We start from the raw sequence: 115,343 nt of genomic DNA on the forward strand, positions 1-115,343 counted from the left end.
AAATTAAACACGCGCCCACGTAAAAGACTTGGGTATAGAACACCACTGGAGTATATTCATGCGCATCTGTAGAAAGTGTCGCACTTCAAACTTGATACTAAGTAAATTCAGTTACATAAGTCAAAGTTACCACGAAAAACCAAGCCTGTACGACCGAAGAAATAGCCAAATCCAAAGAACCCAACAGTGTTCACGAATTTGCAGAGCCAGCAATGTTACAGACCAAGCTTCAACAAGCGAAAAATGGTGATGACCAGCGACCAAAAATACTTTTGATTCTGGCAAACCGAACGAAAGAAACCATCAGCAAATGGGCAGTTTCGTTAACCTTGCCCTTTCCCCACTTTGAGCCTGCAAAACTAGCCACGAACCGACACTAAAACTGAATGAGGAAACTCACGAACCTTGACATGTTTTACGGCTAATTTGGCAATGAATCGGGACAGAAAGAGCTGATTTTGACGATGATGAAAACCGATTGCTAGAGAGAGCGAATAAACAGAATAATGCCTATTTTACCCGCTTTACATAACGCCGCATTAAGTGGTGAACAACGCGACCACTGACCTTAAATCTTGCCACATTTAGCACTAAAGCCGACCTAGACTGAAATCGCCAAGCGTTGAGAATCCGTCTTAAATGCTTTGTTATTTTTTAGCACAATCCATTGATTTACTTGGCAAAGAACTGCAATACAACCCTATATTTCTGAACCAAATCACAAGCTCGGACTCACTTGACCGCCAGATGCGCAAAACTAAAAACGAGTAAGCCCACTTCCCTGATAATGAGGCAACTCGCTCAAGCCTCAACAAGCGCCCTTTCTTGGCAAAAGCAGCGCAGAACAATGGAGATTTGCCGAGACTACTGCCAAGGTTATTGGCTAATTGGGAAATATGCCCAAAGCGACTTTAAGCCAGAGAAACAAGGCGACCAAACCAGCCGAAAACTTGAATGAAGCAACCCGCGAACCTTGGCATGTTTTACGGGTTAAGTGATTCAAGAATTGGGGCAGACAATAGCGAATTGCTGAGACTGCTCCCAACGAATGGCGAGAGGGGCAAAGAACGACTCAAAGGCATTTAAGCCATTGAAATCACATTAAAACATAACGCCGCATTAAGTGGTGAACAACGCGACCACCCAAGCCTAAACCTTGCCACATATAGCATTGAAGCCGACCTGAACTGAAATTGCCAAGCGTTGAGAATCCGTCTTAAATGCTTTGTTATGTTTTAGCACAATTCATTGATTTATTTGGCAAAGAACTGAGATGCTAACTTAGATTTCTGAAGTAAATCACAAGCTCGAACTCACTTAACCGGCAGATGCACCGAACACAAAACGAGTGAGCCCACTTCCCTGATAATGAGGCAACTCGATACGCTTTCAGCAAGTGCCCTTTCTTAGCAAAAGCAGCGGAAAACAATGGCGATTTACCGAGGCAACTGCCAAGGTTATTGGCTGATTGAGAAATACGCCCGAAGCGACTTTGAACCCGAGATACAAGACGACAAAACCACCCGAAAACTCGAATGAAGCAACCCACGAACTTTGGCATGTTTTACGGGCTGAGAGATTTAAGAACTGAGCGATAATGGTGATTTGCTGAGTCTACTCCCAACGAAAATCCAAAGGGGCAAAGAACGACTCAAAGGCATTTAAGCCATTGAAATTCCATTAAAACATAACGCCTTGTTAAGGTGTGAGGCACGCAAATCTATGCCTAAGTAGCCACCTTAATCACTAAAACCAACGCATAGTAAAAATGCCACGCGTGCCGAATCACTCTTGAACAATTTGTTAGATTGCCCGCGTGATGAAGCCAAAGTTTAGCACTAAGATGCTGAATTGGTTACGAAACTACTGGCTTTGAGCGCCAATGTAAAACTGAAAACTACGAAACTCAAACCCAACCAACAAAACAAACTTGGCTAAGAAGTGACATGCGCCAAACAACCACAGTTTGATGCATTTTATCTGACAAAGGATTCATTCGACCAACCTGACAACCAAGTGCGACCAAACTACTTTGAACGACTCATCCGCCACGAAAAAGAAGCAGCGCGAGCAAGACTAAGCAACCAAAATTACTGACGCGGAGAAATGAATAACGTTGAACTCAAAGAGCCGAAAAACACCCTACGCGCGATGAGATTTGGTTGCACAACTTTCGACAAGCGAACAGCTGTAAAGCACAAAGACATAAGACTAAGCTCTTTGAATATAAGCACTTTTCTATTAAAACAAACTAGCGCCCAATTAAGTAGCTGACAACGCAAACAATACACTTAAACTTACCACCAAAATCACTGAAGCTAAATCGACCTAAAAATGCCGAGCGTTGACAGTCTGCTTAAATTGCTTGTTATGTTCGAACTATTCGACTTCAAACTCATTTAACAGTTTCTCGACAAACTCGTCCAAGCTATCAGAAAATAGATTACATTCCATTTTATTATGGTCGGTAAAACCGACAGAAAATTTCGTGCTAGTGTGGCTAATTACGTAATAATCGCCAAAACCATTGTGACCAATAATAAAATAGTCTTCCGGCCACTTTTCTCCAAAATAACCACTGACTCTAACCTCTAGGTTTTCTGAGATTATTTCATCTGCATCGGTAAGAAAATGGAAGTCTTCTGCTTCAGTTCCAACTAAAGCTTCGGGGTAATTTAAAAGAGCCTGCTTGTAGCTTTTAGGAAGCACGATCCCCGTCTTTCTTTCAATTAAACTCAGTTCTTCTAACTTCATTATTTCTCCTAGAACATAACGCCCAATTAAGTTGCAGACCAACGCAAACCTGAACCCAAAGCAACGCACCGATTACACCCAAACCGTTTGGAACTGAAAATGCCACGCGTTGGCTGTCAGCTTGAATTGCTTGTTATATTTTACATCAATAGGTTGATTTGCTTGATAAAGAATTGCGATGTTAATTTAGTTTTCTAACTCAACTCACGCGCTGTAATTGAAAATGACGCCTAAGAACAGAAAATCACGTCGATGAAAAGAAAAACCAATATTCACCGTTAAAATAGGATAAAGAAGAAAACCGAAACCTTTTAATTTACTAACGATCACAAGGCTCACATTGACGCGACTTTAAGCCCATTACACTTTCAAACAACCCGACTCGAATCCAAAATGAAGCACCCACGAACATTGGCATGTTTTACGGCTGAAGAAAGCGAAAACCTTAAGACCTCGACATTTTACTGCTGAAAATAGCTGAAATTGACAGCCTGAGAAAGCGACAAGTCACCTACTTCACATTTGATTTTAAGACGCTGATTTCAAATAAAACATAACGCCCAATTAAGTAGCTGACAACGCTACCAAATACACTTAAACCTACCACCTAAATCACTGAAGATAAACCGAGTTGAAAATGCCAAGCGTTGACAGTCTGCTTAAATTGCTTGTTATATGACTTTACTCTGGTGGTAACGTAACTGAATCGAAGTATATTCCAGAAATCAAATAACTTTTCTTATCTTCTCTTATTTGAAAGATTATAGTCGCATCACCATGCTCAAAGGTTGTTCGTACATTGAATGTTAGTAACGTTTCACCTTCTTCATCAGATTTCATTGTAAAATCTTTTTTAACAAACTCTGGCGGCTCAAAACTTTGCATTTCTCCTAGTTTGGATAGATAAGCTAAGATATTTTGACCTTCAACTGATTTAAATTCCTCAATAACTTCTGGTATGAACAATTCTTTATATTGCTCAGTATCCCAAGTAGCAATCGTTGGCATGCTCTCTATAATAAAAGGGGTCCCTTTATCCGCTTGACCCTCCAGGTTAAACTCTACAAGAGCAGTTAGCGCGAATATTCCAACCACACCCAAAGCTACAATTAACCCAATAGCTTTCATTATTTTTTCCATGTACAACCTACATTTATTTACCACTAGATTCAGCAACAAGTATAAGTAAGACTTATCGCTGCGAGCCTTTTATTAAACTACCAAATAAAAGGGTCGAAATTATAAGTTTCATAAATGAATATTAATGTGAGTTAATTCAATATTTTGTACTTAGTTGATGAGTCGATATAACGCCCAATTAAGTAGCTGACAACGCTACCAATACACCCAAATTTACCACCGAAATCACTGAAGCTGAACCGAACTAAAAATGCCAAGCGTTGACAGTCTTCTTAAATTGCTTGTTATGATTGTGGTCGGGGAATCGTATATTCGTAAAAAGACACACCACTTCCATTTATTGGTTGCTCTATAAAGCCTAACTTTTTAAGTAAGTTAGCTGAAGCAACATTAGATGTTTCAACGCCACCAACAAGCTTTAACCAAGGCCCAGTATTAACTACTTCTTCGATAAAGCTTTTCAGTAGCTCACTCGCCAGCCCTTTACCCCAATATTTTTCATTGAGTAAGTAACCTATGTGCGCGTCACTTTCGTTCTCCACATAGGCGAACAGAAAACCGATTAACTCTTGTGCCTCAGATTTCACTTGAAGTAATCGACTCTCCGACAACATTCGGTCGAGCCAAACTCGTGCCAATTCACAGGAAATAATACCATGAAAATATGGAGGCAAGTTTTCAACAACTAATGGCGTTAGAATACTAGGAATCTCTTCGATCAGAACTGAGCGCTCAGTTAACGAAAGATCACCTGAGATTTCAGCAACTCTCAGCCTCTGAGTTTCAAACGATATTGTCATAAAATCTGCCTATTTCGATAAAAATCATAACGCCGTGTTAAGCAGTGAGCAACGCCCACCCAACTCAAGACAACATACCATAATCACCACACTAAAACTTGATACCAAAACCCGCAAGCGTTGGGAATCTGTCTTGAACACTTTGTTAGTTTGCCAACGCGATGAAGCCAAAGTTTAGCGCCAAGGTGCTGAGCTAGATAGAAAACTACTGGCTTTGAACGCAGAGATAAAACTGGAAACTACAGAACTCAAATCCAAACAGCAAGAGCACTTGGCTAAGAAGACTTTCGCTGAACTTAACCACCACGAGTACCGAATTTCAAAGCTGAACGGGTATATTTCAAAACCAAAGAAACAGCGCCAAAGAACCTGGAGAAAAGAACCTTACTAACACGAAAGAAATGAATAACACGGCAGCCAATTAACCAAAAAACTGACTACGTGCGATGTGAGTTTCGATGATAAGTATTTGGGAACTCACAGGTGAATAGAAAGAGCGAAGCACTAAGCTTTTAGACCCATAATGCTTTTCTACCCCTTGCAAACTAACGCCGTGTTAAGCAGTGAGCAACGCCCACTAAACTCAAGACAGCACACCATAATCACTACTCTAAAACTTGATACCTAAAGTCGCAAGCGTTGGGAATCTGTCTTGAACACTTTGTTAGTTTGCCACCGTGATGAAGCCAAAGTTTAGCGCCAAGGTGCTGAACTAGATGCAAAACTACTGGCTTTGAACGCAGAGATAAAACAGGAAACTACAGAACTAAAACCCAAACAGCAAAACGCTCTTGGCTAAGAAGACTTTCGCTGAACCTGACAATCACAAATACCAAACTTCAATATTCACACTGAAAACAAAACACCAAAGAAATAGCGCTAAAGAACTTGATGAAAAGAGCCTTACTGACGCGAAAGAAATGAATAACACCGCAGCCAATTAACCGAAAAACTGGCTACGTGTGATGAGAATTTCGATGACAAGTATTTGGGAACTGACAGGTGAACAGTAAAGACCCAGAACTGAGCTTTTAGACTAAAAACGCTTTTCTACCCTTTGCAAACTAACGCCCAATTAACTTGCGCAGCAACGCAATACGGTGGTTCTGCATTACACCGTAACCACTAAATCTGATTAGAAGTAAAAATGCCACGCGTTGCAAGTCAGGTTGAATTGCTTGTTATGTTTATGACTACTTACGAAAAGTAACCTTCATACCGTTCCGGTTTTGCTCCATCGACTTAATCTTACGACTAACATATTTTGGCAATAGTTCTTTATTACCGAGATAATATGACTTGCCCTTTTGAGTAAGAGCGCCAATAGCAACAAGTTCATCAAAATCAATAGGCTTCGCTAACTCTTCTGACAACGCTAAATATTCTTTCCTATCCACAACGTACTCCTTATAAAACCGATTATTCCAAAGAAAAGAAGGTTATTAAAACTTCCAAAATTGACAAGTCATTAAAACATAATCCAATGATAACAAAGCGAACATGCCAAATCGTAAACATAACGCCCAATTAAGGGGTGAACAACGCTACCCCCCCCCACACCTAAAGCATTGTGCCATAAACACTAAATTTGAAGTAGAAGCAAAAGTGCCAAGCGTTGTGAATCCCTCTTAAATTGCTTGTTATGTTCAGTTTAGGGCAATGAACTTATGTTCCGGTAATATCTCTTTGCATGCATCTCGTAAACTTTGAAATATGACCTTTAGCCCCTTTTCTGTTTCTAAAACATTTGTTTCCATTACTGCTACAGACTGGTATGCAGCCTTAAATATTGGGGGTGGTAGCGTATCTTCATACTCACCAATCGTTGCTTTACGATCAAGTAAACCCAATTCAAACATCTTAGGCTGCAAGATATTTAAGTAGTGCTCATTTCGTATTTTAAAAGATTCAATTGTTTGAATATAACCATCTTGTTCATTATTAATTTCTAGTAACAACTGAGGTTTAGAGGTTAATATTAAAGCAATTTCATTTATATCAACAATGGCATTGTCGTTAAAGTTTTTCTCAGCATTCATCGAGAAAGCTTTATCATGTATCGTAGTGTACTTAGACAACTTTTTCTTCATGTTGCCGATAGTATTCAACTGCATAGTGATGTTTAATAAGGCTTTGTTCAAAATAGCTGCATTTTGCGCTTTCTCTTTTAACTCAATTCTTTCATTTTTAATACCCTCAAGCCGATTGTTAAACTTGAAGGCAAGAGTTGCACCAAAGCCAGCACTACCAGCGACAGTTAGAGCCCGTATAATGTGTTCATAATATATAGGCACTACGCCTTGCTCGATCGCAATACCGGATAAATACCATGCATTTATGAGCAACAATGCAAATAAAACACCCAAAAATTCGGGTAAATAGTTTTTCAAATTCACCTCCTGAACATAACGCCGCATTAAGGTGTGACGCACGCTTGGCTATACTTGAGCGAAGCGAAAATGCCAAGCGTAAGGAATCACTCTTAAATGCTTTGTTATATTCGTAGCCTATTGATTAAAAAGCTGTTCTACCGTTTTCATTGGTAAGAACATACGAATACGCCCATTATGTTCACACAATACTTCAAAGCCGAACTTCGTATAGAACGCTTGAGCAGAATCAGTCAGGCAGTCCACAACAATTGCGTATGCTCTCATGTGATGGTTCACTTCCCACAAGTACTTCAGTGCACGAATTAGACTAACCTTTCCCAGTCCAGAGCCATGAAACTCTTTGTGCACAGCTAATTGAGCCAAAAGAAAAACAGGAATTGGATATCTAGGAAGTTTCTTTGCTAATTGTGCCGGTAATGTTTCTCGGCTGATTGAACTCGGTGCAACACTATAAAATGCGCAAATAGCGAATTTTTGATTTAATAATGGATGAGCACTAGGTAAAACCATCGTTCGGCTAATGCCCGCTTGCATGTGCTTTGCAGCTTGAGTTTTAATAAATGTGTTTAGCTCTTGCTCGCCACAGTCAAATAAGTTGCGGTCATGCTTTGATTTACTAAGTTCTACGAACTCTTTACCCCAACTCACTTAATACCACTCTCATCTGTAAATTTGGCAGCTTCAAGCAAAGCTTGATTCGGTGCTTTTGCTCTATTACACGCAGCCATAAACTCATCAAAGACACTGTCTTTGACCATAATACTTTCATGCTCCTCAATAACATGAGTTGCATCTTCGTCCATAAGTCTCACAACATATTCAGTGAGACTTTTTAAACCAAGTAAAGCCGATGCTTTTTCGGCTTTTGCCTTGATCTCTTCATCAAGGCGGATATCTAAACGTGCAGTTGCCATAACCCCTCCTGCGTACGGATACATTCCGTAACCTGAAAGATTATAGTGCAAATTTAAAGCACATTCAAATTGTACGGGAACTTTACGGAACGAAAGAGAATATAACGCCGCATTAAGTGGTGAGCAACGCCTGCCACCCGACCTAAACCATTGTGCCGTAAACACTAAAGTCGAATCAAACCGAAAGTGCCAAGCGTTGGGAATCCGTCTTAAATGCTTTGTTATGCAACAATCCCACAATGTCATCATAACCTAGATGATACTCAATGTTAGGCTCAGAGATTATTCCTTTAATCTTTTCTACCAAACAATCTATTGTGTTTTCATGTTCATTATTTATTTCGATAATGCGTTCCCAACACCTACTTCTAAGTTCATTATATTGATGATGCTCATTTTGCCTGGTATTTGCATTGGGATATTCAAACGCTCTTAGAAGCCGAATAAGCTCGTCAAATTTATTTTTATCACTTACAGCACCATGTTGAAATATTTCATCAGGTTTTTTTACGTCGGTAGTTGATTGAAACGCTGTTCCTGCCAGTAATATCGTAATTCTGTCATATAAATAATCAAGTACATCTCCCAGTGCCGTAAAAGCTGGTTCGAAGTCGATTTTTGCAGAACCTTCATAATCAAAACTACTTTCATATGGCACTATAAGAATTTTAATGCCATCAACTTTGTATCCCAGAACTTTGGCTACGAACCAATGTCCAACCTCATGCCTAACAACACTTTCCTTAGCTTCTTCAAAAGTCAAATATTACTCCTTGTTGCATAACGCCCTGCTAAGGGGTGAGCAACGCAATACCAAAGCCTCCGCACACCACCTTAATCACTTAAACAAACGCATAGTAAAAATGCCACGCGTTGCGAATCCCTCTTAAGCAGTTTGTTAAGTGCAATTTTCCACCAATTTATCCGCAACTCTCTTTAACGAAATAACCAATTTCTCGAGATCGTAAACTGTTCTTGTGATCCGAGCACCTGCTGAAATTTGATTTATTGAATCACCTTGATCTTGAGAAAAAGATGAGATTCCCAGATCAGACAAATCTTTCGATGAAACTTTCCCCAAACGATGCTGAAGTATATTACGAATCTGTATATTTTCGTTGATTAGGTGCTCATCAGCTTGTAAACCTGACAAGTCGGCAGCTAATGTACGTTTTATTTGTTTTAATTTCTCTTTTGCTTGCAGGAAGTCAAAATCTCTAACACAGGAACCAATAATACTATTGTAAAGATCATTATCTTTTAGAGTTAGGTCCAATTTCACCTTAGAGGGTGGAATGGCATAGCTACCACTATTGAAATAATTTTCCTCAAGTGCTTTTTGATAGAGATCAGCAAGAAAATCAAACCAGTGTTGAATGATTTCAGTTAAATATAACTCAAGAACAACATTTGGTTTATCATCAACTTTTCTCTGAATATCGATATGTTTAGGCGCATATGAAACGGTTCTTTGAGGATTACTAGGATGACCCACCCCAAACATGGCTCTGGCATTTAGATTTACCCCAATTTGTTCTGCATGCTTCATCTGCCCAAATCTGATAAGTGTGTGAAACCCCAGAGCTTCTGTTATAGAAGTTTCAATTTTATCTACAAAGTTCGTTTTGATATTTCTCATGCTCATTCCTTGCTAAATAAATGCACTTAACGCCTTGCTAAGGTGTGAGCAACGCAATGCCCAAGCCTCTGCAGACCACCTTAAACACAAAAGCCGACGCATGGTAAAAATGCCACGCGTTGCGAATCACTCTTAAGCAATTTGTTATGTTTGTAGCTGAAACGTCACGATAAAGCTTGAATAACTGAAGCGATAGCCGCCACTGCTGCAAAAAACAACATTCCCAATTGTATATTCATTGAACGTTGTGTCTGTTTTAGCTTCAAGGATTCTTGTGCTTGGCTCTCTAGTTTGAGTTTTTCATTCTCTTCTTGCTCGATCCAACCTTTCACTAAATACCAGTTTTTAGATCCGGGTCTGCCATGCTTTTGCTGAAACCATTGAGTTTTAACTTTATCTAAACCGCGATTTTCTAGAGCCATAAAATAAGCGTCGTTACTAGCCATGACATATTCCTTATGATGTGTACGACACTTTTATATCAACAATCCAAAATCCGCTAAAGCTATAATTTCCGTAAAAAACATAACGCCTTGTTAAGTAGCAGCTAACTACCACTATAACCAAACAAAGCCACCATAATCACTGTACTCAACCAAAACAAAATCGCCAAGCGTTAGCTGTCTGCTTGAACAATTTGTTATGTTTTTTACGACCAACTTTTGTTGTCTGATGATACGAAGCTATTAAATAGTATTTCGTATTTCCAACCATCACCAGCAACTACAGTGCAATCTGAAGAATGGACACGAGCATGAAGTACCGCAATAGGGTCTTCAATTTTAGGAAGGGTCAGGTGACTGTGAATCCGCACCCTTGCCCCAGCCAATTCAGGATAGTCCTCATAATATTCCGACTCCATGAACGACGCTGCTCTACGCATTTCTGATAAATCACCGTTACCCGAAAACTTTAGCAAGTCAAACCAATAGGGAATAACCATCAGCAAAGCTAATAATTCTGACAGGTTATTTGCGACTTTGCCCGCTTGTCCTTCAGAGGAAACAAATAGTATCGGTCGTTTTTCTAGATCTAAATTTCCATATGCGAGAAAAACACCACCTGCTCCTTCGCCAGCCAAAGCAGTGAAAGGTAAATTAGGATCTAGTTTTATCCAAGAAAAGTCGTCATTAGCTTGACCCAATTCAAAGTCAAATGACTCACCTAAATCATCAGCTATATCCGCTGACTGAAGCTCCGAATATTTAATCATCGGTTAAACTATCTCCAAAAACATAACGCCGCATTAAGGTGTGAGCAGCGCTTGGCTATACTTGAGCGAAGCGAAACTGCCAAGCGTTGCGAATCACTCTTAAATGCTTTGTTAGCCGTACATTGCCCAACGGAAGTACGGACGCTGACCATCCATACGCTCGACTTCTGCACCTAACTTTTTGTAGAACTCGTGTGCTCTGGTGTTATAAGGGCTAGCAGTCCATGAAATATGAGAAGTTAACGACTCTTCAGCAATCATTTTCAAAGCATGCATAAGTTCAGCACCGTACCCCTTTGATCGACTCTTACCAACAACTAGAAGGTCATCAAGCCAAATAGACGGCTCACCACGAAAGGAGGAATAACGATAATGAAATAAGGCGAACCCCTGAGCTTCGCCATCGACCTCCAATAACAAAGCGTGAGCAAACGGATAATCACCAAATAAGGTTCGTTCAATCTTCTGTTTAGTCGTAGAGATTTCGCCGTCGAACCCTTTCATACTTCGGTCAAACTCTGCTTTGTATCCAATAAGTTCTAACAACTTACCGGAGTCTTGCTTGCTCGCTTTCCTTACGTTCACTTTGTTCTCCATAACTAAAATTTGTGCCTGTCGGCTAACGCCGCATTAAGGTGTGAGCAACGCCTGCCACCTATCCTAAACCATTGCACCGTAAACACCAAAACTGACTTGAACTGAAAATGCCGAGCGTTGGGAATCCGTCTTAAACGCTTTGTTAGTTTGCTTACATGATGCAGCCAAAGTTTAGTGCCAAGGTGCTGAATTGGTTACAAAACTACTGGCTTTAAACACCAATGTAAAACTGAAAACTACGGAACTCAAACCTAGCCAACAAAGCACACTTGGCTAAGAAGCGACATGCGATAAACAACCACAGTTTGAAACGTTTTAGCTGACAAAGGATTCATTCGACCAACATGACAGCCAAGTGCGACAAAGCCACTATTTTACGGATAAACCACCAAGAAAAAGAAGCCGCGCGCGATGAGATTTGGTTGCACAACTTTCGGAAAACGAGCAGGTGTAAAGCAAAGAAACCAGACTTGGCTCTTTGACTATAAACGCTTTTTTATTTTTGCAAACTAACGCTTATTAGACGACAAATTGTCGTCTTTCATCTTTCGACAATGCCATCACTTTTATATTAACTCAAATTATAATCAATAAGTTATGACACATGATGGGAAGTTAGGCTGCAAGATGTCGCCTAATGACAAGAATGAACAGTTATCAACTCAATCGAATAAGTTTTAGTAGGGTAAACGCACTCCCTCTCAATTGTGTAGAGTATTTAATTTAAATGTTTTTGGGGCAGAAGTGATTTACGAAGCTACCTGTTTCGCAATTATGCAAGACCCTCTTGCATAATTGGTTACTAGAGTTTGTCCAACAACCTGTTGGACAATTGGGAAACAGCTTGTTTCACAAATAAATCTCATGATGGTTTCTTGCGCTCTAAACACGTCTTGGGGCAACAGCTTGTCAGAATAGTATCTAATTGAAACCCTAATAAATAGGGTTCCTTTCAACTAACAATCAGTGCCTTCTGAAAGCAATAATGCATCTTCTAATTCAACACCAATATAGCGAATCGTGTTATCTACCTTTGTATATCCCAGTAAAAGCTGTACCGCTCGAATATTTTTCGTTTTTGCATAGACCAATGTAGCTTTGGTTCGCCTCATTGAGTGAGTGCCATACAGGTTAGAATCCAACCCAAGATCTGACGCCCACTTTCTGACTAGGTATCTATAGTAAGAATAGCTAATTGGTTGCTGCTTTCGTCTTTGGCTTGGAAAAAGAAAATCGCTGGCGTCTAGCGAAGAAATCAAAATCCATTTCATTAGACTTCGTTGAGTTCTTGTCGTTATTTCAAATTGAACTTCAATGTCTGTTTTTCGCTGAATATGCTTAACACGACTAAATATCCTATCTTGCGAAGATACATCGCAAACTTAGAGCGAGAGCAAGTCACTCGCTCTAAGTTTGCTATCAATAGCTAAGTTAAGTAGCGCAAGCTGCATCAAACTATTTTCAATCTCTAGTCTGGTTCCGATCTACCATATTTCCTCAAGCCGAAAAGGCTTTTTGACACCACTTCGTTTCGTTTTGCTTAATACCACCATGATGACCTCCTTCTTATTTGGTCATCACGATTGTAGTTGTAAGAAAGTAAACATAAATCGTAGAGAGTCATTACGTAATTTAGCAAAATACGAATGACTTTCAGTATGGAAAACTTATTTACCCCAGTGTCTAAAATTTAATATGTAGATCCATCAGACCTCATTCAATATGACGTTCTTAACTTAGTTTCAAATTCTGTGATAAGCCTCAGTAGGAATTGGGCAGCTAGGGAGCTTTGGTAAAAACGTTTAGGTTCAATCTTGAAATTTGGACAGCAAAAACGAGTCTGTAGCAATAAAGCTCCTCATCATAAAATTCGTTAACCCAAATAAGTTTATATCTACATGAACTAAAACAAGAAAAAAGATTTTTTTTGTTCTATCTTTAAATTGAACACCTTGTACATACTTAGAATGAACGCTTTACTCAAATACAACGTTTGGCAGGGAAAATGAAAGCAGTCAAAAAAGATCTCATGGGCAATTTCAAATATTCGGAAATGCCTTTTTCATGGAACACAAACACCGACCAATTTCAAATTGATTTAGCGGAATTGACTGATAGCATTAATTCTAAGGTCGCTATCAATAGTATTGATGACTTTTGGAAGCTTTTTTCTAAAAGAGATCAAAAGCTCGTCATGGAACATTTTCGGCGAGCTGCAGAAGGTGATACGCCCGAACCAATCAAGGCATGTATTGCTACACACAATAACAGTATTGTTTTATGTCTCGTTTCAGCTAAAAGAATAACTGGGCACCTTATTTTGGGTGTTGTTATTCCTCTTTTTATTATACCGATCTCGGAAGACATTTCTTCGTTTTTCTACCAAATTTTTGAAAACAAAAGCCACGGTATAGTCATCACCGACGAACAGACACGAATTATCGCGTGCAATACCTACTTTGAGAACTCGTCCGGGTACAAAATAGATGAGTTGTTAGGACAAAAAACGTCCACATTCAATGCGAGGAAACATGGCGATGTTTTCTTTAAAGAGATGTGGAATAAACTTACCAAAGACGGTTATTGGAATGGTCTCATTCTTAGCAAAGGTAAAACGGGGACAGTAAAACCGCAAGAGCTGAAAATTCAACGTTTAGAGTCTATCAGAGGTGGTTTTTATTACCTTGGAATAACTCAGGACTTATCAAACAAGTTGTATCGAGTAGCGGGTATAGAACATGGTGGTATAGAGCTATTAACACAGTTACCTGGTGAAGATGAGTTTTTCTTAAAAGTGAAAGATACAGCAATCGCTCTAAATGATAATCAAGGTCTAGTGGTGATTTCATTTATTCCTTGTTTTGATAAAGAGTTCGAATTCGAGAGTAAAAAGCAACTTGCAAGTGCTTTGGCCTACTATGAAAAAGATTGTTCCGCAGGCTTTATTAAAAAAAACGTGTTTTCAATCGCCATTGTATACGAACGCAACCAAGACAAACCCCATTCGCTCTCCATATTTGATGCCATAAAAGTACGTTTTAAGACTCTTAGGCAACGAGTTGACCCTGCGATATACACAGCTATCACCGAGTGTACCATTGGTTGCTCTGTACTTGGGTTAGATGCAAACAATGAAACCAAACTTCTTTCACACTCACTACAAGCAATGTATGAAAAGCATACTTCAGGAAGCAGAAATATCTGTTTTTTCAACAGCGCCTTACATGAAAAAATCAAACGCCGTGAAATCCTAGAAGATATTGTTAATCAGTCAGTCTTGAACAAGGAGATGGAGGTTTTCTTCCAGCCCATTGTCAATACATCAAACTGGAAGGTAACCAAGTTAGAAGCTTTGTGTAGATTTCGGGATTGCAACGGTAATTTGTTAAACACCCAAGAGATGATAAAAGTCGCTGAGGACATGAAGTTAGTTTCTGATTTGGATTTAGCTATCGCAGATATGGCTATAAGCTCCCGTAATGAGCTCGTTGAGCTTTATGGTACAGATGTAGAGTTGACTATCAACATTTCACTAAACTCAGACAAGCCAATGAAAGCGCTTTTCCGTGATTTATTTAATCTATTTAAAAAGCATATCCAACACCTGCCTTATATCACCGTTGAGTTAACTGAATCTGCGTATTTTGACAGCGAGCAGAAGGACTGCAACTTACTGTTTGATTTGAGAAAAAAGGGACTAAAAGTTGCCATTGATGACTTTGGTACCGGATATTCTTCTTTTTCCTACTTAAGGGGGGGTAACTTTGACTTACTTAAAATTGACAAAGAGTTTGTGTCAGACCTTACCGTTGGCTCTCATAATTATTACATCGTAAGAATGATCACACAGCTTGCTCATACATTGAACGTGGAAGTGGTTGCAGAAGGCGTTGAAACGCTTCAAGAGGTTAAGATTCTTAACAATCTGAAAGTAAACTATATGCAGGGTTACTACTTTGAACGACCTCAACCTATCAATAAGCTTTCGTGTAAAACCGTGAATGTCGATGGTATTAACGCTCTCGAAGAGCCCAATACCGAGGAGGCAGAGCTGATGTCTTACCCACCAATATTAACTCCCCAGCATACTCTGCGTGAAATTAAGGAGCTCTTAGACACAACTCAGTTCACTGCATTTCCAGTCGTTATAGACAGGAGGTGTGTAGGAGTGATTACTAAAGAGCAGTTTAACTTGCATGCAACTCCGGCAATGGGAACAGACAGAGAAACGACGCATGAGTATCAATCTATGTTTAAAGTGGCTAGTGCGATGATGAACTCAACAATCACAAGAGTGCACGAAACCATCCATGGCGAGGAGATACATGAAAAGATACGCAATAAAAATCCGTTCCCATGGGTAGTGATTAACGACTCAGACGAATACGTCGCTATTATTGATATTTATAACATCGTTCATTTTCTGAATGCCAATCAGTAATACTCAATCTTGGTATGCTTCTTTATTTAACTCAGTAACCAATCCTGAAGCTATGAGAATGGGCTGACTAGACTTTTTCCGACAGAGGCGATGACGTTAACTCGGTTTCCAAAATAGCTCAGATCACTCATAATAAGCCCGCGCCTCTCTTCAACAGGACATTTTAAAATGGGGTTAACAGTCTAGGGGCATCTTCCGCCCTTATGTTTAAAAACTCATGTCCTGACGTAAATGATGAACTTGATACTCCTATTTTCTACAGTCATATACGGCAATTTAATGTGCTACTGACCGCATAAATCCCCCGTGGAGCTATCGTTAATTTCTCTACACCTTTCACAAACATCTCTTGTCGTCATTAATATTTTACAGATAGAAAGATTGATATCCATTGCCTCGATAATGTAAACACAAATAAATCATTATTTGTTGAAAACCCATCCACTCCGTTTTATCACCTACATGCGCATTGGATCGCCATCAATATGTTTGACACATTAGTAGAGTTTGGGCCGATTGTTAGATATTAACTTAACAAACTGGAACCTGCTGACTTGGTTTAGGGCAAATTAAAGTCTGGTTAAGACTTCAAGTTTGCACTTTAGATAAATACGTTCTAAAACTCATCTAATCTCAACATTCAAAGCAGATATATCAGACAATTTGTTATGAAGAATACCTTTAGCAGCCATAAAGCCGAAAGTGTAAGGATTCACTGCCCGCCCTTCCCGATCGTTTACACAAAGCATAAGGGACCAGTTAAATAGGCTAGTGAGCATTACCCTGATAGATGACATGGGACAGTGCTCCTACATACTCAATCTGTAACGATCTACTCTTCTTTCTTCCCACTTCGATAACTTGGTGCCGTGATACCAACCCAACCTTTGAAAGCACGGTTAAAGTTACTCAAATCACTATAACCAAGTTGCCAACTGATCTCTTGCACTGAAAGATCTGTTTCTTCGAGCAACTGTTTGGCTTTCTCTTTTCGAACCTGTTCTTTGGCTTTTTTAAAAAGGATGTTTCTACTCTTCAGATTTCGTTGCAGCGTTCGTTTTGTCATGCCCAACATGGTTGCAAACCACTCAATGTTGAACCAAGGCAAAATCGCGTAGGTCTGGATCAACGTTTCGACTGACTGGTACCAATCTAATTCGCTCTCTTGTTCGATTATGGCTCGATAGTTATCAGGCAGTGGAATCGCTATCGCACCATATTGTTGTTCAAACTGAATATCAGAATTAAAAAAGTGCTTAGGTATCTTACGAGCACTGTTGTTCGATGAGACAAGTTTACCGTGTGATGGTTGCCAACTTTCGTCTATAAACTTACGGCATAAGGTAATCACAGTAAGAGATCTAAACCATTCTGCTTGTTCAAAACCCGATGTAGATGGGTGATAGCAACTGCGATGACACAGCCACCACAAGCCCTCTTTTTTCTCTGTCCAGATAGTGACGTGGTTGTTCAAACTAGGCATTTCAGCGATCAAACAACGAATGGCTTGCGCCAACGATGTGCATTTCTCTATTTCATTGTGCAGCTGTGGTGACAGTTGTTCCAGAGAGGTTTTTCGCCCAACTTCAATCCCTATTGAATAACCAAACTGACGCTCAAGTCGATGAATAAAGAGAACTAAATCTTGGGTAGGAAGCCAATGATTAGATGGTGTCAATTCAATTGGTAAACCGCACTCGATGGCGACGCTGCGCCAGTCAAGTGCTCTCTTATCGCAATACGCAATGTATGGGGCAATATTACTGGTAGAACTCAACAGTATGTTAGTTATGTTCGATGAGGCTTTCATTGTTGTTAGCGTTTACCTACAAATGTCACCAAATGACCTAATTAAGTATAGCGTAACTCCATATACTTCTTCCAACCCAAACAGGAGAAGAATATGAAACTTACACCCATTGCTCTATTTATTTCATCACTTGCCATTTCATCGTGTGTTATTGCGTCAGAGCCCGTTGCAGAAAATCCAGTAGAAGCCGCGCTTAAAATTGAAGGCGCACTGGTTACGTTACCAGTGCAAGATGCTCATCAATCTTTTACTCCTGACTTCGTTGATTCAGCTCGCGAAAAATTCAATAACTTCCATTGGCAAATGGGTGGTGACCACAGTCTTTACTACAACATGCACATGAGCGAGTTCCTACCGACGGCTCTGGCTGCGCCAAATGCTGAATACAAACCACTAGTAAAAAATATAGATTCACGCCTTGCTCAATTAACGGTAAACACCGAAACCAAAGGTGAGCTGACGATGGATCAGTATCTCGCGGATGAGCAGTTCCGAACTCAAGGTTTTATGTTAATTCACAAAGGTGAGATCGTTTATCAGGCATATCCAGGCATGAGCCCAACCGACACCCATGTTTGGGCATCAACCGCTAAAACGACGGTAGGTGCGGTAGTCGCAATGTTGGTAGAAGAGGGAAAAGTCGATCCTGAGAAAGACATTTCTCACTACGTTCCAGAACTGAAAGGGACTAACTGGGAAGGCATCACTGTTCATCAGATTCTCAACATGTCGACTGCACTAGACAACGAAGAAACCCTCGAATCGATATTGAATCCTGATTCTGACGTAGTCCGTTTCTTTGCCGCATCATTCAACTCACCAAGAGCGAAAACCGGTGAAATGGAAACATGGATGACTGTTGCGAAAGGCGCACAAAAGATAGAGGGCGAGAACGCAGGCGATCATTTCCGCTATGCCTCAATCAACACCATGGTTTTGACCCAACTAGTCGAAAACATTGAAAACAAGACTTGGACCGAAGTCTTTGAAGATCGCGTTTGGTCTAAAGTACATGCTCGTCAGCCTATACAGTTCAATCTAACGCCCGATGGAATGGCCATTGCGGTCGGTTTGGTTTCGACGACCTTAGAAGATATGGCTCGCTGGGGAACGCTATTTACACCGAGTTGGAAAGCCGTGGCTGATGAGCCTGTGATTTCACAAGCGGTGATTGACCGTATTCATAGTGGTGGTAACCCGAAAGCCTTCGCAGGCACCAGTAAAGAGAGTGGTTCAGTGCACGCCTTTAACGAAAAGGCCGACTACAACGCTTATCAATTCGACTATGTCTTCAATGACGGTGCGATGTCGAAAAGTGGCAACCTTGGCCAGTTTATCTACATCGACCCAGAGCGTGATTTTGTCGGTGTGATGTTCTCGGCCAACCCATATCATTCTGGCTTTGGCGAAAACAAAGGTCCTGCTCTCATGCGTTCAGCCGCCAAGTTACTCGCAGAGTAAATAATCTTCCTTTAAATCATTTATGGACACTTTAGCTTCAAGGAGGAAGCAAACTAATTTCGAGAATACAATGAAAAAACTTGCTCTAATTATCCCACTGAGTCTTGGGGTTTGCTTACACGCTTATTCGGCTGAAACGAACACTGAAAATAGAATTATCGATCCTGCTGATGTGACCCAGGTATACACGCAATCGGCGTTGATGTTAAGTGGCAGTTCCAATGTTCAATTTCAGGGACAAATGTCAGGAGGCATGGACAATGGTCAGCAGTTTGCATTGCTCGCTGAGGCGACTTTTGTGAACGACAGTGACGCAACACAACGTGACCCTAATAAATTCGGTTCGGATTACAGTAACTCACGAATCCAATACTTCCACGTGTTTGAACCGGGGTTAGAAGCCACTCCAAAGATTGGCGTGTCATTGGACTATATTAATACTCGCACCAACATTAAGAATGATTTGCTGTCGGTAGGTGGCGTTGTGGCGATTAATCCTGCGTATACCGGTGGTTTTTTGGTTTTTCCAAGAGCAGGTTTAATGGCGGGTAGTATGGAGATCCCAGGTATTACTTCATCTAAAGATGACCTAACGGGTTATTCACTTGGGCTCATTACTGCGAAACACTTAGGTGATAGTGGAGCCTATGTATCCTTTGTTCCTGAATGGCAAGATCTCTCTGGTGATGAAATCAATATGCAAAACTTCTCTTTGAAGACATCTTTAAATGTACCGATGAACAGTGCGCGAACTTGGTGGTTGAATACTCGCTATGACATCACAAAAGGGGATATTGATGTCAATGGAGCATCAGTAGCGAACGATTGGCAAACTGAAGCTTGGGTAGGCGTTAGGTACTATTTCTAGTCTTTCTTACGTTGACTAGTGTGCTTAGTTGTCTAGTTACTGGCACACATAGAATTCCCATCTGATATAAACACAGCCAGTCGTAATGACTGGCATTATTAATTCTAGTTTTCGTTAAATCCACTTCTGGGCGCTAAGCGCTACTTCTTAGCAACATTATCAAGTTTCACCAGATGTTGATAACCGAAGTGTAGTAGATGAGTAAATTTGGTCACATAATTAGATTTCTATGCATGAGGAAAAGTAAGTCAAATGACGCTTTGGTGACGCGTGTGTTGGATCAGTCGAAACACACTTTGGGGCATTTTCGAGCTATAAAATGCCAAATGTTAAAATTCAGATTGTGACATTTTTGGACAATTGTGAGCTACGAACGAGCGGACAAGCTGAACTTTCACATAACTTCTAGTATCGCAATTATGCAGCAGTCTAAATTAACTCATTCATTACATGTTGATATTACGAAACCTTTAAAAGGATAGAAGTAACTAACCGATTAGGTAGGGCAACATTGTTGCTTGGCTTCATTACCCACATAGCTTCATGGATCAATATTACGCATTTGATCATGCTTAATCGATAAATCTTCTTGCAAAAAATCCAACAAGTATCGATGTAACTTAGGCTGATATTGTCTTGAGGGATACAGCGCCCATATGCCAACAGAGTTCACATGACAGTCTGTTAGCAGAATAGTGAGAGCTCCAGCTTGTGCTTCATTGTCAATAAAAGGCAGAGGTAAACACGCTATACCTTTGCCATTAATCGCTGCATTAAGAAGTATGGAACTATCATTTACAGAGTAGTTACTTGTGACCGTCACATTAATAGGCTGAGCAGATTTAGAACCGGCTTTAGGAACAAACAGCCAATCATGGCCTATTCGTTTGTGGATCAAGCAATTGTGATCGAGTAAATCTTCGGGAGATAAAGGAGCGCCATGTTCTGCTAGATATTGAGGAGAAGCGCAAACCACCGATGGGCAATCAGCCAATTTCTTTCCAATTAAAGATTCGGGTAGGTCGTTACTTAATTCAATTGCCATATCAATTCCATGTTTAATCAAATCCAGTGAATGATTCGACAACGTGAGATCGACTACAATTTCTGGGTACTTAAGCATGAATCTCTCAATAGCTTGAGCAAGATAAAGCTGACCAAATGAAATGCTCGTTACCAGGGATATTCGACCTTTGGGCTGAGATTGTTGCTCTTGAGCAAGGCTATATAACCGGTCATTTTGCTTCAAAATATTTTGGCAAAAAGGTAATAACTCTCGACCTACATTTGTAATCCCTAGGCTTCTTGTTGAACGATATAATAAACGGACACCTAGTGATTTTTCTAACGCAGCGATGTGGCGAGTCGCCATGGAGCGTGATATTCCTAGCTCTTCAGAGGCCGCAGTTAGGCTACCTAATTCCACAATAGAAACAAATACTTCCATCGATATGATTCTATCCATACACCCTCAATAGTTCGATTTATGCAATAATCTATTGACGTATAGCATATATATCAACTTCAAACTAGGATTTATACTGACCTTATATTCCAATACCGAGCCGAATAAAATGAAAAAAACAATGATGCTAGTCGCATGCCTTAGTACAGGTTTAATTCAAAGTAATACACTATTTGCCCAGATTCAAAATCCTGAAAGCTCAACTTTGGTAATCATTGAGTCTGGTAAACTTATGGGAAGCAACCATGATGGCGTGGCCACATTTTATGACGTCCCATATGCGCAAAACCCTTTTACGGCAGATCGCCGATTTCAAGCACCGCAAGCATACGAAACTTGGAACGGATTATTAGATGCAACAAAAGCAGGTCAACCTGTCCCACAGCCTAGCCGAGATAAAAACACCACCTTGGTGGGGGCTCCCGATGATCTAACTCTGAACATATGGACACCTATGAGTGCCATTGCTACCAACAACAAGGCATCAAACAAAAAACTGCCAGTCATTGTATGGATCCCTGGAGGCGCATTCATCCGAGAAGATGCAGCAGAGTTAGCCTACGACGGAACAAGCTTTGCTCAGAATGACGTGATTGTTGTAACGATCAATTATCGTGTAGGCGTTGATGGTTTTATGCACCTAGAGGGCGCACCTGATAATCGCGGCATTCTTGATCAGATCATGGCTCTTGAGTGGGTACAAAAGAACATCGAAGATTTTGGTGGAGACCCTAGCCAAGTTACTGTTGCAGGTCAATCTGCTGGGGCAGAAAGTGTTGCCATTTTATTGGGTACCGAAAAAGCAGAAGGCCTATTCCAGAAAGCCATTATGCAAAGTCCTCCAATGGCATTTTTAACTCAGAAAGAAGCTCAGAAAATCACACAAAGCTATACCAAAAAACTGAATATTCCAGCCACCGTTGAAGGCTTATCGACGGTTCCATTTCCTGAATTAGTTAAGAACGTTATTGATATGGGTTATACCATACAAGATCGTGGCAAATGGGGAATGCTATCGTGGGGAGGCACCGCATTTTTGCCCGTTGTTGATGGGGATATCATTATCGAGTCTCCAATGAAAGATCTCACCAAAGCTTCACCTTCTATTCCAGTCATCGTTGGTAGTACAGATCAAGAGTCACGACTGTACATGGTGCCAAGTGGTGCCGTTAACAATACGACCGAAGAAACGAAGTCACTATTATTATCTGACTTGTCATTGGAGGGTTGGCCTGCGGATGTGTATTCAACAGAAGACAATGGAAAATCCATTGGAGACACTTTTGCCGATATCAAATCTGATTTTACCTTTAGAATGCCAGCACTGCACATTGCTCAACAGTTAACTAAAAACGACAACAATGTTTGGCATTATAATTTTTCTTGGATGTCACCTGCGTTTGATGATCAATTAGGAGCCGCACACTTTGTTGACGTACCGTTTGTGTTTAATACCACTGACAATGAACAAGCAAAAAGACTTGTCGGCTCACAACCTCCAGTTGAACTTATTAATACCATGCACAAGCAATGGCTAAGATTCATCAAGACAAGCAAAGCTGATTGGTCTCCATACAACTTATCGGAACGACCAACAATGCAATTTGATGTTAAATCGAAACAGATCAATGACCCTAATAGCTCGGTTCGAAAATTGTGGGAAGATTTTGAATTCTAAGTGAAACGATTCAAATATTGGATTATGGTTGTTGGCATAATTCAGATTAGAAAAACTAGGTCATCACGTGGCTTGGTTTTTCTGTTGATAGATTTAACTAAAAGATAACGGGGCATTTTCGAGGTAGAAAATGCCACGCATTAGAATTCAGATTGTGACGTTTTTGGACAATTTCGTGTTATATGAAATGCTAATTTAGCATTTATCGGATAACTTGAGGTATAGCAAATCCTCTAATGTAGCGGCCCAATTCACTTGGCCACTACAAAAATGCTTCAAGGCAATACAAACCACTCGTAAAGTGGTTTGTAAATTGTAACAACTTAATCATCTAGTCCTTTAATTGGGCTCATTGCGTGATAAACAGTTTTTACACAATCAGTAATGGACAGCGCGTTCAAGTCATCGATGAAGAAACGACTGGTCATTGTATGTTTACCGCCATTGATAAAGATTTCGATCACCGATTTATCGACATAAACTTCGATAGTTTGCTCAACACTTAACCTCGGCGCTTTTCTCACACAGCCAAACTCTTCCGCGTAAAGTTGAGACATCTGACTGCGATCAAGCATGAACTCCGTTTCTGTAGCACTGAACACGATATTCTCGCCCGCAGCATTTGCAAGCGTTAACTCAAACTCGTCCGTTTCCGTTTCAAGCTGAACCATGAAGCTGGTTGTACCCAGTTCAAGAACGCTCTCAACCGTAACAGCTTCGCCTTGCAGCGCTTTCAATTCAGGTAGAGCCAACTGCACCAGATAGCCATCTTGGATGTGAAGCTCGCGTGGTAGCGACAACATGCCCGCCCACTGATGCTCATTAGATGGTGTATCAACCTCAGGCAGACCAATCCAAGCAATCAGAATGCGGCGACCTTTATCATCTAAGTAAGTCTGTGGTGCATAGAAATCGAAGCCATAATCTGGCTGCGCAATATCTTGATGGTTTTCCAGTTCTACCGAATCTAGATTTAGGCTGTCACCGACAATATAAGCCACCGAGTAAATGTTTTTGAAATCGTATGGGTTTTCGCTAGACACACCTTGTGGAGAAAACAACATCACCGACTGATTGTCTATTTCAAAGAAATCTGGGCATTCCCACATATAGCCAAGATCGTTGTAACGAGTTTGAATTGGACCTTTGTGCTGCCAACTCATCAGGTCTCGGCTGCGATATAGCGCCATTGAGCCAGTCTCTTGAGGCGTTTGAGCACCCACAACCATCAGATAATCGTCGCCCTGTTTCCACACTTTTGGGTCGCGGAAATGTTCGGTGTAGTGATCGTTTTCGATAACCACGCCGTGCTTTTCTATTTTGCCGTCGGCAGACATCTTGGCAAAACATTGAGTTGGCACTCGCAACCAATTTTCATCACGCTTGTTACCTGTAAAAAACAACAATGCATTGTCGTTTTCAACCAATGCACCACCAGAGTAAACACCGTGAGAGTCGTAATCTTGGTCTGGGTGTAACCCAATGCCGCGGTCTTGGAAATGAACGAAGTCTTTGGTAGAAAGGTGGTACCAGTACTTCATACCATGGACTGGGCCAACTGGCGTCCATTGGTAAAATAGGTGGTGCTCACCATTAAAGAAACACAGACCATTCGGGTCATTAAGCAGACCAAACTTAGGCGCAATATGGTAGCTCGGATATCCAGCGTCTTTTTTACGAAGTTTTATCATCGCATCAATGCTGTCTTGTGAAATCTCTTCTATACGACGATATCTTTGCTCTACTGTCCAGTTCGAGTTCAAACTCATACACTCTCCTCTACGGCATTCGTATTTGAAGAGTCTTTTTGAATAAACTGAGTTAGAGCCTCTTGCGTTGGAAGTGCAGTCATCGCACCTTTTTGCGTAGTTGCCAATGCACCACAGCCATTTGCCCAATGGATTGCAGAATCAACGACTTGTTGATTATTCCACTCTTCATGTTGAGAAAGCTTTGCAAGTAAGCCGCCAACAAAAGCATCGCCTGCGCCTGTAGTATCCACTGGCGTCACTGAGCGACCTGAAATCAACACACCTTGGTTTTCAAATACTCGCCAAACCCCTTTCGCGCCCTGCGTAACCAAAACAAGCGTGTTGTTAAGATCTGCAATGTTAGCCAAACCTTGTTCCACCGAAGTTGAATCGGTTAGGAAATCCAGTTCTTCTTCTGAGAATTTAACCACATCAGCCAATTCAACCGCTTTCATGACCACAGACTTAATTTCAGATGGGTTTTGCCACACTTCATCACGAAGGTTTGGATCGAAGCTGATGTAACCGCCCGCGGCTTTCATACGTCGGATTGCTTCAAAAGTGCTGCTTCGGCTTGGTTCATTAGCCAAAGAGATTGAGCAGACGTGTAGCCACTCGTTTTTCTTACATTCGGGAATGTCTTCAACAGACATAAACTGGTCGGCACTTGGCTTAACCATAAACGTAAAACTGCGCTCGCCTTGGTCATCAAGATCAACCACCACGGTTGATGTGCGTTGTTCAGGGTCCTTCACCAAACGCTCGGTATTCACACCTTCCTTTTGCAGAGTCACTTCCATAAAAGTGCCAAATGGATCGTTACCCACTCGGCCAAAAAATGCGCTTTTGCCTAAAAGGCGAGAAATCGCTACCGCGACATTGGCAGGCGCACCGCCCGGACATTTCAATAATGTCGCGTCAGTCTCCGGAATGAGGTCGACGACGGCGTCTCCAGTTACCCAAACTTGATTCATCTTTCTTACCTTAAAACTGAAAATCATGACAACCGAAAGCGATGGCAATCGAAAGCAGTAGCAACCAAAAGCAAGGTGACACTTCACGCTGTCATGTAAAAATATAAAAAGGCTAGCTAAGCCAAATCACCTAGCTAGCACCCCAAAGCTTAGGAAATGAAGTGAAAAGGGGGGCTTCACTTCTAGGGAGAAACGTTAAGCTGTTGCTTTAATGTTTTGCTTGCTGCGCTCACGCAGACCTAAAATAACGGTCAAAGCAAAGGCAGTCACGAACGCGATAATCATACCTACCACGTAGTAGCCAATTTTTTCTGGTGATATTGAGATGATGCCAGGAATACCCGCCGCACCCAGTGCTTGTGCTTTCACATTGAACATAGTGATAAACGCGCTTGAAACCGCAGCGGCACAAACCGCAGCAATGAATGGGTAGCGAAGCTTCAAGTTCACGCCGAACATTGCAGGTTCAGTAATACCAAGCAAGCCAGTCACACCAGAAGGAATCGCGATACCTTTCATTTTCTTATCTTTACTCATGAAACCAACCGCCAGTGCCGCTGCACCTTGTGACACGTTAGACATCGCCGCGATAGGGAAGATGAACGTACCGCCAGTCGTTGCTATATCCGCAAGCAGCTGAGTTTCAATAGCAATAAAGCTATGGTGCATACCAGTAATAACGAACGGCGCATAAATCAAACCAAACACCGCACCACCAATAAAGCCAGCGCTGTTGTATAGCCAGTTAAGACCATCACCCAGTAGGAAACCGATATCACGTGTAAATGGACCTACAACCGTGAATGTCAGTAGGCCAGTCACGAAAATAGCCAGTAGCGGCGTTAGCAAGTTATCCAGAACCGAAGGAATAACTTTACGTAGGCCAAGCTCAACTTTCGCTAGAATAAACGCAGAAACAAGAACGGGCAGTACTGAACCTTGATAGCCCACTTTCTCGATTTCGAAACCTAGAATGTTCCAAACTGGAATGCTGCCCGACACCGATGCGCCACCGAAACCCCAGCCGTTAAGCAAGTCTGGGTGAACCATCAACATACCTAAAGCCGCGCCAAGGTATGGGTTACCACCAAACTTCTTACTCGCTGAAAATGCTAATAAAATAGGTAAGTACACAAAAGGAGCATTAGCAAATGTATTGATCATGTTTGCTAAGTCGGTCAAACCCGGATTAGCGTCGATTAAAGATTTGCCATCAATGAACAAGCCTTGAGCCGTCAATAGGTTGTAGATACCCATCAAAAGACCACCAGCAACAATCGCCGGAATGATTGGTACAAAAATATCAGACAGGCCTTTCACTGCGCGCTGCAGGATATTTTGGTTGTCAGCACCTGCAGACGCCACATCGTTGGTCGACATTTCCGTCATTTCAGTCAGCTTAGCCAGCTCAGCATAAACTTGGTTAACGATGCCTGAACCAAAGATGATCTGATATTGACCTGCCACTTTAAACTGGCCCTTAACCCCTTCTAGGTTATCAATCGCCTGTTCATCAATTTTATCTTGGTCTGCAACCGCAAGACGCAGACGAGTCGCACAGTGTGCAAGTGCGGTGATATTACTTTTACCACCTAATAGAGAAAGCAGCTCTTTTGCTATTTTTGGATAATTCATTACATACCCCATTGGATTATCATTTGAGCTTTTGAGTTTTCGGGAACGTTTGCAAAACAAATTTTTGCCTATAATTAACAAATGATCAAAGATAATGGCTCGATAATGTGAGAATGATCTTTAAATTATCTCCCTAGGATGAAGTGACAAGGTTAAAATCGCCTTGCAAACAGGAAATGTTATTCCAGGTTTGCAAACAATCCCAAAACTAAAATTACAAATGGATAATGAATAATGGCTAGTCTTCATGATGTCGCTCGTCTCGCTGGAGTTTCCAAGTCGACGGTTTCTAGAGTAATCAACGATGAGTATGGCGTAAAAGACGCGACCAAGGTGAAGGTGCGTAAAGCGGTCGAAGAGTGTGGCTATCTCCCAAACCAAGTCGCTAAAGACTTAAAGTCTCAAAAAACCAATCTCGTTGGTGTGATTGTCCCTAGGGTTTCTTCCCACGCCACCTCTCAGGGTGTCGATGGTTTAACCGCCGTCTTAGAGCAAGCGGGCAAGCATGTTTTATTAGCGAGCACACACCAAACACACCATAAAGAACTTGAATATATTCAGATATTTAACCAAAAACGCGTTGAAGGTATCATCCTGTACGCGACCCACCTCGACAACAAATTAGTCAAAGCGATTCAAAGCTCTGCTGTGCCGGTGGTATTGGTTGGTCAAGACGGGGCAATGTTTAACATCCCAAGCATTGTGCACGACGACACTCGCGTAGGGTTTGAAGCGGGTAATCGCCTCATAGCGAAAGGTTGTAAGCATATGGGATTCATCGGCGTGCAAGGCGATGATATTGCGGTTGATAAGATGAGATCGGAAGGCTTCGCTCAATCACTTCAATTTAACGGCCTCACACTGCAATTTCACGCTCGTGGCGACTTCACCATAGAGTCAGGTTACCAACTGGCTAAACAGTCTCTAAAAGAGCACACCAAGCTCGATGGCCTGTTCTGCGCAACTGACCGTATCGCAATCGGTGCGATCAGAGCAATTCAGGAAGGTGGACTCATTCCAGGAAAGGATGTCTTGGTACTCGGCGTGGGTGACGATGAACTTGCTTCAGTATGCACACCAACGCTGTCTACGTTTAACTATGCGTTTGATAAAGCGGGAGAAAATGGAGCTAAGCTGCTGCTCGACCGTATTGAGAAAAAAGGCTTGGAAATGAGTAAGATGGTGTTGACCTTCACCACAATTGACCGAGAATCTTGCTAGCAATTTATTTCAGAGATCAGGTTATCCCAAGATAAAAAAATGCCAACCTTCGAGTTGAAACGATAAGGTTGGCATTTGATGATGCGACTATCACATCATGATTAACACTCTCTATCTAAACGATATATCAGGTAATTAGAACCAAGTTTCCATCTGCAGTGCAAACAGAACCTCGCCGCCCTCTCCCATCGTTGCAGCATCTGCTTCAGTGCTGATCGAGTAACCATTCAGGTCTTCACTCCAATCCACATAGCTCACAGCGAAACGCAGTTCTGGTCGGTCAAAGAAACCAGTGCTGGTTGAAAGCTTCAGTGTTGGTGCCACTGTCGCTTTGTAGAAACCGCCGCTCGCTTGCTCTGTCGAGTTGTCTAAATCCATGTATTGCAATGAACCTTCGTAAACCATCTCAAAGTTCTCTGTGAACTCTTGAGCTAATCGAACGTTTAAAGAAGCCCATGTGAACTCGTCATTCTTCTTCAAACGGTCTTGGCTATGCTCTGCCATTAATGCAGGTGCTAAGCGCCAGTTGTCACCAATGCGAGTAACACCGTAGCTAAACAGGCGAACGGCTTTTGCGTCATCCAGCAGGTCACCATTGGAACCGATGCCTTTTAGCTCTGCACCTAGGCCGCTACCCACTAACATGCCCGTTTTAGAGAAGCCTTCGCTCAGACCAAAGAAGTTGTCTCCATGGTACGCAAACATTGCGTGTACACCGCTTTCAGCAGCACCATTTAGGCGGCTATCGTTGTCTGCTGAAGTCATGCCACTCAACATAACTTGCCATTGGCCAATACGGTTATTCATCGTTGCAATGTAGTTTTCTACATCTGTTGATGAGCTATCAATCTCACCAAAATCTCGGCCATAAATAGAGAAATTCGCCTTCCAGTTGTCGCTCATCTGAACATCGTAAACGCCCGCACCAGTACCTGATAAGAAGACAATATCCGAATCGAAAAAGTGAATATCAAAGTTGTCGCGATCGAACCGTTTACCCGCCCAAAACGTTGCTTCAGAAAACGCTTCGGATTCAGAGAACATGCTCAGGCGGTTCAGTTCCGAATACACTTGTCGTACATTCAACTGGCTTTCACTGGCTGTCCATTCGTTATTTGTTTCAGTACTGTCGGCTAACATGATACGAAACAAGGCACTAGAACCATCATCCGCAAAACGCTTATGAATCAAGTTCGCTTCAACGTAATGATCATCTTCCACACCAAGTCGTCCAACTGGTGCACCAATCGCACCCGCCGCTGTCATGTAAGGACCAGTACCTGTAGCGCCGTTTAGGTCGTCGTTGATCAATAACCCAGAGCGTGCATAGCCGTGAAACTCAAACGAAGAAGCCTTTTCATTGGCTTCGGTAGAAACCTGCTCCGTTTGTGCAACTCTTTGTTCTAATTCATTAATACGTAGCTCTAATGCTGCAACGTCTTCACTTGCTAATACCGATGTAGTCATTAGCCCCATTGTTACAGCAACCGCTAAAGTGTGTAGTTTCATTCTTATGTTCTCACGTTAATTGTTTTGGATTGTTTGCAAACGTTCCCAATATAATTCGTAAGCGCATTTCGGCTTATACTTTTGATGTACAAGCTCTATATCGAAGAAGAAATCGAAATCAGTCGTGTTGATTACTTCACTTTTGTATCTGGGTGGATGATAGATCGATAATTTCGGGAACGTTACCTAAAATACATAATTCTGATAACTTTGTCACAAGTGAAATTGATTAATGGGCGAAAAATAGTGTATCGCGCACATTGAAAGCTTTTCGAAGGTTTGAGGAGGGAGGTGCGCTCGACAAAATAAAAAACTTCTGACTCATACTTTTCAGTCTCAAAGACCGGTGCACTGTGACTAACACCTTGTTCAACAAAAAGTTGATTTTCTACACCGTACTTGTCTAATAATTGTTTGAGTAACTCGCTTTGCTCTAGTGATACTGGTTTATCTAAATTGCCATGAAGCATGATAAACAGTAGCGAATTTTTGGTGATGTAATATAGGCTTCAAGTTCGCGAACAGACTAACCTCTTAAGTTACATTTGCTTACTGCATTTGTATATCACTAATTAGACGCCCAACAGCCGGTTTTACCCTAGCATGACTCTGCCTCTATAAGTGCGTTATTCAAGGGGGAATTCGGATAACTTTTAGTCGGGTAAGTTCATATTAACAAGGTATAAATGAGGATTTACTCTGAATGACTTTGGGGCATTTTCGAGGTAGAAAATGCCACGCATTAGAATTCAGATTGTGACGTTTTTGGACAATTCTGAGTTACGAACCATCAGACACGCTGAACTTTCACATAACTTCTAGTATCGTAACTCTACGGGCAGAAATTATGCAGAAGTCCAAAAAGTGTCGAGGTAGTTTGGGTCGATATTGCCTTGAGGGGTACAGAGCCCATATGCCAATTGTTTGATTTTAAAGTCTTCCAATAAGACAGTCAAAGTCCCAGTTTGTATTTCGTTGACAATAAAGGGCAATGTTAAACATGATATACTTTTGCCATTAATCACGGCATTGAGAAGTATGGAACTATCATTTACAGAGTAGTTACTTGTGACCGTCATACATTAACGGGCTGAGCGTATTTAGAGCCGACCTTAGGAACAAGCAGCCAATCATTGCCTATTCATTTGTGGATTAAGCAATTGTGATCGAGTAAGTCTGCGGGGATAAAGGAGCGACATGTTCTGCTAGGATATTAAGGGGGGGGCGCAAACCACCTATAGCCTATTGTAAGTTTCGAATGCGGACAGAAATCTCTTGTTCCACCACTCTCTAACCCCCAAGTTCTACCAAGGATTGTCTTTGAAATACTCATGTAAATAATCAATTAATGCTCTTACGGTTGGAGATTGATGTTTTCTTGAAGAATAGAGCGCATATATTGTCAGATCGGCGGGTTTCCACTCTGATAGGACTGGCTGTAATGTGCCGCTCTCGATGTATTGATTAGCTAAGTAGGTTGGTTGAATGGCAACACCTCCACCAATAAGTGCTGCATGGAGTAATGTTGTAGCCTCGTTAGCGGTTAGTTTACATTCAACACCTATTGATTTTTGTTGAGTACCATTCGTGAGGTGCCATACGTGTCGCTGAAAGTTTTTATACCCCAGACAGTTATGCATACTCAGTTCCTCTGGCTCCGAGAGGTCCTTCCTGCTTGCTAAATATGCAGGTGAAGCAACTAGTACCGATTCGCAAATGGCTATCGGTTTACCAATCAAAGATGGTTCCGGATTAGAAGCGATTCTAATCGCAAGATCAATTTGTTTTTCTGTCAGGTCAGCGACTGAATCCTGTAGATCGATATCGACATGGACTTTGGGATGCATAGCCATGAAATTCAAAAGCGCAGGGACAAGTTTCGAAAACCCGAATGACATACTTGTCGCAACTCGTACTATCCCGGTTAGCTCTTCACTATTATCACTTAAAGCGACTAACCCGTTTGCTTGCTCAAGCCAAACCTCAACTTCTTTTAAACACCGCTCTCCGGTCGTTGTGAGCGTTACCTTTCGGGTTGTTCGGTGTAGTAAACGGGCGTTTAACCACTTCTCCATAGCTTCAACATAACGTGTCACCATGGGGCGAGACATCTCAAGTCTGTCAGCCGTAGCGGTAAAACTGCCTGATTGAGCAATATCAACAAATACTTTTGCAGCGGTTAATTTATCCATTTATTTGCTCGAATTAAGAAATAATGATGTTTGATTTTGTATGTTTTTCAGATCATGTCAATCATTTATGATTTATCACATCAAAACAAGCCATATAATTTACGGAGCAAGTCATGAAAAGAATCAGCCTATTAGCCGCATCCATCTTAGTCGCAGGTAGCGCCTTTGCCACAGAGCAAACGACACTGACTTTTGATATTTATAACGCAGACGAAAACAGCTTCCACGCAAACTCAACATTGATTGTTGGAGAAAGTGAGGTAATGCTGATAGATACTGGCTTTACTAAAGCAGATGCTCTGCGGATTGCAGCAAAAATACAGGATACGGGTAAAGAATTAAAAACTATTTTCATTAGTCAGGCCGACCCTGACTTCTATTTTGGCGCTGAAGTATTACACGTCTTGTTTCCCAATGCAGATATTGTGACAACGCCTGCGGTAAAAGAAGTCATAGAAAAGAAACTGCCTTCCAAACTCAAGGTGTGGAGTCCTAGAATGGGCAGTAATGCACCTGTTACGCCTTATATTCCTAAAGTAATAGAGGCGACAAGTCTTATTTTGGAAGGACACAAGATTGAGATAAAAGGTACGGATGGCGTTGTACCGCACCGCCCATACTTATGGATTCCTTCAAGTAAAACAATATTAGGTAACATAGCAATATTTGGAAATTTGCATCTTTGGACTGCAGATACGCAAACCGAGCAGAGTCAAAATGCATGGAGTGAGCAACTTAAGGAGATGCAAGCTTTACAACCGGAAACGGTTATTCCGGGACATATGAAATCGGGAACTGCGTTAAACGTTGAATCCATTAACTACTCTTTGCAGTATCTTGAAGATTTCAGTGAGTCAAAAAAGAACAGTAAAAATAGCGAACAACTCATTGAAAAAATGTCTGAGAAGTACAAAGGTTCGAAGTTACCTATTGCTTTAAGCATTGGTGCGAAAGTTCATATGGGAGAGATGACATGGTAACTATTCACTACTTCTATGATCCTATGTGTGGGTGGTGCTATGGCGCGACTCCATTGGTAGAATCAATTGCAAGCAGCAGTAAGTATCAGCTAGTAATGCACCCCGGAGGGATGCTTCCAGCAAAATTGATAGCACCATCGTTTCGTCAGCATATTTTAAATAGTGACCGACGAATTAGTGAACAGACCAATGCTCAGTTCGGACAGGATTATATAGAACGTGTAGCAGGTAATGAGCAACTTGTTCTGGACTCTTATCTTCCTACTCGGGCAATTCTTGTTGGAGAATCTTTAGGGCTTGATCCATTTGACATGTTAAAAGCAATACAAAAAGCACATTACATTGAAGGCAAAGCCGTCAATACTCTTAGCAGTTTGGAAGAGTTGGTTGTTCAACTAGGGCTCGACCAACAGTTATGGCGAGAGAAAATGCAAACAAGGGAACCCTTAGAAGACGCCGTAATCGATATTAGCCATCAAATGATGACCCGATTGGGCGTTCAGGGTTACCCAACACTTATTATTGAAGACAATGGGGAATTTAAGAGGTTGCTTCATACCGAGTTTTATGGTCGAACAGAGCAATGGAAGACATTATTAGAAATTTAACTAAACGCGACCTTGCGGTAACAGATAGTGTATAAAGCCCCACTCATAATGTTCGTGACGCAAATGAAATTGCGGCGCGAACTTCTTTCAACCAAATGATTATGCACCATAAGTATTTTTTGTAAATGCCACATATGATAGCTTCTGGGAGTTTCCGTTCACCACCAGGGTAGCCTGAAATAATAAACTTGAAACAAAACTAGTGATGAAGTCTATCGGTGGTGTATTGCTGTCATTACTGAGGGATCTTGACGGGATAAGTACCAATCGATTCTGTCATGCTCTTACATTCTAGTCAGGATTGATACTTTTCGCCTTACACGTCGATATTCAGTGATTGTGATTTTTTAATCCTAAGTTCTCTAGTGCTGAGGTTTTCTTCCTTCCAGATGTTTTTAATCGTACCAATACTCACATTGATATCGTGTTGTTTTAGCTCCATCGTGAGTTGCATCAAAGTCAGGTGTGGGTTCTGCAACGTCAGCTCAATAATCTTGTCTTCTGCATACTCTGGTATGCGATTCTTACTGCGGTTCAGGGGCTTATTGATCCGCTTCAGCCCCATAGGCCCTTCCTCTGCCATTATTTTCTGATAGGTGTAAAGGGATTGGCGAGAACAACCAAGGATACGGGCTGCTTTAGATATACTACCCAACTGTTCTACTAGCTCTAAGGCTTCTATTTTCCGCTGAACCTCTTTACCGTATTCACTGCATTTACGAGGCTCAACCAGCTCGGTAATATCTAGCCTACGGTGCCCAAAATAGGCGGAGAATGTGCCATCGAACTGGCATCTAATCTCTACTTTTTGGTTTTCAATGGAATAGCGGATAGGCGAGTCGATAATATACCTTTTGTTACCAAAGCCAAACGTATGATCACGTCGTATGGTTCGATACTCTTTCTGTACGCAGATGCTGTTGAGGTCTAAATCGGGCGGTAAGCGCTTAAAGGCAGACCGTGAACTTTTGGGCTGAACACGAACATTTTCATCCCAATAATTAGGTATGAACTCTTCTTGTAAATAACGATTCGCGCCGTCCATATCGGTAATGTTGTGCAGTCGTAGTTCTGGTACAAGCCTATCTTGGAAGGTATCGAATGAGCGCTCAATGCGTCCCTTTCCTTGTGGTGAGTTAGCAAAGATAATTTCAATTCCAAGCTCCTCACAAGCTCGTTGCATCTGGGAGAAGTTGCTTCGCTTGGGACCACCGAAGATACCTGCTCTATCGACGTAGAGCGTCTTAAATATCCCTCGTTTCTCAATATAGGCTCTCATCACCCTCATACAACCTTCGGTGGTCTCAGAGGGGAAAAACTGAGCGTGAATATCACTGGTAGCGTCATCAATCATAGCAATCAAACAAGATTTCTCATCACCAAACCAGCGATGAGGGCTCCCATCCATTTGAAGCATTAATCCAGGTAATTCCATACGCTCCCGATACTTCCTGACGCGAGTTCTGCGTCGCTTAGCACGTTTAACATGATGGATATCGTGTGCCCAAGAGCGTAATGTTTCACGCTTAATAGCGATCCCTTCGTTCTTTTTGAGGACTTCAGAGAGATGCTGCAAATTGAAATCGAAGTACTTAGTTTGTATGAGGCTTTGGACTTCTTTCTTGAGCGAATCAGGGATTTTATTGACTGGAGAACGCCCCTGATTACCATGAATGATGAAGCGAATACCTTCTTTCCGATATCGGCTTAGATAACGTTTAACAGTTCGCCGAGACTTGTTGAGCAAGGTAGTGGCACTATTGATACTGATTTTACCCTCGATAATTTTGCAAATGATATCGACAGTAAACTGGGATTTAGAATCCATATAGAACATCCTTAGCCCCTTCCAAAGTTTAATTAATTACTTTAAAAGGTAAGCCAATTTAGTCCCGTCAAAATCCCTCGGTAGTTATTGCAATGACAAAGTCGTTTGGTAATTAAGGTACGACAGAATCGCTTGGTGATCACAATCGGTGGTGTATTGCTCAAACACTTAAATGGACAGATGTGAGTCAGCGGCTTGGCTAAAGTAATAGAATGCGGATTAGATATAGTATCGAAAACACAGCTTTACTGAAATTGGCTCACCTCAAATAGAGATGCCTCTGGCTCTTTATCGTTACCCATGTCAAAACGCATGACAACAATTCTTATCAGGAGGCTAAACATAACAAACTGCCATCAATCGAGCGGGTAAAGCGATGTATCATTCACAAGCTCAGAACTAGACCATATTCTATGGTGTCACATATTTTATATGTATTCAGGCAAACTCCCTTTCTTCCATGCTGCGATAAAATCATCTTCTTTTAAGGGTCTAGATAGCAAGAATCCTTGTACTTCCTGACACCCTTTACTTCGAACGTAATTTAACTGACTCACTGTTTCTACGCCCTCTGCTATGATATTGAGATCATAAATTTTGGCCATTTCTATGATAACTTCAATAAGCTGTTTGTCTGTAGATTCAGAATCAATAGCGTTGACAAATATACGGTCGATCTTCAACGTATCGATAGGGTAATTTATCAGTTGGCTGAAGGACGTGTAGCCAGTACCAAAATCGTCGAGAGAAACCTTCACTCCAAGTGCTTTCAAGGCCTTAAGCCTCTCAATGTTCTGTTTATCTCCAGGTATAAAGCAGGTTTCGGTTATTTCCATTTCAACCATGTGGGCTGGAATCTGATAATGCGTCAACAACTCAGAAAGTATATTGACAAAGTCGGAATTAGAGAGCTGCCAGGATGAGAAGTTAATCGCTAATGTACCATCAAACCCCAGCTCTTCTATCCAGACAGATAGCCTCTGCAAGGCATTTTCTAAAACCCAATAATCAATATGTTTAATTAAGCCTGACGATTCCGCTACTGGTATAAAATCCGCTGGTCCATAGGAAAGTAGAGCCTCATGGCTCGTTCGTATTAGAACTTCTGCACCTTTTATTTTGCCTTTTTCAATATCATAAAGAGGCATATAGGTTAGATAGAACTCGTTAGATTTAATAGCCTTTTTCAAGTCTTCATTAATTTGAGCATGACGCTTTATCTCTTTATCCATCTCTTTTGAGTAGAATTGACAATGATTTCTTCCCATGAATTTTTTGCAGGTATACATCGCTGAATCAGCATTATTGACTAATTCCGTTACAGATTTAGCATCATCAGGGTAAACAGAAATACCCACACTAACCCCAATATCAAATTGAGTACCATCCATCTCGAAACCGTCCTCGAAGAGAGAGAGAATTCGATGGGAGAATTCGGTAAGGATATCTAAATCGTCCAATCCACCAACTATGATGGCAAACTCATCACCAGATAGCCTGGCGAACTCAAACTCAGAGATAGTTAGATTTCCCCACTCAAAATCAACAAAGCTCTCGACGAGGCGCTCTGCAAACACTACGAACAATTGGTCTCCTACATGATGTCCGTACTTGTCATTCACGAGTTTAAAGTTATCAATATCGAAGTAGATAACGGCGCACTTTTTATCTGTTTTAGTGCAGTTACTCATTATACGCGTGATATCTAGATTGAATTTTTTCCTATTTGGTAAGCCCGTTAGAGAGTCTCTTTTTGCCAAATTATCGAGCTCAGTAATCAAGTTAATGTACTTATTGGTAAGGATGGAAACTTCGTCGTTACTTTTGGAACGTTCTATGTAGACTAAGCCATCATGATTTACAGACTCTACTTGCTTAGTAAGTCTCTCTACAGGCTTAATAATCTGTTTTACGATAAGCCATTTTAGTAGTAAGAAAGTGACTGCAGTTACTAACAAAACAATAACAGCGTAAAGAAGTTGAAAGGGTTTGTACAACTCAAGGAGCTGCATTTGAGAGAGACAAATCTTGATAGACCATAAGTCATGTATCAACTGAAAGCCCAAATCATAGGCTGGTAGAGTAATATCTTCAATCTGCTCTTCGCTCGCAAGCGAATGCGAGGTCATATTAGGCCTAAGCATCAGTTGAGCATCAGGACCAAGCTTACTTTTCACCGACTCTTGAAATTCATCGTAATGCCTAACTTTAGAGCGAACTACTGCAGTAAGTAACGTCTGCCCTTGAGAAAAGGTTGGGACAGTAAAACTCTGCTCAGGTGTAAATGTTTTTACGACTAAAAATTCAGGACCTTCAATGCCACCCTCTAGTTTATAGGTAGAGGCGTTAACGCGAACCACACCTTTCAAATCTAATGCTTGTTTAATCGCAGCAAGGTGCTCTGTTACAACCGTATTAGCAACATATTTTGCAAATGGATCCGAAGTATTAAAGTAGATAAGCTCTTCGCCATTAATATCCACCAGAGCAAAGCTCACGATTGTGCCGTGATTGAGCTTTAATTGATTAATATACCCCGCTAGCTCTTTCTCCGTGTAATATTGAGCGGTGTCATCATCTATTTCAATAAGATACTTTTGAATATAGTAGTTCTCTAGACTCATTCTAATCGCAGAATCTAGCTCTCTAAGCGCTTCATTAAGGTCATGAGAGATATGAGTAAGTTCACTATGTAATTGTGCCGATAGCGACAAGTTCAGTTGCATTTTTTGACTGGTATACGAAAACACTCCGGCAATGGAGAAAATCACCACCATAACAGGAAGCAAAATATAATTGATCTTTAGCGACAGCTTCATTTTTCTGTCTCATTTCTTTGATTCTTAATAACAAAGAGTATTTGGCTTCTTAGGTCGGAAGCTTCTTTGCTAAGTGTCTTATAGGGAAACGATGAAGAGCTGTCTAATCCCGTAGGGAACAGCTCTTCATCTAGCCGATAATCATCTGTTGCGAAGTCTAATACGTGTTTATTCGAACTTGCGAACCACACATCTTCAGCATTCAATGCTGATCTCTCCGGTGTGTTAATAAAGTTAAGGAACTCTATTGACGCCTTACTAATAGGCCTGTCTATACGAGCACTAAAGCATTCATGCCACATCAAGGTGCCTTCTTGAGGAATGGTATAGATCCAATCATCTTGCTCTGTATACGACGCTATTTGTTCTTTTTCTCCTGAGTAGATAACGGCAACTTCCATTTTAGACCCAGATTTTTTATCTAGGGCATAGCCAACAGCCGCTCTTATTGCTAATAGCCGTTCACGAACCTTCATCAATAGTTTGTACGCTTGTGCCAATTCGACTTCATTTTCGGTCATAGGATCGAACCCTAACGCCAATAATGCGATTGCGATGGTATCCACATCATCATCAGGAATCACAACAGTTTGAGGGTATTTCAATGCGTAGTCGAAAACGTCCATCCAGGAGGTTATACCTTCGGTGACCTTTGAAGACCGAAATGTAACCCCCATAGTACCATTAGAGTACGGAACTCCATACACCCCACAAGTTCTTCGAGAAACATCAGTAAAGTTTGAATTACCTTCCTTCAAAGTATTAGACAAATCCCCTAAAACACCGGCTCTGCCCAGTTCACCAATGGTAAGTCCATCAATGATAAACAAGTCATAGGCTAGGGCTTTACCAGAGTACACCACAGCATCACGCAACATTTCGTTTTCAAAATATACCTGAGATACAGTATGACCGTACTGTTCTTCAAATTCTTCTATCAGGGCATCAGAGATATAGTCTTCCCAAGTGAAAATTTTTAGCTCTTCAGCAAAGCTCAGTGCTGACAAAAAAATAGAACCAATTAATGCAAAACAAGTTAAAAAACGCATCAGATACCTATTACTAACTATTTTGGGAGTAGTTTTATTTTGGTCTTATTTATCAAATATAGGCGTTATTGTGCCTCATCATTCAATATATTAGTGAGGTGTATATTAGATTTCGTGCAAATAGTTGTTTTGTTGGACTCGAATCGACTTAGGGAATTGAAAGTGTAAAACATCGTTAAACGTTATTTTTCATATTGGAGCATATTCTCTACTACAACATCACCAATTTGTGATGCCACGGGGACAGTTTACCATGAGAAATAGTACTGAAATTCCAGTAGCTCAATCTTACACGGAGCAATTATGTTAACGCGGAATGGTGTCCTTTTGAGTTGGAAAGTGCTACGGGTAAAAATTCAGACCGTGAGATTGCTGGACAATTCCGAGTTACTGATTGTGCTGAATTAGCAGGAGTATGGCAAAACTGGCTCAGATGAGTACCCAGCACCCTGTAATGCAGAAAAATGGGGGGCATCTTAGACGTATCACCTCCAGAGAGAAGCTGATACGCTTCGATATGAGTTAGAACTCTCTATTCATTTTAGATAACGTTGCAATTAGTTTCTCTTCCTCTTCTGACTCAACATTTATAGTTAAGTCCTTGACTAAACCTAAGTGGAGTTGATTATGTCTCAGGTGTATCTGTTGACCTTTGTCAGTTAGTGCCACAACAATAGCTCTACGATCTACAACGTGAGGAAGACGTTCAATTAAGCCTGCGATTACCAACTTATCAACCTGAACAGTAAGTGTACCTGTAGTAATACCTAGTTTACCTGCCAACTCTTTCATTCTCATCTGTCCATGGACACCTAGGACTTCTATGGTATGCACTTGCGCCAGAGTATAACCCGTTTCCTTTACAACTGATTGTTCCCAAGAAGACATCTTGTCGTAGAATTCAGTAAGTAGCTGATTTAAGGTTTCTAGGTTTTTCTTCATTTTAATGCGCTTCTAAAGTGAGGTGATTAATCCTATCAAATCGAGATAGTTTTTGCTTAATTTCATCTACTGAGGAAGTATTATTTAAAGTTATAGTTAAGGCTGCACTGTAATGGTGACCACTTATCTTCCATATATGTAAATCACTGACCTCTCCATAGCGCGATAACTCAATTAAAACCTGCTCACGGTATTCTTTTTCAATACTTTCATCTAATAAGATAGGACTTGTCTGACGAAGAAGATTATACGTCCACTTAGAAATAACCAGAGCACCGACCATACCCATAATTGCATCTAACCAATTCCAACCATAAAACTTACCTAATAATAGAGCTACAACGGCTAACACAGAAGTTAGTGTATCGGCTAATACATGCAGATATGCTGCACGAAGGTTGTGGTCATGATGGTGGTTATGGTCATGAGAATGTTCAGAGTGATGGTCACCAAGAAGAAATATGCTGGCTAAGTTAACAACTAAGCCAATAAAGGCGACTAAGATAGCTTCGTTAAACTGAATGTCATGTGGGTTGAATAAACGATTTGCAGATTCTACAAACATCAATAGAGCAACAATTCCAAGCGCAATAGCACTTGTATATCCACCGAGTACGCTTACTTTTCCAGTACCAAAAGAAAATCGGCTACTGTTTTCATATTTTTTGGCATAACGGTAAGCAAACAAGGTAATACCAAACGCTGCGGCATGTGTTCCCATATGCCAACCATCAGCCAGTAACGCCATAGAACCGTAAACACTACCAGCAGTGATCTCAATGATCATGGTTATGAGTGTAAGCCATAACACATAAAAAGTACGCTTTTCGCCATGATGGTTGTGCGCAGAAAATTGATGGTGATGTTTTAGTGAAGTATCCACAGTATTTCCAAATAGTTTGATAGTCAAACTATTTGTACCTCAATGTAATTTGAATATCAAACAATATTAATACTCTTAATTACTTAATCTCTACCTAACATGCGAAATAACCTTTTCGAATCGAAGCTAGAGGGGGGGGATGAAAAAGCTATTTTTCTATTAACAATTAATGGGTGAGTGTTGAGCTATAAGGTGCCACGGATAAAAATTCAATGAAACGGTCGTTTAAAGTGGACAATTCGTTGTTCAAGGGTCATTTCTAGCAGTATTGACAGTACTCTGACCAATCACTCAAGCTTATTGATAGTTTACACACTAATATTAAGTAATCTATGTGTGATTTGCTATGTGCACCTTGGTAAACCGTGTTTTGGATGACGGAAGCCTTGGGGAAATAGGGATAAATTCGTTAGACCATGGGTATTGTTTATCTACGAATCACAGCAAGACTATGAATAAAAGGCTACTCAGATAAGCCCTTTATTTCACAGTGATCTTATAGGGCATGAATTATGAAGTATTTAAAACAAACAGCTTTAGCGAGCCTTGTGCTTGTTGGGCTTGTCGGGTGTGGTGGAGATTCAGGAACGTCAAACAATACGGCTCCTTTTACTCTGAGTGTGAGCGATGCTCCCATTGATGATGTTAAAGATGTCACAGTGACATTCAGTAAGGTGGCTTTACTTCCGGATCTGGAAGGTACACCACTAATTTATGACGTATTTAAAACGGACGAAAACGGCGATTACGTTGATGAAAATGGTGATCCACTGCCCGACGGTGAGGATCCTATTCCGCTAAGTGTTAATTTATTGGATTATCAAGGTAGCAATACGCTTCCTTTGATTGAAAACGAGGTAATTCCGGTTGGCAGTTATAAGTTGTGTGTGTTTGCACATGATGGCGATCACCCAACAACCCCTTCTTACGTTGTAGAAAACGATGATATGACTCGCGAATTAACGGTCAAAGGTGAAGGTGCGTGCCCGCAAGGTGTAGGTAAAGAAGATAACGCTGGCGTACTTTACTTCAATAACTCATTTAACGTGAATCAACAGAGTAACGACTTTGTGGTCGAATTCGATCTTCGAAGAGGCTTAAAGAACAGTTCGACCTTCCCTGACTACACTATTCAAAGAACTTCTGTAAGTCTTATCAATACAGTTGAGACAGGGAACATTGAAGGTTCTGTTGCTCTTTCTACTTATGATAACTGTAGCAATGGGGATAATACATTTGTTCAGTCGGTTTACTTGTATGAAGGTAATATTGATAAAGCTGATATGGCACCTATCGGGGGTATTGAAGAGGTTAAACCTATTACTTCAGCGTTAGTCATGATGAACTCAGCACAGACTAACTATGAGTTTTCTCTAGGCTTTATTGACCCGGGCATTTACTCAATAGGATATACCTGTACTGCGCAGCATGACAGTGATGAAGACAATGTAGATCCGGTTGCCGATGGTTTTGAAATATACGAAGTTCAAAATGATGTGCAGGTGATAATTAACCAGGATACCCAAGTGTCATTTTAACTTATGACATAATGTATATATTTGAATAAGTACAGCCTCTAAATGGAGGTTGTGCTTGGTGTCATAGCGTGTTTTATATGAATATCATTACCTTTTATTCTCGTAGGCTGTGACTCTGGATTGATTATAACCTAACCTAATACCTCTATTTTATTTGGCAAACTTTATTCCAGCGTAACTCGTGAATTTCATCTTGAGTTACGTCACTCGCTGAAAATCCTTTGGAGCGATGTAGGGTACGCCGCGTTTTACAAGTGATAAATCAAATTTAACGGAGCGGGTTTACGCTAATGTATTCAGGGTCTTTTAGAGACTTGCATTAGTCTCGCTCTACGATGAGATCCGCGGCAGATTGTCCTCAAAATCGTGGAAGTATTCTGTGTCGCTGTTCTGTCCATCAGGTCTTCGATCTGGTGGTCTAACCGTTTTTTCATCTTTATATGTCATCTGCAAATCTGATTTAAACTCTTAATTCAAAGCAAACTGAGAATTGCGAATCTGTCTTAAACGTTTGTTAGTTTCACATTCCTTACTACTAACCACTAAATTTCCTCTTGATACCATCTATTGTAATATATATGTTAAAGATATGATTTAAAGGAGTATTATCATGAAAAAAACTAAAGTTATTGCTTTAACGAGTATTCTTGTCTTTATGTCACCAGCAGCCTTAGCAGAGAAACCTGAATGGGCGGGGAAAGGAAAGCCTAACCTAGAAGAGCTAAAATTAACCTCCGATTTGAAGAAAGCCGAAGCTCAAATTGAAGAGCGAGAAGAAGAACTTGAGGACGAACAAGAAGAAGTCAAAGACCTTAAAGATAAAATAAAAGACAAACAGTCTGGACTTGAAAAGCAAAAAGAAAAGAAAGCTGACCAAGATAGAAATGAAACAGATAAAGGGTCTGAAAAAGGTCAAGAAAAACGAGAAGAGAATAGCAAAAAATGGTGGAAGTTCTGGGAATAAAACCCGCTCGCAAGTATCACTCCGGATATTCTTTCAGGGTAATAGTTTCGTTACTCTGAAAGCCGCCTTCACTTCAACACAACATATTTCTATAGAGTTTCAAGTAAGAACTAACAGCGATTACATAGAAAATCCCTTTATGTAAATATAGAATTATTCTATTTAGCTCAAAGTAAAGAACTGGCGTGCAATCTTGCAACTAGAGCTTGGCAAGGTGAGTGTAGTAGCTAGGTCGAATTTACGCCGTGATACCATACGGGGGTTCACAACGAATAGAATAAGAAAAATAGAGAACTCTGGTAGGGAAAAAGCTCATGAATAGAATATGAATGAGTAAAAGGTCTAACGCATAAAGGGGCAAAAGCGTGACAGGGAACCGCCTCTACCCCTTGTGATCACCAAGCGATTCTGTCGTACCTTAACTACCAAGCGACTTTGTCGTTAGCCTAATTACCGAGGGAAATTGACGGTCCTACTTTTTACGTAATCCTTTGACTATCACTGTGAATTAATCAAAGGGTGTATAGGATGATCGTTATGGATGCTAAATCCCAGCTTACCGTGGATGTCATTGCTAAAGTGGCACTTAACAAAATCTCTATTCTCAATGCCTCGAAACTGCTCAATAAATCCCACCGAACCATTGAACGTTACCTCAGGCGATACCGTACCGATGGTATTCTTTTCGTTGTTCATGGCAACACAGGAAGAGCACCCGCTAATAAAATTCCCGTGACCTTAAAGAAGCAAGTTCAAGCTCTGATAAAAGCCAAGTATTACGACTTTAACATGCTTCATTTGGCAGACATGCTGGAAGTGTTTGAAGGCATCAAAGTAAAGCGAGAGACACTTCGTACCTGGGCGCACGAAATCCATCATGTAAAACGAGCTAAACATCGCCGCTCCAAAGTAAGAAGACGACGAGAGCGCATGGAGGCAGAAGGCTTAATGCTGCAAATGGACGGCAGCCCTCACCTTTGGTTCGGGGACAAAAAGTCCTGCCTTATCGCTATGATTGATGACGCAACCAGTGACGTTCATGCGTAGTTCTTTCCTTCAGAAACTACGGAAGGGTGCCTCAAAGTAATGAAGGCTTATATCGAAAAAAAGGGGCTTTTTAAGACGCTTTATGTTGATAGAGCGGGTATCTTTGGTGGACCAAAACGCTGCCACTTCTCTCAGATGCAACGAGCCTGCGAAGAGCTTGGTATAGAAATTATTTTTGCCAACTCCCCCCAAGGAAAAGGTCGTATCGAACGCGCCTTCGATACGTTCCAAGATCGTCTCGTCCCTGAGTTAAGACTGGCGGGGGTCACCGATATGAATAGCGCAAATGATTACCTGCAAAACACTTTCATCCCTGACTATTGGGCGACAACCCTCACCGTCAACGCTAAGCAGGTGCGCTCGGAACATAGGCCCGTTCCGAAACACCTAAACCTCGATGCGATATGTATCCAAAAAGAATATCGAAAAATCCGTCGGGACCATACCTTCAGTTATGGTAACGCAATGTACCAAATTACCTCTCCGTTAAGGCACTCTATCGTGAGTCAACAAGTTGAGCTACGTAAGCAACTTGATGGTAACTTCATCGCTTACTTTGCTGACCGAGAGCTGTCCATTAAAGAGCTTGTTGAGCCTAGCTCTAGGAAAGAATACGGGGAAGAAGTTCAGAAAAAGCTCGATGCTATTGAACTTGCCAAGGAGTTAGGCAATGTGAGAGAAGCTGCTCGGCAGAGCGGTTGCTCTGTCAAAAGCATTCACAACAACCGTCAACTTCTCGAAGCACACGGTCCATTAGCTTTGAAACGTATGTATGGCCAACCAAGGCACAGTAACCGCATCGATGAGAAGACTCGAAATGTCGTCATCTCATTAACGCTCAAATTACCTCATCTAACATCGATCAGGATCAGTGGTGAGATGAGAAAGCGATTTAACATCTCGATTAGTCACTCAACAGTAAGGAACATCTGGTTTGAAGAAAAGCTAAATACAAGAGAGTTACGGGAAGCTCGTGCCGAGGCATCAATTATCGAATAAGAGCAGAACTGTCATAGTTGACTACTATTAATAAGACTATGACAGAGTCCTTCGGTAATTAGACCGTCAACCTCCCTCGGTAATCACAGAACCGCCTCTACCCCATATACAATCTAACTTGTCGTAAATCTAGTTGGCCAAAAATGCAGAGATTATTCGCTCTCTGAACCCCTTTATTTGCAGACAGTCTACAGGCTCTAAAACGCCGTATTTCTTGGTGTCCGCGCTCTGTGATGGCATGCCGTTCAACCTCATTCTCAAAGTGGTGTGAGGCGGCGTCACAGCTGTAGATTTTACGCTGTAATTTCTCATAGGCTTTGTGTCAGGCTGACTATGTTGGAGCTCCAAGTTCAATCTCGCAAACATACATGACTCCGGAATATCCTGTTCAATACGCTCTGCAAACTCAACAAGGTTCTGCTCTGCAAACGTAAACAACCATGCTTGTTGGTTTCTAGCCTCATTCACCCTCAGGATACGTCCTAGAACCTGCCTAAAGTACAGCTCGGTCTTCACAGAGCTCATATGGCAACATACTTGTAAGCGAGGTATATCCGTCCCTTCACTGATCATCCCTACACTAACGATCCACTGAGTATCGCCTTGTCTAAAACGTTTAATCTCACTCAAGGGATCTTCATGGCGATATGTCACAATCGAGACTGTCTGAGAGTACTTTTGAGACAATATGTTTTTTATAACTTGGGCATGTTGCACAGATGCAGCAACAACTAAACCACCTGCAAATGGCGATGACTTCCGTACTTCGAATAGTTTTTTGCAACCTAAGCCGAGTAAGTGCTCCATTGCATCTTGGTTGTGTATAACACTTTGATATGACGTCTTAGTTTCTTTCATCATCTCTAGTATTGAAGAGAATGACTCGATCTTGTCATTGTTTCTTACTGAAAGGTTATCACTGTCAACAAGGACCAATTTGGGCACCCTACAGACCTTATCAACAACGGCTTGTTTCAGTGTGTATTGATAGTCAACCAGAAGACAACCATCAGGGTCAGTGTATTCGGCCATGACTATCGGCAAGGAATCTGAACGCCATGGAGTGCCAGACATCGCCAATGTATACGTTGCAAGCCCTTGGATTTTCTTCAGTATTTGTTGCCCCCAAACGTTCGCATTTTCCACATCAGAACCAGAGCAATGATGAATCTCATCAAAAACGACAAAGACGCGATGCTTCTTTAATGTTTGCCAAAAATCTTCATCGAGGAACTGAATTGATTGATAGGTTAATGACTTACCAATTGAGCCAAGACCACCGCTGAAGCTGCGCTCTAAGATCTTTGAGAACGTATTCTTTATACCCTCTGCAACTGTCACAGACGGTGAGAAACACAACACTAAATCAATCATTTCATGATTCAACAACTTCAATGCTACTGTTGCTGCTAGAACTGTCTTTCCGGCCCCTGGGGTGGCTTGGCAAAAAAAGTGGCTATTGCCTTTTTGATACTTCTCAAACGCACGAGCTGAACATTCGATTTGCCACTTTCTTAACATCTTGAATCGCTCTCGCGTAACGTCTGAAGAACATGCGTTAGAACATTTACCTTACCTAACAAATTAGCAGAGCGTTCTTTTGCTGAATTTAATAGTGGCGTAATTTGTTGCACCAACTCAGGAAAGCGACGGTTTAATGATTGGTACTCTTCTATCTCCCCTAACGTTATTTCTAACTCGCCTTTGTAGTGGTTACGTTCATCTTCTAACACTGAGTAATTTAACACTTCTGATTTCGCATGAATTATCGCTTTCGGTGCCATTGAGATTGATTTGAACGATTCTGTTTTAAAGTACCGTTTTCCTCTACCTTTTCCTGTGCAAGTGAGCCATTCGTTTTTTAAAAATCGCAATATTTGACGATAAACCACTTTTCTAGACTCTTCTAAATCCAAACTTCCTCCCTCAATAGAAAGAGATGCATCCCTCAATTCAATAACTGAAAAACCATCCATATCCCTCTCAATCAGAAGTTCATACATCACTGAGTTAATTTTCCGAGAACGTTTCATCGTATATTTACCGTTACAAAAACTAAGGATTGCTTAGTATACAGGAATCGATAAAACTAAGAAAATCTTAGTTAGTGTAGGTTTTCACATATGAACCGAAAATGTCATTTACTAGCCCAACCCCAGCGCGGCTTAAAGAAGCGCGTAAAAAAGCTAAACTCTCCCAGAAAGCCTTGGGAGCGAGAATAGGTATGGATGAAGGGGTGGCAAGCGCTAGGATGAATCAGTATGAAAAGGCGAAGCACGCCCCAGATATACAGACTCTAAAGCTCATTGCTGATGAGCTAGGCCTTCCTTTGAATTATTTCTTTTGTGAGGAAGAAAGCTCTGCCAAGTTAGCTTGCTTGATTGCAAAATTAAGCGAAGATGAGAAGCAAGAGCTTATCAATAAGCTGAGTAGCTCCAGAGGTAGTTAGGGTTTGTTGTAGCTAATCGAGTTAACAAACCATGCTTTATCACCTTCAGGCGTGCGAACGGTTACCTCGTCATCCACTTCTTTTGCGCTTCGCTCAAGCTTAGTGAGCTTAATAGACGGGATAGAGAGAAACGAGCGATCGCAATCTGTGGGGGATCTTACTGGATTAATACGTCTCAGAGTGGCCGCCTACTCAAATGATGTATAACTTTTCATTATCATTTACAATCAAGCACACTTGCTGCTTGTAACCATTGAACTCGCGGATAAGCCAGTTCAAGAAAAGCTGTCATACAATGCTCTGAAAGTTTAGAAATATCGAATAAAAAACAGACTCAAAAATCACATTTTTTTTGGGATTTCATCAAATCTTTAGAAATCTAAATGAACAATGTAAACAGATACTTAATAAATTTCTAAATTTAAAAAACAAGGGTATTGGACTTGCTGTATCGCGCCAAGTATCAGTAGTAGCTTCCCTTTGCATCCTAATGGAAAACAAGCCGGAGAACGCTGCAAACAACTTAATACCGATAATCTTTGCAAATTATTTGGCAAACCCGAGCGCCCTCCTGTGTGCCATGACTTTAAAGCAGCTGAATGGGTATGCGGTACTAGCTCACTCGAAGCTATCACTATCATCACTGACTTAGAAACCTGCACTCAGTAGTCATGAAACATAGCTAAACTTTAATAACAGAGTCGTATTCCACTCTACGGCTCTAGTTTTATCTAAAACATAATGATTTTATAAATCTCGTTACATCTTCGCCTTCACGTCACAAATGGTCACACTGCACATCATTTAATTAAGTTATAGTTCATGTACTATTCATTAGATCCTCTAACACATGAACTCATCAAATCCATTCAATATCATTCTTGTAGAAGATGACTTAGAACTCGCAGAGTTAATTCAAGATTTTCTACAAAACTATGAATTTACCATCGAGATTGTCAGTGATGGCATTACCGCTGTGAACGAGATTCTGTCAAAACAACCGGACTTAGTCATTCTCGACATCATGCTACCAGGGCAAAGTGGAATGGATGTGTGTCGCTCTATTCGTTCGAATTATCACGGTATGATCTTAATGCAAACAGCACTCGATGATGACATAGACCAAGTCATGGGGCTGGAACTTGGTGCCGATGACTATATTGTGAAAAAGATAAAACCCCGTCTTTTGCTATCAAGAATTAGAGCCCTCCTTCGTCGCCATGATAGGAACACACTCGATAACGACAAAGACCAATTACAGTTTGGACCTCTTGCTATCAACTTACAGCACCGTGCTGTCACTCTAAACCAGCAACCTGTAAAACTCACCACATCAGAGTTTGAACTTCTTTACTTACTGGCTCAGAACGTAGGGCAAGTTGTCTCTCGTGATGATATTGCTCAGCATATTCGGGGGTTTGAATACGACGGGCTCGATCGTTCTATCGACAGGCGAATTTCACGTTTACGCCGCACGCTCAATGATGACCCGAATGAACCAGACCTTATTAAAACCATTCGAGGAGTTGGATACCAGTTATGTGCCACCACATTTGAGGCATCGGTATGATTAGAGCATTTTCAATTCTTTGGCTTGCCGTCTTTATCCCTATAGCATTACTACTATTTCCTACGGCAATTAATCCAGTACAGCACGTAACTGAATATTTCTCTGAAGGTTTTTACAAGAAAGTCTACACCGTTAACTTCGAGATGCTCACAGAAAAGCTCTCGAATCATCCGCAGGAAAAATGGCAACCTGTGATAAAAAAATATGAGACTCATTTTGGCTACCCTTTAAAACTGCAACCCATGAGTACATATCAATCGAATAGACAATCTTACGATGCTATTCAAGGTGGGGAAATTACCTTCTTATTCGGCGACCCAATGGCATTGGTCCAAAGAGTAGGCAAAAGTGATCAAGTCATTTATTTCGCCCTCAACGAATCAACAGAGCTGGCAGTGCTAAACCAAGCTAAAGGAACGCTATTTCTCGCAGCTGAAGATTTACGCAACCACCCACAAAGCCAATGGGTGCAGATTATTGAAAACACGAACACTCAGATTCCATTCCGAATAAGCTTAAAAAAAGACGATAAACTCCCACCAGAAGCGAAAGAAGCTCTCACGAATAAACCTAGGAAAATCATCAGCTATACCAGTACTAATGGGCAGATTGAATTGCTTGCCCCTGTTATAGACAATGTTTGGCTTCATATAGAAGATGATCTCTCTCACCTTACGCAGATAAAACTTATTGCAACGGTCTGTGCCTTCTTTGTGTTCTTCATTTCGATTGCGATGGTGATGTGGGTATACCCATTATGGCGTGATTTAAAACGGCTAGTGAAGACAGCAAACGACTTCGGTCAAGGTTTACTGTCTAAACGAGCAAGCACCACCAAAATGTCTGTGATATCTCAACTTAGTGATTCATTTAATAAGATGGCTGACAACATTGAAAGGCTGATCGCTAGCCAACGTGAACTCACAAATGCGGTTGCACATGACTTAAGAACACCACTTTATCGGCTTCGATTTGCGTTAGAAATGATAGAAGACGACCAAATAGCAGAGGAACAAAAAGAAAAATATCGAAAAACCGTTCATTCGAGCATTGAAGATCTAGATCATCTCATTAATCAAAACCTTCTCCTCTCTCGTTATACCCGAGTAGCCGATATTAGCCATTTTTCTGAATGTTGTTTTGCCGAGCAATTACTTGATGAGATCGAGCAATTTAAGCTGGAACACCCTGAACTAGAAACACGTTTTTATTGCTCTCCTGACCTTAAAGAACGATCTCTATTCATTGATAATAAAGGGCTAATGAGAGCCATTAAAAACCTGCTCACGAACGCGAGTCGTTTTGCTCAATCAGAGATAAACGTTTCTTTTAAGATCGAAGATCAACAATATAAAATTATTATCGAAGACGATGGTTGTGGTGTGCCCGTCGAACAATCAAAGTACATATTCGAACCTTTTTCTCAGCTTGATAACCAAGAACGAGGGAGTGATAAAGGGCATGGATTGGGGTTAGCTATCGTTAAACAAATAATGAATTGGCATAATGGGTCTGCAACAGTAGATACATCGGCTTCTCAAGGCGCGCGCTTTGTACTCTCTTGGCCAACGAGTTTAAATAGGCAACCCAAATGATCTTTCGAGTAATGTGACCAACTTGGACACAAACCGTCTATAAAATACCAACGACTTATAACTAGTGTGAATGTTAATTTTACGTGGCTTTAGATTAGTCACTTATAGGGAATTAACATGAAAATCTTCACTCGTCTCAACACTCTTCTACTCAGTTCAATGTGTACTTTCGTTACCCATAACTGTTTTGCTCAACCTGATAATTTCACTCCAGGCTTAAGCGGGAGCATTAGCCTAAATGTTGGCGTGAGCCAAAGCCAATCACAAAGTAGCACGCATGACGACAACGCGATTACGCCTAATCTAACCAACAATGGTAAACAAACAGAGCAAGTATTACCCTTCATTTTAGGGCGATTACAATACAGCTTTGGGGATACTTTACTCTTTCTAGGGAACAGTGAAGACCAAATTGCAGAAGCCCAGTTCCAAGCCGAATTAGGGCTTTCTCAAAAACTAAGCAAAAATACTATTCTCACAGCCGCACTATTTGGAAACGCACCCAGCATGGACGAGGTATGGCAAGATCCTTACCTTACTGGCCAAAAGCGAGTTTCAACAGAGCAAACCGTTAGAGGTGCACGTGTAGCCTTTGATTTAAATGTTCTGATACCTATAAAAATAAAATATTCTTTTGCACAAAGTAAAGTTGACCACGATTACATCGGAGTTTCTCAGGGGCTTTCGATTGCAGAAGCTAATTTATTAGGCAGAAAGAGTGATTACCACCGATTTGGAACAGAAGTAACCTTACCACTAGCTCGAAGTTTCGTCCTTTCCCCTGCTTTCTATTACACAATGAGAGACGCTCAAGGCGAGGCAAAAAGTTTTGATGAATTAAGCGCTCAACTTTCCATCTTATTTTCTAAATCAAGGCACAACCTCATTACCACAGTTAGAACCAGCCAAGCTGAATTCGACTCTCAGAACCCCGTATTCGATCTCAAACAAGATTACGACTCATTGGGTATCTTTTCTGTGTATAGCTACCACAGTCCTTTTAATTGGAAAAATACCCAGATACACGTCATGGCGGGCTACCAACAACGTGATTCCGACATCGAATTCTATGATACCGACTCCACCTTTCTCTCCTCCGGTATGAGCTACAACTTCTAATTTCAAGGATCAAAAATGTCTAACTTATTTAAAGTGATGTTTCTATCTTCAGCGTTATTTCTATCAGCCTGCAGTGTGGATGATGTTACTGACGCTGATAAATACACAAAACCCACAGTGAATGCAGGTGCTGACCAACTTCATACACTTCCCGTACACACAATTACTTTGAGTGGCTCAGCAAAAACCTACCCAAAACATGTTTACGAGATTAAAACCATTAGATGGACTCAACTTTCAGGTCCCCAACAATTAACTGTACTCAATTCCGACTCATTAAGCGCAACTCTCATTAATCCAACAGTTGCCGGTACCTACATTTTTGAGCTCTATGTTAAAGACAGTGCCCGAAGAACAAACACTGACCGAGTTACAGTAATCCTACACGAACAAGCTCAGATGACTTCAGCTAGAATGAGTGCAGGGTTCCATGACGACTATGATGAGATTTGGCATTCAGTTGCTGAAAACTATACGGCATACGACCAAATAGAAGATAAATGGCATGAGATATACCAGCCATATAAAATCAAAGCCGATAATATCGATACCAAAAAAGAGTGGCAAAAGTTAGTACAAGAGATGCTTCTTGAAATAAAGGATGCTCGATTAGTCATCAATCCATTCGTTCACTCTCAATCATTAGCCAGCTCCCAAGCATTAGCCCTCGATCAACCATTAGTCCACCCTAAACAAGTGAAGCAAACTCCCAAAGGTTTTGAAACATCGTATTTACGCTGGGAAACGAATAACAATATTGGACTAATAACGTTTAACGATTTAAGTTCAGTGAATCTAAAGCAGCTAAACAAAGAAATTAATCAAGCACTGATAAGACTAAAAGATACCCATGAACTTTGGTTGGATTTTCCTGAAAAGGTACAAATTAATGAGCAAGTTGCCCTACAGCTAATGATGTTATTCACTCACAAAGCTACCCACATACATTTAGATACACAAGCTGATGATATAAGTCAGCTTCTCATAAGCAGCAACCCACTCCTCCCGCAATCGATAGTGCGAATGAAAAAGGTGGACAGCCATCAAACAGTAGAAGTGATCGAAGAATATTTGTTAACCCAAGAACTTGGGATACCGGAGTTTCTCTTTAAGCAAGAGTTCGCCGTTACAGTCAAATATCTATAACTAACAACGCACCTCAGAAAACAAAAAAGCCGCTACAGTTAGCGGCTTTTCTTATATTTTATGACGCCCTAATAGGGAGTGGGAAAGCGTAGTGCCATCAACAAGCTCTAGCTCACCGCCCACAGGGACCCCATGAGCAATACGGCTAGCGTTAACCTCATGAGCATTACATAGCTCAGCGATATAATGCGCTGTAGCTTCGCCTTCAACCGTTGGGTTAGTCGCCAAAATGACTTCCGTGATATCGCCACGGCGCAGTCGGTAATCGAGCGAGTCTAACCCTATGTCACTTGGTCCAATTCCATCTAATGGAGATAAATGCCCCATTAAAACAAAGTATCGACCAGAGTATTGACCTGTAGCTTCAATAGCAGCGATATCTGCGGGGCTTTCGACCACACAAATTTGACCGTTATCTTGCCTTTTCGGGTTAGTACAAATATGACAGATTTCTTCTTCAGTAAAAGTTCGGCACTCACTACAGTGACCAATTTCTGTCATCGCTTGGCTTAGTGCATCCGCAAGTTGCAGACCACCTTTTCTATCGCGCTGTAACAAATGAAAGGCCATACGCTGCGCCGACTTGGGACCAACCCCAGGTAGACAACGTAAGGCCTCCATCAAATGCTCCAGCATGTGACTGGTACGCATTAATAAATCGCTCTAAATTAAATCACTTGCGATTTAGAATGGCATCTTCATACCTGGTGGTAATTGCATACCGCCAGTTACGCCAGACATTTTTTCTTTTTGAGTTTCTTCAACACGGCGAGCTGCATCGTTGAAAGCCGCTGCGATAAGATCTTCAAGCATCTCTTTATCGTCTTCCATTAGGCTTTCGTCAATTTCAACACGACGAACACTGTGACTACCAGTGATCGTGATTTTTACAAGGCCAGCACCAGACTCACCTGTAATTTCCATATTTGCGATTTCTTCTTGAAGCTTTTGCATGCGATCTTGCATTTGCTGGGCTTGCTTCATCAAGTTGCCCATACCACCTTTACCAAACATGATAATCTCTCTGGTTAATTGGTTATAAATATAAATATAAATAAGCTATGAGGCTTAAATGGGGGGTGAATACAGACTATTCAACCCCAGTAAGTGACTTAAAATAGCGAATATATGAGTTGTCTTAATAACGAGTGAGTTACGTCACGCTAAATCGGTCGAACACTATCTCTATCAAGCTCTGCAGCAAAACGTTTCTCAATAAACTGAACATTGGCATCATTCTCTAAACTTGAAAATGCATGCTGCAACTTACCTTGATACAAGCGCTCTCGTAATTCTAGTGGGGTTTCACCCTTCTCACCAATTTCTACACTCAAATGGCACTCTTCGCCAAGTACTGTATTGAGAGCTTGGAGTAATTCACTCTGAGCTCTATCCGTATTTAAATGAGCTTGATTGGCTCGGAGTGTTAATGTCACAGACGTGCCACTTCGCTCAAACACAGAATTTAAAGCTAGCTGCTCTACAAGCTTAGCGGTATCTAGCTTCTTAATCGTTGCTGACCATTCATCTTGCTCTACAGATTCATTAAACAGTTTATCTACCATTTCTGGTGTTTTGATATGTTCTAATGCTCGTTTTATCTGTGTCGGTGTTAACTCTTTAGAAACTTCTTTCACTTCTGGCTTAGAAGGCTTCCAGCGATAAGGTTCATTCCCATCATCTTTACTAACAGCGGTATGTTGAGAAGTTGGCGACACCCGAACAGAGCTACCATGTTGCTGAGCAACACGATCTAATACTGAAGATTTAACTGGTGTCGCTTTAGCCTTTTTTGGCGCTGTGCCTTTGCTTTCCGTTGCTGAATTACCTCTTCGTTGAGAGCGCAGTTGGTGGCGTAAACCACTCACTGGCGATGAAGATCGTGCTGGTTGTTCTTGTTGCGTCGGTTCAGTGCTTGCCTGTTGGGGCTGGCTCTGATTCGTCGCTTGATTCTGCTGTGGTGGCATTTGCTGAGTCGTTGGACTCATAGCTTGCTCTGCATCGTAGCTAGAACGTTCGTCATAAGCAGGTGGCGCGTCATACTGACTGTGCGGGTAATCCTGTTCTGAATAACCTTGGTTGCCTGAATGTTCAGCGTAACCTTGTGAATCTGCATATTGTGCTGGATTCTGCTGTTGCATAGGTTGCTGCTGAACAGGAGCTTGTTGCTGCACTTGAGGCTGTGGAACCGCAGGAGCCTGAGTGGGCTGTCTCGGAGCGACCATTGACGCTGGTTGACTCACAGGCTGAGCAGCGCTTTGAGCTGGAGCCTGCCCTTGAACTGCTGGCGCAGAGCTAGTCGACTCAGTAGAGATAACCGTCGCACTAACTTGCGCTGCTGGTCTGAATGCCATCATACGAAGAACAATCATCTCAATACCGACACGAGCAGTCGGTGATAAAGGCAAATCTTCACGACCTTTCAAGACAATCTGAAAATACAGCTGTATATCTTGCGGGCTTAGCGATCGGCTCAGCAGCTCCAGTTTTTCCGCATCCGGCTGAGCTTTATCTAAAGTCGAAGGTAAAGCTTGATACATGGCGATTCTGTGTAATTGAGTAGACAACTGATTAAGCAAGCCATCCCACTCTATGCCATTTTCAGCCAAGCCTTGAATACTATCCATGGCAAGTTGTGGCTGCTTGCTACTGATCGCTTCCAATAGATGGATAGCTTGGTCAGTATCTAAGGTTCCCAACATATGAGAAACCTTATCCGCTGTCACGCTACCATTACCCAATGCTATAGCTTGATCGGTCAGGCTCAAGGCATCACGCATACTACCATCAGCAGCATGCGCTATCATGCCAAGAGCACGAGCATCAGAGTCCACACTTTCTTCAGCAAGGATGTGGTCTAACTGCTCGTGAATATTATCAACGCTAATTGGCTTCAAGTGAAATTGAAGGCAGCGCGATAAGATGGTCACAGGTAGCTTTTGAGGATCGGTTGTCGCCAAAAGAAATTTCACATACTCAGGCGGCTCTTCCAATGTTTTTAATAATGCATTGAAACTATGCCTTGAGAGCATGTGAACTTCATCGATCAGGTAAACCTTAAAGCGACCACGCGCAGGCTTATATTGAACGTTGTCTAATAGTTCACGGGTATCTTCAACCTTGGTACGTGACGCAGCATCAATTTCAAGTAAATCGACAAATCGCCCTTCATCGATTTCTTTACAGGTAGAACACTCCCCACAAGGTGTTGATGTGATCCCTGTTTCGCAATTGAGCCCTTTGGCAAACAAACGCCCGATGGTCGTTTTACCGACACCTCGCGTCCCACTAAATAAGTAAGCGTGATGTAATCGGTTTTGACTAAGTGCATTCTCTAATGCAGTTAAAACATGGGCTTGACCAACTACTTCTTTGAATTTAGTTGGTCGCCATTTTCGCGCTAAGGCAAGATAACTCATGAATAATTCCGAAAAGGATTAATGACCGTCGAATTCGCAGATGCTAAACACTTCAAGGCCTAAGCCTGCTAAACGTTTATCACCACCGATCTCTGGTAAATTGATAACGAATGCTGCGTGATCAACAGAACCGCCTAGTTGACGAATTAGCTTAGTGGTCGCTTCAATTGTGCCACCCGTTGCCAATAAGTCATCAACCATCAGCACTTTATCGCCTTCAACAATCGCGTCAGTGTGAATTTCTAAAGTATCCGTACCATACTCAAGCTCATAGGTTTGAGCGATAGTTTTACGCGGTAATTTTCCAGGCTTACGTACAGGAACAAAGCCCACACCAAGTTCTAATGCAAGAGGAGCACCAAATAGGAAGCCACGAGCTTCAGTACCAACAATTTTAGTGAAACCCATGTCTTTATAAGTTTCAGTTAGCAGTTCAATTGTTGCTTTGTAAGCTGCTGGATCTTCCATAAGGCTGGTTACATCACGAAACAAGATGCCCTCTTTTGGGTAATCTTGAATGCTTTTGATGCTTGCTTTGATCAGCTCGATTTTATTTGTTGTCATAATATTGATGCACTTAAATTGGCGGCTTCTCTAACGAATAGACTTGGTTTCTGTTAAGAAAAGATGCAGTTAATTCACATTATCAGCGACATTTACCATTATCGTTGATGAAATAATAAACGCCCGCTACATAAGCAGGCATACTGCGTTAATGTTAGTGATTTTCTTCGCTATCAGCAACCAACTCGTGCGTTGGAAGACGAAGAAACCATGATAAGAGAATAATAAGAACAACGACAAGGAAGCCTTTTACCCAAAGGATCGGCGAGAAATATATTGAGAGAAAGAAGCTAAACAGTATAAAAATTACACCACGTGTTTTTACTTGTTTTGTGACTGCACCATATTCATACCAATTCTTAAGCAGTGGACCCAAGGTCTTATGTTCATGCATCCAACGGTGCACTTTGGGGTTGCTGCGCATAAAACAAGCACTTGCTAGAAGCAAAAATGGTGTAGTGGGAAGAACAGGAAGAAGAATCCCAAGAAAGGCGAGAACAATACAAAGGCCACCAGCAATATTCAGGCTAAGATGTCGAATGCTGATAGTGACCTCCGGTAATCAACTAAAAAGTAGCATAGCCATTAAATACACGGAACAACGTGATGGTTGCTGGTAGTAGTGGAATTAATAAAAATGCGGCTAAAAATCCTAAAAAGTAGAATACATTAAACGGGTCTTGAAAGTCTTTGTTATCTGCCATGATTGCTTCTTGTTTTTGTTAGTAAATAATTCTCATGCAACCACGCACTCTTTGTTCACATACTCCGACAAAATACGCATTTAACAAAAAAGGCATAGCCACACCAATTGCGCAACTATACCTTAATCATTTATTCACAAAAACCGAGTAACTATAGGGTTAATTTGTCGACCCTTGATGGATATTTAAGCTGAAACTAGAGGACCCTAGACAACTCATTGATAGCTGACATCCAGACCGAATAGGCAACTCTTGTGTAATAAAGTTTTTCTTACAATTACTGCCTAGTTGATTACCTGCAGCAATATGCTGATTTACATAACCATTGGACCACTGGGCATCGAGCCCTGCTGGTAAAATAGAGACTGTAGCTTCAGACAAATCAGCAATACCAAACAAAGCATTCACAGGTGTTGCACACTCAGAGCATTGAATTCCTTTCTCTAAAATATCCGCCATATCTTTTAAATCAGGGTTAAAACTTTTTAAATTTCTTAAGTAATCGTGAAACAAAGCTCTAACTAACAAGGTTGTTGCAGCCCCGCCTTGCTCTGAAGATGAAGAATCCACAAGATAAAATGCGAACTGACCATTCATCATCCATGCGTAATCGAAAACTAAAGGCATCACATCTGCTGATTGCAATAAACGGTAGCTACATTTCCAAATGCCTTGATGCGTATCTTTATCAGGCAGCAATGCGTGCAATAAATCTTTTGCAGCACTAGGGTTATCTTGAAGGTAATCGAGATGCCAGTGCAATTCCTGATCTTCTGGTATCTCCCCTCCATCATCTACACTGAACCACTGGCTAGAAAAATCCCTTTGATCAGATAAATGGTCAAAAGAATCTTTTAAAGTATTCTCTATCGCACTGGCTAGATGTTGGTGGTTCTCAATTGGTTTAGGTAAGAAGTCCTTAATACCAAAACGCAAAGCTTTCGCGACATCGGACATTTCATCTGTGGCAGAAACAACGATCATCGGCAATGATGGGTATTCTAAACTCAGCTCCTCAACCAACTCTATACCATCCAATACAGGCATAGATAGATCACACACGACGAGATCAGTATCTGCTTTGCGTAATTGTTGTAATGCGTCTAGCCCATTTTCAGCTTCTATCACCTCATACCCTTGTGCGTTTAAAAAAGCACTGGTTATACGGCGAAAAATCGGGTCATCGTCAACCAACATAATGCACTTCTGGTTAATCACTTCTTGTGCCGAGGTCATTACTGGCTGACTGTGAGTTTTGTACATAATCTTTAACCTCACAAAACAATTATTCGAATTATTATTGTTATCTGTTTATCGATATTCATATAAAACTTAGTAATAAAATACCATTTACACAAATTTCACCACCACAGCTGGTAATTCTTTCGAGGTATTGGAATACTATAAATAGTACTACAAGTTGACGTGACGCAAACTTTGATTACTGTGTTACGTATAAATTAAGTCAATTAGTAAACAAATGTGTCTGGACGTATGAAATTAGATGATTTAAACCTATTTCGATTAGTCGTTGAAAATGGGAGCTATACCGCAACATCACGCAAGACAATGATTCCAGTTGCGACAATTACTCGACGCATTCAAGCTTTAGAAGATTCATTGAACCTGAGGCTACTCAATCGCCATGCCCGTAAACTTTCATTGACAGAAGCAGGCGAACGTTTTTTTAACGAATGCTCTCCTTTACTGCAAAGATTAGCTTCAACAGCTGAAGAACTAACTGATGAATGTAAAGGCGCATCTGGCAAAATCAAAATATCGGCACCATCGAATTTGACCAAACGTATGATGATGCCAATGTTCAGCGACTTCATGACCAAGTATCCAGATATCAATTTGGAACTGATGATGAACAACCAAGCAGATCAATTAGATCCAACAGAGTGGGATGTCATCTTCCGAGTGGGTCCACAGAGAGATTCAAGTCTTATTGCAAGAAAGATAAGTGAAGTGAAGGACATCCTAGTCGCGAGTCCTATTTATTTATCGAAAAACTCGGCACCTTGTCACGCTGAAGAACTTGCAAACCACTCCTTGCTTAAAGGTTACCCTTTAATAAAGTGGCAACTGAATAACTCGAATGATGAAACCGTTGTTAATAGCGAAAAAGGTCGCTTCAATGCCAATGCTCTAAATGTGGTTAGACAAGCATGCTCCGAAGGATTAGGTATCACCCTTATGCCTGATGTCATGATCCGGGAATACATTGAAGATGGAAGTTTAGTTCAGGTTTTAGAAGATTGGAGTGCAAACCCTAGAGACATCTACATGCTCTATAATCACAAAGACCACTTACCTGAAAAAGTACGTTTGTTCATTGATTTTGTGATCGCTTACCACATTCACTAATCACTAATCACTAATCACTGAACTGACTAGAATAATTTAGCTTTCAGTCAAATTAAAAACAAAAAACCAGAGCTAGACTCTGGTTTTTTTGTTTAAACTGAGTTGCTACAAAGTGCTACGCACCTTCATTATGCAATTCTAGGTTCGCTAAGTCTTGAGCAATTTCACGCTCTGTTTTCGAGTCATCATTACGCAATGAATCTAAGAAATCTAAATACTTCTGGTCAATATCGCCAGTCACGTATTCGCCGTTGAATACTGATGTATCAAAACGAGCGATGTCTTGATTACCCATACCAACTGCAGAGATTAAATCTTCAAGTGTTTGGAAGATTAACGCATCAGCACCAATTTGCTTACAGATCGTTGCATTATCACGACCATGAGCAATCAGCTCTGTTGCGCTTGGCATATCAATACCATACACATTAGGGAAACGAACTTCAGGTGCTGCTGAAACCATGAACACTTTATTTGCACCTGAGTCACGTGCCATTTCAATGATCTGTTCAGAAGTGGTACCGCGAACAATTGAGTCATCAACCAACAGTACATTCTTACCTTTAAACTCAGAACGAATTGCATTGAGTTTACGACGGACCGATTTCTTACGTTGCTGTTGACCTGGCATAATAAACGTACGACCTACATAACGGTTTTTAACAAACCCTTGTCGGTATGGCTTATCGATAGCTTGAGCAATACGCAGAGCAATATCGTTAGAAGTTTCTGGAATAGGGATAACCACATCGATATCAAGATCAGAATATTCTTCTTTAATGCGCTTACCTAACATCTCACCCATTTCAACACGTGCGCTGTATACAGACACTTTATCGATGAAAGAATCAGGACGTGCAAAGTAAACAAATTCAAAAATACATGGGTTTAGCTGCGGGTTATCTGCACATTGCTTAGTAAAGAGCTCACCTTCGAATGTCGCATAAATGGCCTCACCCGGAGCTACATCACGCATAAAGTCAAAACCAACCGCATCTAACGCAACAGATTCTGAAGCAACCATATACTCTGTTTGACCATTAACTTCACGCTTACCTAGGCATAAAGGACGAATGCCATGTGGGTCACGAAACGCAACCATACCGTGACCAATGATCATAGCAGTAACCGCATAAGCGCCACGAATTGTACGGTGAACATTTGTTACAGCACGAAACACATCATCAGAGGTTACGTTGCCTTTCACTGTGTCAATTTCGTGAGCAAGAACGTTAAGCAGCACTTCTGAATCAGAAGTAGTGTTTACATGACGGCGGTCTTTTTCAAATAGCTTCTCACGAACTTGATTCGCATTTGTTAAGTTACCATTGTGAGCAAGAGTGATACCGAAAGGTGAGTTTACATAGAAAGGCTGAGCTTCTGAGGCACTTGAACTACCTGCAGTTGGGTAACGAACATGTCCAATGCCTACTGAACCTTGTAGGCGTTGCATGTGTTTTGCTTCAAAAACATCTTTTACTAAACCGTTAGCTTTACGCAGACGGAAACGATTGCTTTCAATGGTACAAATACCAGCGGCATCTTGGCCACGATGCTGTAATACCGTTAACGCGTCATAAATTGACTGGTTTACAGGCGTTGAACCTACGATTCCAACAATACCACACATGTTCTAATCCTCGATTTGCGACAGTAACTGGCGCTAAAATGCGCCAGATAAGAAACTAGATGTTGCTTGTAAATGTTCAAAGAATGGGGCGATGATTCGGCTAAACTCAGGTACTAGCTGAGAGCTTGTCCACCATTCCGAACTTGGGAATGCGGTAAACGCATCCATAAAAAACAGTACTGCTGATACAATTAAAACACCTCGTAAAGCGCCAAATACGACTCCGAGGATTCTATCTGTACCTGATAGCCCTGTTTTCTGTACTAGCTGACCGATGACATAGTTAACCAATGCACCAACCACTAGTGTTGCAACAAATAACGCTGCAATTGCCGTTCCGTTACGAAACATCTCATCTTCGATATTGGTGAAGTACACCGCTAATTTCGCGTAGTACTGGCTAGCAATAAAAAATGCTCCAAACCAAATAACAAGTGATAATGCTTCTTTAGCGAAACCACGGACTAAACTGATCACGGCAGAGAAGCCGATCACGCCTAAAATGACAAAATCTAACCAATTCATGAATTCTTCATCTTAAGTTGGCGCGCATTTTAACAGAAAAAATGCTGACGCAAACGTTTTCTTATGGATTTAACGGCTTAAATTTGAGCAATTGACCTTTTGAACCGGTAATTTTTTCTAATTCCTTAACTTGTCGCTCAAGTTTAGATTTAGAAACATCAGGTCCAACAATTACTCTCGTAAATGATTTTTCTTGCTTCGCATGAGCTTGATAGCCACGCTTTTGCAAATCCTTAACCACATTTTTTGCATTGTCTGCATTCTTCAAAGCCATTAGCTGAATAATCCAAGCACTCTCTTGATATTCATTTCTCTCTGGAATGACTTTCTCGACTACAACAACTTCATCAACAGAAGCTTGCTTAGAGTTCTCAATAGAACTTTTCGCGGTTTGTGCAACTGGTGAATCAGGAAGTGCTATATCATCCTCTATTGGTTCAATGACCTCAAAGACTTCAATATTACTTTCCAGTTCTGGCTTGATTGGAATACTCGCAAATTCTTCTTTGTAGTGTGCCTTTTTACCATCAAGTACATCTGGTAAAACGATCACACCGATAGCGACCAAAACAATAGTACCAACCAGTCTGCTTTGAAATTTACTTGCCATCTAATTTCCTTTTTTCTGCCAATGCTCCAATACCTCACCCACAGTATGGAACGAACCCACGACAAGAATGACATCCTCAGGCTTTGCTGCAACTACAGCAGCATTAAACGCATCGACAGGGCTAGAAAACTCACTGACACTTACAGGTAAACTCTGACAAAGCTCATTGGCTGTTGCAGCCCTTGGACCTTGTAATGAAGCAGGGTACCAATGATGAGCAATGGGAGAAAGAACGTCTAAAGTTGCGGGGATATCTTTATCATGCAGCATTGCCACTACCATATGCAGTGTTTTTCCAGCATAGAGTTGCTCTACTTGCGTTGCAAAATACTCAGCTGAATGAGGGTTATGCGCCACATCTAAAACAATGATAGGTTCATGGCTAATTTGCTGCATTCTTCCTGGTAGCTTAGCACTTTTCAGACCATTAACGACATTCACATCACTGATGCTTAGCTCTGATGTTCCTAAAGCCATTAAAGCCGTTGCCGCATTCGGCAAGGGTAAACTGGGTACGGGAAGATTTTCAAGTTGGAAAGCACCACTGTTCCAGTGCCATACATCGCCATCAACTTGATAAGTATATTGGATACCAACTTGGTAAAACTCAGCGCTGATATCATCTGCATGAGCTGCAACCGTTGCAGGAGGCTTAGGTTGACCGCAAATAGCAGGCTTACCGCTGCGATAGATACCCGCTTTTTCAAAACCAATAGCATTAATATCATCACCGAGCCAATCGACATGATCAACGGCTAAACTCGTAATCACAGAAACATCATGATCTACAATATTAGTTGCGTCTAATCTTCCTCCAAGCCCAACTTCAAGTAAGACCACATCAACTTGCTCAACTTGAAAAGATCGCAATGCTGCTAATGTGCCATATTCAAAGAAACTCAGGCTAATATCGCCACGTTCATGTTCAATGAAATCGAATGAAGAAACTAACTTTTGGTCAGGAAGATCTTGCCCATTAATACGTACTCGTTCGTTATAGCGAATCAAGTGAGGAGAACTGTAAACGCCAACAGAATATCCAGCATCAAGTAAGATTGCTTCCATCAATGCACAAGTTGAACCTTTGCCGTTAGTTCCGGCAACAGTGATGATATGTTTGGCAGGCTTTATGAGGTTTGCTTTTAAAGCAACGGCTTTAACTCGGTCTAAACCTAAGTCAATAGCACTAGTGTGGATGTTTGATAAATAATCAAGCCACATCTCTAATGAGGATGTGGCTTGAGGAATAGGTTGTTGACTCATCTAACTTATAACCATAATTATGTCGGTTTGTTAGAGAGTACTTTACCCTTTTTCTGAAGCTTCTGGTACTTCATAAGCAGCTTCATTCGGTGAATCGTTCACAGAAACTACTAATGGAGAAGAATGATTGGTCATTTTAGCAACTAGGCTAGCAACACGCTGACGCATTTCACGTCGATCAACGATCATATCGATTGCACCATGATCCAATAAGAACTCACTGCGCTGGAAACCTTCAGGAAGGTCTTCACGTACTGTTTGTTCAATCACTCGGCGACCAGCAAAGCCAATCAGAGCTTTTGGTTCACCAATATTGATATCACCAAGCATCGCAAGACTCGCTGAAACACCGCCCATTGTTGGATCAGTCATTACTGATACAAATGGAAGACCTTTAGCAGATAAACGCTCTAGTGCCGCACTGGTTTTCGCCATTTGCATTAGAGACATTAGAGCCTCTTGCATACGTGCACCGCCACTTGCAGAAAAACAAACTAAACCGCAGTTGTTTTCAATAGCTGCATCGACTGCTTTAACGAAACGAGCACCAACAACAGAACCCATTGAACCGCCCATGAAAGAAAATTCAAAAGCACACGCTACGATTGGCATGCCAAGAAGTTCACCCTTCATTGCAATTAATGCATCCGTTTCGCCACTGTTCTTTTGAGCAGTAGAGATACGTTCTTTATAACGTTTTGAGTCTTTAAACTTAAGCTTATCACGCGGCTCTAGTTCAGAACCTAGTTCAACGCGTTCACCTTTATCAAGAAAGGTGTCAAGACGACGACGCGCCTTCATACGCATGTGATGGTCACATTTCGGACATACTTCTAGGTTACGCTCTAACTCAGCATGGTAAAGCACTTGCTCGCAAGAAGTACATTTAGTCCAAACCCCTTCAGGGATAGACGCTTTACGAGATGAAACGATGTTGCTCTTTTCTAAAATTTTTTCAAGCCAACTCATGGAAGACCTTTTATTTCGATTCCTCCGCCTAATTGCGAAAGAAATAAATTTGGGAATTATGCGAGGAGATTAAACCACATAAAACAGCGAGTGTAGATAAAAAACTGGTTGTACCTATTTTTTCACTCTATATTACTCACCATCTGATAATAATTTTTGAACCTAAGTCTCACATTTTATTCAAATTATCAGGAAGAAATAACGGACCTATAGGTTCGCGTGGTAACTCAAAATGTTCAGGGTAATCAACATCAACTAGGTATAAGCCTTCCGCTTTTGCTGTTGCCCCAGCTAACCTTCTCTCTTTAGCCTCAAGCAACCATTGAATCCACTCTGGAGATTTATCTCCCTTACCGACAGCAATGAGACTTCCTGTGATATTTCGTACCATATGGTGGACGAAAGCATTCGCCTTTATATCAATCACAATATAGTGACCATGGCGGGTGACGTTTAAATGCATGATGTTGCGCCAAGGGCTGCGAGACTGGCAATGCATAGCTCTAAATGAGGTGAAGTCGTTTTCACCGAGTAAGTACTGACCGGCTTCATGCATTTTTTCCTCATCAAGATCACCATGATAATGACTGACCCCTGAGTTCAAAATTCCAGGTCTTAGAGCATGATTAAAAATCACATAGCGGTAGCGTCTTGCAGTTGCAGTGAAGCGGGCATGGAACTCTTCAGGCACTTCTTTAGCCCAACGAACGGCGATATCTTTAGGCATATTTGCATTTGCCCCCATCGTCCACGCTACCATTTTTCGGTCAACATTCGTCTCAAAGTGAACAACTTGCCCTGTACCATGTACCCCTGCGTCTGTACGACCGGCACACTGCACTTCAATAGGATGGTTTGCGACAACAGAAAGAGCCTTTTCCAATTCTTCTTGGACACTTTTTACGTCACGTTGGCGCTGCCAACCAAAATAGTGGGTACCGTTGTATTCAATACCTAAAGCAATTTTCATGTTTTCGTTCTCTTTGAAAAAGGGGCTGGAAGTATATACTTAAAAAGGCTCACGGAGCCAGTGAGCAAGAAAAATAAAGGGTAGCTTCAGCTACCCTTATAAGATGTTTATTATTATCGACCGTTTAAGACATCGATAAGATTTTTTGCCTCACGGCGAATATCATCGCTGCCATCAACTATGGCTTCCTCAAGTAATTTTATTGCTCCTTGTGGATCACTCATCTCAATGTATATCTTCGCTAAATCGAGCTTCCCAGCCGCCTCAGCGTTACTGTCGACATCAATATCGCCAATATCACCTATTACATCCGGAAATTCATTCAAGCCAACATCAAGTTTCAGTTCTTCTTCATCTGGGTTAAGAGCTTCTCCCTCTCCTTCAACTTGAGCCATCAACTCATCAATTGTCATGTATGAGTTTGAGCTAGCCTCTTGCTCTGTCAGGTTCTCTTGTTGACCCCAATTTTCTTCTTGAATTTTAGGCTCTGGCTGTTGTTTTAATGAGTCCCATACTTCTTGTTGATCAGCAGGTACATCACTAGGTAATTCCGATTGTTGATCTGGCGATAAGCTAAAACCATTCCAGTCTTCGCCACCCACTTCTAGCATGGCTTCAAGATCCAGCCCAGCACTATCGATTGAAGTAGAATCCATAGGTTGAGAGAACATGTTGTCTACTGAGTCTTGAACATCTTCAGATAATAGCTCAGCTAAAGCGGTTTCATCGAAATTGTCAAAGCCATCTAAAAGCTCATCTTCAATGTCCAGCGGTTCGGTATTCTGTGCTTCGGTGTTAAAAGCTTCAGGATTATGATCATCAGAATCTAGTGAACTTGATAGATCTAGCGAACTTGGATTTGAGAATAAATCATGCAGTGCATCTTGATCATCGCCCTCTTCACCCACAAAGCTCTCTATTGGCTTTTCTTGTGAAACCTCTTCTGTGGTTTGATTATCATTAGAACCCGTTTCAAATTCATTAGAATCTGCTTCAACAGGCGCGTTTTCAGAGAAAGCATCAGAAATAGCATCGTCTTCACCATATTCTGGTAATTCGAGCTCATCGATTTCTAAACCAAACTCTTCAGATACTGGCAGTGACTCATCTGAATCGCCAGGTTCTACCGCAGAGTCAGCTTTAGCGCTTTCTTCGTCATATTCAGGTAGATCCTTGTCATCAAACTCAAAAGCTTCTAAATCACTGGTTAAATCTTGTTCTAAAAGTTCTTCATCTCCTGAGCTGATAGCTTCTGCTAAAGCATCAGCCTCATCAAATTCCGGTAACTCTAAATCATCAAAAGTGACATCCTCATCGGCTTCACTTTCTACCGGATCATTGCCTGCAGGTATCTCTTCTTGAATGACGTTTTCTTCAGGAGACTTGTCATCTTCATCTGAAGGTAACGTTTCTTCCATCGACTCAGAAAGCGACTCAATTTCTTGTTCTGATTCTTCAAGCTTATTCTCACCTTGAGCAACATCCTGTAAAGGCGCATCAACTTCAGACTCAGCTTCAAGAGTATTCTCAGAATCAGCTAGTGCTTCTTCTTCGCCGAACTCGGGAAGCTCCAAGTCATCAATTGAAAAATCATCTAGATCTTCACCTTGGAGGCTTTCAGGTGCTGGCTGTTCAACGGCTGAAGGTGCAGCTTCTTGCTGTTCACTATCAAGATCTCTTTCAGTATCAGTTGGTGCTTCTTCAGGAGTTTCTAAATCAGCTAACGCTTCATCTTCACCAAACTCAGGTATCTCTAAGTCATCAATTGAAAAATCATCCAGCTCTTCACCTTGGAAGCTTTCAGGTACTGGCTGCTCAAAGGCTGAAGGTGCTGCCTCTTGCTGTTCACTATCAAGATCTCTTTCAGTATCAGTTGGTGCTTCTCTTTCAGGAGTTTCTAAATCCGCTAACGCTTCATCTTCACCAAACTCAGGTAGCTCTAAGTCATCAATTGAAAAATCATCCAGATCTTCATCTTGGAGGCTTTCAGGTGCTGACGGATCAACGGATGAAGGTGTAGCATCTTGTTGTTCACTCTCAAGATCACTTTCAGTATCAGTTGGTGCTTCTTCTTCAGGAGTTTCTAAATCCGCTAACGCTTCATCTTCACCAAATTCTGGAAGCTCTAAGTCATCAAACGAGAGGTCATCAGAGCTGTCCATTTCGATATCTTCAACAGGTGGAGCTTGTTCCAACAAAGAGTCTTCTTCCACGCTAGGTTCTTCTGCTGCAACAGGTTCCTCTAACGAAATAGGTTCTTCTTGTGTAATCGGCTCTTCTTGCGTAAGAACGTCTTCTTGTTCAGCAACTTCATCAGCTGGTGACACTTCTTCTACTTGAGGAACTTCTGTTGCAATAGTTTCATCGCTAGTAGGTACTTCCACTACTGGTGAGCTTTCAGAAAGCGCACCTTCATCCGAACTAAGTGCATCATCACCTTCTACTGCCGCTGTTACTTGCTGCTCTGCAGTTTCAGGGGCAGAGAAGTCAGTTTCAGCCACATCTTCAAGCTCAGGGAGCTCTGGAACTGCTTGTTCCGCTTCTTGTTGAGGAGCAGACTCGGTTTCAGGAGCGATATCCTGAACACTCTCTTGCTCTGGCGTTGGTGGTTCCTCTTCAAATAACCAATCATCATCTTGAGGCACACCGAATTCATTCGGAATTGACTCAGGCATGACTTCAGACTTGGCTGGCTCTGGCTCTGGCTCTGGCTCTGGCTCTGGCTCTGGCTCTGGCTCTGGCTCTGGCTCTGGCTCCGGCTCTGGCTCTGGCTCTAGCTCTGCCTCTGGCTCTGGCTCTGGCACAGATTCATCTACAGCTACTTGTCAAACTGTTCATTCCCTTGAATTTCAGGAGTAAAGTCAAAGTCCGCTTCATAATCAGACGCAGATTCAACATCATCAATCGCTTCTGACAACCAATCTTCAACTGTGTCTTCATCTTCTTCAGATACACCACTTAAATCGAGGTCATCAGCTTCTAAAGTCTCACTTTCAGAAACTGGAGATTCTGGAGATTCTGGAGATTCTGGAGATTCTGGAGATTCTGGAGATTCTGGAGATTCTGGAGATTCTAAATCTTCCCCGTCCAACTCAAGATCGTCAATCGAATTGATATCATTAGTTACTGTTTCGCCAGATGGCTCGATAGTGTCATCAAGTAGCGGATCTGCTTGAGGGGCAACCTCAAATAGATCATCGATAAACTCTTCACTATTAAACTCAATATCATCATCCGAATCGTCAGCTTCAGTTAGCTTTTCCGGTTCTTCTGATTCTTCTGATTCTTCTGATTCTAAAGCATCAGCCGAAATTTCTTCGGGAAGTTCAAAATCAGCATTCGGTGATTCAGGTTGTTCAGGTTGTTCAGGCTCATCATCTAAATCAGCATCAAGAGACTCTGAGTCTTCAATATCACTGCCAATGAGGTCATCAAATGGATCCAAACTGCCTGACTCTTCTGCACCATCATCGGTTAGATCATCACCAAGCAGTTCGTCTAAAGTTTCATCACTATCCAGAGACAGATTCGAGATATCGTCATCAGTACTTTCCGATAAGAAATCATCTAAGAGATCGGTACTATCCTCTTCGAGATTAAAGTCATCAGTCTCATCAGAACTTTCAGATAGTAGTTCTTCTAAAGTATCAGTGCTGTCTTCATCAATTGACTCTTCATCAGATAAGCCTGATAACTCTTCTAATTCAGCAAGAGGATCATACTCATTGTCTTCAGAGGTAGCTTCAGGCTCATTAAGTACGTCATCAAGCAAATCTGTTGAGTCAGACAAATCAAAATCATTACCATCAAGTAACTCATCAAGAAGCTCGGTATTCTCTAAACCATAATCCGCTGCAGTTTCTGCAGAACTAATCGGCTCTTCTTCCGTTTCTTCTAGTGAAGACTCTTCTACAACAGGTTCATTGAACTGAGAAAGAATACTATCAATGTCATCATCGGATGCGAGCTCTGCCGCACCAAGATCAAACTCATCTGCGGCTGGTTTAGCAGCATTCGTTTCAGCTTCTACTTGAGCAAAGATATCGTCGATATCATCTTCAGAACTTACTGTTGGTGCATCTTGTTGCTCTGATATTAATGCATCGATGTCAAAGTCATCACTAGCCGAATCTTCAGGTGTCGCTGTATCACCTTGTTGTTCAGCAAGTAATGCATCAATATCAAAATCGTCACTTGCAGCATCTTGAGATGGCGAGCTATCCGCTTGTTGGTCTGAAATAAGCGCATCAATATCGAAATCATCATCGTCATCATCGCCGGATCCAGAAAGCAAATCATCAAGCATAGATTGATCAAGCGAGTCTGAACCTAAATCTTCAACAGGTGCTTCTTCAGAAAGTAGAGCCTCGATATCATCCATCGACATTGCACTATCATCGGAAAGGTCAAAATCGCCTTCACTATCTTCAAGAGAATCAACAGGGTTCTCATCCAGAGAACGTTCCATCTCTTCCAATCCGAGCGCTTTATCTTCACCATTAACACTAATGCCAGTTGCACTATCGAGCTCATCAAACCCGGCGTCCAAGTCGCCATCGTCACCAATACCAGCGAACGGGTCATCGCCATCTTCACCATCAAGATTGAAATCTAGATCGTCATCGCTAAGACCAGCAAAGACATCATCTTCTTCATTTGAAGGTTCATCGCTGAATAATGCTTCGGCATCATCATCGTCACCGAATAGCTCATCACTCAGGTCAAGATCATCATCAAGGTTCTCCATATCATCGCCAATTGCGATAGGAGCCATTTCATCCTGGATTTGAGGCTGTTGCTCAGTCTTCTGTTCTGGCTGTTGATCATCTTCTTTGTTCGACTTACGACCAAGGAGCAATACAACGATCAACCCTATTAGAGCACCCGGAATTATGGCTAAAGCAGCGACAATCCAACCATTAGATAGGAAATCATCCATTGGACTTGGAGCCATTTTTTGGGTTTCTGCCACTTTTTGGCGCTCTTCAGACAGCAGCTTTTCGACTTCGTTTCGAATTCGGTCTTCATCACTTAACTCATCTTTTAATCCATCAACTTCTGATTGCACATTTGAGAGCATTAGGCGCAACTGGTGATTTTTTTCTTCTAAAGCTAAAAGCTCGCTTTCCGACACTTCTAACTGCTGCTCCAAAACGTTCATTTTCTTTGAACCAGTAGGCTGACTGCGCGGAGGTGTTGTTTGAACTTTTGGTGCAACTGGTGATGTTACTGCTGGTGTTACCGGAGACGTGGCTACTTCAGCGGAAGGAGCTGTAGCTGCGATAGGCGTAATAGGTGCAGGATTAGTTGGCGTCACCGTAGGGGTATTTAATTTCGCAAGGTGAGAATCCATTATTCTGACAGCTTGCTGAGTCGAATTTGAGCGAACTTGCTCTAGAGAAGGCACTCGTAAGTTGCTGCTCGGGAGCAAGCTATGGATATTCTGATTCTCAAACGCTTGCGGGTTTAGTTGGTAAATCGCCAGCAGGGTTTGTTGCACAGAAACTGAGTTAGCGGGGCGTAATTTTGATGCAACTGACCACAACGTTTCAGTACCATTAGTTGGACCGTAAAAACGCGATGGTTCACTCGCTTGATTGGAAGCGGCTGTTTGTTGTGTTCTCTGCACTGGTTCTGAAAACGTAGGAGCTGATTGTATTTGACCATTAGGTCCAACCACTCGAATGGTATCTGCATGAACAACGGAAATCTGAGACGCAACAATCAATGCTAAAGGCATTAACCACTGCTTAAAAAATTGACACATAAAAGGCTCAGCTAGTGCTAGGTTCAAATAAAATGATGATCTATTAAATATATCGGATAAACGTGGCAAAACTATAGGAATGAAAACAAAAAATGTGTCACAGCCGCAATATTCGCAGTAATTTCACACAATTTATTTCTCGATTGTTCTTGTTGATTAAAAAAGCCCCACTTTAATGTGAGGCTTTAGTCGGTAAGGCTTTGTGCTTAGAAATAATCGCGAATAAGAACTTCAGCAATTTGCACTGCGTTTGTCGCTGCCCCTTTACGGACATTATCAGCGACAACCCACATATTCAAACCGCTATGATGGCTGATATCATTACGAATACGACCAACCATTACGTGGTCTTTACCACCTGCATCACGAACCTGAGTAGGGAAATCTAGTGCTTGGAAAACTTCAACACCTTCAGTATTTTCTAGAAGCTGAATAGCTTGCTCTGCACCAATTGGTGAACGAGTTTCGATGTGTAGAGATTCTGCGTGACCGTAGAATACAGGTACACGAACACAAGTAGGGTTCACTGTAATTGAAGAGTCAGCGAAGATTTTTTGAGTTTCCCATACCATCTTCATTTCTTCACGCGTATAGCCGTTTTCTGTGAATTCATCGATTTGAGGAATACAGTTAAAAGCGATCTGCTGAGAAAATGCTTCAGGTTCAGCTGGAGTACCGTTCAGTAGCTTAGCCGTTTGACCTGCAAGCTCATCGATACCAGGTTTGCCAGCACCAGAAACTGATTGGTAAGTTGATACGTTAATACGTTCAAGACCCACTTCATCATGAATCGGCTTAAGTGCTACTACCATCTGAATCGTTGAACAGTTTGGATTAGCAATAATATTGCGATTACGGAATTCAGCAATGGCTTCAGGGTTTACTTCTGGCACAACCAGAGGAACATCGTATTCGTAGCGGAAACGTGATGTGTTATCGATAACTACAACACCTTCGTCAGCGGCAATTGGTGCCCATTTTTCAGAAAGTTCGCTGCCTGCAGAGAAAAACGCAATATGTACTTGAGACCAATCAAAGTCTTCTACATTTTGCACTTGTATTGTTTTGCCGTTAAAACGGGAAGTTTTGCCTTCACTACGTTCACTTGCTAGTAAGTGCAGTTCACCGACAGGGAATTTACGCTCTCCAAGTACTTCAAGGATGGTTTCACCAACCGCACCAGTCGCACCCAAAATAGCAATATTAAATTCTTGGCTCATTGTTTCTCTCTTTTATAAATTTGGCTTAACCATAAAACCGAGTTTAGCTAATGGCGATAAGTTACATTCTTCATCACCTATCAGCTCGATCGCACTGTACTCTCTTCTGTCCCAATATTCTTTGCGCATTTTGTCAAAAGATCCTGGAGTAGAAATATTACGACGGAACAATACATCGTCTTTGCGCACATCATAGACTAACTGAGTTAAATTGTGCAGTGTTGCTTCATCCCATGCTCTATCTAATTTCATTTGTGGCACTGGTGCTATTGGCAATAAATCACTGGCAGAAGATCTTAAATCATTACCTAAGAACTCACAGTAGCTATTAAAGATCATTGTCGTACCACGAGCTTTGCCTTCTAAGCCATACCCTGCGACATGTGGTGTAGCAAAAGCCAGTAGTGGCAAAAGCTCCATATCGACTTCAGGCTCAAACTCAAACACATCTAATACTGCGGTAAAACCATCGGCTTTTTGCAGGCGGGCTTTTAACGCTTGGTTATCCACGATTGGACCGCGAGCCGCGTTAATCAGAATTTGATCTGCTCTCAAACCGTTTAGAACTTTCTCATCAATTAAGTGGTGAGTTGGGTGATCACCCGTTTTTGTGATTGGAGTATGTAAGGTAATCACATCTGACTGTTCAAGGAGCGTCGATAATTCAGTAAATTGACGCGTATCCCCTGCTTCTTGCTTAGGAGGATCGCTTAGCAGCACTTTAATGCCAATGCCTTCTAAACATTTTGCCAAGTAGCTACCGACTTGACCGCAACCAATTATGCCAACCGTTTTATCGAAGACTGAAAAGCCTTGTTGCTGAGCCAACACCATCATTGAGCTGAAGGCGTATTCGGCAACGCCAACTTTGTTGCACCCAGGCGCAGCTGTGAAGAAAATACCTCGTTCTTTCATTAACTCTTGATCAACATGGTCCATACCTGCGGTGGCAGTTCCTACAAATTTTAGTTTGTTGGCTTTTGCTATTAGATCTGCGTTTACTTTAGTAACAGAGCGGATCATAAGAGCATCTACATCCACAAGATCATCGGCTGTTAATGTGCGACCAGATTTAAGTGTTACTTCCCCTAACTGGCTAAATAACTGCTCAGCATAAGGCATGTTTTCATCAATTAAGATTTTCATCGAGGTAAGTTCTTTGAATAAGTGAGAATGGAAAGGTTATGCAGAAAAGCTATCACAGTATCGAAAGGTAATATACCTGCAATTGATACCACACAGACTAAAGCCAATAAGTGCTGAAGAGTAAAAACCTGCACTTGGATTAGACTAAGCTCAGAAATTTAAACTCGGCACTTAAAATAAACCAAGCGCTTAAATTAAACCAGGCTATTGGATATAAAAATGCCCGGCTGATAAACAACCGGGCAAATATCCAGAACAAAAGGATCCTGTCCCGCTCTCCGTGGGACAAAGTCTGCGTCTGTTCAGTCAGCCGTTAAAAACGAGCACTGACCAGCTCTGGAAACCGTGCTTTAACCTTTCATAGAAACTAAAGGTTAAGTTATAAAACTAAAATTCAGTTATAAAGCTAAAGATTAAGCTTGGTACTTTTTAATAACTAATGTTGCGTTAGTACCACCGAAGCCAAAGCTGTTAGACATTACTGTAGTCAACTCTTGCTCACGAGCTTCAGTAACGATGTCTAAGCCTGCGCCTGCTTCGTCTAGGTTTGCAACGTTAATGCTTGGAGCAATAAAGCCGTTATCAAGCATTAGTGTTGAGTAAATTGCTTCGTGTACACCAGCTGCACCTAGAGCGTGACCTGTCATCGCTTTAGTTGCTGAGATTGCAGGGCTGTTGCCGCCGCCATTACCTTGAGAGAAGACTTCTTGGATTGCGCCAAGTTCTTTAACGTCACCAACAGGAGTTGAAGTACCGTGAGTGTTCACGTAGTCAACGCCATCAACGTTTTGCATTGCCATCTTCATACAACGAACCGCGCCTTCACCAGAAGGAGCAACCATGTCGTAGCCATCTGAAGTTGCGCCGTAACCTACGATTTCACCGTAGATTTTTGCGCCACGAGCAACAGCGTGCTCAAGCTCTTCAATAACTAGCATGCCGCCGCCACCAGAGATAACAAAACCGTCACGGTCTGCATCGTAGGTACGAGAAGCCAATTCTGGAGTGTCGTTGTACTTCGTAGAAAGTGCGCCCATAGCGTCAAACATCATAGTCAGAGACCAATCTAGTTCTTCACCGCCACCAGCGAATACTACGTCTTGCTTACCTAGTTGGATAAGCTCCATTGCGTGACCAATACAGTGTGCAGAAGTTGCACATGCAGAACTCATAGAATAGTTCACACCACGGATTTTGAAAGGAGTAGCCAAACAAGCAGAAACCGTAGAAGCCATTGTACGTGGAACCATGTATGGACCAACACGCTTAACGCCTTTCTCTCGGATGATGTCTACAGCATTAACTTGGTTTAGAGAAGAAGCACCGCCTGAACCCGCAACGATACCCGTGCGGTCATTAGATACTTGGTCTTCAGTTAAGCCTGAATCTGCAATTGCTTGTTCCATTGAAAGATATGCGAATGCCGCTGCATCACCCATAAAGCGCATTTTTTTGCGATCGATATGGTCAGCAGGGTTCATTTTTAGGTTACCCCAAACTTGAGAGCGCAAGCCATTTTCCTTGAACTGCTCTGAAGCTGTGATACCAGATTTACCCTCTTTTAAAGATGCTAAAACTTCTTCGACGTTGTTACCGATACTTGAAACAATACCCATACCGGTGATTACGACTCGTTTCATGTGACATTCCTATAATTCAAAATTCAACTAGATGATAACTAAGAAGCATAACAAAAGTGGTCAGCTTTCCTAGAAATTCGTACAATCCCCTCCAACATATCGCTTCAAATCACAAAATGACAGGTTTTATGACTTCAATTACTAATGCAGAGCTGGAATGGAACGAAGCTGGTACCCCAGTTTCAGACCAATTTGACGACGTTTACTTCTCTAATGTAAATGGATTAGAAGAAACTCGCTATGTCTTCTTAAAACAAAACCACCTACCAGAGCGTTGGGTTGAACATCAACAGCGCCGTTTTGTGATTGCTGAAACAGGCTTTGGGACAGGCTTAAACTTCCTAGCCGTTTGGCAATGGTTCGAAGCCTTCCTTAAAGATAACCCTGAAGCTATTACCAAAGAATTACATTTCGTCAGTTTCGAAAAGTACCCACTGAATAAAGCGGATTTAATCAAGGCACATCAAGCTTGGCCTGAACTTGCGAAGTATGCTGAGCAATTACAAACTCACTATCCAATCGCACTTCCTGAATGCCACCGAGTTGTGCTTGCTGACGGGGCAATTACGCTAGACTTATGGTTTGGCGATATTAAAGATTGTATGCCAAACGTGCCTACCCCACATGAAGGTTTAGTTGATGCTTGGTTCTTAGACGGGTTTGCACCAAGCAAGAACCCAGAAATGTGGAACCAAGACCTATTCAACGGCATGACCAAATTGGCTAAACAAGGTTGCAGCTGCGCAACGTTCACCGCTGCTGGTTTTGTTCGCAGAGGGTTGATTGAAGCTGGCTTTGATATGAAAAAGGTCAAAGGCTTTGGTACTAAACGTGAAATGATCGCAGGCGCGCTAAAAGATAAAGTGCCTTATACCAATATAAAACCTTGGTATGCACTCTCTAAGCCTACATCCTGTGATGACATTGCAATCATTGGCGGAGGAATTGCAAGTGCAGCTCTAGCTAAAACGCTTTCACGAAGAGGAAAAAACATTACTCTTTACTGCGAGCATCAGCAAGCTGCGGGTAATGCCTCGGGTAATAATCAAGGAGCGATTTATCCGTTGCTAAGTGAAGCAAAAGCCAATGTTTCTCGAGTCTTTGGACCTGGGCTTTTATTTGCTCGTCAATTTATCAACCAAGCAGCGGAAAGTATTGAGTTCGACCACAACTGGTGCGGCGTGAATATTTTAATGTGGGATGAAAGCTCTAAGAAAAAGCTTAATCGTATGTTGGAAGGCAATTTTCACACAGACTTGATTCAACGTTTATCGCCAAAACAAGCGAACGATAAGATTGGCTTACCTGTTGATAAAGAAAGTGTTTACTTCCCAATTGGTGGCTGGTTAAGCCCTCTTCAATTTACCCAAGGGCTAATCGAAAAGTTAGAAGATACAAGCCAAGTAAGCGCGCACTATCACCACCAAGTCACCCAACTTGAGTGGCTTGAAGCTGAACAACAATGGCAGCTCACAATACAAACACCCAAAGGTGAGATTCAAACAAAGCACAACCAAGTCGTTGTCGCGAATGGACACAAGTTCACCCAATTTGAACAAACTCGTCCCGTACCTCTGACGCCAGTTAAAGGTCAAGTCAGTCATATCCCAACTACAGAGAACCTAAGCAAACTAAAAACTGTATTGTGCTTTGATGGTTACCTAACCCCGAAAAATCCAAATAACGGTCACCACTGTATTGGCGCTAATTACGACAAAACCAATATCGACCAAGAGTTTGACAGCGAAGTGCAGCAACACAATGGCGAACGTCTTCACGGCTCGTTACCGGATCAGTCATGGACACAAGATGTCGATACCAGCGGCAACTTAGCGCGCCAAGGTATCCGAAGCGTGAGCCGAGACCACCTACCATTCGTCGGTAATGTTGGCGATTTAGAATCCATCAAAGAGCAATATCAGAATCTGCACAACTTTAATCCGCAGCGTGATGCTATCGACGATATCGAGCCAGTTACCAGTTATCCGAACTTGTTCTGCTTTATCGGTTTGGGCTCCCGAGGCTTAAGCTCTACCCCTCTTTTAGCAGAGGTTTTAGCGTCACAAATTTGTGGGGATCCTTTACCCCTACCTGCTGATGTGCTTGAAGCCATTCATCCAAGCCGAATGTGGGTAAGAAGATTACGTAAAGGAAAAGAACTCACCGCAGGCTGGGTTGCTGAAAAAAAAGCAAATTCTTAGGTATGTAACAGAGCAAGTTCATAGATAGGTAACCTATCAAAAAAAGCCTGACTCATATAATTATGGTCAGGCTCTTTTATAATCTTATTTTCTAGCTTTGAGTTAGTTAGTGACTGAATTAAAAGCTATTAGCGACCTTGCCAATTTACTGAGCTAACTTAGCAACCGCATCTTTAAGCTGTGCAGCAATATCATCATTACTTACCGAGCCAGTTGAAAAGTCAAAGTTATCGTAGAAACTTGGAACAGAAAGTGATGCTTTCACATTGCCACCAAAGTAAGGAGCTGAACCAACTGCTGCGCCAAGTACTGTTTGAGCGCCACCAGGACCAGGCGAAGTTGCTATGTAAACCGCTGGTTTCTCACCAAACACTGAACGCTCAATACGGGTTGCCCAATCAAACAAATTTTTGTATGCCGCTGGGTAGTGACCGTTGTGCTCTGCAAACGAAATAACAAAAGCATCAGCTTCTGCTAAATCACGTAGGAAAGCTTGCGCGCCTTCTGCTTGACCGATCTCTTTTTCAGTATCTTCACTGAACATTGGAACGTTGTAATCTTTGATATCTAAAACTTTAACTTCAGCACCTTCAATCAAGTTTGCTGTGTAAGTTGCCAAAGCTTTGTTGATAGAAGTAGAGCTTGTGCTTGCACCAAATGCGATAACTTTCATGATAGATCCTTGTATATTTAATCTAATTGGATGAGATTTCATATTCTCGTTAAGTGCATTTAGAATAACTGACTCAACAAATGGGACAATCAGAATAATTGTACAGACTCATTCAAAAAATTCGAATGAGTCTAAAAATCACAAAATAGGTAAAGTGCGGAAGAAGGGGTTAAGCGAGGTTTTGTAATTCAACCCATAGATCATTCACGATAGTGCGATCTGCAGGTGTTAATTCTGAACGTGCTTCATCTAGACTTTTTTCAATGCGCTCTTTTAATTCTGCAACGTTTTCAATGCCATCTTCTTCACATGTCGCAACCGAAAGAGAGATATGACCACGCAGATAGCCACCAGCAAATAATTCGTCATCTGATGCATTGTCAATTCTTGCATCAATCAATTCCAGTAACTTTTCTTCAAACTCAATAATCATGGTCTTCTCTTATTTCACTATAAATTGGCTAGCACATAAGTTGGGGGTTTTGTAAAAGCTCACTAAAGCTTCTGAAAGCATTTTCACTCTTGGCGGTAAGCCACTTTCTAAAATACCCATTACTTCTTTATGTACTTTATGCATAAAAGCCAAACGATCTGGCTCAAAATCGCCGTGTAGATTGTCACAGCTTACTGTAAAAGGAAAGCCCGCACTCATTGCTAAAATCCACTCATACGCTTGTGGGCGGATTTCCACCTTTTCAAACTCAGATTGAACCGCTTCAGTTCGTCCATCTGGCTCATACCAATAACCAAAGTCTTCAAGTAAGCGACGCTCTGCGCCTGCAACGCACCAATGGGCAATTTCATGCAGTGCTGATGCGTAAAAGCCTCGAGCAAAGATAATACGATGGTGAGGTACCGTATTATCGGCAGGCAAGTAAATCGGCTCGTCTTTGCCTAGCTCTAACTTAGTATTAAAACTTTCAAAGAAAGTGTTATTGAAGATAGTAATAATGTCTGAATATTGATGATTCATAGTGTTCAATAAATGATGAATAACGGCTGCATTTTGCGTTTTTTTATTTATAAGGTAAAGCCTTATAGCTCGTATTGTTATAGCGATTACTATAGCTAATCTGAAAGCCTTGTTTAAAGTACAAATATTCATTCGTCATCAACCCATTTTGCCACTAAACTCTCGCTTCATTTTTATATCCTAGAGCTTATATTTCACCAATTTATAGGCTCAACTTATAGAGTTACAACAATGCTATTAAGTGTTTTATATATCATTGGCATCACGGCTGAAGCAATGACTGGCGCACTCAGTGCCGGAAAACAAAAAATGGATTGGTTTGGCGTGATGCTGGTGGCAAGTGCGACCGCAATTGGTGGTGGTACAGTGCGCGACATTCTGCTTGGGCACTACCCTCTTGGCTGGGTAGAAAACCCTGAATTTTTGGCGATTACTTGCGTGGCGGGTGTCATTACGACAGGTCTTGCTAAATGGGTAATTAAGTTGAAAGGGTTATTCATTCGTTTGGATGCGCTTGGTCTGATTGTGTTCAGTATTATAGGAACTAAGGTCGCTATATCTATGGGTCTGCACCCTGGAATTTGTATGGTTTCTGCATTGGTGACTGGTGTATTTGGTGGTCTGTTGCGCGATCTTATCTGCCGTCAAACGCCATTAGTTTTACATGAAGAGTTATACGCATCTGTTGCACTTATCGCTTCAGGTTTGTACTTAGGGCTTCTTGAGCTAGGTATAAACGACGTAACCGCTACGATTGTTACACTTGTTGCTGGCTATCTACTGCGTATGGCTGCAGTTAGATTCAAATGGCGTCTGCCTTCTTTCCAACTAGACCCAGAAAGCTCTGTCCATTAGATAGGATATTCTCAAACAAGCAGAACATAAAAAGGGTTGCTTCATTACGAAGCAACCCTTTTTTGTCTCTCTTAATTCTGTATTGAATGAAGATAAACTGAATTAGATTTTCGGTGTTTCTGTTGTCACACCAAAGTTTTGACCGCGGTGACGCAATAAGTGATCAAGCAATACAATCGCTAACATCGCTTCTGCAATCGGCACAGCACGAATACCAACACATGGATCATGGCGACCTTTAGTAATTAACTGCGTTGCTTCACCATCTTTAGTGATGGTATCACCTGGAACAGTAATGCTAGATGTTGGTTTAAGCGCAATGCTTGCCACAATATCTTGCCCAGTGGAAATACCACCTAAGATACCGCCAGCATGATTACTTGAGAAACCTTCAGGAGTCAGTGGGTCGCGATGCTCACTGCCTTTCTGGTTCACAACATCAAAACCATCACCAATCTCGACACCTTTCACCGCGTTAATGCTCATTAATGCATGAGCAATATCCGCATCTAGACGATCAAAAATAGGTTCACCTAAGCCAACAGGGACTTTGGTCGCAACCACTTGGATTTTAGCGCCGATCGAGTTGCCTTCTTTGAGAAGGTCACGGATAAGCTGATCAAATTCAGGGACTTTATCTGCATCAGGGCAAAAGAACGCGTTGTTCTCAATCTCGTTCCAATCCACTTTCTCAATCGAGATATCACCCATTTGAGAAAGGTAGGCTTGAATTTCAACGCCAAACTCTTGCTTCAGATATTTCTTCGCAATAGCACCAGCTGCAACACGCATTGCGGTTTCACGAGCAGAAGAGCGACCACCACCACGGTAATCACGTACACCATATTTTTGATGGTAAGTGTAATCAGCATGACCGGGGCGGAATTTATCTTTTATTTCAGAATAGTCTTTAGAGCGCTGGTCAGTATTTTCAATTAACAGACCAATAGAAGTGCCTGTTGTTTGCCCTTCAAATACACCTGATAAGAATTTTACCTCATCAGCTTCGCGACGAGCAGTGGTATAACGAGAAGTGCCTGGGCGACGACGATCCAAATCCTTCTGAAGATCCTCTTCCGTAATTTTTAATCCTGGTGGGCATCCATCTACGATACATCCTAGTGCGATACCGTGACTTTCCCCGAACGTGGTCACGCGGAAATGTTGTCCGATACTGTTTCCTGCCATTACTTCCTCTAAATTAGCCATTATTCAAGAAATGGATAGAATCCTTCTATTTAACAGCTTTACTTGTCTATTCTTCGTAGATTCATAGTGGCTTTAATAGCAAATGATGTAAACCCCAAAAAATACACAATTGACAGTTTATCGCCAAAATAAAAAAGGAAGCCCTTAGTTAGGCTTCCTTTCAATCTATAATCTACATATCAAGAATGATAAAAGTGAATTAGTAATTTTCACCTTTCCATGTCATGTTGAACTTAATTTCTTCTAGATATTCAAGCTCTGCAAACTTCATTTCACCCACAAAGCTGTAAACCTCACCAGCAAGCAACTCTTCATCAATATCGAAGTCAATACCGACGAAGTTCACACCATTCTCTTGATTATCATAGCACTCAAAGTTACCACCCCAACTGCCGCCTGAGTATGATTGGAACGCCTTACCGTGAGCATCATAGCCACTGATGTAAAACTGTTCATAGAACTCTCTTAAGTCAGCACACGTAATGTCATGCCCTGGGATATCAAAAAAGATATTCGCATCATACTGACCTTGGTCACCAGATTCAGGTAGCCCCATAGACATAGAAACATACCCCAATTCGTACTGGCCATCCGCAGCACCTGGTAAATACATAGGGAAATCATTGTCTCCATCGTGAGTGTCAGACTCAAGGTTAATACGCGCTTCTGCAAGTAACTTATTGCTATACCAAGCTAACCTTTGGTGTTCATCTTCTTCCTCATCAACAAAAGACATCAGCACCATTTTAGTACCTGTGCCCATTGCATCGGCATCTTCCACAATTTTCAAATGCAGAGTTTCAGACATGACGCCATCTTCTTCATCTTCCCAATTCATGGTTAACTCAATGATGTCACCTTTAACCACATAAGCACTCTCACTTTCTACAGTATCCGCTTCACTACAAGATTGGAGGTTATCTAGACTGCGTTGATTAAAGTAAACCTTGCCATCGCTCAAACGTAGAGATTCACACCATACTCGTGTCGCTTCATTAACACCGCTGTCGGTACCATCATCTGAACCCCACTCAAGGAAATGCCAAGTTTGGTTTTCTAACGGGTGACCATCTACTGGTGGAGTGTAAGACTCATCGATAAGTGGGAAGCTTAAGGTGGTTGCAACCGATTCAAGATCATTACCGTCATTTGCAATAACCGTTAATGTTTCATCACCGGCTGCGGCAGCTCTTGGTACTGCGCCACTGAATGTCACCTTACCTTCAGGGTTTACAGATGCATAAAAGCCTGTGCGAGTCGCTGTTGAAAGTGTCGTTTCAACTTCATAGCTCAGAACATCGTCATCAGCATCTGTGAACAATGCACTCACATCTAAACTTTGGCTAAGCGTTTCACCTTCAGTTATCGCCCAACTATTCATTTCCGCTTGAAGTGCAGCTTTAACAGCTTCATCTACAACGGGTAATTCATTATCGCCTTCCACTAACACTTTCATTTCTAATGGGTATGAACGTGCATCATGAGAATCGGTTGCGAAAATATGGTAAACGTACTCACCTTCAGTTCCAAACTCTCCACTGATAACCCCAGAATGACTATCAATCGAAAGATTATTATTACCTTCGTCACCGATGTAACTTAGGCTGAATGTCACTACATCGCCTTCTGCATCTTCAAACTTATCAGAAACATCAATCGGTACCCAAGTGTCTTCTGGCTCAAGCTCAATTAGATCGATAGAGCCTATAACTTTAGGTCGGGTGTTTGGGGTAACAATGATGTCACCGCCATTGCTTGGAATATCAACAATCGGAGAATAGTCATCTAGAGTTTGGTTATCGTCTTCAATAATCTCTTGCGTAGCTTCTGCTAATGCAGCAGCAAGCTTCAATTTATTCTCAACAGACTCCCCATAGTGATCAACCAATACCTCACCAATCAAATTCAATGCTTCTGCTTGCTCAGTTGGATCAGCAATGTAATCACCAAAAATTAAGCTCTCAGATACATCTAAGCCCGAATCTCCAGTTAATGAAGAAACAATCAAAGCTTCCGCTTCTGTTACCGTTAACGTGCTATCGTCAGCCATTGCCATCATAACGAGATTCGTCATTGGGTTAACAATAGAGCCAGAGCCCACATTTGCTAACATGAAATCCTGCTGAACAAGACCACGGTTACTGTCAATTGTTTGCCCAGCAACAGCATCAATACAAACCACCGCCCCTTGATGCGCGACAGGAATATTTACTTTGCCATCAATATCAGTTTGGCTGCTGTCTCCCGTTAGCTTCGTATCGCACATACCATCTTGTGTCGTATCAACAGAAACATTTGCCTTAATTAAATAACCATCAATGGCTGTGACGGAAAATGTACTCGCACCACCAGAGCTACTATCAGAGCCACAGCCCGCAAGAACCATTGCAATTGACGTTGCCAGTAAACCTTTCTTTTTCATTGTTATTTCCTGTTAAGCCGATTTAACTTATGAATAAAGCTTTTTATGAAGCCTTATTTCGTTTCGCCATATTTTTAAGGAATTGGGCTGTTCGAAACAAGACACAGGGAATCTGAAAAAAAACGTAATTTATTTTACTAATTTATGAAAAACGAGAGGTTCACACGGCTATTCGAGTATGGAGCCAACTTCGGGCAAATTTAAGGTCCTTCTCAACCAAACTAGGGCTACATTCAAGCAATTCACTGATTTCTGAATGCTTAAGACCAATATAGTATTTTAATTTGAGTACATTGGACTGCCGAGGGTAGTGCTCACTGAACAGAATTAATGATTGTTCCAATATCGCCCTTTTCTCTATAGACAATCTCTCTATCGAGAGTGGACTTTCAGCGGCATTAGTTTCAACCTGCTGCCTTTTACTCGCTTTTAACGCCCATGATCGGTTAATCAAAATATGCTGCATTGCCTTTGCTGCCATTAAAAAAAACTCCCGAGACTGACTTACTTGAAGCCGGTCTATGGATGATATTTTCAAATAACTTTCATGGATAAGCTCTGTCGTTGAACTATTGCAATCGTGTGGTGCAACCAGCCCTTCACTTTGGATCTGCATACACTTAGATCGCTTTTCCTTGGCAAGCTTTTTCAATCTAAAATACGCGAACCGGTACAGCTTAGCTTCGGACGATTTACAGCCACTCTGCCATCCGGTAATCAGATGCGTTAGTCTATTTCTATTTTGAAGTTCAACTCTATTTTCCATAATGTAATTTCTTATCTTTAAACATTATTTTTAAGCAATGTAGGACGACCTAAAGGACAAATTTGATTCCCTTTCAATATCAAACGGTAAGCTAGGATTATCGGCTTCAAAATATGAAGGAGGTTCTTGAAATAGATAGAGATCGTCAAAAGTGTTTTCATGCTCCACACCATTGATGTTTACCTCAAATGAGTCGCTAGATTCAAACTGCCAATCAAACATTGGCTGCCCACTAAACCAAGCCCGGTTAAAAGCTTGATTCGAAGAGTCGGGAATACTTTCCAAAAGCCTGTTGTTCATTGGATAATTCAACGTTGTAAGCTCATAAAGGATTGAATCCAAATTTGTTCGCTGTAACTCCAGACGTTGGTAAGCATGAATATATGTGAAAGCAAAAAAGATGATAAAGACAGTACTCAACAGCCCTGACAGTATCTTTACTGGATTGCGATGAATGAAGCTCAGCGCAAGATAGCCGTTATGCTGTTGCCGATAATTTAGCGGGTATAAAGTGCGAACATTTTCAATGTCTTCTCGAAGCTTTGAAACGGTTTTATACCGTAAATGAATCTTGTCATGCGCGGCGTACTCAATCACTTCCTGCAGTTTATTAGAACGATTTGTGTATTGAAGCATCTCATCAAGAATTCGTCCTAAAGCATAAATATCAGCCTGTTCAGTAATAGGCTGACCGCTAATTTGCTCTGGGCTTGCAAATTCACGACTTGCTGCGCGCACCGGTAAATCATCAGAAAAATCACACACTAAATCTGTTGAAGATTCATGCTGTTGAGTCAAATTAAAATCTATCAGTTTTGGTTTACCTTGTGCATCAACCAAGATGTTTTCTGGTTTTAGATCTGCATGGATGATATCGCAGGAATGTGCATGTTCTATAGCGACACAAATATCATTAAATAACGAGAGAATGTCTTCACGCGTGGGTTGATTGGTATCTAGATACTCAGACAAAGCGACGCCTTCAACATGCTCCATCACGATAAAGACCAAACCGTCATACAGACCTGCATCGTACACTTTGGCAATGAATGGATGGTTAAGGTTTGCTAATAACTGAGCTTCGCGGAAAAGGAGTTTTCTACCAAAGAGCTGAGCCACTTCTGGTTTAAAGAACTTAATTGCAAAATTTTGTTCAAACACTTGATCATTACGCGAAGCAAAATACACAACACCAAACCCTCCCCTGCCTAGCTCTTGATGCACTCTATAGCGATCGACAACTTCACCTTCGAAACTATGCTCAACATAAGGTGTTGAAGATAAATGCTCGTCAATGAGAGTGGTTAAAGTGTCATCCGAAGACGAAGAGAGTAAGGCTTCTACACGCAAAACCAATTCCGGCATGGTGCGATCGATATCAGCAAGAATGGCTTTTTGCTCATCGTTATCACAGTCAATCAAACGATAAAAAAGTTCAGTGCTACTTGTAGGGTTAGCCTTTGAATCTAAGTTAGTCTTTGAAGATAGGTTATTCTTTGAAGCCAAGTTAGCCATTGAAACTCTATGGTTATGATGCAAACTATTTTATACATCAAGAAATAACCATGAGGAATTAACGTGAAATATTTAGATACACTAGATATCAAATAAACACACTTGCATGAGCCAAATATAAACCCAAACTGAAGATTAATTTATGCCATTAGGCTTCATATGCAACACTGGTTTTCCTTGTATTCCCGTTGTGCTATGAAAAAGAAAACATAAATAGACATACAGATTACGCCTTCTCTCCTATTTACCTATTTAGAATTACAGGCAAAGACGATTTCTCAATCGCCTCTCCTTTATCTCTGATCAATAACTAGGCTTAAATTAAGGAATATTTAGAATTTTAGAACGTGGGAAAATATGCGCGCAAGCTAGCTTGACTGATGTCCAACCTTTTCTCTGACTTCCACTAAACTTCACCCTTAGCCTAATTTCTTCGTCATTATCAGACCAAGATAATGTCGTTTGGATCAAAGATGGGCTTTCTGGGTAGACTTCAACTTTTGAAATGGAAAAATCATGTTCAAGAATCGCATATTTGTTATCAGTGTAATAGACAACAACTACGAGCGCTTTTCCTAACAGTGACTCAGCTCCCTTGATGATTTTCTCTTGTTGATCATTGGCAGCTTGAACCAATTGAACACCTATATTTTTTGATATCGCTTCTAAAACACCTCGATGATCAAGCTTATTGCCTGCAAACTGGCTTTTGGCATCATTCAGCACAGCATTAAGCTCATCTTGTGCTAATCCAAAATAAGTGGGACCGAGTATTTGCCCAATGCCTGGATTCTTACAGTTAATTTCATTAGAAGCTTTGGCTATCGCTTTAAGAGAAATAGGCTCAGACACATACTTATTATCGACTTTTAAAATTAATTCGATATCGGCAGTATCAAGGCGGTTATCTAAGTAAGCATCTGGGACGAGTTCTATCGAATCCATCGTATATTCACCATGCTTTCTTTTTAGAAACTCCATCAACCCGTCTACCGCGCCTACAGTAGTTTTTGTGATGTATTCACATTCGTTTTCAGTGATATTTGGGGAATACTTTTTGAACATATCGATGAAGTTATTTTCATCAAGCTGTCGAGCACTTGAGTTAACTTTCAGTATCTGAGAGTAAAAAATAGCTTCAGAGCATTTACCTATCGCATTAGGGTTCGCTTTACTTCCTTCGGGCTTAAATTCCCCTGAAAGTGCTTCGTTAAACCGACTTAACGCCCTGAGGTTTCCGTTCACAATGGTTTGATTAACTTTAGGCTTCGAATAGCTCGTTGCTAATTTGATCGAGGATGTAGGACTGCTTTCGAACTTAAACCTGAGCAAGAGAGTGATATCGTCAGAGGTTATGCCAACGCTGTTCATTCCAACTTTAGAGATACTGACGTTTTTAGTCTCATGAACATCCACTCGAAACTCTTCAACACCTTTAAGTACATTACCGTCATAACGCGTAATCACGTTGAAGGAACTTGTCATAAATAAAGCATTGAAAGCCTGTTCAATAGCACCACTTGCTTGGTTATATTCTTTGATAAATAAGCCAAAACACTTTTCCCTGAGTTCATATAAAAACTTCGACCGGAACTCTTCGAGTTCAGGAACAAACTTCGGACATACCTTTTTTAATTCATCTTTTAGCTCACGCTCTGTTGCATTTTTTTTAAAATTTTCACTAAAAGCAGCAGTTGTCGCGGACAGGAAACCTCGGTAAGCACTTTCAAAGTAAGAATTGAATTCACCTTGCAAGTTAGGTGAACCAAAATATTTTTCAATAAAACTTTTGGCACCTAAGTTTTTGGGCTGTATCGTTTGGTTGTTCTTAATTTTGTACAAATTAACGCATACGGTTTCACCATCATTTTTACGTAGTGCAAGATCAGGTGCTGTGTTTGAATTATCTGCCTCAAACTTATTCGTCACTTCCACAATGTCATTATGCTTTTCTATGATAAAACGCGCGGTAGCAGAAGCTATTTCACCAGGCTCAGGTAACACTTGGCTATCTAAGTAGTTTCTTATTTGTGTTGTAACAGCGTGAACGTGGAGATCTCCACTTTCCCTTGGGGTTGAACTTTGCATAGATGTCTTCACTGTGAAAAATTACGTTTGCGTTAGCTTTTTTCCTAACGATCAAAACCAACAAGTTAACTTAAGCTTATAAGTATGAGGTTGCTCATTTAAAATTGCCGAATAGAATTTAATATCAGAAAAGTGAGTAGTCATCATTTATTTCAGTCTAACTCTAAAAGCTCTCGCTTACTTGTTACATATGGCTTGTTTTTATATCGCCCAAACGCAAAAAACCCGACAACTCATTGAGTTATCGGGTTTCTTAAATAATGGCACGCCCTGAAGGATTCGAACCTTCGACCACCTCCTTAGAAGGGAGGTGCTCTATCCAGCTGAGCTAAGGGCGCGCTGCAGGAAAAGATTATACGAGATAGATTCTGTAAATCAACGGGTTTATGTAACATTCTGATCTAAGTGGGTAAAAAAAAGTCACTTACGTTATAAGTGAAGAAAAATAGACCAATGCAAACGTTTGCTTGATGGAAATCAAAAACGTTTTCTGAAATAATGCGCCAAAACATCAGCCACTAACTTGAATATCAATACTAAGGAAATTCATGACAGCTCAAAATATTGATGGAAAGCTAATTTCTCAAACCGTTCGCTCTGAAGTCGCTGCACGTGTTAAAGCTCGTACTGAGGCGGGTTTACGAGCTCCGGGATTAGCAGTTGTATTAGTGGGTGAAGACCCAGCATCTCAAGTTTATGTTGGAAGCAAACGTAAAGCATGTGAAGAAGTTGGGTTTGTTTCTAAATCCTACGACCTAGATGCAACCGCAACTGAAGAAGAACTATTAAACTTAGTTGATCAGCTTAATGAAGATCCTGAGATTGATGGCATCTTAGTCCAGCTACCTTTACCTGCAGGAATTGATAGCACGCATGTTTTAGAGCGTATTACTCCAGAAAAAGACGTAGATGGATTCCACCCATATAATGTGGGTCGCCTTGCTCAACGTATGCCAAAGCTTCGCTCTTGCACACCTAAAGGTATCATTACTCTATTAGACAGATACAACATTGATTTACGAGGTAAACACGCCGTTGTTGTTGGTGCATCTAACATTGTTGGCCGACCAATGACTTTAGAGCTTTTACTTGCAGGCTGTACAACAACAACCTGTCACCGCTTTACTAAGGATCTTGAAGGTCACGTTCGCCAAGCAGACGTGGTTGTGGTTGCGGTAGGTAAACCTAACTTCATTCCTGGTGCATGGATTAAGAAAGGCGCAATCGTGGTCGATGTAGGTATTAACCGACTAGATTCGGGCAAGCTTGTGGGTGATGTTGAGTACGATGCAGCAAAAGAGAACGCGAGCTTCATTACTCCGGTTCCTGGCGGTGTAGGTCCAATGACCGTTGCTAGCCTCATCGAGAATACAATGATCGCTTGTGAGCAGTTTCATTCAAAATAGTCTGAGTTAAAGGTTCGCTCAAAAGTTAAAGGAAAACATAAACTCATTCAAATTAAAAAGCCGCGGCGTTCATAACGCAGCGGCTTTTGTTCATTTTTCCAATGAGTAACCTTATTCAGGCATCTCGATCAGTTGAATTTAATTCTATCTGCTAAGTGACTCACTGCGAGTGCAAAGTAATATGAGCGATTCCATTTCATAAGCACGTTGTAGTTGTTGTATACCAAATACGAACGACCGGATTGATCATCTGGCATAATTAACCAAGCTTGGATATCTTCATCCAACTTAGGTAATGCTCTACCATCAAGACGCTTCACACCAAGTTCAGACCACTCTTGCAGATACTTGGTTTTGTCAGCGGTTCTACCCTGTAGATCAAGAGAAATATCAGAAGGAACAGAAACCTGCCGACCCCAAGTATATTGGTCATCCCAACCAGACTGGCTTAGGTAGTTAGCAGCAGAGGCAAACACATCTTCTTCAGTATTCCAGATGTCTTTTTTACCATCACCACTACCATCCGCAGCATAAGCTAGAAATGAGCTAGGCATAAATTGAGGTTGCCCCATTGCCCCGGCCCACGAACCTTTCATCTCTTTAGGCTTGATATGACCTTCTTCAAGAATGGTTAAGGCAGCCATTGCCTCTTTAGTAAAAAAGGCTTCTCGTCGACCATCATAAGCCATCGTAGTTAAAGCATCGATAACACTGTAGTTACCAGTAAACTTACCGAAGTTACTTTCCACGCCCCACAGCGCAACAATAAACCTAGGTTGAACACCGTATTCCTTACCAATTCGATTAAGGGCTTCATAATGTTTTTTATACAAGGTTTGCGCTTGCTTCACTTTCCACGCAGGGACGGCTCTAGGAATGTATTCATCTAAGGTCAGCTTTTTTTCTGGCTGATTTTTATCGGCTTTGACGGCTCTTGGTTTGAAGGTAACACCATCAAACGCTTCTTCAAGAATAACTTCTGAAATACCGTGCTCACGACCTTGAGTTTTTAATGTCTCAACATACTGTTCAAAACTCAATTCATTAGCGAATGAGTTACTCGTCATCAGGCTGCTCGCCAATAACAAGCCTGTTAAGCCAACTGTCGATTTACTTAATTTACTCAATGCTTCCTCCTTGAATTAATGTACTTAATCTTCATTATCCGCTTGTGCTTTACGCTCTTTGTACAGTTCCAGTTCATTCACTGGCGGCGGTGGTACTTGCAAAAAGAAGCCATCTTTAGCCATTGATACTTTCACTTTTTCAATATCAACTTGAGCCAAAGTTCTGCCTTCCATTTTAATGACCATAACAAAGCTAGGTTTACCAAACATTTGCATCAGTGCGTCAGGAACTTGTGAAAAATCATCCTTCTTAGGGATATAAAGGTATGTTCCTTCTTTCTTAGAGCTTTTATAAATAGAACACAGCATGACAAGCCTTTTTTATAGTTTATAACCACAAAACTCTAAGTTGAGAGTAATGTCGTTTATATAGATGAAATATTGGGAACAAAACGTTCATTTGACAACAAGATTACTTGCTGTGCTTGGTTTGGGAATATAACATGATACACCTAGTTTCAGGCAATTCCCTTTATTGTAAAAATGAAAGAAATTGTAGCCATCCGTTATTGAGGTCCTGTAGTTTTCGATGTCTAGTAACCCAGATCTAAAAGGTAGCAGTTTTACTCTATCTGTATTGCATTTATCAGATGCCCAAGTCGAAAATGCGGTGGCTTTCCTCCAAGAGAAAGTAACGCAAGCGCCTTCATTTTTTGAAGCAGCTCCGGTTGTCATTAATATCAGCCAAGTAGACGGTGATATTGATTTTTCTCAACTAAAGAAAGGGATCTCTCTTGCTGGGATGATCCCTGTGGGTATTGCAGGCTGCAAAGATAAACGTATACAAAATTTAGCGAAGGAAGCAGGGTTTGCTGTAATGACAGCAAGTAAGTCACCTTCCCAAGCCCCAGCGACCATGGCACCTACTAAAGTTGTCAGAACCCCAATTCGTTCTGGGCAACAGGTTTACGCTAAAGACAGTGATTTAGTAATCCTTAGCCATGTAAGTGCTGGAGCTGAAGTTATTGCTGATGGCAGCATCCATATTCACGGCACACTGCGCGGCAGAGCTATCGCTGGTGCAAGTGGCCAAACGCAAGCCAAAGTCATTTGTAATGATTTACAAGCTGAGCTTGTTTCGATTGCAGGTAACTATTGGTTAAGCGACCAAATTGAAAGCGAATACTGGCAGAAGAAGATCATACTCAGTATGACTGATGATGTTCTGCACTTAGATGTACTCGCGATTTAGAAAGATAAAAAGGAAGAAACAATGGCACGCATTATTGTTGTAACGTCAGGTAAAGGTGGGGTTGGTAAAACGACATCAAGTGCGGCTATCGCCTCTGGCTTAGCGCTGAAAGGCAAAAAAACCGCCGTAATTGATTTCGATATCGGCTTACGTAATCTAGATTTAATCATGGGCTGTGAACGCCGAGTTGTTTATGACTTTGTTAACGTAATCAATGGTGAAGCAACTCTGAACCAAGCGATGATCAAAGATAAGCGTACAGATAACCTATTTATTCTGCCCGCTTCTCAAACTCGCGATAAAGATGCCTTAACAAAAGATGGCGTAAAGCGTGTATTTGCTGAATTAGATGAGATGGGTTTTGACTTCATCATTTGTGATTCACCGGCAGGTATCGAGCAAGGTGCTCTAATGGCACTTTACTTCGCAGACGAAGCCATTGTTACGACTAACCCAGAAGTTTCTTCAGTACGCGATTCAGACCGTATTCTAGGAATTTTAGATTCAAAATCACGACGTGCCGAAGATGGGCTAGAGCCAGTAAAACAGCACTTACTGTTAACTCGTTACAACCCAGCACGTGTGACTCAAGGTGAAATGCTGAGCGTGGAAGATGTTGAAGATATTCTTCATATTTCACTATTAGGTGTTATCCCTGAAAGCCAAGCTGTATTAAACGCTTCAAACAAAGGTGTACCCGTTATCTTTGATGACGCGACAGATGCAGGCATGGCATATAACGATACCGTAGAACGACTACTCGGTAACCAAGTTGATTTCCGTTTCTTAACGGAAGAGAAGAAGGGCATCTTCAAACGACTGTTCGGAGGCTAATATACGATGTCATTACTAGAGTTTTTTAGACCACAAAAGAAAACCACTGCAAACTTAGCAAAAGAGCGTTTACAAATTATTGTTGCTGAACGCCGCAGTCATGGTGATCCTTCACCTTCATATTTACCACAGCTTAAAGAAGATATTCTTAAAGTGATTGCTAAGTATGTAGATGTTGATCCTTCAATGGTTGATCTTTCTTTCGAGCATAAAGATGATGACATTTCAGTACTCGAACTGAATGTAAAGCTGCCAGACGACGAAAAGTAATCACTTACTTTCATCTTGCGTAATGCGTAAAAAAAGAGAGCCTCGGCTCTCTTTTTTATTTCTATCTAATCAGAAAAACAGTAATTAGTTTTCTCTCACGCTATTTAATTTTTTTGTCCAGGTGAACACCAAGTAATTCTAAACGCCAGCCTTGCATAACATCCGGAAGCTTTTCAGGATTACGCTTGTGTTTCCAAACCCAGCTTAGCATTTGATTTAATTGCTTCTTAGACGCTAAAAACTCCGTCGCTAAACCACTCTTTTCAGACGCTAATTTCACTTCATCTTTCAATACTTTAAAGATTTGTTTGTAACCTGGAAAATCCATCAAGCGCTCAACAACTGCTGGATATTCTTCTTCAGGTGTGTGCTCTGCAAGTTTCACTATAGAGCTTAATTTTTCCCCGTGACGGCGAACCGAACGAATATCAAACCCTTCTTTTTCCATATCTTTCGGATTTTTCAGTGCAAACCGAGCCACAGCCCATAAGTCCTGTTCCTTGAACACGAAGTTAAGCGCGAGATCTCGTTTGATCGCTTCTTTTAGTCGCCAAGTCGCTAATGGCTTAAGAATCGCCAGTTGATTTGGTTTAAGCTGCCATGCCCCTTTTATATCAAGGTATGCTTTTTCAGGTTCGCTTGGACGAATACGCTTGGCTACTTGCAAAGCCGACTCTTGTTTGGCGGCATCCCACCAGCCTGCTTCTGTCACTTTATCTAACAGCTTGTTATACATCGGCAATAAGTAGTACACATCTGCTGCTGCGTAATCTAGCTGTTTTTGGGAAAGCGGACGCGCTAGCCAATCCGTTCGAGACTCACTTTTATCTAAATCGACACCGACAAACTCAGAAACCAATGCAGCAAAACCAGTCGACAAACCATGCCCTAAGAAAGCCGCCATGATTTGTGTATCCACCATTGGCGTTGGAGTACAACCAAAAGCATTTTGGAACACTTCAAGGTCTTCACCGCAGGCATGCAATACTTTCAATACCGAAGTGTCTTTCAATAAATCGACAAATGGGGTCATTTCATCAAGCGCGACAGGATCGATTAAAGATAATGTTTCACCATCAAATAACTGAATTAAACCTAACTGAGGGTAATAGGTTCTTGTTCGCACGAATTCCGTATCGAGCATAACAACATCAGCTTCTCGTGCTTGAAGGCACACTTGCTCAAGGTCTTTCAATTGGGTAATGATTTGATAGTTCACAAAAACTCTCACTATGTTTCAATAATTGTCGCATACAAAAATGCCGACATAACTGCCGGCATTCTAACACTTTTCACATGACTTTATTAGATTGTCTGTTTACGCACTTTCTAACTCTGCCAACTTAGCATCATTCTCTTCACGTAATACGCGGCGAAGAATTTTACCTACGTTTGTTTTAGGTAGCTCTTCTTTAAACTCAACAATTTTAGGAACTTTATAGCCAGTCAAATGCTCACGACAATGGGCAATGATTTCATCTTTAGTTAAGCTAGGATCACGTTTCACTATGTAAATTTTAACAAGCTCACCAGAAACATCGTTTTCTTGACCAATCGCAGCCACTTCCAACACTTTCCCATGAAGAGCAACCACATCTTCGACTTCATTAGGGTAAACATTGAAGCCTGAAACTAAGATCATGTCTTTCTTACGGTCAACAATGTGTAATAAGCCTTCATCATCAAACTTAACAATATCACCTGTTGATAACCAACCTTCTTGATTGATCACTTCTTTTGTTGCTTCAGGTCGCTGCCAGTACCCTTGCATCACTTGAGGACCACGTACTTGTAGTTCACCAACTTGATCGTTGGCTACTGGCTGTCCTTCATCATCAATAATACGAACTTCAGTTGAAGGTACAGGCAAGCCGATAGCACCGGTGTAATCTTTCAGGTCGTATGGGTTACCAGTTACTAGAGGTGCACATTCAGTTAAACCATAACCTTCCAGTAAATGGATGCCTGTGGCTTTTTTCCACTGCTCAGCTACCGCGCGTTGAACCGCCATACCACCACCTACAGATAAGCGAAGGTTGCTGAAATCCAGCTCATGGAAATCTTCATTGTTCACCAAGGCATTAAACAAGGTATTCACACCTGTGATCGCGGTAAAGGCATTCTTTTGCAATTCTTTGATAAATGCAGGAATGTCTCTTGGGTTGGTAATCAATAAATTTTGACCACCAATTTCAACGAATAATAGACAGTTAACCGTAAGTGCAAATACGTGATAAAGCGGTAATGCCGTAACGACCAACTCTCGACCTTCTTCAAGTACAGGACCATAAGCCCCTTTCGCTTGAAGTACATTCGCAATCATATTTCTGTGAGTAAGAATCGCCCCTTTCGCTACACCCGTTGTACCGCCTGTGTATTGAAGGAAAGCAATATCATCTCCCGACATAAACGGTTTTACATATTGAAGGCGTCGACCTTTATGCAGTGCTTTTCTAAAAGAGATAGCGCCTGGAAGGTCATACTTTGGCACCATGCCTTTTACGTATTTCACAACGAAATCAACAATCGTACCCTTTGCGCGAGGTAGCATCTGACCTAGGCTAGTTAATACCACGTGTTTAACTGGTGTGTTATCGACGACTTTTTCTAGTGTACTAGCAAAGTTAGAAACGATAACGATAGCCTTAGCGCCAGAATCATTCAGTTGGTGTTCTAATTCACGAGGGGTATACAGTGGGTTCACGTTAACCGCAATCATACCTGCACGTAATACTCCAAATAGAGCGATTGGGTATTGCAGCAAGTTTGGCATCATCAATGCAACTCGATCGCCTTTTTTAAGCTTCAAGTCATTTTGTAGGTAAGCGGCAAAAGCACGGCTGCGCTCTTCTAACTTACGGAATGTCATAACTGAGCCCATATTCATAAATGCAGGTTGGTCTGCGTATTTCTGAACAGATTGCTCAAACATTTCTACAAGAGATGCGTATTGATCTGGGTTGATCGTTTCTGGTACGTCACTTGGGTAGCGTGAAAGCCAAGGTTTATCCACGATGTTACTCCTCGTAATAAGCTGACGACCATAACCGCCGCTATTTTTATATGCGGAGTATTACAGCACAGCTTTAGTGCTTGAGCACTAAAAGGCTCAAACACTTGTTTAAATTTTGTTAACTACACCAAAAATTAGTTCAGATACCGCTCTGGGATTCTCTAAATGGCAATGATGACCACCGGAAATAGTCTCTACTTTTAGGTCACTATCAGCTAAGTTGTAGCGATTGTGTTGTAAATGACGAAATCCGTCACTACCTAATATGATAAGTTGCGGGCAAGTAATGGATGCCATGATCGCATTCGCATGCTCTTGAGACATTCGATAAAGAGAATCACATTTTAAATTTGAGTCATATCGCCATTGCCATACACCATCATGCTTCACGACTCCTCTTTCTACAATAGGAGCAATAAGTTCAGGTTTTATATGGTTAGTGATTGATCTTAGCTTTATTGCGTCCTCAATACTTGCCAAAGGACGTGAAGGTTTTCTGCGATGCCTCTGCCGGCTTAGCACCCCATTTCTCAACCGAGAAACGGTTTGATCAGGTGCTTCAGAAATAGGTCCATGACCTTCAATTTGAACTAATCCTGATACGTTTTCAGGAAAGGCGGCACTATAACAACTTGCGATTAATGCACCAAGCGAATGTCCCACTAGGACCAATCTGTTTGCTGAGATTTTAGACAATACTTGGTGTAAGTCGTCTATATAGTCATGAAAAGGGTAAAAAGCTTGAGGTTTATGAGAAGAGAGCCCATGACCCAAAAGGTCAACCGCAATTAAGTGCCCTTCTGAATACAAAGCCGATAACTCTTCCATCACAGTAGAAAAGCTAGAGGAGTTATCTAGCCAACCATGAATAAAAACGACCGTCACTGCGGTCGTTTCAGGGGTTCCAATTTCTTGTGTGGCAAACCTGCCATTTGCAAGGGAGTATGATCTTTCAATCATTTGGATGTGCCGTCATTTTTATATAAGCTCACTGTGTCTTCTATCCTTAAATCCACTTTTAGTTTCAAGAGACTCTTATCGTCAAATCTACTTCTATCGTCAAGTCTACTTTGGTCATACTCCTAAGCCAGTAATCTATGGCTTACTCAACATCCTGAACGACTCTGCCTTGAGTTGGCATAGTTCTAAAGTTACGACAATGTAAACTGCGGCAAGAGTAGTACGTTGGGCCAAAATCATTCACCATCACTCTCTCTTTAATTTGCCATAAACGATGATTGTAAATATCCATCACTGGGAAGGTATAAGGGAACTCACCGATGTTGCCATCTTCTGTACCTGTTGATGTACCAACCAGAGTAATTAATCGACCTTCAGCAAAACTTAAAGGCTCAAGGTAACCATCGATGTAGCCAACAAAGCGTCCACTAGGCTCAGCATTGATGTCTGGCTTTCCATCCTGTGAAATCGGTAAATTGACCACTTCAATTCGAGTTTGATTCTCTAGGTTTGTGACTTTTGCAATCACACCACCTAATCGAACATCATTTGCTTCAGGTAATTGGTTAACCCACTTCTGATAGTCTGTGATCACAGCTTCAGAGTTAGCCTCTAGTTCGGTTGGCAGTGTAGAGCAGCCCATCACCAGAGCGGAAAATACAATAAGAAAAATAAAACGAAATTTAGGAAATAGAGAAAACATGATGAGCATCCTTAAAGCAGGAGAAAAGAAAATTCAGGGTTAGATATAGATATCGACTCCGATAAGCTTGGCAAGTTCCTCTTTTTTGGCTTGATTCATCACATCCATATATTCTTCCATCGCTCGGCGAGCCCGCCCTTCTGGGAGATCATACTGAAGTTGGGCCTTATGAATATCCGATTCTTGGACATGACGAATAGAGTGAGAGACAGCATTCGCAACTTTTGTGGGTTGCCCTACAGACCCTTTGTTATCACCCTTTTTTACTTCATTCTTTTTATTGGTTCGATTGGTCTTTTGAGTATTGCCTATCGAAGAAGGGGGTAATCCATTAATCGAAACCATAATAGCCTCCGAATTTGATGATTAACCTGATTACGCCATCAGGTTAATCATACTCTGCGATAAATAAACATTTCAGTAATGACTTAAACTGTCAAAGTAACAGTCTAGCGACTAAACAGCTTATAAAGACTAATTAACCTATAAAGGACCAATCAACTTATAAAAAAACAATCAGCTTTTAAATACGCAGCCTGAAAAGTTTACTCGCGACCTGGCAGTTTTTTCCAAGCCACTTTATCACGTAGATAAACAGGTGCAGATTGTTCAGCTTCAACTGCTTTACCTTCAGCAAAAGCAAATTGAGCAAGAAAAGCAATATCCTGTGCTTCTGGGAATAACACATCGCTCTCTTTACTATTCAACTCAATGGTATCCATATGCTCAGCATACGCTTCCCAACCAGTTCCCACTTTAGACCATGTCAGCTCGTCTCGTTGAACTTGCTCAACTAAATCACTTGGCGCAATAACATACTCTGCATCAATCGCTGCCCAGCTTCCGTCTTGCTCACGGCTATAACGTCCCCAGTAAACTTCACTCATACGAGCATCAATTGCGCTAGCAACATGTGTATCACCTTGCTTGCGGTAACAGCCTTGTGCCATTGCAGCCAAAGTAGAGATCCCTACCATTGGCAACTCGGCTCCAAATGCTAAACCTTGAGCAATACCTATACCAATACGAACTCCAGTAAAGCTTCCTGGACCTTGCCCAAAAGCAATCGCGTCAAGTTCATTTAATGTCATACCGGCTTCTTTCAGTACTTCATCAACCATAGGTAAAATCTTTTTTGTGTGGTCACGAGGTGCCACTTCGCTGCGTGCAAACACTTGTTCGCCAACCATCAATGCCACTGAACAGTTTTCAGTAGCGGTATCTACTGCAAGAATTTTTGCGCTCATTAACGTCTCAAATAATCTTTGTTTGGTATTAAATAATGGCTAAACCAGAGTAACGTTTTAGTCATCCGTTACTGTTGAATGTTTAGCTAAGAAATCTTTTATGACCCCTAAATCACGAGTACGAGGTATTGGCGGTAAACTTGCCAAAAATATGCCTCCGTAATCACGGGTGACCAAGCGGTTATCACAAATAATCAAAGCACCACGATCTCGTTTATCACGAATCAATCGCCCTACTCCTTGCTTCAATGTAATAACAGCATCAGGTAACTGTACTTGTGCAAACGGCTCACCCCCTTTTAGCTTACAGTCCTCAATTCGAGCCTTTAATAAAGGATCATCTGGGGCTGTAAAGGGTAATTTATCAATGATAACACAGCTTAATGCGTCGCCCCTAACGTCTATCCCTTCCCAAAAAGCGCCTGTTGCCACCAGCAATGCGTTACCTAATTCCATAAATTCTGCCAACGTTTTTTGCTTACTTGTCTCACCTTGTAGCAACACTGGCACACTCAATGTTTCACGAAAACGCTCACCCAACTCTTTCATCATGCTGTGGGAAGTACACAAGAAAAAACAGCGACCTTGGTTTTGTTCAATTACAGGCGTTAACATACGCACCAGTTTATCTGCAAGCCCAGGGCTATTGGGTTCAGGTAGGTAACGAGGGACACACAATCGAGCTTGACTTGGGAAATCAAATGGGCTTGGTAATGAAAACTGGGACTCAGGCTTCAACCCCAAGCGAGAGGTGAAGTGGTCGAAATCATCGGATACAGCTAGAGTTGCCGAAGTGAAAACCCACGCTCCTGGTTTGAGTTGAATTTGCTCATGAAATTTATCAGCTACTGATAACGGAGTAATATGTAAGGCAAAGTGTCTTGGTGTCGTATCGTACCAATAGGAATATCCCGTAATTGACACGTCACAAACACGTTCAATCCGCGCTTTAATCATGTTCGCGCGTTCAAAAGCGGTATCCAGCAGTTGGCTGCGCCCTAGGGCGAGTTTTAATACATCGACAGCCAGTTGCAACGCATCTTGGAGGCGTAATAGCTCTCTAGCAATCGACTCAGACTTTAAGGCTTCACGCCAATTTCCACGAAACCCCGTGTCGCCTAAGACAATCCTCATATCCATTGCCGACTGAACCAGTTTATCACCCACCTTCTGTAACTGACGCATGTCTTTTGCTTCGGTGCGATAGCCAATTTCAATATCTTTTGCGAGTTCTTGTACTTGTCGACTAGATACCGATTGACCAAAATATTGACTCGCAATATCTGGGAGTTGATGCGCTTCATCGAAAATAAACACATCAGCTTCTGGGATCAGCTCGCCAAAGCCCGTTTCCTTTATCGCTAAATCCGCTAGAAATAAGTGGTGATTCACCACAACCACATCCGAATCCATGGCTCTTTTACGGGCTTTCAGAACAAAACAGTCCGTGTAACTCGGGCACTCTTTACCTAAACAATTATCATTGGTAGAAGTAATGGTTGGAATGATCACGCTGTCTTCAGCTATATCGTCGCAATCCCCTAAGTCTCCCGTTTTTGTACTTGATGACCAAGAGCGAACTTTGACGAGCTGTGCAAGAAGTGTGGGATCAGAATGCATACCATGGCTTTCAACCATCTGTCGACTTAATCTATCTAAACAAAGATAGTTAGAACGCCCTTTTAATAACGCAACTTGTCCATAGTAGCCAAGCGCATCAACCATTAAAGGTAAGTCACGGTGATACAGTTGTTCTTGTAGATTCTTGGACCCCGTACTTATGATGATTTTTTTACCGCTAAGTAATGCTGGCACTAGGTAAGCGAACGTTTTACCCGTTCCGGTCCCTGCTTCAACGACTAGTTGCCCTTCAGATTGAATAGCTTTTGAAACAGCTTCGGCCATATCCAATTGAGCTTGTCGCGGCTGAAACCCTGGGATTGCTTTGCCAAGCGCACCATTCGCAGAAAAGGTTTTAGAAATCATAAAGTACGATATAGAGAGTAAACAGAAGAGGAATTATGTCAGGTTTAGTGAGCCGGCGCGAATCAAGAATGACTTCGCACCGGGGTGTTCGGAATGTATTGCGAAAAACTCAGTATAAATTATTTACGGTTAAGGTAACGAGATAACCAAGGAGCTGCGCCGAAACCGTTTTCTGATGGTTGCATGGCTTTAGCAGCTTCTGTTGGTGATGCTTTGCTTTCCCACATTTCAGCCAGGACATCATCGTCCATTTGCTCATCACCCAGTAGCGAGCTTACTCGTTCGCAATACAGTTTTTTTGCTAGTAACTCTTTATCCATAAATACCACCTTTGTTAACGCTATAGCGAAGTCGCTATAAGTGACAAATCAACCATCGAAGAAAATTTATTAATCCATAAAATGCATGGTAGATTTTGTTGAAAGCAAAATAATGATAGATTAATTGTAGCTCTGATATTGCGGCTTAGCTCACCGTTCGGCAGGTCGATATTTAATTCAGAGAACAAAAAAAACATTTCATGGAAGTAGGATGCAAATGGAAAAGAAAACACTGCTAACACACTGTACCGATGCCCCAGGTCTAATATCAAAAATAACGAATATTTGTTATAAACATCAGCTTAATATTATTCATAATAATGAGTTTGTAGATAACACCAGCGGTCACTTTTTCATGCGTACAGAGCTAGAAGGATATTTCAATGATGAAACCTTACTGGCTGATTTAGACCAAGCTTTACCGAGCAATGCAAAACGCACTCTTATCGGTTCTTCACGCAAACGCGTTGTCATTCTAGTGACAAAAGAAGCGCATTGTCTTGGCGATATTTTAATGAAAAATTTTGATGGCAGCCTAGATGTAGACATCGCTGCCGTTGTAGGTAACTACGATACGCTGCAAAGCCTAACTGAGCGTTTTGATATTCCTTATCATCACGTTTCACACGAAGGGCTGAATCGTGAAGAGCATGAGCAGAAAATGCTTGAAGTGATCGACACTTACGAAGCCGATTATTTAGTTCTCGCGAAATATATGCGAGTACTTACTCCTGGCTTCGTCGAAAGATACAATCACAAAATCATTAACATCCACCACAGCTTCTTGCCTGCATTTATTGGTGCAAAACCTTATCAGCAAGCTTATGAGCGTGGTGTGAAGATTATTGGTGCAACCGCTCACTTTGTAACAAACGACCTAGATGAAGGGCCTATCATTAAGCAAGATGTAATCCCTGTGGATCATAACTTTAGCGCGAAAGATATGGCACAAGCTGGTCGAGATGTTGAAAAAAATGTTCTTAGCAAAGCACTGAATAAAGTGATTAACGACCACGTTTTTGTATACGGCAATAAAACCGTCATCTTATAAAAATACATTGCGTTAAAGCAGTTTTCGTAAAAGCACATTACGCTTAAGAAAATACATCACGAATGAAAACGTGTTGTAGATAAACTTTAAAGGGTTGGCACAAACGCCAACCTTTTTGTTTTTCAGAAAAGAAAAATTGAGATTAATCGAACTATCTAGCCTTCCTGCTCAGACTCAACTATTTTCTTCAATGAATGCGGGTGTAATTTGATACAAATCCCCTGATACTTGAAAGCCACCGTCGGATTGTTTAAGCGCTCTCCCTCACCTTTCGGGCTAGATAACTTAATCTTCACGCCTTCTTCAGCGATAGTTTTCATTTTCAACGCAAACATCGGATACGTTTCTTTTAAGTCCGCTAAATATTCATCGGCCGTTTGCGCGTGTGATGGGATGACAAACTCGACGTGCTCCCAATCTTGGCTTGGGTAAACTTTGCCTTCTGCTGGATATGGCAACTCTAAGCATTCAATTTTCCAACCACGGCTTTGTAGCGGTTTATCAAACGCCAACACGATGATTGGACGACCATTGATCATCGCTTCTGAAATAGTAGAACCATATTCAGACCATGCTTGATGAGCAGCTTTTGCTAATTCAGTTTCGTTAATACGCAGCGCAATGTGGTCTGCTTGAGCAAAACTCAAATCCAATCCAAGCTTATTTCCTAAGTCTTCGATCTGCTCCATAAAATCGTCTAAACGTGCGAACATTTGGGCTGGCTCTAATGCCGCTTGCTGTAGGCTCATCATTTATCTCATTGTTCTGCCATTAATCGGCGCATGTTATCAGCTCTACGATTAGCAACAAGAGTCACTCTCAAAATTCCACGCTTTTAATTATAAATAGCCAGTAACCAAACTGGCTTTAGAAAAAGTCAATTTTCTAGCAATTCGACCTATAAGAAGCTACACAAAATTGGTATGATTACCGCCATTTTTGTGAACTTAAACAGAGTCTGTTGTTAATTTCATCATTAAATCGTTAAGTGAGAACACTAATCGTCGATTCAATGACCACGAAATAACGGCCACTCTTATCATCCTTGAATTGAAGGAAACTCGTGTGAATATCCAAGCACTTATTAATGACAAAGTATCTCAGGCTCTAGAAGCCGCTGGCGCACCTGCGGGCTCTCCTGCTGCCGTTCGCCAATCTGCAAAAGCACAATTTGGTGACTACCAAGCAAACGGCGTAATGGGCGTTGCTAAACGACTAGGCACTAACCCACGAGAATTTGCTCAAAAAGTATTGGACGTTCTAAACCTAGACGGTATCGCTTCTAAAGTTGAAATCGCAGGTCCTGGTTTCCTAAACATCTTCCTAGATGAAGCTTTCCTAGCGCAACAAGCTGAAGCTGCATTAGCTGACTCTCGCCTTGGCGTTGCGACTGCTGAATCACAAACGATTGTGACTGACTACTCAGCGCCAAACGTTGCAAAAGAAATGGCTGTTCACCACATTCGCTCAACCGTTATTGGTGATGCAGTAACTCGTACTCTTGAGTTTTTAGGTCACAACGTTATCCGTGCAAACCACATCGGCGACTGGGGCACTCAATTCGGTATGCTTATCGCAAACCTTGAGCGCGTTCAGGCTGAATCTGGCAAAGTTTCAATGGAACTTTCAGATCTTGAAGCCTTCTATCGTGAATCTAAAAAGCTTTACGACGAAGATGAAGAGTTTGCAGTTAAGGCTCGTAACTACGTAGTTAAACTACAAAGTGGTGATGAGTACTGTGCTGAAATGTGGAAGAAGCTTGTCGATATCACAATGGTTCAAAACCAACGTAACTATGAGCGTTTAAACGTATCACTTTCATTGAATGATGTGATGGGTGAAAGCATGTATAACGACATGCTTCCTAAAGTCGTTGCTGATTTAAAAGAGCAAGGTCTTGCTAAAGAAGATGACGGTGCACAGGTTGTATTCCTAGACGAATACAAGAATAAAGATGGCGACCCAATGGGCGTTATCATCCAGAAACGTGACGGCGGTTTCCTTTACACAACAACAGACATTGCTTGTGCAAAGTACCGTTATGAAGAGCTAGGTGCAGATCGCGTACTTTACTTCATCGACTCACGACAGCATCAACACCTAATGCAAGCTTGGACTATCGTTCGTAAAGCTGGCTACATTCCAGAGTCTGTTTCTCTTGAACACCACGCGTTTGGTATGATGCTAGGTAAAGATGGTAAGCCATTCAAAACTCGTGCTGGCGGTTCTGTAAAACTAACAGACCTACTAGACGAAGCTGAACAGCGCGCTGAAAAACTGATTGAGTCTAAAAACCCAGGCTTAGATTCAGAAGAAAAAACTAAGATTGCTAACACTGTTGCAATGGCGGCAGTTAAATACGCAGACCTTTCTAAGCACCGTACGACTGACTACGTGTTTGACTGGGACAACATGCTTGCATTCGAAGGTAACACAGCACCATACATGCAGTACGCGTACACTCGTGTGGCTTCTGTATTTGCTAAAGCAGGTGTTTCTATGGACTCTCTTGCTGGTGACATCAAAATCACTGAAGAGAAAGAGAAAACACTTATCGCGAAACTTCTACAATTTGAAGAAGCGGTACAGTCTGTTGCTCGTGAAGGTCAGCCACATATTATGTGTAGCTACCTGTTCGAACTTGCTGGTCAATTCTCTAGCTTCTATGAAGCGTGCCCTATCCTAGTAGCAGAAGACGAAACAGTTAAGCAGAGCCGTCTTAAGCTTGCTGCACTAACAGCAAAGACCATCAAGCAAGGTCTATCGCTTCTAGGCATCGAAACACTAGAGCGTATGTAATTCCAATAGAGTTACTATGATTAAATACAAAGGTTGATGTGAGAGCATCAACCTTTTGTTTTATCTAGCGTATACTGAATTCAAGAAACTAAAATGGATAGAAAAATGAGTTTTGAACTTCACCCACAATTAGCAAAAGACACAACACTGATTGGCGAATTTCCACTGAGCTTAGCATTACTGCACAAAGACAGCGCAGTGCCTTGGGTTATCTTGGTGCCTAAGCGTGCCAACCTCAAAGAGCTGCATCATTTACCGATGAAGGAGCAGCAGCAATTCCTACATGAATCGCAAGCCGTTAGCCAAGCTCTTGAAGCTACATTCCAACCAGATAAATTAAACCTAGGAGCACTAGGCAACATGGTGCCACAACTGCACATTCACCATATTGCTCGCTTCAAGGACGACATTGCATGGCCAGGACCTGTTTGGGGAAATACCAAAGGTGAACAACGCAGTGAAGAAGATCAACTTGCCATTCTGACACGAATTAAAAATGTGTTATCACTGAGCTCAATCTTCAAAAAAGCATAATTTTATCTGCCTTGTTTGTCCTTGTAAGGCGACTAATAAGAAATATTGCACAGAGCGAATAACAAAAAGCCGCACACCTAAATTAGGTGAGCGGCTTTTTTAATAACCGTACTGTTTGTTAATTTACGATCATGTAAGACTTCAAATTACATCATCACATTTAATGACAAACCATCTTGCTTACTAATGGTATAGCGAATGCGTGTAGTGCTTCCATGTTGATTAGTATCTACTAATCGAGAGATTTTACCTTTCTTAACCCACACATTCAGCATTGCATCAACACCGTCTTCACTCATGCCAAATTTAGAGGCTAACTCTTTTCGGGCTGCTACACCATGGCTATCAATGTAGTGATGAAGTTCAGTCAAAATCATACGACTTGCACCTCAAGCACCTTCTGCTTATTGCCCACTTTCTTAAACACACGATAGGTCAGAACAAAACCACCGGCAATCGCCACCATCCAAATCGCACTGCTCACAGGGTGAAGCGCAAAGTTAGCTGCTTGGTAGTAAAAAGTCGCACCAAAGTAACCTAAAGCCATCGTCCACACGGCAATAAAACGTGCAAACATTTGGCCAAATTCTTTTACATAGGCACCCATTGCGGCTACACATGGTGTATATAACAAGATAAGGATCAAGTAGGCAAAGGCAGCATGACCTGACACGAATTTATCCTTCAGGTTACCAAAAATTGAAGTGTCGACCTCTTGATCTTCTGCAACCGCGCCAGAATCCGTCAAATCACCGACTTCGATACCAAGAGGATCCGAGTAACTTAAACCCGCTAAATTTTCAGGTATAGACATAACCGCTTCTTCAAGGCTCGCCGCTAAATCAAATTCAGCGCCATCTTCATCGCTAGGTGACGTGTAAAGACTATTCAATGTACCTACTACAGCTTCTTTGGCAAAAATACCAGTGATGATACCAACCGTTGCTGGCCAGTTTTCTTCCGTGATGCCAATTGGTGAAAATACAGGTGTTACGATTTGTGCAGCTTTTGAAAGCACTGAGTTTTCACTGTCTTCATTACCAAAACTACCATCCATGCCTAATGAATTTAAAAAGCTCAAAATTGCTACAACCATTACGATGGTTTTACCAGCACCAAGAACAAAGCGTTTAAGTTTCTGCCACGTTTTGATCATCACATTTTGTACGGTTGGAAGTTCATAGTCAGGCATTTCCATGACTAAACTATCACTGCTTCCTGGGTATAAAGTGCTTTTCAAAAATAAACCGGTAAACACAGCGGCAACAATGCCTAGGATATAAAGAGCAAAGACAACGTTTTGACCTGCTCCTGGGAAAAATGCCGCAGCAAACAATGCATATACAGGTAAACGAGCACCACAAGACATAAAGGGTGCCATTGCCGCCGCTAGTTTACGCTCACGCTCTTGGTCTAGCGTTCGAGTTGCCATAATTGAAGGGACATTACAGCCAAAGCCTAAAACTAAAGGAACGAACGCTTTACCAGGTAAGCCAATTTTTTGCATCACTTTATCAAGAACAAAAGCTGCTCGTGCCATATAACCTGAGCTTTCAAGCACAGCTAAGAATAGATACAGCGCAGCAATGACCGGAATAAACGTCGCAACGGTTTGGATACCGCCACCAATGCCATCAGCTAAAACTGTCACCAACCAAACAGGTAAATGGCCATCAAGGATGTGATGACCACCATCCACTAACAGACTACCAACACCAATATCGAAGAAATCAATAAATGCGCCGCCAATGTTGATAGAAAACATGAACATCAGATACATAACAACGAAGAAGAATGGAATACCCACCCACTTGTTGAGAATGAATTGATCCGCTTTCTCGGTAAAGTTTCTGCTCAGCTTACCTTCACTGCGGCGAACACGTTTACAAAGATCATGTAAAAAAGTGTACTTAGCATCCGCAACGCACAAATCTATATCGCAGCCAGCACCCAAGCGTATTTCATCAACAAGTTCTCGCTCTTTCTGAGACAAACTATTTAGAACTAATAAATCATTTTCTAATGATCGAATAGCCAAAGCACGGTGTGAAACATCGGCATCTGTAAATTGTGTTGACACTTTTTTAATCAAAGCTTCCATGTCACCAGAATACTGAATAGATAAAGGCTCTAAATTGACTTCTTGTACCAAGAGCTTATGTAGCTTTTCTTTGAAGCGACCAGCTTGTGCTTTGTCATTGGCAGAAAGGCTAAGGACTGGGCACCCAAGCTCCTTTTCTAATGCCTTCAAATTAATAACTTGACGCTCACGCTTTAACGCATCCATCTTATTCAGAACAACAATCATTGGGCGACCTAATTCGCGCAATTGAAGTGTCATATATAAGCTGCGTTCTAAACATGTGGCATCAACAACATTAATGATGACGTCTGCGGGGTGAGTTAAAACCGCCCGAGAAGCAATGGATTCATCAATACTATTACTGTCATTACCGCTATCTAAAGCGTAGATTCCCGGTAAATCAGTTAACTTAAACTGATCACCAGCATGACTATATTGACCGGTTTTCTTTTCAACTGTCACGCCCACCCAGTTACCAACATGTTGCTTGGCACCAGTTAGCGCATTGAATAACGTTGTTTTACCACTGTTCGGATTACCTACCGTGAGTACTTGATATTCCATAATTACATTACCTCAATTGACTCAGCGATACTTTGGCGAATAGCGATGGATACACCTCTCACCTCAACTTGAAGCGGATCTCCCATAGGCGCCCTACGGATTAGTTTTATTTCTGTATTCGGGAGCAATCCCATTACCATCAGTTTTTTTCTGACGTCAGAAGTTAAAGCCGTAAGGTTAACAACGGAAGCCGTTTTCCCTTGTTCTAGTTGTGAGAGTTTCATGATTAACTGCTTACCATTGATAATGAGAAGGATTTTTATTAGCGATAATTTTACAGAAATAAAACCCTACATTTGCTGTGTGAAATCAAAGTTTCCAAAAATAAATACGTAAATTTCGTTAAAAACCCTCTCGTCAAAAACGTTACTTTCAACACCCTCAACAAATCAACCAACTAGTACAAAAACACAAATCTACAATTTAACACAACAAAAACAATGAGTTAAAAAACTGTCGCTTTTATCACTATCATTTGTCGTTAATTTTATAAGGAAATTAAGTGAGTACGCATATAGTTATTCCATCGAAGAGAAACTACTTCTCTTTAACATTTAATTCCAGAAGTGATGGGCTTGCCTATCACTCCGGCAGCAAGCGAAGGTGTCATTGGCACCCGTGGCATAGTCCCCCCGGCTATGCCACGATATTTTTTTTCATTTCTCTCTTAACTCTCTTAACTCTCTTAACTCTCTTAACTCTCTTAACTCTCTTAACTCTCTTAACTCTCTTAACTCAGTATATTCATATCTTATTTGCAGTAAGCAATAAAAAACCCCAGCACTGGCTGAGGCTTATTTATGGGTTTTATTAACGTTAGAAAACTAATCGGAATTTTCAGAAAACTTAGAGGGCGACACTCCAAAGTGATGTTTAAATTTCTGGCTGAAATAAGACGGGTCATTAAAGCCTGAGTCGAAAGCGACTTCTGATATTTTTCCACCAGCTAATAACCTCTCACAAGCTTTTTCTAAACGCACTTCATTCAAATACTCATTAAAGGTTCGTTGATATGCAGACTTAAAGCGTCGCTGAAGGCTTCTTTCTGACATGAATAAACTCTTAGCCGCAGAAGTTGTTCCAAATTCAGGATCAGAATAGTACTCACTAATAAGATGGTGAACTTTATGTTTCCACTCTTCCTCTGGGCTCAATTTATCCGCTTCAAGATCACTAGAATTATTTTTATTTGTTGTAACTTGCTCAATAGTACTCGCCACAACCTTCTGTAGTGTCGAAAAATCAATATCCCAAGAGAGACTCACTTTGTTCTGAGCTTCAGATGTGAACATCCCAAAATCCCCACCACTTTGCTTTATTAAAAGTGGTAGCTTTTCTATATTGAGGTCAGGAATGTGGTTAATCTCACTTTCTAAATGACCACTTGAAATCTTGGAAAATGGAGAACCATTATCAATGATTGTAATGACTAATTTTTCATTTTCTTCTTCAATCCATACTTTCATTGTTTGAGATTTATAGCTGCGTTTTATGGCACTTGATATCAAACTATTGAAAAGTATATCTAGATTAAAATAGAGCAACTCAATATGTCTATAAGGCGTGTCTACTTTTATGTCTAGATTAATACCAGCTTTAAGCAAATCACCTTGCCAAGCTTTCAGAACCGATTCGAATACAAGAATAATATCGCATCCAAAGGTTGAGCTGTCTGCTCTTTCAGGGCTATTTTTTAGCTGCTCTAAACCATTTTTCAGGTTGATAATAGGCGTTTTACTTGGATTATCTTCCCAGCCAGGTAGTTGGTGTGCAACTTCATTAACTTGTGTAGATAATGATTCAGCGACACTTTCTACTAATACATTTTTAACCTGAAGCTGTTTTTTTAATTGCTGATTCGTCGCTAACAATATTCGACTTTGATGCCTTAATTGATCGGTTTTCAAGGCTACCTGAGCCTTTAGTTGTTTATTTGCATACGTGACAAACCTAGAACGCCAAAAAACGCAAATAGTAATAATACTGATAAACAGGAGTAAACTTGCAAAAGCCGCTAAACGAGTTAAATACCAAGGTTCAGCTACAGAAAAAGACTGGTTAATCGCATCAAAATGGTAATGAGAATCCGCTAAAGGTTGTACTTGCAAGGTATAGCTGCCAGGTAATAAGTGCTCTAGAGTCAGTAAGCCACCTTCAAATTCTGTCCAAGGTTCACCCTCATTTAAGCGGTACTCTAAAGATTGTGTAAACGATGTTGGAAGCACGCCTAATTTAAAGCTAATTGATGTGCCATATGCAAATGGCTTTAATTCAATCTTCTTCCCACCTATAGAGATGGTTTCTTGGTCAATGCTTATACGGCTTAACAGTACTCGACTTTGGGGAGTATTTGAGACGAGTAATTCATCCGATGATGTTTTGATTACGCCATGCTTTGAGCCTAATAATAATGACATGGATTTTTGCTCTTCATCATAATATGAAGAACATGCACCCACGGCAATTTCATTGGCGACTAAACCAAAAGGCGCGCCTACATGCCGAATCAGTTGACCATCAAAGCTGTAGTAGCTGAGCCCTTTAGAAGATCCTAGCCAGACACCATTAGTATCTGATATTAAACAGCGAGGGTTAATATTGTCTTCTACTAACGGCACACCTTCGAGAAAAGACCCATTAGAAGGCATACGATATACCCCATAGCTACTAGCAAACCACTGCGCACCATCAGCAGCATCGACAATATCAACAATATTGCCAAAACGTTCACTCGGCTTATTAAACTTTATAGATTCGTCAGAAAAAGTATAAAAGCCATGATCAGTACCAATGTATATGTCCCCGCTTTCACTGGCTGTTAGCTCGGTAATTTTTGCAGGTAGATATTTGTCAACTAACCAAACGGCACCGTAATTTTTTAATCGCCCAGAGCCAAGGCTTAAAGCATATAAATTTTGACCAGACGTCATCCATACCGTCTTATTCTTGCTAAAGGCAATATTTTGGATGGTTAAATGACGTAAGTTATGCGGCAACATTGTCGGCTCAAAGGTTAACTTATCAATTGAAACTAACCCCAAGTCAGTCGCCAGCCACATTTTGTTTTCATTAAAATAAAAGTCAGAAACATTCCCTGAATACACTAATTTAGGAGGGCTATTTTCTTCAATGAAGTAAACTCCTGAAGAAGATGCGACCCAATAGCTTGTAGGGGTTTCTACATGCAACTTGTTCACAACAATATCGCTAAATTGCATGCCTTTCCCATTCAAAGGCGTTCTAGAAAATGTCTTGCTAAACAATGAGAAGTATCGAATGCCATTATTAGTGGCAATCCACATACCACCATAAGTGTCATTAATTAATGAATAAATTTTTCCACCGGGTAACGCAAAATCTTCGTTGGGTGACTTTTGAAAGCGAGTGACCTCTCCGGAGAAAAAATCATAGCTAAATAATCCATGCTCAGTCCCTACCCAATAAGCATTTGAAGTTTCAGCAAGCGAAAGAACATGTGAACCACTCACCTGCTGAATCGGATCATTACCCTCTCCAACTTTGATTATTATGATTCCTTTTAGCGTTCCAACAACTAGCTCACGCCGAGTGCTAGAAAAATACAGCTTCTCGATGTAGTTCTTACCCGAAGGCGCTATATGATTAAATTCATCTTCGTCTGATAAATACACACCAGAATTTGTAGCTAATACCCATTTGGATAGCACCTTAATTGCATCATTGATTTGAATATCACTACGTTTATTATGCTGATACAAGCTTAGAAGGGAGTAAGTTTCAAACCCTTCAGAATGAACCTTATATGTATAAAAATTAGTATCGTCCGTCACCCAAATATAGCCATTTGAGGTGCCTATATTAGTAATCACAGAACCAGGACTTAAGCTGAAGGCTAATGCACTTTCTTGCCCTGGAATGTGGCGATAGACTTCGTTGTCAAAAAATGTCCAAAACTCACCTTTATGAAACGCAATCTTATCTGAAGAAAAAGGCAGTAAACTTCCTTTCCTTGGTAATAAATTCACCCCGTCATAAAACTGAACTTTGCCATGAACATCATGAATCCATAGACCGCCACCTTCACCTAAGTAAAGATTTTTAGCCGCAAGGAAGTTTCCTTGTACCTGAATAGGCAAAGGATAAAAAACAGTTGGGGAAGTATTTAACGCGAAAGCATTAAATGAGGCACTCAACAATATGAGTACTCGAAAAAAATAATGGAACAACTTTAAACCCTAAGCAGCAAGAAGAATCTATTATGCACCACGCTTTATAGTAGGCATTTTTTTGTACTAATTATTATCTAATCATTCTAGCTGAAAATATTCTAGGAAAAAGCAGGTTTATGAATGTGGAAGCCTTTTTATCTAGGGGATCACGTAAATACCGCAACAAAGCGGTACTTACGACATTTAATACACTTATTTTTTACCTAAACAATCAGTATAACTTTGAGTAAGTTGTTGAAGAAAATCAAAATAGCTACCCAATTTAACATCAATTGTAGAGCCAATTGGATCAAGTTCACCTTTAGTCGCTTGGCTTCCTCGTGTTACTGATTCAATAACGGCAGGGGTAAATTGAGGTTCAGAAAAGACACATTGCACCTTATCTCGCTTCAGTGTATTTCTGATTGTTATAAGAGTTTTTGCACCTGGTTTTCTTTCTGGGCTAACCGTAAAGTAACCTAAGTTATTTAAACCAAAGTCTTCTTCGAAGTAACCGTATGCATCATGAAACACATAGTAGCCAGTGTCTTTTACAGGCTCCAGTTGCTCTATTATCGAACCTTTGGTTTCATCTAACTGCTTCATAAATTGAACCAAGTTATCTTTATATAGAGCTGTATTTTTTGGATCAAGTTTAACTAATTCACCAGAAATATATTGAGCTGCTACTTTTACCTGTTCGATACCTAACCAGAAATGAGGGTCATGGTTTCCATGATCATGCCCTTCATGAGCATCATGATCTTCACTTCCAAATTCTCTTAAATTTAAGTTAGGAATTTGACTGATAGTAAGCACGTTGCTCCTACCCTCAAGTACTTTAACAAAAGACGTTTCTAAATCACGACCAAACCAAATAACCATATCAGCTTGTTGGATTTTTTTTACATCAGAAGGCTTCAAAGCATAATCATGCGGAGATGCATTACTATTCATTAAAACGTCAGGCTCACTAACCCCCTGCGTTAGTTCTACTACGATCATTTGAATCGGCTTAAAACTAGTCAATATGGTACTAGCATTCGCTACTGTGGGGAGTAGAAGTGAAGTAACTAAGAATATGATTGAACGAAACATGGTGCCTCTATAATAGAAAAGTAGCGTAGGTAAGCTTCAAATGTTACATTATAACATTAGTTAATTGCAAATGAGTTCTATTCATGGATACCTTAATCCAATTAGATGCGGTAAGTGTGGAATTTGACGGCCGTAAAGTGCTGGACAATATCTCCCTAGATATCCAGCGAGGGCGTATCACAACTTTAATTGGTCCCAATGGTGCTGGTAAATCTACCTTAGTAAAAGTACTACTCGGTCTTCAAAATAAATACCAAGGCAAGATGAGCCGTAAGAATAAGCTTAGAATTGGATATGTTCCTCAAAAGCTGAAACTTAACGATTCGCTACCGTTAAATGTAGAACGCTTTTTAAAATTAACCGGAAAATACAGCCCTCAAGAAATTCTTGAAGCCTTGAGACTGGTTGGCGCTGAGCATCTGCTTAAAAACAATATGCACCAGCTATCAGGAGGTGAGAACCAACGGGTACTGATTGCT

Annotated in this window: 94 protein-coding genes, 1 tRNA gene and 5 pseudogenes (1 of these 100 running past the window's edge); 29 read left to right on the forward strand and 71 right to left on the reverse strand. The window is 41.3% G+C overall.

The features are described from left to right. The first annotated feature begins 212 nt into the window (after positions 1-212). Entirely contained in the window at positions 213-380 is a 168-nt protein-coding gene (locus tag F0226_RS13500; RefSeq protein ID WP_171736133.1) for a hypothetical protein, read from the forward strand. 1,999 nt (positions 381-2,379) lie between these two features. On the opposite strand, the gene F0226_RS13505 is transcribed toward F0226_RS13500, so the two are convergent. From F0226_RS13505 to F0226_RS13515, 3 genes are all read right to left on the reverse strand, one after another. After that, positions 2,380-2,754, reverse strand: coding sequence for an SMI1/KNR4 family protein (locus F0226_RS13505; protein ID WP_137375617.1), 375 nt, complete (start codon positions 2,752-2,754; stop codon positions 2,380-2,382). A 681-nt stretch (positions 2,755-3,435) separates the two neighbouring features. Further along, positions 3,436-3,882 carry a hypothetical protein gene (locus tag F0226_RS13510; protein ID WP_171736134.1) on the reverse strand — a complete coding sequence of 149 codons (447 nt, stop codon included), beginning with the start codon at positions 3,880-3,882 and terminating at the stop codon, positions 3,436-3,438. Between the two features lie 296 nt (positions 3,883-4,178). After that, on the reverse strand, positions 4,179-4,694 hold the full coding sequence (locus F0226_RS13515; protein WP_171736135.1) for a GNAT family N-acetyltransferase: 516 nt from the start codon (positions 4,692-4,694) through the stop codon (positions 4,179-4,181). 791 nt (positions 4,695-5,485) lie between these two features. Between F0226_RS13515 and F0226_RS13520 the strand changes: the two genes are divergently transcribed. Beyond that, on the forward strand, positions 5,486-5,638 hold the full coding sequence (locus tag F0226_RS13520) for a hypothetical protein (RefSeq protein ID WP_253820828.1): 153 nt from the start codon (positions 5,486-5,488) through the stop codon (positions 5,636-5,638). A 249-nt stretch (positions 5,639-5,887) separates the two neighbouring features. Here the strand turns inward: F0226_RS13520 and F0226_RS13525 are convergent, their stop codons facing one another. The 10 genes and pseudogenes from F0226_RS13525 to F0226_RS13575 all read right to left on the reverse strand — a co-directional run bounded on the left by F0226_RS13525 (position 5,888) and on the right by F0226_RS13575 (position 13,003). Next, a complete protein-coding gene (locus tag F0226_RS13525; protein WP_171736136.1) occupies positions 5,888-6,091 on the reverse strand; it encodes a hypothetical protein in 204 nt (67 codons plus the stop codon). 249 nt (positions 6,092-6,340) lie between these two features. Then, positions 6,341-7,084 carry a hypothetical protein gene (locus F0226_RS13530; protein WP_171736137.1) on the reverse strand — a complete coding sequence of 248 codons (744 nt, stop codon included), beginning with the start codon at positions 7,082-7,084 and terminating at the stop codon, positions 6,341-6,343. Between the two features lie 117 nt (positions 7,085-7,201). After that, entirely contained in the window at positions 7,202-7,735 is a 534-nt protein-coding gene (locus tag F0226_RS13535) for a GNAT family N-acetyltransferase (RefSeq protein ID WP_171736138.1), read from the reverse strand. Beyond that, on the reverse strand, positions 7,732-8,001 hold the full coding sequence (locus F0226_RS13540) for a DUF1778 domain-containing protein (RefSeq protein WP_136996068.1): 270 nt from the start codon (positions 7,999-8,001) through the stop codon (positions 7,732-7,734). The genes F0226_RS13535 and F0226_RS13540 overlap by 4 nt, the downstream gene beginning before the upstream one ends. Positions 8,002-8,176: 175 nt before the next feature. Next, positions 8,177-8,764, reverse strand: coding sequence for a hypothetical protein (locus F0226_RS13545; protein ID WP_171736140.1), 588 nt, complete (start codon positions 8,762-8,764; stop codon positions 8,177-8,179). Between the two features lie 135 nt (positions 8,765-8,899). Further along, a complete protein-coding gene (locus F0226_RS13550; RefSeq protein WP_171736141.1) occupies positions 8,900-9,640 on the reverse strand; it encodes a hypothetical protein in 741 nt (246 codons plus the stop codon). A 164-nt stretch (positions 9,641-9,804) separates the two neighbouring features. Beyond that, a complete protein-coding gene (locus tag F0226_RS13560) occupies positions 9,805-10,086 on the reverse strand; it encodes a hypothetical protein (RefSeq protein ID WP_171736143.1) in 282 nt (93 codons plus the stop codon). Between the two features lie 203 nt (positions 10,087-10,289). Further along, entirely contained in the window at positions 10,290-10,853 is a 564-nt protein-coding gene (locus F0226_RS13565) for a hypothetical protein (protein ID WP_171736144.1), read from the reverse strand. A gap of 111 nt (positions 10,854-10,964) precedes the next feature. Beyond that, complete coding sequence (locus F0226_RS13570; protein ID WP_171736145.1) at positions 10,965-11,450, reverse strand: GNAT family N-acetyltransferase; 486 nt, start codon at positions 11,448-11,450, stop codon at positions 10,965-10,967. A 956-nt stretch (positions 11,451-12,406) separates the two neighbouring features. Continuing rightward, positions 12,407-13,003 (reverse strand): annotated as a pseudogene (locus F0226_RS13575) (tyrosine-type recombinase/integrase). A gap of 452 nt (positions 13,004-13,455) precedes the next feature. Between F0226_RS13575 and F0226_RS13580 the strand changes: the two are divergent. Continuing rightward, positions 13,456-15,891 (forward strand): EAL domain-containing protein, encoded by a 2,436-nt coding sequence (locus F0226_RS13580; protein ID WP_171736146.1) that lies wholly within the window; start codon positions 13,456-13,458, stop codon positions 15,889-15,891. Positions 15,892-16,723: 832 nt separating this feature from the next. Here the strand turns inward: F0226_RS13580 and F0226_RS13585 are convergent. Continuing rightward, a complete protein-coding gene (locus F0226_RS13585) occupies positions 16,724-17,701 on the reverse strand; it encodes an AraC family transcriptional regulator (RefSeq protein WP_171736147.1) in 978 nt (325 codons plus the stop codon). Between the two features lie 93 nt (positions 17,702-17,794). Between F0226_RS13585 and F0226_RS13590 the strand changes: the two genes are divergently transcribed. Next, on the forward strand, positions 17,795-19,162 hold the full coding sequence (locus tag F0226_RS13590) for a serine hydrolase domain-containing protein (RefSeq protein WP_171736148.1): 1,368 nt from the start codon (positions 17,795-17,797) through the stop codon (positions 19,160-19,162). Positions 19,163-19,232: 70 nt separating this feature from the next. Further along, positions 19,233-20,030 (forward strand): hypothetical protein, encoded by a 798-nt coding sequence (locus F0226_RS13595; RefSeq protein ID WP_171736149.1) that lies wholly within the window; start codon positions 19,233-19,235, stop codon positions 20,028-20,030. A gap of 541 nt (positions 20,031-20,571) precedes the next feature. On the opposite strand, the gene F0226_RS13600 is transcribed toward F0226_RS13595, so the two are convergent. Next, positions 20,572-21,495, reverse strand: a complete 924-nt coding sequence (locus F0226_RS13600; RefSeq protein ID WP_171736150.1) for a LysR family transcriptional regulator — start codon at positions 21,493-21,495, stop codon at positions 20,572-20,574. Positions 21,496-21,616: 121 nt separating this feature from the next. Here F0226_RS13600 and F0226_RS13605 point away from each other — a divergent pair, with 121 nt between their 5' ends. Then, the gene (locus F0226_RS13605) at positions 21,617-23,173 is read left to right on the forward strand and encodes a carboxylesterase family protein (protein WP_171736236.1); all 1,557 of its coding nucleotides are present in this window, start codon (positions 21,617-21,619) and stop codon (positions 23,171-23,173) included. Between the two features lie 323 nt (positions 23,174-23,496). Here F0226_RS13605 and F0226_RS13610 read toward each other — a convergent pair whose 3' ends face one another. The 3 genes from F0226_RS13610 to F0226_RS13620 all read right to left on the reverse strand — a co-directional run bounded on the left by F0226_RS13610 (position 23,497) and on the right by F0226_RS13620 (position 27,533). After that, positions 23,497-24,942, reverse strand: a complete 1,446-nt coding sequence (locus tag F0226_RS13610) for a sucrose-6-phosphate hydrolase (RefSeq protein ID WP_171736151.1) — start codon at positions 24,940-24,942, stop codon at positions 23,497-23,499. Continuing rightward, positions 24,939-25,898: an aminoimidazole riboside kinase gene (locus tag F0226_RS13615; RefSeq protein ID WP_171736152.1), complete on the reverse strand. Its 960-nt coding sequence runs from the start codon at positions 25,896-25,898 to the stop codon at positions 24,939-24,941. Before F0226_RS13615 ends, F0226_RS13610 begins: the two co-directional genes overlap by 4 nt. A 195-nt stretch (positions 25,899-26,093) precedes the next feature. Continuing rightward, a complete protein-coding gene (locus F0226_RS13620; protein ID WP_016786638.1) occupies positions 26,094-27,533 on the reverse strand; it encodes a sucrose-specific PTS transporter subunit IIBC in 1,440 nt (479 codons plus the stop codon). Between the two features lie 234 nt (positions 27,534-27,767). Here F0226_RS13620 and F0226_RS13625 point away from each other — a divergent pair, with 234 nt between their 5' ends. Next, a complete protein-coding gene (locus tag F0226_RS13625) occupies positions 27,768-28,754 on the forward strand; it encodes a LacI family DNA-binding transcriptional regulator (protein WP_171736153.1) in 987 nt (328 codons plus the stop codon). Positions 28,755-28,889: 135 nt separating this feature from the next. On the opposite strand, the gene F0226_RS13630 is transcribed toward F0226_RS13625, so the two are convergent. The 3 genes and pseudogenes from F0226_RS13630 to F0226_RS13635 all read right to left on the reverse strand — a co-directional run bounded on the left by F0226_RS13630 (position 28,890) and on the right by F0226_RS13635 (position 32,455). After that, positions 28,890-30,263: a carbohydrate porin gene (locus tag F0226_RS13630; protein ID WP_171736154.1), complete on the reverse strand. Its 1,374-nt coding sequence runs from the start codon at positions 30,261-30,263 to the stop codon at positions 28,890-28,892. A gap of 807 nt (positions 30,264-31,070) precedes the next feature. Next, positions 31,071-31,472, reverse strand: a pseudogene (locus tag F0226_RS22755) (LysR substrate-binding domain-containing protein); the annotation flags it as partial. Between the two features lie 95 nt (positions 31,473-31,567). After that, entirely contained in the window at positions 31,568-32,455 is an 888-nt protein-coding gene (locus F0226_RS13635) for a LysR family transcriptional regulator (RefSeq protein WP_171736155.1), read from the reverse strand. 113 nt (positions 32,456-32,568) lie between these two features. On the opposite strand from F0226_RS13635, the gene F0226_RS13640 reads away from it, so the two are divergent. Both F0226_RS13640 and F0226_RS13645 read left to right on the forward strand, forming a co-directional pair. Continuing rightward, entirely contained in the window at positions 32,569-33,435 is an 867-nt protein-coding gene (locus F0226_RS13640) for an MBL fold metallo-hydrolase (RefSeq protein ID WP_171736156.1), read from the forward strand. Continuing rightward, entirely contained in the window at positions 33,429-34,043 is a 615-nt protein-coding gene (locus F0226_RS13645) for a DsbA family protein (protein ID WP_171736157.1), read from the forward strand. The genes F0226_RS13640 and F0226_RS13645 overlap by 7 nt, the downstream gene beginning before the upstream one ends. A gap of 316 nt (positions 34,044-34,359) precedes the next feature. Here the strand turns inward: F0226_RS13645 and F0226_RS13650 are convergent, their stop codons facing one another. The 5 genes from F0226_RS13650 to dmeF form a co-directional block, all read right to left on the reverse strand. Continuing rightward, positions 34,360-35,880, reverse strand: a complete 1,521-nt coding sequence (locus tag F0226_RS13650) for an ISNCY family transposase (RefSeq protein ID WP_171736158.1) — start codon at positions 35,878-35,880, stop codon at positions 34,360-34,362. Between the two features lie 419 nt (positions 35,881-36,299). Then, positions 36,300-38,690 carry a GGDEF domain-containing phosphodiesterase gene (locus F0226_RS13655; RefSeq protein ID WP_171736159.1) on the reverse strand — a complete coding sequence of 797 codons (2,391 nt, stop codon included), beginning with the start codon at positions 38,688-38,690 and terminating at the stop codon, positions 36,300-36,302. Beyond that, a complete protein-coding gene (locus F0226_RS13660; protein ID WP_171736160.1) occupies positions 38,687-39,739 on the reverse strand; it encodes a spermidine/putrescine ABC transporter substrate-binding protein in 1,053 nt (350 codons plus the stop codon). Before F0226_RS13660 ends, F0226_RS13655 begins: the two co-directional genes overlap by 4 nt. 522 nt (positions 39,740-40,261) lie before the next feature. Then, the gene (locus F0226_RS13665; RefSeq protein WP_171736161.1) at positions 40,262-40,681 is read right to left on the reverse strand and encodes a MarR family transcriptional regulator; all 420 of its coding nucleotides are present in this window, start codon (positions 40,679-40,681) and stop codon (positions 40,262-40,264) included. Position 40,682: 1 nt separating this feature from the next. Next, positions 40,683-41,564: a CDF family Co(II)/Ni(II) efflux transporter DmeF gene (gene dmeF, locus F0226_RS13670; RefSeq protein WP_171736162.1), complete on the reverse strand. Its 882-nt coding sequence runs from the start codon at positions 41,562-41,564 to the stop codon at positions 40,683-40,685. A gap of 512 nt (positions 41,565-42,076) precedes the next feature. On the opposite strand from dmeF, the gene F0226_RS13675 reads away from it, so the two are divergent. The 3 genes and pseudogenes from F0226_RS13675 (at position 42,077) to F0226_RS13685 (ending at position 46,112) form a co-directional block, all read left to right on the forward strand. Next, positions 42,077-43,102, forward strand: a complete 1,026-nt coding sequence (locus tag F0226_RS13675) for a DUF4382 domain-containing protein (protein ID WP_171736163.1) — start codon at positions 42,077-42,079, stop codon at positions 43,100-43,102. 610 nt (positions 43,103-43,712) lie between these two features. Continuing rightward, complete coding sequence (locus F0226_RS13680) at positions 43,713-44,066, forward strand: hypothetical protein (RefSeq protein WP_171736164.1); 354 nt, start codon at positions 43,713-43,715, stop codon at positions 44,064-44,066. Between the two features lie 528 nt (positions 44,067-44,594). After that, positions 44,595-46,112, forward strand: a pseudogene (locus tag F0226_RS13685) (ISNCY family transposase). A gap of 129 nt (positions 46,113-46,241) precedes the next feature. On the opposite strand, the gene F0226_RS13690 reads toward F0226_RS13685, so the two are convergent. Both F0226_RS13690 and F0226_RS13695 read right to left on the reverse strand, forming a co-directional pair. Then, positions 46,242-47,633 (reverse strand): DEAD/DEAH box helicase family protein, encoded by a 1,392-nt coding sequence (locus F0226_RS13690; protein WP_171736165.1) that lies wholly within the window; start codon positions 47,631-47,633, stop codon positions 46,242-46,244. Continuing rightward, a complete protein-coding gene (locus F0226_RS13695) occupies positions 47,627-48,145 on the reverse strand; it encodes a hypothetical protein (RefSeq protein ID WP_171736166.1) in 519 nt (172 codons plus the stop codon). The genes F0226_RS13690 and F0226_RS13695 overlap by 7 nt, the downstream gene beginning before the upstream one ends. Positions 48,146-48,246: 101 nt before the next feature. Here F0226_RS13695 and F0226_RS13700 point away from each other — a divergent pair, with 101 nt between their 5' ends. Next, positions 48,247-48,561, forward strand: a complete 315-nt coding sequence (locus F0226_RS13700) for a helix-turn-helix transcriptional regulator (protein WP_171736167.1) — start codon at positions 48,247-48,249, stop codon at positions 48,559-48,561. Here F0226_RS13700 and F0226_RS22560 read toward each other — a convergent pair. After that, a pseudogene (locus F0226_RS22560) lies at positions 48,558-48,644 on the reverse strand (transcription elongation factor GreB); the annotation flags it as partial. The gene F0226_RS13700 and the pseudogene F0226_RS22560 sit on opposite strands and share 4 nt — an antisense overlap. 328 nt (positions 48,645-48,972) lie before the next feature. Between F0226_RS22560 and F0226_RS22565 the strand changes: the two are divergent. From F0226_RS22565 to F0226_RS13720, 5 genes are all read left to right on the forward strand, one after another. Beyond that, positions 48,973-49,230 (forward strand): YkgJ family cysteine cluster protein, encoded by a 258-nt coding sequence (locus F0226_RS22565; protein ID WP_345776522.1) that lies wholly within the window; start codon positions 48,973-48,975, stop codon positions 49,228-49,230. A 181-nt stretch (positions 49,231-49,411) separates the two neighbouring features. Next, on the forward strand, positions 49,412-50,131 hold the full coding sequence (locus F0226_RS13705) for a response regulator transcription factor (RefSeq protein WP_171736168.1): 720 nt from the start codon (positions 49,412-49,414) through the stop codon (positions 50,129-50,131). Then, positions 50,128-51,726 (forward strand): ATP-binding protein, encoded by a 1,599-nt coding sequence (locus F0226_RS13710; protein WP_171736169.1) that lies wholly within the window; start codon positions 50,128-50,130, stop codon positions 51,724-51,726. The genes F0226_RS13705 and F0226_RS13710 overlap by 4 nt, the downstream gene beginning before the upstream one ends. Before the next feature lie 117 nt (positions 51,727-51,843). Then, positions 51,844-52,845: a DUF2860 family protein gene (locus F0226_RS13715; protein WP_171736170.1), complete on the forward strand. Its 1,002-nt coding sequence runs from the start codon at positions 51,844-51,846 to the stop codon at positions 52,843-52,845. A gap of 15 nt (positions 52,846-52,860) precedes the next feature. Next, positions 52,861-53,991, forward strand: a complete 1,131-nt coding sequence (locus F0226_RS13720; protein ID WP_171736171.1) for a hypothetical protein — start codon at positions 52,861-52,863, stop codon at positions 53,989-53,991. A gap of 51 nt (positions 53,992-54,042) precedes the next feature. Here the strand turns inward: F0226_RS13720 and recR are convergent, their stop codons facing one another. From recR to F0226_RS13755, 7 genes are all read right to left on the reverse strand, one after another. Beyond that, positions 54,043-54,642, reverse strand: coding sequence for a recombination mediator RecR (recR, locus tag F0226_RS13725; RefSeq protein ID WP_171736172.1), 600 nt, complete (start codon positions 54,640-54,642; stop codon positions 54,043-54,045). A gap of 33 nt (positions 54,643-54,675) precedes the next feature. After that, complete coding sequence (locus F0226_RS13730; RefSeq protein WP_171736173.1) at positions 54,676-55,005, reverse strand: YbaB/EbfC family nucleoid-associated protein; 330 nt, start codon at positions 55,003-55,005, stop codon at positions 54,676-54,678. A gap of 149 nt (positions 55,006-55,154) precedes the next feature. Continuing rightward, complete coding sequence (dnaX, locus tag F0226_RS13735) at positions 55,155-57,410, reverse strand: DNA polymerase III subunit gamma/tau (protein WP_171736174.1); 2,256 nt, start codon at positions 57,408-57,410, stop codon at positions 55,155-55,157. An 18-nt stretch (positions 57,411-57,428) separates the two neighbouring features. Then, positions 57,429-57,974 carry an adenine phosphoribosyltransferase gene (gene apt, locus F0226_RS13740; protein WP_171736175.1) on the reverse strand — a complete coding sequence of 182 codons (546 nt, stop codon included), beginning with the start codon at positions 57,972-57,974 and terminating at the stop codon, positions 57,429-57,431. 154 nt (positions 57,975-58,128) lie between these two features. Beyond that, a complete protein-coding gene (locus F0226_RS13745) occupies positions 58,129-58,494 on the reverse strand; it encodes a DUF454 family protein (RefSeq protein WP_171736237.1) in 366 nt (121 codons plus the stop codon). Between the two features lie 46 nt (positions 58,495-58,540). Further along, the gene (locus F0226_RS13750) at positions 58,541-58,678 is read right to left on the reverse strand and encodes a hypothetical protein (protein WP_171736176.1); all 138 of its coding nucleotides are present in this window, start codon (positions 58,676-58,678) and stop codon (positions 58,541-58,543) included. Positions 58,679-58,837: 159 nt separating this feature from the next. Then, a complete protein-coding gene (locus tag F0226_RS13755; protein ID WP_171736177.1) occupies positions 58,838-59,941 on the reverse strand; it encodes a response regulator in 1,104 nt (367 codons plus the stop codon). 231 nt (positions 59,942-60,172) lie between these two features. On the opposite strand from F0226_RS13755, the gene F0226_RS13760 reads away from it, so the two are divergent. Further along, positions 60,173-61,048, forward strand: coding sequence for a LysR family transcriptional regulator (locus F0226_RS13760; protein WP_137374698.1), 876 nt, complete (start codon positions 60,173-60,175; stop codon positions 61,046-61,048). Positions 61,049-61,163: 115 nt separating this feature from the next. On the opposite strand, the gene purF is transcribed toward F0226_RS13760, so the two are convergent. The 10 genes and pseudogenes from purF to fabB form a co-directional block, all read right to left on the reverse strand. Beyond that, entirely contained in the window at positions 61,164-62,678 is a 1,515-nt protein-coding gene (purF, locus tag F0226_RS13765; protein ID WP_171736178.1) for an amidophosphoribosyltransferase, read from the reverse strand. A gap of 33 nt (positions 62,679-62,711) precedes the next feature. Next, positions 62,712-63,203, reverse strand: coding sequence for a CvpA family protein (locus tag F0226_RS13770; protein WP_137374700.1), 492 nt, complete (start codon positions 63,201-63,203; stop codon positions 62,712-62,714). A gap of 61 nt (positions 63,204-63,264) precedes the next feature. Beyond that, on the reverse strand, positions 63,265-63,813 hold the full coding sequence (locus tag F0226_RS13775; RefSeq protein WP_171736179.1) for an SPOR domain-containing protein: 549 nt from the start codon (positions 63,811-63,813) through the stop codon (positions 63,265-63,267). After that, positions 63,814-65,076, reverse strand: coding sequence for a bifunctional tetrahydrofolate synthase/dihydrofolate synthase (gene folC, locus F0226_RS13780; RefSeq protein ID WP_171736180.1), 1,263 nt, complete (start codon positions 65,074-65,076; stop codon positions 63,814-63,816). A 42-nt stretch (positions 65,077-65,118) separates the two neighbouring features. Further along, positions 65,119-66,045 carry an acetyl-CoA carboxylase, carboxyltransferase subunit beta gene (gene accD, locus F0226_RS13785; protein ID WP_171736181.1) on the reverse strand — a complete coding sequence of 309 codons (927 nt, stop codon included), beginning with the start codon at positions 66,043-66,045 and terminating at the stop codon, positions 65,119-65,121. 169 nt (positions 66,046-66,214) lie between these two features. Then, complete coding sequence (gene truA, locus F0226_RS13790) at positions 66,215-67,015, reverse strand: tRNA pseudouridine(38-40) synthase TruA (RefSeq protein WP_171736182.1); 801 nt, start codon at positions 67,013-67,015, stop codon at positions 66,215-66,217. A 113-nt stretch (positions 67,016-67,128) separates the two neighbouring features. Next, positions 67,129-72,782: pseudogene (locus F0226_RS22760) on the reverse strand (FimV/HubP family polar landmark protein). Between the two features lie 206 nt (positions 72,783-72,988). Beyond that, positions 72,989-74,002 (reverse strand): aspartate-semialdehyde dehydrogenase, encoded by a 1,014-nt coding sequence (locus tag F0226_RS13805; RefSeq protein ID WP_171736185.1) that lies wholly within the window; start codon positions 74,000-74,002, stop codon positions 72,989-72,991. Positions 74,003-74,014: 12 nt separating this feature from the next. Continuing rightward, positions 74,015-75,148, reverse strand: coding sequence for a 4-phosphoerythronate dehydrogenase (locus F0226_RS13810; RefSeq protein ID WP_171736186.1), 1,134 nt, complete (start codon positions 75,146-75,148; stop codon positions 74,015-74,017). A 413-nt stretch (positions 75,149-75,561) separates the two neighbouring features. After that, complete coding sequence (gene fabB, locus F0226_RS13815; protein ID WP_171736187.1) at positions 75,562-76,788, reverse strand: beta-ketoacyl-ACP synthase I; 1,227 nt, start codon at positions 76,786-76,788, stop codon at positions 75,562-75,564. Positions 76,789-76,844: 56 nt separating this feature from the next. Between fabB and mnmC the strand changes: the two genes are divergently transcribed. Next, complete coding sequence (mnmC, locus tag F0226_RS13820; RefSeq protein ID WP_171736188.1) at positions 76,845-78,989, forward strand: bifunctional tRNA (5-methylaminomethyl-2-thiouridine)(34)-methyltransferase MnmD/FAD-dependent 5-carboxymethylaminomethyl-2-thiouridine(34) oxidoreductase MnmC; 2,145 nt, start codon at positions 76,845-76,847, stop codon at positions 78,987-78,989. Between the two features lie 145 nt (positions 78,990-79,134). Here the strand turns inward: mnmC and F0226_RS13825 are convergent, their stop codons facing one another. The 3 genes from F0226_RS13825 to F0226_RS13835 all read right to left on the reverse strand — a co-directional run bounded on the left by F0226_RS13825 (position 79,135) and on the right by F0226_RS13835 (position 80,635). Next, positions 79,135-79,662 (reverse strand): NADPH-dependent FMN reductase, encoded by a 528-nt coding sequence (locus F0226_RS13825; protein ID WP_171736189.1) that lies wholly within the window; start codon positions 79,660-79,662, stop codon positions 79,135-79,137. Positions 79,663-79,831: 169 nt separating this feature from the next. After that, positions 79,832-80,095 carry a YfcL family protein gene (locus F0226_RS13830; RefSeq protein WP_171736190.1) on the reverse strand — a complete coding sequence of 88 codons (264 nt, stop codon included), beginning with the start codon at positions 80,093-80,095 and terminating at the stop codon, positions 79,832-79,834. Positions 80,096-80,104: 9 nt separating this feature from the next. Continuing rightward, positions 80,105-80,635, reverse strand: coding sequence for an elongation factor P hydroxylase (locus F0226_RS13835; protein WP_171736191.1), 531 nt, complete (start codon positions 80,633-80,635; stop codon positions 80,105-80,107). 231 nt (positions 80,636-80,866) lie between these two features. Between F0226_RS13835 and F0226_RS13840 the strand changes: the two genes are divergently transcribed. Continuing rightward, positions 80,867-81,490 (forward strand): trimeric intracellular cation channel family protein, encoded by a 624-nt coding sequence (locus tag F0226_RS13840; RefSeq protein ID WP_171736192.1) that lies wholly within the window; start codon positions 80,867-80,869, stop codon positions 81,488-81,490. A 102-nt stretch (positions 81,491-81,592) separates the two neighbouring features. Here the strand turns inward: F0226_RS13840 and aroC are convergent, their stop codons facing one another. From aroC to F0226_RS13870, 6 genes are all read right to left on the reverse strand, one after another. After that, a complete protein-coding gene (aroC, locus tag F0226_RS13845; RefSeq protein ID WP_137374714.1) occupies positions 81,593-82,678 on the reverse strand; it encodes a chorismate synthase in 1,086 nt (361 codons plus the stop codon). Between the two features lie 220 nt (positions 82,679-82,898). Next, a complete protein-coding gene (locus F0226_RS13850) occupies positions 82,899-85,121 on the reverse strand; it encodes a hypothetical protein (protein ID WP_171736193.1) in 2,223 nt (740 codons plus the stop codon). A 160-nt stretch (positions 85,122-85,281) separates the two neighbouring features. After that, on the reverse strand, positions 85,282-85,887 hold the full coding sequence (locus F0226_RS13855) for an ECF-type sigma factor (protein ID WP_171736194.1): 606 nt from the start codon (positions 85,885-85,887) through the stop codon (positions 85,282-85,284). A gap of 30 nt (positions 85,888-85,917) precedes the next feature. Next, entirely contained in the window at positions 85,918-87,402 is a 1,485-nt protein-coding gene (locus tag F0226_RS13860; RefSeq protein ID WP_171736195.1) for a serine/threonine-protein kinase, read from the reverse strand. A gap of 321 nt (positions 87,403-87,723) precedes the next feature. Next, positions 87,724-89,490, reverse strand: coding sequence for a hypothetical protein (locus F0226_RS13865; RefSeq protein ID WP_171736196.1), 1,767 nt, complete (start codon positions 89,488-89,490; stop codon positions 87,724-87,726). 261 nt (positions 89,491-89,751) lie between these two features. Continuing rightward, a tRNA-Arg gene (locus F0226_RS13870) sits at positions 89,752-89,828 on the reverse strand. 210 nt (positions 89,829-90,038) lie between these two features. Here F0226_RS13870 and folD point away from each other — a divergent pair. Then, positions 90,039-90,896 carry a bifunctional methylenetetrahydrofolate dehydrogenase/methenyltetrahydrofolate cyclohydrolase FolD gene (gene folD, locus F0226_RS13875; RefSeq protein ID WP_171736197.1) on the forward strand — a complete coding sequence of 286 codons (858 nt, stop codon included), beginning with the start codon at positions 90,039-90,041 and terminating at the stop codon, positions 90,894-90,896. Between the two features lie 128 nt (positions 90,897-91,024). On the opposite strand, the gene F0226_RS13880 is transcribed toward folD, so the two are convergent. Then, entirely contained in the window at positions 91,025-92,023 is a 999-nt protein-coding gene (locus tag F0226_RS13880) for a lytic murein transglycosylase (RefSeq protein ID WP_171736198.1), read from the reverse strand. 24 nt (positions 92,024-92,047) lie between these two features. Next, positions 92,048-92,332, reverse strand: a complete 285-nt coding sequence (locus F0226_RS13885) for a YcgL domain-containing protein (RefSeq protein ID WP_171736199.1) — start codon at positions 92,330-92,332, stop codon at positions 92,048-92,050. 220 nt (positions 92,333-92,552) lie between these two features. Here F0226_RS13885 and minC point away from each other — a divergent pair, with 220 nt between their 5' ends. The 3 genes from minC to minE are packed head-to-tail and all read left to right on the forward strand — an operon-like array spanning position 92,553 to position 94,319. Further along, positions 92,553-93,215 carry a septum site-determining protein MinC gene (minC, locus tag F0226_RS13890; protein ID WP_171736200.1) on the forward strand — a complete coding sequence of 221 codons (663 nt, stop codon included), beginning with the start codon at positions 92,553-92,555 and terminating at the stop codon, positions 93,213-93,215. Positions 93,216-93,236: 21 nt separating this feature from the next. Beyond that, positions 93,237-94,049 carry a septum site-determining protein MinD gene (gene minD, locus F0226_RS13895; protein WP_137374722.1) on the forward strand — a complete coding sequence of 271 codons (813 nt, stop codon included), beginning with the start codon at positions 93,237-93,239 and terminating at the stop codon, positions 94,047-94,049. Positions 94,050-94,055: 6 nt separating this feature from the next. Next, positions 94,056-94,319, forward strand: a complete 264-nt coding sequence (gene minE / locus F0226_RS13900) for a cell division topological specificity factor MinE (protein ID WP_137374723.1) — start codon at positions 94,056-94,058, stop codon at positions 94,317-94,319. Positions 94,320-94,419: 100 nt separating this feature from the next. Here the strand turns inward: minE and rnd are convergent, their stop codons facing one another. From rnd to F0226_RS13940, 8 genes are all read right to left on the reverse strand, one after another. Next, positions 94,420-95,538 carry a ribonuclease D gene (rnd, locus tag F0226_RS13905; RefSeq protein WP_171736201.1) on the reverse strand — a complete coding sequence of 373 codons (1,119 nt, stop codon included), beginning with the start codon at positions 95,536-95,538 and terminating at the stop codon, positions 94,420-94,422. Between the two features lie 99 nt (positions 95,539-95,637). Continuing rightward, positions 95,638-97,332 (reverse strand): long-chain-fatty-acid--CoA ligase FadD, encoded by a 1,695-nt coding sequence (gene fadD / locus F0226_RS13910; RefSeq protein WP_171736202.1) that lies wholly within the window; start codon positions 97,330-97,332, stop codon positions 95,638-95,640. Between the two features lie 108 nt (positions 97,333-97,440). Next, complete coding sequence (locus F0226_RS13915; RefSeq protein WP_171736203.1) at positions 97,441-98,292, reverse strand: alpha/beta hydrolase; 852 nt, start codon at positions 98,290-98,292, stop codon at positions 97,441-97,443. A 142-nt stretch (positions 98,293-98,434) separates the two neighbouring features. After that, the gene (locus tag F0226_RS13920) at positions 98,435-98,995 is read right to left on the reverse strand and encodes a Slp family lipoprotein (protein WP_171736204.1); all 561 of its coding nucleotides are present in this window, start codon (positions 98,993-98,995) and stop codon (positions 98,435-98,437) included. Between the two features lie 39 nt (positions 98,996-99,034). After that, entirely contained in the window at positions 99,035-99,340 is a 306-nt protein-coding gene (locus tag F0226_RS13925) for a chromosome partitioning protein ParA (RefSeq protein ID WP_137374728.1), read from the reverse strand. 200 nt (positions 99,341-99,540) lie between these two features. Next, the gene (gene tsaB / locus F0226_RS13930; protein WP_171736205.1) at positions 99,541-100,242 is read right to left on the reverse strand and encodes a tRNA (adenosine(37)-N6)-threonylcarbamoyltransferase complex dimerization subunit type 1 TsaB; all 702 of its coding nucleotides are present in this window, start codon (positions 100,240-100,242) and stop codon (positions 99,541-99,543) included. Positions 100,243-100,299: 57 nt separating this feature from the next. Then, a complete protein-coding gene (locus F0226_RS13935) occupies positions 100,300-102,228 on the reverse strand; it encodes an ATP-dependent DNA helicase (RefSeq protein WP_171736206.1) in 1,929 nt (642 codons plus the stop codon). A 119-nt stretch (positions 102,229-102,347) separates the two neighbouring features. After that, on the reverse strand, positions 102,348-102,548 hold the full coding sequence (locus F0226_RS13940; protein ID WP_171736207.1) for a hypothetical protein: 201 nt from the start codon (positions 102,546-102,548) through the stop codon (positions 102,348-102,350). A 217-nt stretch (positions 102,549-102,765) separates the two neighbouring features. Between F0226_RS13940 and purU the strand changes: the two genes are divergently transcribed. Next, positions 102,766-103,599: a formyltetrahydrofolate deformylase gene (purU, locus tag F0226_RS13945; RefSeq protein ID WP_171736208.1), complete on the forward strand. Its 834-nt coding sequence runs from the start codon at positions 102,766-102,768 to the stop codon at positions 103,597-103,599. Between the two features lie 155 nt (positions 103,600-103,754). Here purU and F0226_RS13950 read toward each other — a convergent pair whose 3' ends face one another. After that, positions 103,755-104,348, reverse strand: a complete 594-nt coding sequence (locus tag F0226_RS13950; RefSeq protein ID WP_171736238.1) for a VOC family protein — start codon at positions 104,346-104,348, stop codon at positions 103,755-103,757. 316 nt (positions 104,349-104,664) lie between these two features. On the opposite strand from F0226_RS13950, the gene argS reads away from it, so the two are divergent. Both argS and F0226_RS13960 read left to right on the forward strand, forming a co-directional pair. Beyond that, positions 104,665-106,398, forward strand: coding sequence for an arginine--tRNA ligase (argS, locus tag F0226_RS13955; RefSeq protein ID WP_171736209.1), 1,734 nt, complete (start codon positions 104,665-104,667; stop codon positions 106,396-106,398). Between the two features lie 105 nt (positions 106,399-106,503). After that, positions 106,504-106,932: an HIT domain-containing protein gene (locus F0226_RS13960; protein WP_171736210.1), complete on the forward strand. Its 429-nt coding sequence runs from the start codon at positions 106,504-106,506 to the stop codon at positions 106,930-106,932. Positions 106,933-107,078: 146 nt separating this feature from the next. Here the strand turns inward: F0226_RS13960 and F0226_RS13965 are convergent, their stop codons facing one another. The 5 genes from F0226_RS13965 to znuA form a co-directional block, all read right to left on the reverse strand. Next, positions 107,079-107,309, reverse strand: a complete 231-nt coding sequence (locus F0226_RS13965; RefSeq protein WP_171736211.1) for a FeoC-like transcriptional regulator — start codon at positions 107,307-107,309, stop codon at positions 107,079-107,081. Beyond that, positions 107,306-109,579, reverse strand: coding sequence for a Fe(2+) transporter permease subunit FeoB (feoB, locus tag F0226_RS13970; RefSeq protein WP_171736212.1), 2,274 nt, complete (start codon positions 109,577-109,579; stop codon positions 107,306-107,308). Before feoB ends, F0226_RS13965 begins: the two co-directional genes overlap by 4 nt. A 2-nt stretch (positions 109,580-109,581) precedes the next feature. Next, positions 109,582-109,803 carry a FeoA family protein gene (locus F0226_RS13975; RefSeq protein WP_171736213.1) on the reverse strand — a complete coding sequence of 74 codons (222 nt, stop codon included), beginning with the start codon at positions 109,801-109,803 and terminating at the stop codon, positions 109,582-109,584. Between the two features lie 600 nt (positions 109,804-110,403). Beyond that, complete coding sequence (locus F0226_RS13980; protein WP_171736239.1) at positions 110,404-113,751, reverse strand: helix-turn-helix domain-containing protein; 3,348 nt, start codon at positions 113,749-113,751, stop codon at positions 110,404-110,406. Between the two features lie 228 nt (positions 113,752-113,979). Next, a complete protein-coding gene (gene znuA / locus F0226_RS13985) occupies positions 113,980-114,864 on the reverse strand; it encodes a zinc ABC transporter substrate-binding protein ZnuA (protein ID WP_171736214.1) in 885 nt (294 codons plus the stop codon). 83 nt (positions 114,865-114,947) lie between these two features. On the opposite strand from znuA, the gene znuC reads away from it, so the two are divergent. Then, positions 114,948-115,343, forward strand: the 5' portion of a protein-coding gene (znuC, locus tag F0226_RS13990; RefSeq protein ID WP_171736215.1) for a zinc ABC transporter ATP-binding protein ZnuC. Its footprint extends 387 nt past the window's final position; only the first 396 of its 783 coding nucleotides appear in the window; the start codon lies at positions 114,948-114,950; the stop codon falls past the right edge of the window.

The sequence above is a fragment of the Vibrio sp. 99-70-13A1 genome, assembly GCF_013114625.1.
Classification (GTDB): domain Bacteria; phylum Pseudomonadota; class Gammaproteobacteria; order Enterobacterales; family Vibrionaceae; genus Vibrio.

Bases quoted from the DNA above. Each gene is read 5' to 3' on its own strand.
- aroC (WP_137374714.1), bottom strand. From the start codon at position 82,678: ATGGCAGGAAACAGTATCGGACAACATTTCCGCGTGACCACGTTCGGG.
- F0226_RS13605 (WP_171736236.1), top strand. From the start codon at position 21,617: ATGATGCTAGTCGCATGCCTTAGTACAGGTTTAATTCAAAGTAATACA.
- F0226_RS13770 (WP_137374700.1), bottom strand. From the start codon at position 63,203: ATGAATTGGTTAGATTTTGTCATTTTAGGCGTGATCGGCTTCTCTGCC.
- F0226_RS13585 (WP_171736147.1), bottom strand. From the start codon at position 17,701: ATGAAAGCCTCATCGAACATAACTAACATACTGTTGAGTTCTACCAGT.
- F0226_RS13630 (WP_171736154.1), bottom strand. From the start codon at position 30,263: ATGAAACTACACACTTTAGCGGTTGCTGTAACAATGGGGCTAATGACT.
- F0226_RS13690 (WP_171736165.1), bottom strand. From the start codon at position 47,633: ATGTTAAGAAAGTGGCAAATCGAATGTTCAGCTCGTGCGTTTGAGAAG.
- F0226_RS13730 (WP_171736173.1), bottom strand. From the start codon at position 55,005: ATGTTTGGTAAAGGTGGTATGGGCAACTTGATGAAGCAAGCCCAGCAA.
- F0226_RS13500 (WP_171736133.1), top strand. From the start codon at position 213: ATGTTACAGACCAAGCTTCAACAAGCGAAAAATGGTGATGACCAGCGA.
- purF (WP_171736178.1), bottom strand. From the start codon at position 62,678: ATGTGTGGTATTGTTGGAATCGTAGGTTCAACGCCTGTAAACCAGTCA.
- F0226_RS13640 (WP_171736156.1), top strand. From the start codon at position 32,569: ATGAAAAGAATCAGCCTATTAGCCGCATCCATCTTAGTCGCAGGTAGC.
- F0226_RS13700 (WP_171736167.1), top strand. From the start codon at position 48,247: ATGTCATTTACTAGCCCAACCCCAGCGCGGCTTAAAGAAGCGCGTAAA.
- F0226_RS13595 (WP_171736149.1), top strand. From the start codon at position 19,233: ATGAAAAAACTTGCTCTAATTATCCCACTGAGTCTTGGGGTTTGCTTA.
- folD (WP_171736197.1), top strand. From the start codon at position 90,039: ATGACAGCTCAAAATATTGATGGAAAGCTAATTTCTCAAACCGTTCGC.
- tsaB (WP_171736205.1), bottom strand. From the start codon at position 100,242: ATGAGCGCAAAAATTCTTGCAGTAGATACCGCTACTGAAAACTGTTCA.
- F0226_RS13665 (WP_171736161.1), bottom strand. From the start codon at position 40,681: ATGAAGAAAAACCTAGAAACCTTAAATCAGCTACTTACTGAATTCTAC.
- F0226_RS13760 (WP_137374698.1), top strand. From the start codon at position 60,173: ATGAAATTAGATGATTTAAACCTATTTCGATTAGTCGTTGAAAATGGG.
- minE (WP_137374723.1), top strand. From the start codon at position 94,056: ATGTCATTACTAGAGTTTTTTAGACCACAAAAGAAAACCACTGCAAAC.
- purU (WP_171736208.1), top strand. From the start codon at position 102,766: ATGGAAAAGAAAACACTGCTAACACACTGTACCGATGCCCCAGGTCTA.
- F0226_RS13515 (WP_171736135.1), bottom strand. From the start codon at position 4,694: ATGACAATATCGTTTGAAACTCAGAGGCTGAGAGTTGCTGAAATCTCA.
- F0226_RS13830 (WP_171736190.1), bottom strand. From the start codon at position 80,095: ATGATTATTGAGTTTGAAGAAAAGTTACTGGAATTGATTGATGCAAGA.
- F0226_RS13505 (WP_137375617.1), bottom strand. From the start codon at position 2,754: ATGAAGTTAGAAGAACTGAGTTTAATTGAAAGAAAGACGGGGATCGTG.
- F0226_RS13805 (WP_171736185.1), bottom strand. From the start codon at position 74,002: ATGAGCCAAGAATTTAATATTGCTATTTTGGGTGCGACTGGTGCGGTT.
- F0226_RS13540 (WP_136996068.1), bottom strand. From the start codon at position 8,001: ATGGCAACTGCACGTTTAGATATCCGCCTTGATGAAGAGATCAAGGCA.
- F0226_RS13965 (WP_171736211.1), bottom strand. From the start codon at position 107,309: ATGATTTTGACTGAACTTCATCACTACATTGATAGCCATGGTGTAGCA.
- dnaX (WP_171736174.1), bottom strand. From the start codon at position 57,410: ATGAGTTATCTTGCCTTAGCGCGAAAATGGCGACCAACTAAATTCAAA.
- F0226_RS13550 (WP_171736141.1), bottom strand. From the start codon at position 9,640: ATGAGAAATATCAAAACGAACTTTGTAGATAAAATTGAAACTTCTATA.
- F0226_RS13710 (WP_171736169.1), top strand. From the start codon at position 50,128: ATGATTAGAGCATTTTCAATTCTTTGGCTTGCCGTCTTTATCCCTATA.
- folC (WP_171736180.1), bottom strand. From the start codon at position 65,076: ATGAGTCAACAACCTATTCCTCAAGCCACATCCTCATTAGAGATGTGG.
- F0226_RS13750 (WP_171736176.1), bottom strand. From the start codon at position 58,678: ATGGCAGATAACAAAGACTTTCAAGACCCGTTTAATGTATTCTACTTT.
- F0226_RS13600 (WP_171736150.1), bottom strand. From the start codon at position 21,495: ATGGATAGAATCATATCGATGGAAGTATTTGTTTCTATTGTGGAATTA.
- F0226_RS13645 (WP_171736157.1), top strand. From the start codon at position 33,429: ATGGTAACTATTCACTACTTCTATGATCCTATGTGTGGGTGGTGCTAT.
- F0226_RS13885 (WP_171736199.1), bottom strand. From the start codon at position 92,332: ATGCTGTGTTCTATTTATAAAAGCTCTAAGAAAGAAGGAACATACCTT.
- F0226_RS13865 (WP_171736196.1), bottom strand. From the start codon at position 89,490: ATGCAAAGTTCAACCCCAAGGGAAAGTGGAGATCTCCACGTTCACGCT.
- truA (WP_171736182.1), bottom strand. From the start codon at position 67,015: ATGAAAATTGCTTTAGGTATTGAATACAACGGTACCCACTATTTTGGT.
- F0226_RS13675 (WP_171736163.1), top strand. From the start codon at position 42,077: ATGAAGTATTTAAAACAAACAGCTTTAGCGAGCCTTGTGCTTGTTGGG.
- F0226_RS13695 (WP_171736166.1), bottom strand. From the start codon at position 48,145: ATGAAACGTTCTCGGAAAATTAACTCAGTGATGTATGAACTTCTGATT.
- F0226_RS13825 (WP_171736189.1), bottom strand. From the start codon at position 79,662: ATGAAAGTTATCGCATTTGGTGCAAGCACAAGCTCTACTTCTATCAAC.
- F0226_RS13510 (WP_171736134.1), bottom strand. From the start codon at position 3,882: ATGAAAGCTATTGGGTTAATTGTAGCTTTGGGTGTGGTTGGAATATTC.
- fabB (WP_171736187.1), bottom strand. From the start codon at position 76,788: ATGAAACGAGTCGTAATCACCGGTATGGGTATTGTTTCAAGTATCGGT.
- F0226_RS13950 (WP_171736238.1), bottom strand. From the start codon at position 104,348: ATGAGCCTACAGCAAGCGGCATTAGAGCCAGCCCAAATGTTCGCACGT.
- apt (WP_171736175.1), bottom strand. From the start codon at position 57,974: ATGACAACAAATAAAATCGAGCTGATCAAAGCAAGCATCAAAAGCATT.
- minC (WP_171736200.1), top strand. From the start codon at position 92,553: ATGTCTAGTAACCCAGATCTAAAAGGTAGCAGTTTTACTCTATCTGTA.
- F0226_RS13635 (WP_171736155.1), bottom strand. From the start codon at position 32,455: ATGGATAAATTAACCGCTGCAAAAGTATTTGTTGATATTGCTCAATCA.
- F0226_RS13925 (WP_137374728.1), bottom strand. From the start codon at position 99,340: ATGGTTTCGATTAATGGATTACCCCCTTCTTCGATAGGCAATACTCAA.
- F0226_RS13565 (WP_171736144.1), bottom strand. From the start codon at position 10,853: ATGATTAAATATTCGGAGCTTCAGTCAGCGGATATAGCTGATGATTTA.
- F0226_RS13705 (WP_171736168.1), top strand. From the start codon at position 49,412: ATGAACTCATCAAATCCATTCAATATCATTCTTGTAGAAGATGACTTA.
- accD (WP_171736181.1), bottom strand. From the start codon at position 66,045: ATGAGTTGGCTTGAAAAAATTTTAGAAAAGAGCAACATCGTTTCATCT.
- F0226_RS13855 (WP_171736194.1), bottom strand. From the start codon at position 85,887: ATGGAAAATAGAGTTGAACTTCAAAATAGAAATAGACTAACGCATCTG.
- F0226_RS13915 (WP_171736203.1), bottom strand. From the start codon at position 98,292: ATGATTGAAAGATCATACTCCCTTGCAAATGGCAGGTTTGCCACACAA.
- minD (WP_137374722.1), top strand. From the start codon at position 93,237: ATGGCACGCATTATTGTTGTAACGTCAGGTAAAGGTGGGGTTGGTAAA.
- F0226_RS13590 (WP_171736148.1), top strand. From the start codon at position 17,795: ATGAAACTTACACCCATTGCTCTATTTATTTCATCACTTGCCATTTCA.
- F0226_RS13560 (WP_171736143.1), bottom strand. From the start codon at position 10,086: ATGGCTAGTAACGACGCTTATTTTATGGCTCTAGAAAATCGCGGTTTA.
- F0226_RS13720 (WP_171736171.1), top strand. From the start codon at position 52,861: ATGTCTAACTTATTTAAAGTGATGTTTCTATCTTCAGCGTTATTTCTA.
- F0226_RS13615 (WP_171736152.1), bottom strand. From the start codon at position 25,898: ATGAATCAAGTTTGGGTAACTGGAGACGCCGTCGTCGACCTCATTCCG.
- F0226_RS13625 (WP_171736153.1), top strand. From the start codon at position 27,768: ATGGCTAGTCTTCATGATGTCGCTCGTCTCGCTGGAGTTTCCAAGTCG.
- F0226_RS13580 (WP_171736146.1), top strand. From the start codon at position 13,456: ATGAAAGCAGTCAAAAAAGATCTCATGGGCAATTTCAAATATTCGGAA.
- feoB (WP_171736212.1), bottom strand. From the start codon at position 109,579: ATGGAATATCAAGTACTCACGGTAGGTAATCCGAACAGTGGTAAAACA.
- F0226_RS13835 (WP_171736191.1), bottom strand. From the start codon at position 80,635: ATGAATCATCAATATTCAGACATTATTACTATCTTCAATAACACTTTC.
- F0226_RS13570 (WP_171736145.1), bottom strand. From the start codon at position 11,450: ATGGAGAACAAAGTGAACGTAAGGAAAGCGAGCAAGCAAGACTCCGGT.
- F0226_RS13660 (WP_171736160.1), bottom strand. From the start codon at position 39,739: ATGCGTTTTTTAACTTGTTTTGCATTAATTGGTTCTATTTTTTTGTCA.
- F0226_RS13975 (WP_171736213.1), bottom strand. From the start codon at position 109,803: ATGAAACTCTCACAACTAGAACAAGGGAAAACGGCTTCCGTTGTTAAC.
- F0226_RS13960 (WP_171736210.1), top strand. From the start codon at position 106,504: ATGAGTTTTGAACTTCACCCACAATTAGCAAAAGACACAACACTGATT.
- F0226_RS13655 (WP_171736159.1), bottom strand. From the start codon at position 38,690: ATGAAGCTGTCGCTAAAGATCAATTATATTTTGCTTCCTGTTATGGTG.
- F0226_RS13940 (WP_171736207.1), bottom strand. From the start codon at position 102,548: ATGGATAAAGAGTTACTAGCAAAAAAACTGTATTGCGAACGAGTAAGC.
- F0226_RS13935 (WP_171736206.1), bottom strand. From the start codon at position 102,228: ATGATTTCTAAAACCTTTTCTGCGAATGGTGCGCTTGGCAAAGCAATC.
- F0226_RS13755 (WP_171736177.1), bottom strand. From the start codon at position 59,941: ATGTACAAAACTCACAGTCAGCCAGTAATGACCTCGGCACAAGAAGTG.
- F0226_RS13860 (WP_171736195.1), bottom strand. From the start codon at position 87,402: ATGGCTAACTTGGCTTCAAAGAATAACCTATCTTCAAAGACTAACTTA.
- F0226_RS13650 (WP_171736158.1), bottom strand. From the start codon at position 35,880: ATGTTCTATATGGATTCTAAATCCCAGTTTACTGTCGATATCATTTGC.
- znuA (WP_171736214.1), bottom strand. From the start codon at position 114,864: ATGTTTCGTTCAATCATATTCTTAGTTACTTCACTTCTACTCCCCACA.
- F0226_RS13620 (WP_016786638.1), bottom strand. From the start codon at position 27,533: ATGAATTATCCAAAAATAGCAAAAGAGCTGCTTTCTCTATTAGGTGGT.
- F0226_RS13610 (WP_171736151.1), bottom strand. From the start codon at position 24,942: ATGAGTTTGAACTCGAACTGGACAGTAGAGCAAAGATATCGTCGTATA.
- F0226_RS13850 (WP_171736193.1), bottom strand. From the start codon at position 85,121: ATGAAAAAGAAAGGTTTACTGGCAACGTCAATTGCAATGGTTCTTGCG.
- recR (WP_171736172.1), bottom strand. From the start codon at position 54,642: ATGCGTACCAGTCACATGCTGGAGCATTTGATGGAGGCCTTACGTTGT.
- F0226_RS13840 (WP_171736192.1), top strand. From the start codon at position 80,867: ATGCTATTAAGTGTTTTATATATCATTGGCATCACGGCTGAAGCAATG.
- F0226_RS13775 (WP_171736179.1), bottom strand. From the start codon at position 63,813: ATGGCAAGTAAATTTCAAAGCAGACTGGTTGGTACTATTGTTTTGGTC.
- F0226_RS13920 (WP_171736204.1), bottom strand. From the start codon at position 98,995: ATGTTTTCTCTATTTCCTAAATTTCGTTTTATTTTTCTTATTGTATTT.
- F0226_RS13715 (WP_171736170.1), top strand. From the start codon at position 51,844: ATGAAAATCTTCACTCGTCTCAACACTCTTCTACTCAGTTCAATGTGT.
- F0226_RS13810 (WP_171736186.1), bottom strand. From the start codon at position 75,148: ATGAAAATCTTAATTGATGAAAACATGCCTTATGCTGAGCAGTTATTT.
- F0226_RS13680 (WP_171736164.1), top strand. From the start codon at position 43,713: ATGAAAAAAACTAAAGTTATTGCTTTAACGAGTATTCTTGTCTTTATG.